The sequence below is a fragment of the Roseateles sp. FW305-36 genome (assembly GCF_058787015.1).
This window is the reverse complement of sequence record NZ_JBYSZK010000003.1, coordinates 165514-275936: the sequence shown is the minus strand read 5'-3', so window position 1 is coordinate 275936 and position 110423 is coordinate 165514. Positions and strand designations below refer to the sequence as shown.

Here is a 110423-nt window from a genome sequence, read left to right as displayed (position 1 = left end):
AACGTCCGCTCGGGCGGCAAGATCGTTCCGCTGGTGCAGCGCGAGGAGGACGAGAAGTTCCGCTCCGTCTTCATCACCGACGCCAAGAGCGGCATCAACAAGCTCGAGGACCTCAAGGGTCACACCCTGTCCTTCGGCTCGCAGAGCAGCACCTCGGGCCATCTGATGCCGCGCAGCTATCTGCTGGCCGCCAAGATCAACCCCGACGTGGACCTCAAGCGCGTGGCCTTCAGCGGCGCGCATGACGCCACCATCGCCGCCGTCGCCAGCGGCAAGGTCGATGCCGGCGCGCTGAACATCTCGGTCTGGGAGAAGTTCGTCGCCGAGAAAAAAGTGGATCCGACCCAGGTCAAGGTCTTCTACACGACGCCGCCTTACTACGACTACAACTGGTCGGTGCACGCCGACATGCCTCAGGCCCTGCAGGACAAGATCAAGGCCGCCTTCCTGGCCCTGGACCCCAACACGCCCCAGGGCAAGGAGATCCTCGGCCTGCAGCGCGCGACCAGGTTTGTTGCGACCAAGCCCGAGAACTACGCCGGCATCAAGGCCGCTGCCGAGAACGCTGGCCTGCTGAAATGATCGAACTGAAAGGTGTCGACGCCGCCGCACTCGGCGGCGCGACGCCCGTACTGCGCGCCGTCGACCTGAGCCTCGCCGCCGGCGAGCAGGTCGCCGTCATCGGTGCCTCGGGCGCCGGCAAGACGACGCTGCTGAATCTGCTGGCGCTGATGCAGTGCCCGCTGGGCGGCCGCTTCACGCTGGACGGCACCGACCCTTGGGCCCTGGCCCGCGTTGAGCGCCAGCGCCTGCGTGCCGGCATTGCGCTGGCGCCTCAGCAGCCGCCCTTGCCGCCGCGCCAGCGCGTGGCCGTGGCCGTGCTGGCGGCGCGCCTGCCGCGCATGAGCTGGGGCCGCGCGCTGCGCACCTTGTGGAGCCCGCCGGATGCGGCGCTGGCGCAGGCTGCGCTGGAGCAGCTGGACCTGCCCGACAAGCTCTGGCTGCGCGTGGACCGCCTCTCCGGCGGCGAGCGCCAGCGCGTGGGCCTGGCGCGCCTGCTGGTGTCCGAGGCCCGGCTGTGGCTGGCCGACGAGCCCCTGGCCGCGCTCGACCCCGCGCGTGCCGAGCGTTCCCTGGCGGCGCTGCAGGACGGCGCTCGGGCTGCCGGCGCCGCGCTGGTGTGCAGCCTGCATCAGGTGGACCTCGCGCTGGCCCGCTTCCCGCGGGTGGTGGCGCTGCGCGCCGGTCTGGTGGTCTACGACGGCGCGCCGGCCGGCCTGGGCGGCGACTTGCTGGACGAGCTTTACCGCAGCCAGCTGGAGCCGCCGCCCGAGCTGGCACCTTTGGCCCAGCCCGTGCCGCTGCCGCAGGCGATGTGCCGGTGATGAATCCTGCGCTGCGTGACCCGGTGCTCGGCCGCCGCTGGCTGGCGCTGCTGGCCGGCCTGGTGCTGCTGTGGCCCCTGCTGGTGCTGTCGGAGTTCAAGCCCTGGGAGCTGCTGGAGGAGCGCGGCCTGCGCGCCACCGGTCGCTATCTCGGGCAGTTCGTGCACATGCGTGTCGACGCCGAGTTCCTGGCCATGCTGGCCGCCGACACCTGGCGCACCGTCGCCATCGCCACCGCCGGCCTGAGCCTCGCCCTGCTGCTGGCCGTGCCGCTGTCGCTGCTGGCCACGGCGCGGCTGTCGTCCAGCACGCTGGAAGGGCGCCCCGGGCCGGCGCGCTGGCTGCGGCGCGCGGTGCGGGCGCTGCTGGTGGCGCTGCGCTCCATTCCCGAGCTGATCTGGGCCCTGGTCTTCGTGCGCGTCGTGGGCCTGGGCCCGACGGCCGGCGTGCTGGCCATCGCCATCGCCTACGGCGGCATGCTGGGCAAGGTCTACGCCGAAATCCTGGAGAGTGCCGACGCTGCGCCCACGCAGGCCCTGCTGCGATCCGGCGCAACGCGCTGGCAGGCCCTGCTGTTCGGCGCGCTGCCCAGTTGCGCGCCCGAGCTGCTGAGCTACACCGTCTACCGCTGGGAATGCGCGGTGCGCTCCTCCGTCGTGCTGGGCTTCGTCGGTGCCGGTGGGCTGGGCCAGCAACTGGACAACGCGTCCAAGATGTTCGCGGGCAACGAGGTCAGCGCCATCCTGCTGGTCTTCATCCTGCTGGTGATGGCAAGCGACGCTTTCAGCCGCTGGCTGCGCGGGAGGCTGGCATGAGCTTGCGGCGCGAACCGGTGCGCGCGTCCACCTGGGCCGTGCTGGCGGGCCTGGTCGCCCTGGTCGTCGCCAGCTTGTGGTCGCTGAAGCTGCAGTGGTCGGCCTTCCTCGGCCTGGACGCCATGGCCAGCATGGGGCGTTTCGTCGCAGGCTTCTTCCCGCCGCAGCTGGCGCCGGGCTTTCTCGCCAAGACCGGCTGGGCGCTGCTGGAGACGCTGGCCATGTCGGCCCTGGGCACGCTGCTGGCCGTCGTCGGCGGGTTGCTGTTGGCGCTGCCCGCTTCTGGGCAGGGTGCGGGCCGGGCGGCTGCGCGGCTGGTGCTGAACGTGCTGCGCAGCGTGCCCGAGCTGGTCTGGGCGACGCAGTTGCTCATCCTCGCGGGCCTGGGGCCGCTGCCCGGCACCTTGGCCCTGGCCCTGCACACCAGCGGCGTGCTGGGGCGGCTGTTTGCCGAGAGCTTCGAGAACGCGCCCATGGCCGGCGCGCTCGCGCTGCGCCAGCGCGGCCTGGGTGAGGCGCGCGTGTGGCTGTTCGCCACGCTTCCGCAGACCTTGCCCCAGCTCGTCAGCTACACCCTCTACCGCTGGGAGAACAACATCCGCGCGGCCAGCGTGATGGGCGTGGTCGGTGCCGGTGGCCTGGGCCAGATGCTGAGCTACCACCTCGGCCTGTTCCAGATGGCCGAGACCTGCACCGTCCTCGTCGGCATGATCGTGCTGGTGGGCCTGGTGGACGCGTTGTCGTGGGCGGCGCGCAGAATGCTGATGCGATGACTGCCCCCCAAGCCCTGAACATCCTGCTGACCCGCTACTCGGTCGGCCCCAAGCACCTGGTCGAACCCGGCCCCAGCGACGAGCAACTGGCGCTGATGGTGCAGGCTGCTTTGCGCGCACCCGACCACGCCGAAATGGTGCCTTACCGATTCAAGCTGGTGCGCGGCGCCGCAAAACAGGGCATGGCCGCCCTGTTTGCCGACGCGGCATTGGCGGCCGGCAAGGGCGAGGAGGGCGCGGCCCTGGATGCCGAGCGGGCGCTGAAGCCGCCCGTCACGGTGGCCGTCGTCGCCCGCGTCGACCTCGGCCACCCCCAGGTGCCCGCCCACGAGCAGTGGGCGGCCGTGGGTGGCGCCATCGCCAACTTCCTGACGGCGGCCCATGCGCTGGGCTTCGGCGGCAAGATGCTCAGCGGCGCCAAGGTGCGCAACCCGGCCATCGCCGCGGCCTTCTGCGAGGCGGGCGAGACCCTGCTGGGCTGGATCGCCCTGGGTACGCCCGCGCGGCGCCCGGCCGGGCCGGCGCGCAAGCCGGCCCCGGCGGAAGTCCTGATCGAGTGGGCTAGACCAGACCGGTGAACTTCAGGATGGCCCAGAAGCTGATGTCCTTGCCGATCATGGGCGTCCAGCCGGCCGGCGCGGCCTTGCGGAAGGCGCGTGGGTCGCTGTCGACGATGCCGTTGAAGACTTCCATCAGGATGCGGCCGCCCACCGGGCCGAGCTGTGACACCGAGCAGGGGCCGGTCGCGAAGTCGTCGTCCGTCAGGTCGCGCTTGCCCACCTCGCGCCAGTAGGCCAGCACCGGCTGCTGGGCCTCGGCCAGGATGTAGAACCACAGCGGCGTCTCGGTCAGGAAACGCTTGTCGGCGCTGTCAATGCTCTTGAAGGTGAAGCCGTTGGCGCCCTCGGCGCGCACCATCAGGTCGTCCGGCCCCAGCGGCTTCTCGTGCAGCTTGGCGGCGAAGGCCTGGCCGGTGGCGATGGCATAGCTGGGCAGGTTGCCGCGCTTGAGGTTGAGCGCCGCCAGCGACGCGCCGGCGCCGACCGAAGGCGGCAGCTTGGCCAGCGGGTCCACCAGCGACGGATCGATCTTGTAGGCCCATTGCAGGCGCACGGCCGGGTTGTTCTCGACCGGCTCGGGGCCGTTCTTGACCGGGATGCCGAAGCTCGGCGTGAAGAAGCGGCCCCAGTCGTCGATGACGTGAGCCGCCGGCAGCGGCTGGAAGCCGATCAGGCTCTCGTCGGGCGAATCGGTCGCGTCGAAGATCAGCTTCTTGGTCTCGGTGTTGAGGCGGTAGCCGCGGCGCACCATGGAGTGGCCATAGCGATAGGCCGCGCCGACGAACTCCTTGGGCAGCTCGGCGCGCATGTTCACGTTGTTCACGTAGAGGTCGTAGGCGCCGTCGCCCAGCGCCGCGCGGCGCTGGGTGAAGAAGTCGTAGGTGTGGGTGTTGACGATGCGGTGCAGATAGTCCTCCAGCACCACGCGCTGGTAGGTCCAGGTCACCTCGGCGCGGGCGCGCTCGAACAGGTTGCTGGTGTCGCCGCTGGCCTTGAGCCTGGTGACGACGGCGTTGTGGAACTTGATCATGGCCAGCTGGATCTGGCAGACGATGGAGTTTTCGTCGTTGCGCTTGTCGCCGATGATGGCGCGGCCATTGGCGTCCTGGCGCATCAGGTCCTTGCCGCCGGCGGCTATCAGCAGCGTGGCGCCGTCGCCCTCGTACATATAGGGCTGGTCCTGCGGGCCGGCGCCGTAGATGCAGTCCAGGTCCAGGGCCGGCGTGCGCAGGTTGGACGCCGCATCGGTGGGCCGGGAGAAGGACGAGGTCGTGTCCAGCGTCAGGTCGTGATCGATGAACTGGCCGAAATAGGTGTAGCCGGCCGGTACGGCCAGGTTCTCCTCGGCATCGGCGCCGTCGTTGAGTTCGTTGTCCTCCATGACCATCAGCGCGGCCAGGGCATCCAGGCTGGCGTCGCTGAAGGGCTTGGGGTTCTCCGGCAGCAGGCGGACGAACTTCTGTTCACGCGTGCCGACCAGGCCGTGGCCGTTGTTGGGGGCTGTCATGGCGGTCTCCTGAAAAAACGGGGCAGGCCGGCATCGTGAACCTGCGTTCTCTCGAGTGAATCCATAGGCTTGCGGACAAAGCGCCTCTGGCACGCTTCAAGCTAGGGGTTAGCTAGCCCCGATTGCTCTCAAGCTTTTGCAAAGCCAACATGGGGCTGACGAATCGATCGAACGAGGCCAGATGGAACTCACTCCCCGAGTTCGGCCGGCCTTTGCGGCCGCTCGGGCTGACTAACAAATATCGAGCGAAGCGAGATGGAACTCACTCCCCGAGAAAAGGACAAGTTGCTCCTTTTCACTGCCGCGCTGCTGGCCGAACGCCGCCGCGCGCGCGGACTCAAGCTCAACTACCCCGAGGCCGTGGCGCTGATCAGCGCCGCCATCCTGGAAGGCGCGCGTGACGGCAAGACCGTGGCCGAGCTGATGAGCGAAGGCCGCACCGTGCTGACCCGCGACGACGTCATGGACGGCATCGCCGAGATGATTCCCGAGATCCAGGTCGAAGCGACCTTTCCGGACGGCACCAAGCTCGTCACGGTCCATCAACCCATTGCCTGAGCCCACCCATGCGCAAGATGCTTTTGCTGCTGCCCCTGATTGGCGCCTCCGCCCTGGCTCACGATGGCCATGGCGCGCCCGCTGTCCACCTGCATGGCTGGGACGGCGCGGGCATGACGGCCCTGGCGGCCGCTGCCGGCGTGGCCCTGTGGTGGCTCGTCAAGGGCCGCAAGTGATGATCCCGGGCGAACTGATCCCTCTAGAGGGCGAACACGAACTCAACCCCGGCCGCCGCACGCTGACGCTGAAGGTCGCCAACACCGGCACCCGGCCCATCCAGGTCGGCTCCCACTACCATTTCGCCGAGACCAATGCGGCGCTGGGCTTCGACCGCGAGGCCGCGCGCGGCATGCGCCTGAACATCTGCAGCGGCACGGCCGTGCGCTTCGAGCCGGGGCAGACGCGCACCGTGGAACTTGTCGACCTGGCCGGCGACCGTGCCGTCTGGGGCTTCCGCGGCCTGGTGCAGGGCAAGCTATGAAAATTTCTCGCCGTGCCTATGCCGAGATGCTCGGCCCCACCGTCGGCGACAGGCTGCGCCTGGCCGACACCGCCCTGGTCATCGAGATCGAGCAGGACCTGACGCTGCGTTCGGGCGGCTACGGTGAAGAGGTCAAGTTCGGCGGCGGCAAGACCGTGCGCGACGGGATGGGCCAGTCGCAGCGGCCGAACGGTCCCGGCGCCGGTGATGCGGTCGACACCGTCATCACCAACGTCGTCATCCTCGACCACTGGGGCATCGTCAAGGCCGACATCGGCCTGCGCGGTTGCCGCATCGCGGCCATCGGCAAGGCCGGCAACCCCGACGTGCAGCCGGGCGTGGACATCGTCATCGGCCCCGGCACCGAGATCATCGCGGGCGAGGGCTTCATCGTCACACCCGGCGCCATCGACACCCACATCCACTTCATATGCCCGCAGCAGATCGAAGAGGCGCTGATGAGTGGCGTGACCACCATGATCGGCGGCGGCACCGGCCCGGCCACCGGCACGCTGGCCACCACCTGCACGCCCGGGCCCCACCACATCGCCACCATGCTGAAGGCCGCCGAGGCCTTCCCGATGAACCTGGGCTTCCTCGGCAAGGGCAATGCCTCGCGTCCCGAAGGCCTGATGCAGCAGATCGACGCCGGCGCCATCGGCCTCAAGCTGCACGAGGACTGGGGTACCACGCCGGCGGCCATCGACAACTGCCTCAGCGTCGCCGAGCTGACCGACACCCAGGTCGCCATCCACACCGACACGCTGAACGAGAGCGGCTTCGTCGAGGACACCATTGCCGCCTTCAAGGGCCGCACCATCCACAGCTTCCACACCGAAGGCGCGGGCGGCGGCCATGCGCCGGACATCATGAAGGTGGTGGGCGAGGCCAATGTGCTGCCCAGCTCCACCAATCCGACGCGGCCCTTCACGGTCAACACGCTGGACGAGCACCTCGACATGCTGATGGTCTGCCATCACCTGGACGCGGGCATCGCCGAGGACCTGGCCTTTGCGGAGAGCCGCATCCGCCGCGAGACCATCGCCGCCGAGGACATCCTGCACGACCTGGGCGCCATCAGCATGTTCTCGTCCGACTCCCAGGCCATGGGCCGCGTGGGCGAGGTCTCCTTGCGCTGCTGGCAGACCGCGCACAAGATGAAGGTGCAGCGGGGGGCCTTGCCCGGCGACGGTGCCGGCAACGACAACGCCCGTGTGAAGCGCTACCTCGCCAAGCTCGCCATCAACCCGGCGCTGGCTCATGGCATCAGTCATGAGGTGGGAAGCATCGAGGTCGGCAAATGGGCCGACCTGGTCTTGTGGAAGCCCGCCTTCTTCGGCGTGAAGCCCTCGCTGATCCTCAAGGGTGGCTTCATCGCCGCGGCCGCGATGGGCGACGCGAATGCGTCCATCCCGACACCGCAGCCGGTGCACTACCGGCCGATGTTCGGCAGCTTCGGCGCGGCCTTGTCCCAGGGCTCGCTGACCTTTGTGAGCCAGGCCGGGCAGGGCAACGTCGAGAAGCTGGGCCTGGCCAAGACCCTGGTGCCCGTGAAGGGCTGCCGCTCGGTCAAGAAGACCGACATGCTGCTCAACAACTATCTGCCGACGATGGAGATCGACGCCCAGACCTACGAGGTGAGGGCGGACGGCGTGCTGCTGACCTGCGAGCCGGCGAAGGAGTTGCCGATGGCGCAGCGGTATTTCCTGTTCTAGATCTCGGGGCCCGCGCCGGCGGGCTTGGCGTCACCGCGAGGGCAATGGCACGACAGCGCCACCCTTCATGACGAAAGCGGGCGTCTCCAGCAGTTTGACGTTGACCAGCGGGTCGCCTTGCACCGCCACGATGTCGCCGAAATGCCCCACGGCAAGGCTGCCCACGTCGGCACTGCGGCCGAGGGCTTCGGCGGCGTTCAGCGTGGCCGCCTGGATGGCCTGCAGCGGGGTCATGCCCCAGGTGACCATGGTGGTGAACTGGCGAGCGTTGTCGCCGTTGGGGTAGACACCGCCATCGGTGCCGAAGACCATCTTCACGCCGGCCTTGACGCCCGCCTGGAAGGTCTGGCGCTGCTTGAGGCCGATGGCCCGCTCCTTGTCCAGCGATTCCTTGAACAGGCCGTTCTTCTCGCCCTCGGCGAGGATGTAGTCGTCGTTGTAGATGTCCATCGAGAACCAGGTACCGCGTTGCTTGGCCAGGGCAAAGGCTTCGTCGTCGGCCAGGCTGGCGTGCTCGATCGTGTCGGCGCCCGCACGGATCGCGTCCTTGATGCCTGACGTGCCGTGGGCGTGCACCGCCACCCGCAGCCCGAGCATGTGGGCCTCTTCCACCAGGGCCTGCATTTCGGCCAGGCTGTACTGCTGGGCACCCGCCGCGTCGGTCTTGGACAACACGCCGCCGGTGGCGCAGAACTTGATCACTTCGGCGCCGTACTTTCGCAGCTTGCGCACCGTGGCCCGGATGGCTTCGGGGCCATTGGCGACGGCGGGTTCGTGAGTCTGGATGGAGGGTGGGAACTCGGTGCTGTCGCAATGGCCGCCAGTGGCGCCGATGGCGTAGGTCGCCGGCACGATGCGCGGGCCCGGCACATGCCCCTGCTCGATGGCCTGCTTCAGGGCCACATCGTCATAGTTGGCGGAGCCGACATTGCGCACGGTGGTGAAGCCGGCTTCCAGCGTCTTCTTGGCGTTCGCCACGCCCACCACGGTCCAGAAGTTGTCGGTGAACTCCAGGCCGCGATAGCCGCTGTAGCGCGGGTCGCCGGTGAGATGGACATGCATGTCGATCAGGCCGGGCAGCAGGGTCAGGCCCGGCAGGTCGATGCGGCGTGCGCCGGCGGGCATGGCATCCCCCTGCTTGCCGACGGCGGTGATGCGCCCGTCGGTGATGACGAGTTGCGGGCGAGGCAGATAGCGCCCGCTGGCGACGTCGAGCAGGCGCTCGGCGCTCACCACGACGACATCCGCCTGCACATGAGCGGCGAGGGTGGAGAGGAGAAGGGCGGCAATTTGGATGCGCATGGGAAACGTACCGGACAGTGGCTGCCCCGCGATTCTCTGCGCGTCTTGGATGCTGGTTTCACGTCGAGCGGTGGCGCAAGGGGGCAGCCAGGGCAGGTCAATCTCGAGAAGCCGGGCATGGCCAAGACGCTCCTGCCGGTGGCCCGAGGGGGCGAGTGCGGGGCAGTTCCAAATTTTCGAGCTTCGCCCGCTCCGGCCCAGCCCGCCGCGGGCTGACCGCCGGTCAGGACGGCCTCAAATCTCCACCCAGGCCGCCCCCGCGTCCGCAGAGCGATACAACACGCCGTCGCCCGACACGCCGATCAACACCTCGTTGGACATCCGGAAGACGCGGTTGAACGGCTCGGGAATCGGCCCGACGCGCTGCCAGTTCAGACCACCGTCCTCGGTCCGCCACAGCGAGTACACGGGCGACACGCTCACCTTGCGCGGGTCGGAGTCGAGGCGTGAGGCGAAGCCCTGGGTGCGGGACTGCATGTGGATCGTGCGGAAGAAATCAGGCCCCGGGGCTTCGGACCAGGACTTGCCGTGGTCGGTCGACACCTGCATCAGCTGCGGGTTGCTGCGGTGCCCCTTGGCATTGACGACCTGGGCCTCAGGGGTGAGCGTGGACAAGCCCGTCACCGCGCCGAAGGTGGGCACCTCGGCCTGGCTCCAGGCCTTGCTCTTGGCGTCCCAGAAGTGGAGCGTCGTGTTTGCGAACCAGCCCACCGCCTCTTCGAGCACGCTGATGCCCTCGGGCGTCACCTGCAACTCGAAGCGTGACCGGCCCACGGCGCTGATGCTGAAGGCGCGCAGCGGGGTCCAGGGCTCGCTCGCGTCCTGTGTGGCCTTGTAGAGCAACTGCACGTCCTTGCCACGGCGCACCAGCAGGTGGATGCCGGCGCTGCCCAGGCTGATCGCGATCGGCGTGCTCTGCACCTGGGGCAGGGGCAGGGTGCGCCAGGCGGTGTCGCCGGCAGGGCGGATCGCCAGCAGGCCGAGGCTGGTGCCGGCCGCCAGGCTGCCGTCATTGCCCACGCCCACGGCGGTCACCGCGCCGGTCAGGCCGGTGCCCGTCCAGCTCGACTCACCGTCCTTCGTCAGGCGCCGGATGTGGCCCAGGCCCTCGGCGGTGTAGATGACGCCTTCGCGAGACCACTGCGCGGTGGTGCTCAGGCCACGCAGGGTCGGCAGGCTGGCAGCCAGTTGCTCGGAAGAGACCAGTGGGCCCTTGAGCCAGGCTTCGCCGGGCTTCAGCACCTGCAGCTTGGGCAGACGCTCGCGCAGCAGGCTCGCCAGGCGATCGGACTCCGGCGGCGACTGCATCCACATCACCTGCACCGGCTGCCTGATCAGCTGCTGGTCGCGATCCCTGAACACCACGGACGCCACCTCGGTGGGCAGGGTCACCGCCGCGCCCAGGTCCGACAGCGCGCCGGCCTGGACCACGAAGCGGCGGTTGGCATCCAGCGGGAGCGAGTAGATCTGGCTCGAGATCTGGTTGCGAAGCGCGAGGTTGTGGGCGGCCTTGCTGCCGATGGTGCTGGAGGTTTGCTGCCGCAGAATGACGTCGAACCGGTTGAGCTGGTACTCCCCGGCCGGCAGCTTGCCCATGAACAGGGAGTGGTCGTCTTTCTCGTTCGCCAGGTTCTCGATCAACCGAGGCTTCTCCCCGTCGCGGTGCACCCACAGTCCCATCCAGTTGGGCGGCTGGCTGCCGATGCGACTCTTGGGGGCGTGCGACTGCACCACCACGATGCCCTCGCCCTCGGCCAGGCGCAGGTCTCGGAGTTCATCGTCCAGCGTCGGCACGGCTTGGCAGAGGGTCGCTGGCAGCGCCAACGCGGCCAGCATGAGGAGACGTCGGAGGGTGTGCACCAAGAGATCCTTTCCGAGTGGCCAACTGGGCAGTTTGGCAGGAGATGGTAGCCCGTCGGCTTCAGGTGAGCGCCTGCGAAGCGCAGCCGAGCAGCGTGCGCTGTCTTCGCCTCCAACCAAGCCTCCGCGCGCCAGATCCGGATGCTCCCGCGGCCTGGCCGCCGGACACTCCACCCCATGAGCGCCGCTGCTTCCACGCCCCCCATCGCCTCGGCCACCCCTGCCGCGCTCGCCGGCCTCAAGGTCATCGAACTCGGCCAGCTGATCGCCGGCCCCTTTGCCGCCAAGACCCTGGCCGACTTCGGCGCCGAGGTCATCAAGATCGAGCCGCCGGGTGCCGGCGACCCGCTGCGCCAATGGCGGCTGCTGCTGGACGGCACCTCGGTGTGGTGGCAGGTGCAGTCGCGCAACAAGCGCTCGCTGGCGCTGGACCTGCGCAAGCCCGAGGGACAGGACATCGTGAGGCGTCTCGCGGCCGAGGCCGACGTGCTGATCGAGAACTTCCGCCCCGGTGCGATGGAGGGCTGGGGCCTGGGGCCCGACGAGTTGCTGGCCGCCAATCCGCGCCTCATCGTGCTGCGCGTCAGCGGCTACGGGCAGACCGGGCCCTACCGCGACCGGCCCGGCTTCGGCGTCGTGGCCGAGGCCATGGGCGGCATGCGCCACCTGACGGCCGAGCCCGGCCGGGTGCCGGTGCGGGTGGGTGTGAGCATCGGCGACACGCTGGCCGCGCTGCACGGCGTCATCGGCATCCTGCTGGCGCTGCAGCACCGCCACGCCACCGGCCGGGGCCAGGTCATCGACGTGGCGCTGTACGAGGCCGTCTTCAACTGCATGGAAAGCCTGCTGCCCGAATACAGCGCCTTCGGCGTGGTGCGCGAACCGGCGGGCAGCGCCATGCCGGGCATTGCGCCCACCAACGCCTATCGCTGCGCCGACGGCGGCCATGCGCTGATCGCGGGCAATGGCGACAGCATCTTCCGCCGGCTGATGACGCTGATCGGCCGCGACGACCTCGGCCGCGACCCGGCGCTGGCCGACAACGCCGGCCGCGTGGCGCGGGTGGCCGAGATCGACGAGGCTATTGGCGACTGGGCCGCGCAGCGCACCGTGGACGAGGTGCTGCAGGCGTTGCAAGGCGCCGAGGTGCCGGCCGGGCGCATCTATACGGTGGCCGACATCGCGGCCGACCCGCACTACCGCGCGCGCGGCATGCTGCAGCAGGTGCAGTTGCCCGACGGCAAGGCCCTCGACGTCCCGGGCATCTGCCCCAAGCTGTCCGCCACGCCGGGCGGCCACCGCCGCAATGCGCCGGCGCTGGGCCAGGACTCGGACGCGGTGCTGAAGGAACTGGGGCTGAGCGGCGAGCAGATCGAGGCCTTGAGAAATCGCGGCATCGTCAGCTGAGGGGAGGGGTTGGCGAGACCCGGGCGCCGACTGCGACACCTGCGGTGCAAGGACGTATTCGGGGCACGCCGGGGATCAGCGGTTCTCATGGGCTGACGGGGTGCCGGGTGGGCGCCTAGCGTCGGGCCGACGCATGAGGAGACCGCCAGGCGCCATCGCCTCGCCCCGCCGCCCCGTTCATCCGACGGCGCCGTCGAAACCTTGCGCTGCCGTTCAGGCGCTGGCGGCCGTGCGCAGCAGCTTGACGCAGGGGCAGCGCTCATAGACCCGCGGGACCACCAGTGCCGATTCGGCGTGGTCGGGGTCGGTGTCGACATAGGCCAGCTCCTGCATCAGCTCGGCAAATGACCGAAACCGCTGGGCGTGGGTCCGGAAGGAGAGCATCCACGCCTCCATCTCGCCGTCGGCCGTGATGTCGCGCGGATTCAAGAGCAGCACCGCACCCTGGTCGAGATCGCCGATCTTGATCATGTGCTGCAGGGCCTCGACATCGAAGAGGGCGCTGTCTTGCACGCGACTCATGTCGGACTGGTAGCCGTAGCGGTAGTACTCATCGGGCCGAATGGCGCGACCACTGGACCCGTCTCGCTTCCAGATACCCCATGTGGCGGCGTCCACATCGGCAAACTTCCCGATCTTGGCGAGTGGCAGGACGCCCTCGCCAGTCCCTTTGGCCATGGCGGAAGCATTGGCAAAGGTTTCGATGACCCAGCCCTGTCCCCGGCGCGCCCGGGCGAAGTCGAGGTAGGACTGGGGCAACTGGACCTTGAGGCGATCCTGCAGGCGCGCGACCTCCTCGGCCACGTCGCCGGGCGCGTCTGCCACCAGGTTCGCTTCGGGTGGCAAGGCGCCAAGCCCGGAGTAGCCGGGACGCCTGGCCAGGCGCGCTTGAACCGTCTCGCGCCAGCAGCGCAGAAAGGCCAGCCAGTCCGCCGGGCCGCTCGCGTAGCCAGCATGGATGTCCTTCATCGTCAGCGGCGAACGCCTCAGGCCCTGATCCGGTTTGCAACCCGCGAGGGTCGCCGAGGCAGCGAGCAGCAACCAGCGTCGGCCGCAGCGTGGGGCGGTCAAGTGCGGGCGTGGGCCAGGTAGGTTGAGAGGCGGCGCAGGTTGTTGCCCAAGCCGGGCTCGGCCGAGCGGCCAGCCGGCGGATCAAGTTCCAGCTTGATCTGCGGGCTGGCGCCTGAGAACTTCGTCAGCTTCCTGACCGCCCGCCCAGCTGCCTCGAAGTGGGCGCGGATGACCTCATCGGCGTCGAACTGCTGGCCCGGTGCCAATTGCAGGCCGATCTCGCACAGGGCCGGATGGCTCGCGAGTGCGCGCCAATCGATGCTTCGTACGGGCACCCACAGGTTGAGGGTCTGCAGGCGCGGCATCATTGCAACGATGCCGAGGTCGGCCATCGATGCCGCCTTGGCTTCCACATGCAAGCAGCGCAGGCTGGGCAGCTGCTCAAGGGCGGCGACGTCCGGCAGCTTGACGGCCGCCGTGATGACCAGGATCTCCAATGCCTGCAGGGACGCCAATGCGGAGATGTCGACCAGGCTGCGGGCTTCCAGCAGGCGCAACTCGTGCAGTGAGCTGAAAGCTTCGATGCCAGCCAGCGATTGGGTCTTGCAGCTCTCCAACAGAAGGGCTCGCAAGGCGACGGCATGGGGCAGGGCGGAGAAATCCTTCAGGCTGCCGCCGGCGAGTTCCAGGATTTCGAGGCGGGGATGGTCCAGCAACTTGGGGCGGACCTTGGCGGCCGAACCGCATTCAAAGACCTTCAGATGGGGCAGTGACTTGTAGTCGAAGTCATACCCCAGCTGGCTGCCGACAAAGCTGATGCGCTCCAGCGATTCGAGCCGGGCCAGGCCATCCGCCGACGCCGCCTGCGGCGCGAACAGCCAACGGATGTTGTGCTGCCAGGGCGCCAGCTGCTCAAAGCTTCCGAAGTCCGCCGCGACTTCTACACCGTCGTAGTCGCCGCCCGCCAGCGCGTGCCGGGCGGCCTCATCAAGGGCCTCCAGCCGCAGCAGGCGCGACTGGTCCCGGTTCTGGAGGGTGCGGATTTCTGAGCTCAACGGACTGTTCCTAGAGTTTGGGGCAGATGATCTTCTTGAAGGCTTCGTAGTCGGCCCGGCTGGACGTCGTGATCTGGCGGCGGCCGTTGAGCAGGACCTTGCCTTCACGCTCAAGGATATCCATGACCAACTGCTCGGCCTTGTTGAGGGCCGCGCCTACTCCCGGGATGGGGAATTTGGCCACGATCTGCGAGGTCGCCTTCCAGGCCACTTCAGCGCTCTTCTTGGCTTCACGGACATGCTCTCGCCACCGTGTGTTGAAGCGACGGCTGGTCTGGCCGACATAGAACTCGCCCGCGGCATCGATCAGGATGTAGATGCCTTGCCTGGTCACTTCCATGCCCAGGCCGGCGCCCAGATCGCAGCCCGCCTTGGCGAAAGCCTGGCGGATGCTGGCCTGAGCGGCGCTGGCGAGCGTGCTCTCTCCCTCGGCGGCGACCCCCTGTTCCACGAGGTTCGTTTCACCGCTGGGATCGGTGTTGTGCACCGGATCATTGGCGGCGTACGTGTACTTGTGCTGCGACGTGGGCTGGGCGAGCGTGCCGTCGAGCGGGTCCAGCGACAGCAGGCGTCCGGTGTTGACGTCGAGCCAACGAGCCCGCAGGTAGGTCAGCCCGGCAGGAGCGTCCCAGTAAGCCTGCGCCAACTGGTGGTTGAGTCGGGGCGCTGTATTGAGCAACTCCCCGAAAGCGCTGGCCTCGGTGGTCTCGACGACCGCGCCGCTGCGATCGATCGCAGCGAGCGGCGTGCCGAGGTGGCCGGCCAGGGGGATGAGGTCCTCGGTCGGACTGCCGAACAGCGTGCCCTGGCCGCCACGGGTCTGCTGGCGCAGCGCATCACCCCAGACGTAGGCCACGCGTTGCGTGCCGGTGCTTTCCAGCACCACGTCCGACCATTCCGTCGTGGGGTCGATCAGGAACTTGGTCGTGCCGCCCGGCGTGGTCTTGCCCACGCGGGCGCCATCGGCGTCATAGGCATAGCTCGACACTACCGTCGCTGTCACGGCGCTGGTGCCTCGGCGCACCTCGATCATGCGGTTCTCGGCGTCGAAGCGGTAGCCCGTGAACTCCGTCGGGCTTTGCTTGCTGGCGAGGTTGCCGTTGGCGTCCCACGCATAGGTGGTGGTCGTCGTGCCGCCGCCGACGGCGGTGCGTGTCTCGCTGGTGAGGCGGTCGTTGCTGTCGTAGCTGTAGGCGATGGCCGTCGTTCCGCCGGGCGTGACGATGGTCTTGCCGGTGCGGTTGCCGACCGCGTCGTAGCTGTAGCCGGTGGCCTGGGTCGCCGGCTGGGTGTTGTTGGCCAGCCATGCGGCCAGTTGCGCACCCTTGTAGTTGTTCTCAGCCGTCAGGCGGGCATTCGCGTCGTAGGCAAAGGTCTGCACCCGCACCGGCGTGCCCGTGAAGGCACCGCTTGCGGCGTCGTAGCTGGATGCGGCGTCGAAGTTGTCGATGCGATTGACCGCGCCGCCTGCGCCGCGGCTGATGGACTGGCCTGCAATCAGCGTCGTGCCTGCACCCGTGCGCCTGCCGTGAGCAATGGCGACCTGGCGGTCCTGTGCGTCGTAGCGCCAGTCGGTGGTCAAGGTCACGCCGGCGGCCAGCAGTTGCTCGCTGTGGGTCAAACGCCCCGCGGTGTCATAGGCGTAGGTCGTCGTGCTGCCGTCCGGTGCGGTCAACGCGCTGCGGCGGCCCTCGGCGTCGTAGCTGTAGGTCGTGTTGCCCTCGGCGGTCCCGCGTCGGGTGATGCGGCCAGCTGCGTCGTACGCCCAGGTCAGCGTGCCCTGCGGGCCCGCGAGCTGGCTCAGGCGGCCGACGCTGTCGTAGCTGTAGGTCGTGGTGCCCTGGCTGCTGCTGGACCCGGTCTCCGTCAGGGTCGCCCGCTGGCCGTCGGCGTTGTAGGTGAAGCTGATGCTGCGAGCCGGCGTGCCGGCCGTGGCGGGGATGCTGCGCGTGAGCTCACGGCCCTGCGTGTCATAGGTCCGCGCGATGACCTGGCCACCAAAGGTCGTGTGGCCCGTGAGCTGGCCCTCGGCGTCATAGCTGAACGTTTCCGTCGCGCCGTCGGGCAGGATGCGGCTGACCGGCCGGCCCACGGTGTCGTAGCGCCATTGGACCTGGCGGGCGAGTGCATCGCCTTGGACCGTGCGGGCGCTGGTCTCGTCGTAGGCGTAGGTCGTCGGAGCCGCCACGCCGCTCTGTTGCACGCTGGTCAGGCGTGCCAGTGCGTCATAGTTGAAGGTCGACACCACGCCACGGGCGCCGGTCAGCGTCGCCACGCGGCCATCGGGGCGGTAGGTGGCCGACGTCGCGCTGCCGTCAGGGTAGTCGGTACGGGTCAGCCGGTTCAGGGCGTCGTAGGTATAGGCCACCACGCGACCATCCGGCAGCACGGTCTGAGTGCGGTTGCCGGCCAGGTCGTAGCTGTGCTGGGTGCGGCGGCCGCTGCCGTCGGTGCTGGCGGTCAGTTGGTCGCCGGCGTCGTACTCGTTGGCACGTCGTGCGCCGAGTTGATTGACCTCGGCGACAAGGCGGCTCGCGGCGTCGTACTCGAGGCTGCTGGTGCTGCCGTCGGAGAAGCGCGTCTGAACAAGGCGGTTGAGTTCGTCGTAGGCCTTGGTCGTCACGCGGCCTTGGCGATCAGTCATCGACACTTCGTTGCCGTTGGCGTCGTAGGCCCATTGCTCGGCGCTGCCGTCCGCGTAGTCCGTGCGGACCAGACGGGCATTGGCGTCGTAGCTGTTGCGGGTGATTCGGCCCAGCGCGTCGGTGACCGTCGTCACCTTGCCGGCACCGTCATAGGCATAGCGGCGCACCGACCCGGCGGCATCGGTCTCCTGGGTCAGCCGATTGCCGGCATCGTAGACACGCGTGACAGTCTCGGTGCGAGTGACGCCCGCAACGGTGCGGGTCAGGCTGCTGGTGAGCTCGTTGCCGTTGTCGTCGAAGGTGTAGCTCTTGATGTTGCCCAGGCCATCGGTCTCGCGATTGCGGCGGCCCTTGGCGTCGTAGCCGTAGCTCGTGCTGACCCCGCCGACATTGATGGCCGTCAGTTGTCCTTTGAGGCTGACCCCGGCGGAAATGGTCCGTCCCAAGGGCAGGGTGACGCTGCTGGGCTCGGAGCCGGGAATGCTCTCGCCACCGCCGTAGCCCAGTGTCGTGACCCGCCCCAGGGGGTCGGTGACCGTGATCGGGTTCATCCGCTGGTAGCCGCTCGCACCCGAGGCATAGGTGACGGTCGTCGTGCGTCCCAGTGCGTCCTTCTCTGTCAGCGGCTGACCGGTGACCGGATCGAAGGTCTTGGTCGTCACATACCCCAGCGGGTTGCTGCGCGTCAGCTCGTTGCCGTTGGCGTCGTAGGTGATGTCGGTCACGCCGCCCTTGGCGTCGACGATGCGCGTGACGTTGCCGGCCGCGTCGAAGCTGTAGACCGTCGCGTTGCCGCGTCGGTCCACCACGCGCTGCTGGTTGGCGACTTCGTCGAAGGTCTGGGTGGCGGCGGCACCGTTGCCGTCGGCCAGTCCGATCAGGCGGCCCTTGTCGTCGAACTGCTGTCGGGTCACGACCACGCCGCGCGGGTCGGTGATGCTGGCGAGCAGATGGCCGCTGTTGACGCTGCCGCTGTCGCCGGCGCCGGCGGGGCGGGTGACGGTGTCGTATTGGAAGTAGCTGACCTGGCCGAGGCGGTCGGTCATGCTGGCGAGGTCGCCCGCCGCGTTGTAGCTGTAGGTGATGGCGCGGCCGGCCGGGTCGGTGGCACGCGTGATGCGGCCCTGCGCGTCGCGCGTGAGCGAGACGGCGAGCGAGCTGCTGTGCGAAATGCCGCCAGCGCCGTAGGTCACGGTGTTGCCGTAGAGGTCGGTCATGCTGAGCACGCCGGTGCCTTCACGCAGGTTGTACTTGACGCCCTGGGCGTCGGTGAAGATGAAGTCGGTCGGATTCCAGACGTCGCCCGTGTCCACGTTGACGAGCTGGCCGCCGGCGGCCATCACGGTGTCATTGAGGACGATGGACAGCTGGCCCACGCCGGCGCCGGCGCCGGCGCTGCCGCCCACGGGCAGGGGCAGGGGGTCGAGCACCACGTTGAGATCCGGCACCGTGCCGAAGGCGCACTCCGGCTCGTTGCGGGCCTGGAAGCGATAGATGCCGCCATCAGGCAAGGACACCGTGACGCGGCGTGAGCCGGCAGGGCGCAGGCACAGGTTGAAGGGGCCGCTGCGGATCACGTTCCACTGCAGGCCGAACACCATGTTCTTGCGGATGCTCACGTCCTGCGCGGCCATGCTCCAGCCGTAGCCGAAGTCGCTGCTGACGTCCTTCTTGAGGCTGTCGTAGGTGCGGGTCAGCATCAGCGGCATGCCACTGGCATCGGCCCGGATGTCGGCAAAGCTCAGCCGGAAGGCGCCGAACTTGCGGTCGCGCGTGATCTCGAAGGGAACCGAGGCGAGGGTCGCCTGGCCGTTCACGTCCACGACCTTGAGGGCGAGTTCGTAGCTGCCGTTGGCGCGCGTGCTGGGGTCGATGGAACCCAGCGTGCCGTTGCTGACCGGGGTGAGGCCGCGGTAGATCTCGACCCAGGCGCTGCTCGGCGCGCCCGCCGGGCGCAGCAGCAGCTGGTAGTAGGCGAAGCTGGCGTCCGTGGCGGTGCCGGTGACGGGCACGGCGGACAGGATTTCGCTGTCGGCCGCGGGGCTGGTGATGGCCGCGGTGGGCGGCGTCACGTCGCCGGGGTCGCGCACCGTCAGCAGCAATTGCTGGGTCTGGGGGGCCGGCGTGACGCCGTTGACGGCCACGCCTTCCGCGCGCACGTCGATGCGGTGCGTGCCCGTGGCAGGCGCGCTGAAGGTCGCGCTGCCGGCGCCGTCGAGCGTCAGCGCCACGCCGTCAAGCATCGCGGTGCGGGTGACGGCGCCGCCGTTGCCGCCGCTCACCAGGACCGTGAGCGTGACGGCCTGCCCGGGGTTGGCCACCGCAGTGGACAGGCTGGCGGCGAGCTGCAGCGGCGTCGGCCCGCTGGAGGCGGTGATGCTGAAGGACTGGGTGGCGAACAGGCCGCCGGCGTCGGTGACGCGGACCGTCACGGCGGCGTTGCCCGCTTGAGCAGGCGTGGGCGTCCAGCGGATCACGCCGGTGGCGGCGTCGATGCTCATGCCGGTCGGCGCGGTGATCAGCGAGAAGCTCAGCGTGTCGCCGGCATCGGGGTCCGTGGCGCTGGCGGCATAGACATAGGGGGCGCCGATGGTGGCGACCGTGACCGGGACGCTGGCGAAGCTCGGCGCCCGGTTGCTCGCGGTGGCCGTGATGCTGGCGAGCGCGCTGCCGGTCAGCGAACCGTCCGAGACGACGAGCTGCACGCTGTAGCTGCCGGGCAGATCGGGGACGAAGCTGGCGTTTGCCGCGTTCGGATTGCTGACGGTGGCCAGGCTGCCACCCGGGCGCGTCGCCAGGCTCCACGCATAGGTCAGCGGCGTGCCATCAGGATCGAACGAGCCGGTGCTGCTCAGCGCGACGGTGGCGCCCACGGCGACGTTCGACGGCGTGGCCGCCGCAGCCGCGACGGGAGCGCGGTTGGCCGTGCTGGCCGTGATGGTGACCGTGGCGGGCACGCTGGCCAGCGAGGCGTCGCTGACGATCAGCTGAGCGACGTAGATGCCGTCCTTGTCGGCGACGAAGCTGGGCCGCGCGGCGTTGGCCGGCGAGATGGCCGCGGTGCTGCCGGCAGGCTTGGTGGTGAAGGACCAGGCGAAGCTCAGGGCATCCGCGTCGGCGTCGCGCGAGGCGCTGCCGTCCAGGCTCACCGAACTGCCGGTGGCCACCGATTGCGCTGCCCCGGCGTCGGCCACGGGGCGGGAGTTGATGGTGGAGACGACGACCGTGTCGGGCGTACTGCTCAGGCTGCCGTCATTGACGATCAGCTGGGCCACGTAGTTGCCCGGCTTGTCGGCCGTGAAGCTGGGGCTGGACAGCGCAGTGTTGTCGAGCGTGGCCGTGCTGCCCGCCGGGCGGCTGGTGAGCGACCAGGCATAGGCCAGCGGCGCGCCTTCAGGGTCGAGCGAGCTGCGACCGTCCAGCAGGACCTTGGCACCCAGCGCCACGGTCTGGTCGGGTCCGGCGTTCGCGACCGGTGCGGCGTTGTCGGTGCCGATGGTGACCGTCGCGGCGGGGCTGTTGACGAGGCCGTCGTTGACGATCAACTGCACCACGTAGTTGCCGGGCTTGTCGGCCACGAAGTTCGGATTGACCACCGTGGCGCTCGAAAGCGTGGCGCTGCTGCCCGCCGGGCGGCTCAGGATCGACCAGGCGAAGCTGAGCGGATCGCCATCGACGTCGGTACTGGCGCTGCCGTCGAGCACCACCTGCGCGCCGAGCGCCACCGAGCGGTTGGCACCGGGACGGGCCACCGGGGCGGAGTTGATCGTCGAGACATGGACCGTGGCCGCGCGGCTGGCGGCGCTGCCGTCGTTCACGACCAGCTCAAAGACGTAGCTGCCCGCCTTGTCCAGCGTCAGGCGGGGTTGGACCAGGGTTGCGTTGTCCAATGCCGCCGTGCTGCCCACGGGGGCGCTCACCAGGCGCCAGGCGTAGCTCAGCGCGTCGCCGTCGATGTCCGACGACGCACGACCGTCGAGCACCACCACGTCGCCCACGCGGGCGCTCTGGTCCGGGCCGGCGTTGGCCACCGGCGCGGAGTTGACGGTGCTGACCGTGATGCTGTCGACCGCGCTGTTCAGCGTGCCGTCGTTCACCACCAGTTCGGCCACATAGCTGCCCGGCCGGTCGATGGTGAAGCCCGGTGTCATCGCGCTCGCGCTGGACAGCGCCGCGGCGCTGCCGGCGGGCCGGCTGACGAGGGTCCAGCGGTAGGTCAGCGCGTTGCCGTCGGGATCGCTGGAGAGGGCGGCACTGAGCGTGACGCTGTCGCCGACCCGGGCGGTCTGGTCGGGGCCGGCGTTGGCCACGGGCACGCCGTTCGTGGCGCACTGGGCGTATTTGCAGCGCAGCGCACAGATGCGGCCGTCGCCGGAGTTGATGACGCCATTGTTGTCGGCGTCCCTCGGATCATCCGGTCCGCTCACCGGGCTGCCCGCCTGGATGGCAGCCTGGATCAGGGCCAGGTCGACCTTGTCAATGCGGCCGTTGTTGTCGACATCGCATTTGAGGGCGGCCTGCGCGGCCAGCGGCGACGTCAACAGGACGGCCAGCAAGACGCGGACAAAGGAGGTGCTGAGGGAGCGCATACGGAGTTCCTTCCCAGGCGCGGCCAAAGGGCCGCCTAGCCCCTCAGGAAGAGGGGCGGCAAAAACCAGACGGACGATCAGGATGAGGGGTGGGTCAGCGCCGTCGCTGTCGCCACGGCCGGGCGTAGCGCATGGCCAGCAGGGCCAGCATCACCAGGGCCAGGCTGGCGGGTTCCGGCAGCTGGATGCCACGCGGCGCCACGGTGACCGACGCGCCGACGGCGTTGTAGGCCACCGCATTGCCGTCGGCATCGAAGGTCGACAGGGCGTCGATGTCGAGGGCCGAGGTGCCGACACCGAGGGCATCGAAGTAGATCGTGAAGAGGTCGAAGGCCGGTGCCTGAAGGGCCAGCAGGTCGGACGTGAGCTCAAAGGAAAAGTCGGACAGCAGCACGCCGCCGCCGACATCGTTGGCCGCGAGACCGATGGCCACACCGAGGTGCTGGGCATCCTGCACCCTGGCGAAGCCGAGTACGGCCGGGTCAAAGCGCAGCGTGAAGTCGTAGCCGCCCAGCCCAGCGGGCAGCACGTCGGACACCTGCACGGTCAGCGCCACCTGAGCGCCGAGGCCCACCGTTTGCGTCGCCGGTGTCATCGAAATCACCGCAGCGCCCGCTGCGCCGGGCAGCCAGGCCTGAAGCGCGGTGGCGAGAGCCAGCGTGTTCAGCCAGCGCCACGGTCGGCAAGACCTGTCCCCTTTGGAACCCGACATACCTTCCCCCCCTTTTTGTTCGGGTGCGATTCTGCTGAAACGAGGAGCGCCGAAACGTGACAAACCGTCAACGCGCCAGGTTCAAACTAGGGGCGGTGGCGAGGGCCGGGTTGCACCCCGCACGGATTCCATTTTTTGAAGCCCCTGAACATGGGACAGGGCAACCCTTGTTGCAGATGGGGCGGTGCGCGGGACACCCGATCAGCGCGGGCCTGCATGCGCTACACCGCAGGCAGGAGCCGGGCGCCGCAGCGCAGAACGGTAAGGCTTTGTTCGGCCCGGTTAATGGCGCCGGCAATTGTTCACAGCTCGGTACGTTTGGCCCCGGGGACTGCCTAGAGTCGCACCTCTTTTCCACTCCCCGAGTCCATCGATGTCGAGACTTTCGCCCCTGATCGTCGCCAGCAGCGTCCTGTTGCTGAGCGCTTGCGCCACCAAGGAATTCGTCAAGGAGACCGTCGCTCCGGTGCAGACCAGCGTGGACGGCCTCGGCACCCGCGTGCAGGCGCATGACGACGGCCTCAAGGCCCTGGATGGCCGGCTGCAGGGCAGCGAGGCGCGCATCCAGGCCCTGCAAAAGGACGCTGCGGAGCGAGCCCAGATCCTCAACAACCTGCCCAAGCCGCCCGGCCTCTTGATGAGCACCGTGCTGACCGACGACAAGATCAGGTTCAGCTCGGGCCGCGCCCAGCTCACCGAGCAGGCCGGCCAGGAACTCGATCAGCTCGTCGCCAAGCTCAAGGCCGACAACCAGCCGGTGTACATCGAGATCCAGGGCCACACCGACTCGACCGGCAGCGACGCCGTCAACCAGCAGCTGGGCCTCCAACGGGCCGAAGCCGTGCGCCTGCACCTGTCCCGCGCCGGCCTGCCGCTGGCGCGCATGTCGACGATCAGCTATGGCGAATCGGCGCCCCTGGCCGACAACCGCACGCGTGAAGGCCGCAGCACGAACCGGCGAGTTCAGTTGATCGTCATGCGCTGAGCCGACATCGCCAACGACCGCTGCGGGCAGCGGTCGTTGGCCTTCCGCCGTCGGACTACTTCGAGAACCAGCCGGCCACGCGCTGGCGCAGGCGCTCGAAGAAGCCGGCGCGTTCCACGTCGGCGAGCGCAACGATGGGGGCCTCGCCGAGTTGCTTGCCGTTGGCCGTGGCGACGATCTTGCCGATCACGGTGCCCTTGGCGATGGGGGCCTCGAGGGCCGGGTTCAGCGAGACCGCGGTCTGGACGCCGCCCGCCTGGCCCTTGGGCACGACCAGGGTCCAGGCCTGCGCAATGCCGGCATTGACGCTGGGCGCCACGCCATAGGTGACCTTGGCGCTTGCCAGCGTCGCGCCGGCCTGCGCGGGCGTCGCTTCCTCGAAGTTGGCGTAGCCCCAGTTGAACAGCACGCGGGTCTGGTCGGCGCGGGCCTGCTTGCTGTCGGCGTTCATGATGACCGAGATCAGGCGCATGCCGTTGCGCTTGGCCGAGGCGGTCAGGCAGTAGCCCGCCTCTTCCGTGTGCCCGGTCTTGAGACCGTCGACCGTGGGGTCGGTGTAGAGCAGCGCATTGCGGTTGCCCTGCTTGATGCCGTTGTAGGTGAATTCGCGCTCGGCGTAGATGGGGTAGTACTCGGCGCTGTTGCGGATGATGGCGGCCGCCAGCACGGCCAGGTCGCGGGCCGAGGCCTTGTTGTTGGGGTCGGGCAGGCCGGCCGAATTCGCGAACTGGGTCTTGCCCATGCCCAGCTTCTTCGCCTCGGCGTTCATCATCGCCACGAAGCCGGACTCCGAGCCGCCGATGTGCTCGGCCAGGGCCTTGGAGGCGTCGTTGCCACTGGCGATGACCACGCCGCGCAGCATGTCCATCAGGGAGGCCTGCGTGTTGAGGGGCACGAACATGCAGCTGTCGCCGTCCTTGCCGCCGCGGCACCAGGCGCTCTCGCTCATGGTGACGGGATCGGTGGGCTTGAGCTTGCCGTTCTTGAGGCCCTGCTCCACCAGGTAGCTGGTCATCATCTTTGTCAGCGACGCCGGCGGCAGCGGCTCGTCGGGGTTGGACGAGGCCAGGACCTGCCCGGTGTTGAAATTCATCAGCACCCATGCCTTGTTGGTGAGGACCGGCACCGACTGGCCGTTGGCGTCGGTGGTCATGGCCTGTTCGGCGGCTGCGGCAGGCTTGTGCTGCTTGTGCGCCGCAGCGCGCGGCTTGGCGTGCTGGGCGCTGAGGGCTGTGAGGGGCGCTGCGACGAGGAGGGCGCTGGCAAGGACGACGGGGAGCAGAGGAGCGGAGGGGAAGCGGGAATTCATTGAGAGATGCATTTTCAAGAAGGCGACGGCCCGAGGCATGTTAGGGCCCGACAACCGACAAGGGCGTAACGACGCCCGATCGCGCATTGCGCCAGGTAACCCGGCCGATTGTCGCGGCCCGGCACGGCCCGGGGTTTACCCGCCGTCACTTCGGTCAGCCCGTCCATCCAGGGCGACACTGCCCGCTTCTCCTCCAATGCGCCCCTTCCTCCCATGAAGCGTCTGCCTCTTCCCCTCGTCCTCTGCCTCGGCCTGGCCCTGGGCGGCCGGGCCCTGCACGCCGAGCCGCTGCCCGCCGTCTGGAACCTGACCCCCCTCTATGCCAGCGACGCCGACTGGGAGGCCGCTCGCAAGGCCCTGCTGGCCGACCTGCCCAAGCTGGCGGCGCTCAAGGGCACGCTGGGCAAGAGCGCGCAGAGCCTGCGGGCCGGGCTGGACACCCTCAGCGCGGCCAATCTGCGCTACGACCGGCTGCGCGTCTACGCCAGCATGAAGCAGAGCACCGACAACCGCGACAACAAGAACCAGGAGCACAGCGGCCTGGCAGCGCAGCTGGGTGGTGAGTACAACAGCACCATCGCCTGGCTGGAGCCGGAGATCCAGGCGCTCAGCGAAGCCAAGGTGGCCGCCTTCCTGAAGGCCGAGCCGGGCTTGAACAAGCACGCCGAACACCTGCGCAACAGCCTGCGCCAGGCCAGGCACACGTTGAGCGCCCAGAGCGAAGCCGTGATTGCCGCGCTGGCCCCGGTGCGCAGCGCCACGGGCGATGTGCGCACGTTGCTGTTCAACGCCAACACCCAGTGGCCCGAACTGACGGTCGACGGCAAGACCGAGAAGGTGGACGGCACCAGGTACGGCCTGCTGCGCCAGCACCCGGACCGCGCGGTGCGCAAGCAGGTATTCGACGCCTTCTTCGGTGCCATCGGCCAGTACGAGGACACCTACGGCGTGACGCTGGGCAATGTGGTGCAGGACGACACCACCATGGCCAAGCTGCGCCACTACCCCAGCGCCGTGGCCATGAGCCTGGGCGCCGAGGAAATTCCGGAAGCCGTCTACCGCACCCTGGTGGCCGAGGTGCACAAGGGCCTGCCCACGCTGCACCGCTATTTCAAGCTGCGCCAGCAGATGCTGGGCCTGCCGGACCTGCACTACTACGACATCTACCCGGCCCTGGTCACGCAGAAGAAGGAATACAGCCTGGACGATGCCGCGGCGCTGACGCTGGCCGCCACCCAGCCGCTGGGCGAGGACTACCAGAACCTGCTGAAGGCCACCTTCAAGCTCAACACCATGCATGCCCTGCCGGCACCGGGCAAGAGCGGCGGCGCCTACCAGGACGGCGTCTATGGCGCGCCGCCCTTCGTGTTTCTGAACCACCAGGGCGAGTTCGAGTCGGTCAGCACCTTCGCGCACGAGTGGGGCCACGCCATGCACACGGCCATCGCCAACCGCGCCCAGCCCTACGAGACGGCGGGCTACTCGCTGTTCGTGGCCGAGATCGCCTCCACCGCCAACGAGGTCCTGCTCAGCCACTACATGCGCGGCCAGGCCGGCAGCAAGGAAGAGAAGCTCTACCAGCTCGGCTATGCGCTGGAACGCCTGCGCGGCACCTTCTTCCGCCAGGCCATGTTCGGCGAGTTCGAGCTCAACACCCATGACGCCGCCGCCAAGGGCGAGGCCCTCAACGGCAAGCGCATGACGGAGATCTACTGCAAGCTCTTGAAGGAATACCACGGCGACGCGGCCGGGGTCATGAAGATCGACCCGCTGTACTGCCAGGAATGGGCCTTCATCCCGCACTTCTACCGGCCCTTCTATGTCTACCAGTACGCCACTTCCATCACCGCGGCCCTGCACTTCGCCGAGGACATCCTGGATGGCAAGCCCGGCGCGCGCGACAACTACCTGAAGCTGCTGGCCAGCGGCGGCTCGGTGCCGCCCTACCAGGCGCTGAAGAAGGCCGGCCTGGACATGGCGACCCCGGCGCCCTACCAGGCCGTCATCAAGCGCATGGACAGCATCATGGACGAGATGGAGGCGCTGCTGAAGGCCCGCTGAGCTCAGCTGAAGGCGGCCGCCAGGGCCTGCAGCCCCACCTCGGGGTCGTGCAGGCCCTGGTAGATCGGTGGCACGGGCTTGTCCACGCCGAACAGCCCGTACACCGCGTGCATCGCGCAGTGCACCGAGTACTCCACCGTGTAGACGGTGTCGTCCGGCAGCTCGACGTGCTGGCCCAGGAAGGCGAAGTTGGCGGCGCCGCTGGGCAGCACGCGCGGCCGGTCGGCCGGCTTGCGGGGCGCGAACATCGCGGAGCCGTAGGGCAGCATCACGGGCGTCACGTCGGTGCCGGCCAGGGCGGCGGCACGGATGTCGCCAAAGCCCAGGTGGTGCAGCAACTCGTCCAGGATCTCGCGACCGCTGCACTCGGCCATGGGCTTGGCCACGAAGTTGCCCGGCGCGTCGATGAAGAGGCCGTAGCCCCAGGCCGTGAAGGTGTCCGGCGGCATGCCGGGAAAGTGGGGCTGGTGCGGCACGACGAGGGACATCAGCCAGTTGGAGTCCACCAGCGTCATCAGCGCGCCCGTGCCGGGCGAGTTGCCGCTGAAGTCGGCGATGCGGTCCAGCAGCGTGCGGCCGTGCATCGTCAGGGTGAAGGACTCCCACTTGTTGTCGTCGACATTGAAGAAGGTGTGCGGGCGACCGAAGTCGTCGGCCTTCTGGGCCAAGGTCTCCCACAGCGACCAGGCGCCGTCGCGGCGATCGCGGATGAGAGGGGGCGCCTCGCTGTTGCTGCCGTAGGTGGCGTCGGCGGTGATGGAGCCGAGCGTCACGAAGCAGGCGTCGCCAGGCGCCAGGTCGAGGGTGTGGCTGGCCTGGGCCGTCTGCACGTGCAGGCGCGTGGCGCGGCGCTGGGCGGGGTCGCGCTGGTCGAAGTCGATGTCGGTCACGCGGTGGCCGAAGCGCACGTCCACGCCCTGGGCCAGCAGCCAGCGCTGCAGCGGCACGGCGATGGAGTCGTACTGGTTGTAGGGCGTGCGGCGCACCCCGGCCAGGGTATGCATGCGCGGGAACTCCTGCAGGAAGCGCAGGAAGTAGCGCCGCAGTTCGATGGCGCTGTGCCAGTCCTGGAAGGCGAAGGTGGTGCGCCACATCTGCCAGAAGTTGCTCTGGAAGAAATGCGGCGAGAACATCTCGTCGATGCGTCGCGCGCCCAGCAGGGCTTCGGGCATGGCCAGCAGCCGCGTCAGCTCGGCGCGGTCGCGGCCGTCGAGCCCGTAGTGGCGTGCGTCGATGATGCGCGGCCCCTGGCCGATGAGGCGGGCGTGCGCCTCGGTGCGGACGCTGGCGTTGAAGGCGTCGATCTCCTGCCGCACGCTCATGCCCGGCTGCTCCAGTGACGGGATGCCGTCCAGCAGGTTCCACAGGCATTGATAGACCTCGTCGCACAGCATGCGCCCGCCACGGGTCACGTAGCCGGGCTGGGTGGGCGAGGCACTGCCATCCAGGCAGCCGCCGGCGATGCCGAGTTCTTCGAGGATGTGGATGCGCTGGCCGGGCATGCCGGCGTCGCGGATGAGAAAGCTGGCCGCGGCCATCGAGGCGATGCCGCCGCCGACGAGCCAGACGTCGGCATTCTTGGGGTCGAGCATGGGTGACACGCGGCGCGGGCCGCGCAAAGCAGAATGTGCGTCGACTCTAGGCAGCCCGTGGCGGGCCGGCACTGATCCGCGTCAAGGCGGCGACGGATGCGGGAGGGCTCTCCAAAGAACCTGCCGCGCCGAGCGTCAGCGCGCGACGATCATGCGCACGCCCAGGCCGATGAACACGGTGCCCGCCAGTCGGTCCAGCCACTGACCCACGCTCGGCCGGCGGTTCAGCCAGGCGCCCACGGCGCCCGAGAAATAGCCGAGCAGGCCGAACAGCACGACGGCCTGCACCGTGAACACCAGGCCCAGCAGGCCGAGCTGCCACTCCACATCGCCCTGCGAGGCGACGACGAATTGCGGCAGGAAGGACAGGAAGAACAGCACCACCTTGGGGTTGATGGCGTTGGCGACCAGGCCCTTCACGAAGAGTTGGCGCAGCGGCGTGCCGTCGCCGTCGTCGACCCCCACCCGCACCGCGCCGGCATGCCGCCAGGCCTGCACGCCCATCCACACCAGATAGACGCCGCCGGCCACTTTCAGCACCGTGAAGGCGACGGGCGATGCGGCCACCAGGGCGCTGACGCCGATGACGGCCAGCAGGGTGTGGCTCAGGCAGCCCAGCGCACAGCCCAGCCCGAAGGTCATGCCCGCCCGCCGGCCGCGGGACATGCCCATGCTCAGCACCATCAGGTTGTCGGGGCCGGGCGTGGCGGTCAGCACCAGGGCGGTGGCGAGGAAGGCGAGGGTCTGGGGCGTGCTCAGCATGAGGCGATGCTAAGCGCTTGGCTCATCCATATTGACTACGCGCCCGGGCCGGCAGTCGGGCTATGGATGGACGCTCGCGGAAGCCGCGGCGTAGCATCGCCGCTCACCCGTGGCAGGTCGCGCTGCACTCCGCAAACGCGGCCCTGCGTCCGGTATTGGAGGTCCCCATGAGCTATCACCTGGAAGGTCGGCTGCTCGAGGTCTGCAATTGCCGAGTCCTCTGCCCCTGCTGGATCGGCGAGGACCCCGACAACGGAACCTGCGACACCATCATCGCCTGGCGCATCGACAAGGGCACGGTCGACGGCGTCGACGTCGGCGGCAACACGATTGCGGCGGTGGCCCATGTGCCGGGCAACATCCTGCAGGGCAACTGGACGGCAGCGATCTTTGTCGACGACAAGGCCTCCAAGGCGCAGGAGGATGCCCTGCTCAAGGTCTACACCGGCCAGGCCGGCGGGCCGGTTGCCGACCTTGCCAAGCTGATCGGCACCGTGGTGTCGGTGGAGCGCGCGCCCATCCAGTTCGACGTGACCGGCGGCAAGGGCACGCTGGCCATCGGCAAGGACTACTACGCCGAGCTCGAGCCCTATCTCGGCGCCACCGGCGGCCAGACGACGCTGTCGGACACGGCGTTCTCCACCGTGCCGGGCGCGCCGGTGTTCGTCGGCAAGGCGCCGACCTACCGCTCCAAGAACGCCAAGATCGGCATCGACGTGGATATCAAGGGCCACAACGCGCTGCAGAGCACCTTCGTCTTCGATGCCTGAGCCACGCCGTCGGGCCGGCCCATGGTCGACGCCGCGCGCCACCGCCGCGTGTTCCTGCCGGTGCTCGTCGCTCTCGTCGCGCTGGCCTGGCTGGCGCTGTGGGCCTGGGCGAGCTCGCCCTATGGCCGCTACATGGACCATGGCGACTGGACGGCCTCGGGGCCGGTCGCCGCCCTGTGCCGCGCGATCCCGGCGGGCAGCGTCGTCGTGCCCGCCGTGCTCTACGGCGCGGCCTGGATCCTGATGACGCTGGCCATGATGCTGCCGACCACGCTGCCGCTGTTCACGGCCTTCGACCGGCTGGCGTCGCAGCGGCCCGACCGCGGCCGCCTGCTGACCCTGCTCGGCCTGGGCTATCTGGCCGTCTGGGGCGGCTTCGGGCTGCTGGCCCACGCCGTGCACGCGGTGCTGCTGGCCTGGGTGGCCGGCGTTCCGCTGCTGTTCCTGAATGGCTGGATGATCGGCGCCGCCATCATTGCCGGCGCCGGCGCCTTCCAGTTCAGCTCGCTCAAGCACCGCTGCCTGGAGAAATGCCGCACGCCGCTGAGCTTCGTCATGGAGCATTGGAGGGGCCGGGCGCAGGCTTGGCAGGCCTTTCTGCTCGGGGCTCACCACGGGCTGTTCTGCGTCGGCTGCTGCTGGGCGCTGATGCTGCTGATGTTCGCCGTCGGCGCCGGCAGCCTGGGCTGGATGCTGGCGCTGGCCGCCGTCATGGCCATCGAGAAGAACCTGCCCTGGGGCCGGCGCCTGAGCGCGCCGCTGGGTATGGCGCTGCTGGCCTGGGCGGCGCTGCTGGTGGCCCGGCAGGTGTAGCGATGCAGGGCAGCGCGCGCACCCTGCTGCTCACCGCGCTGGCGATGCTGGCTTTCGCCGCCAATTCCCTGCTGTGCCGGCTGGCCCTGCAGCAGCCCATCATCGATCCGGCCAGCTTCGGCAGCATCAGGCTGATCTCGGGCGCGCTCACGCTGGGTCTCATCGTGCGCCTGCAGCCCAGCGATGGCACCGCGGGCCGGCCCGACTGGCTGGCCGCGGCCATGCTGTTCGCCTATGTCGGCTGCTTCTCGTTCGCCTATCTGACGCTGAGCGCCGGCACCGGCGCGCTGATCCTGTTCGGCGCGGTCCAGGTGACGATGATCGGCGCGGGCCTGCGCGCCGGTGAGTCCTTCCCACCGATGGCCTGGGCCGGCCTGATGCTGGCCGTGGGCGGGCTGGTCTATCTGGTGTCGCCGGGCTTGAGCGCGCCACCGCTGGGCGGCGCGTTGCTGATGGCGGCTGCCGGCGTGGCCTGGGGCGCCTACTCGCTGCGCGGGCGCGGCGTGCCCGATCCACTGCGGGCGACCGCGCGCAACTTCCTGCGCGCGACACCTTTCGCGCTGGGCCTGAGCCTGTTGACGCTCAGCGGTGCGCACGCCAGCGCGGCCGGCGTGGCGCTGGCCATCGTGTCGGGGGCGTTGACCTCGGGCCTCGGCTATGTCGTCTGGTACGCGGCGCTGAGGGGCCTGTCGGCGATGCGCGCGGCGACGGTGCAGCTGTCGGTGCCGCCCATTGCGGCCCTCGGCGGCGCGCTGCTGATGGCCGAGACCCTCACGCCGCGCCTGGCCTTCGCGTCCGCGGCCATCCTCGGCGGCATCGCCCTCGTGTTGAGCCGGCGCGGGCGCTAGCCCTGGTCCGGCCTGCCGCGCAAGCCGTGTTGCGTGATGTGGGCGATGGGCACGCCGACGTAGAAGATGTGCGACAGCAGGCCGCTGACGATGCTCCATCCTTCCGGCAGCTTCCAGCCGACAACGCCGGACAGCGGCACGACGATATAGACCATGGCGACCCAGGTCAGCACGCCGTAGACCGTTCCCCACAGCCAGGGGCGCAGCATGAGGGCGGGCAGCCTGAGCGCCGCCAGCAGGAAGGCCGCGGCCATGCCGATGGTCAGCGCGAAATGCAAGAGCAGGCCCAGGGCCGCCACGGCCGCGCCGCCCTGCAAGGCCGCCGTGCCGAGCACGCCGCTGGCGATGTATTTCAGGATGCCCTCGACCGTGGCGCCCTGGGAGGCATAGCTGGCGAAGGCGGCCACGATGTCCACCGCGCCGGAGACGAATCCGGCCAGCACGACGGTTTGAATCCTGCGCATGGGTCTGCTCGACGGTTGCGTTGGCAAGGCGCAGGATCTTAGGAAGCCGCCCCCGCGGCAGCACCCGGGGATGCCCTCGGGTCGAGTTGATCTCAGCCGGTCGGTGCGGCGCCCAGCTTCGCCAGGGCGTCGGCAATCTCACCGGTGCCGCCCGGCCTCACCACGCGCGCGACCTCGCGGCCGTCCTGCAGCACGACCAGGGTGGGCCACAGCTTGATGCCGAAGGAGCGTCCCAGCGGCCGTCCCCGGCCGTCCTCGACCTTCAGATGGCGCAGCGGCGATCCCGCTGCATGGGCCGACAGCGCGTCGCCTATGGTCCGCTGCGCGGCCTGGCAGATGCCGCACCAGTTGGCGCCGAACTCGAGCACGGTGCTGCCGGGCAGCGCGTCGATGGCGGCGCGGGTGGGTTCGTTGCTGGAATAGGGCGTCGGGGCGGTCATCGGGATCTCCTGCGCGCGGGGGGGCTGTCGGTCGGCTTGCGGCAAACCCTGTGCCTTGTGGCGTCCGGCTCAGGTCGGCAGGTGGTACCAGCCGGCCTTGTCGTCGACGAAATAATCCTTGTCGGGCGGCTCGATGGCCTGGCCTTCGAACAGCCCGGCCGGGAATCCGTAGACGCCAGGCAGGCGGGCGTCGGCCGTCATGACGTGCGACCCGCAGGTCTTGCAGAAGGAGCGCTGCAGATTGACTGTGGGACGGAAGGAGGACAGGCCTTCCGGATTGCCCACGACGACCTGCTCGCGCGGCGCGGTGATCCAGGTGGTGAACGCCGCGCCGCTGAGGCGACGGCACTCGCCGCAATGGCAGTTGGACGGGCGGCGCAGTGGCGATGGCGCCGTGACGGTCACGGTGCCGCAAAAGCAGGAGCCTCGGGCCATGGCGCTCAATCGCGGAAGCTCGGCGCCGCGCCCTTGCCGGCCATCATGGCCCGGGTCAGGTCTTCGCTCATCAGCATGCCGGCATTCCAGGTGGCGATGTAGTTCAGGCCGTCGGCCACCGAGTGGTCGCGGGCGTAGTTCAGCATCTCCTTGGTGCCGCGGATGGACAGCGGCGATTTGGCGGCGATGGCCGCGGCGATCTCGCGCACGCCGGCCTGCAGCGCCTCGCGGCTGTCGAAGACGCGGTTGACCAGGCCCATCTCGCGCGCCTCGGCCGCCTCCATGCGGCGGCCGGTGTAGGCCAGTTCGCGCACCAGCCCTTGCGAGCCGACGATCTTGGGCAGGCGCTGCAGGGTGCCGACGTCGGCCACCATGCCGATGTCGATCTCCTTGATGGAGAAATAGGCGTCGCTGCTGCAGTAGCGCATGTCGGCGCAGCAGACCAGGTCGATGCCGCCGCCCACGCAGGCGCCATGGATGGCCGCGAGCACCGGCTTGCGGCAGCGCTCCAGGCTGGTCAGGGTGTCCTGCATGTCCAGGATGACGCGGCGCAGGCTCTCGCGGGTGCGGCCGTCGCAGGGGTCCTGGATCTGCGGGGCGATGCCCATCATCATCTGCAGGTCGATGCCGGCGGTGAAGTGCTTGCCTTCGCCCTCCAGCACGGCGACGCGGGCTTCGGCCTGGGCGTCCACCCAGTCGAAGGCGCGGCGGATGTCCTGCCACATCACGGCATTCATCGCATTGGCCTTGTCGGGCCGGTTCAGTCGGACGGTGGCGATGTGGTCCTGGATGGCGACGGTGAGGGTTTCGAGTTGCATGGGCGGCCGGAGTTGCGCGACGAAACCCTCATCATGCCCCCCAAACCCCTGCCAGGCTGTCGCCATCGGGCCAGCACCGATACTTGCGCCCATGATCCACGCCACCAAACGCATTGCCGGCGGCGCCGGCCTGGCCGCCGTGCTCGTCAAGCGCGCGCCCGCGCTCGAGCTCGACTGGGACACCCGCAGCAAGAGCCGCTTCTCTGCCACCGACTCCAGCGGCCGCGAGATCGGCGTCGTGCTGCCGCGGGGCACGAATCTGCGCGGCGGCGACGTGCTGGTGGCCGAGGACGGCACGCTGTTGCGCGTCATCGCAGCGGCCCAGCCGGTCTTGCAGGTGCGCCACTGCGCCGAGCACGGCAGCCCCTTTGACCTGCTGCGCGCCGCCTACCACCTCGGCAACCGGCATGTGCCGCTGGAGCTGCAGGCCGAACTGCTGCAGTTCGAACCCGATCCCGTGCTGGCCGACATGCTGCGCCGCCAGCATCTCATCGTCACCGAGGCCCTGGCGGCCTTCGAGCCCGAGGGCGGTGCCTACGGCGAGGGTGCCGGGCATGGCCACCACCATGGGCATGACCACCACGAACACGGCCACGACCATGGCCATGCGGCCGCGCCGGCCCGCAAGCCCCTGCCCATCCCGGTCCATGTGCACGGCCCGGATTGCAAGCATGACCACGACCATGGGCACGACCACGGTCATGTGCATGGCCCCGGCTGTGGCCATGACCACGGGCACGAGCACAAGCACAAGCACGGACACTGAGGCCCGCGGGCCTCAGACGGCGCCGTCTTCCGGCGGCGCGATGCCGCGCAGCGCCTGGGTCATGTGGTGGACGCTGGCCTCGGGGCCGAGCAGGGCGCGGCCGCGTGCCACCACCTGTTCGGCTTCGGCATCGCGCCTGTCCCTGCTGAGCACCAGCACCACGCGGGCCAGCAGCACGTCGATGACGCGCTGCTGGCTGCGCATCAGGTCAGCCCGCTCGCTGGCCGACAACCTGGGCAGCGGCGCTTCCTGGAGTGCCTTGTAGGTGCTCTCCACGCGCCCCACGGCGGTGTCGATATGCAGATGCCGGCTCGCCAGCGCGAACTCGTTCAGGCGGATCAGGGCGGGCAGGGCGTCGGGCAGCTCACGCTCGGCCATCACCGGGTCACGGCCGACGAGGTGCACGAAGGCGTCGCGCGTCGATTCGTCCTGGCTGCCGAGGTAGTTGTTGATGTGGATGACCTCGCTGAGGGCCCGCTGGCCCGGCCTGCCGCCGGCGTCGATCTGGGCCAGGGCCTTGTCGCGCACGGCGAGCATCTGGGCCATGGCGGGGGGATAGCGGTGCGCCAGCGCTGCCCAGTCCGACAGGGCGAACGACATGCGCACGCCCGACATGGCCGGCTCCCGCTCCAGCACGTGCTCGTGGAACCAGAGATGCTTCTCGGCGGCCGCAGCGAGGCGGCCTTCCTGGGCGTCGTTTCGGGCGCCAAGCAGGACGTCGCGGGCGCTCGTCTGGGGCGGCGGCTCCCAGGCCAGCGTCGTGGAATGCGCTGCGGCCAGGCTCAAGGCCAGCACGCCGCCCAGGACGGATCGATTCGTCATCGGGGTCTCCCTGATTTCGACCCAGTGTAGGCAGGGCGTCGAGGTGAGTGGCAACGGTGCTGCCGGCAATTTTCCCCTGGGTTCCGGGATGGTCCCGGGGCGTTGATGCGTCATGTCTCGCAGTTAGCATGCCGCGCTGTCAAACCAGGGAGTCCTCTTGAAGACCATCCGTTTCGCTTTCGCCGCCCTGCTGGCGGGTGCTTCGTTCGCCGCGTCCGCTCAAGCCGGCGCGGACGCGTTTCTCGCCAACTACGTCGCCACCAGCTACGGCACGGGCAAGGTCGAGCTCAACTGCCCGCCCAGCACCCGCTGCAGCCCGGTGGACGCCGCCTTCGCGCTGCGCCTGGGCCATCGCTTTGACCCGAACTGGGCGATCGAAGCGGGCTACACCGACATCTCGTCGGACTTCTCCCTCTTCATCCAGCAGTACTCCGCCTCCGTGAAGGCCTACAGCCTGGGCGCGGCCTACACGCTGCCGCTGTCGAGCAGCGTCAGCGCCGTGCTGCGTGGCGGCCTGTCGTCCAACAAGCTCAGGTTCCAGCCGCCGTTTTCGCCCGGCGATGTCCAGCCCCATTCGGTGACGACGCGCTCGACCAAGCCCTATGTGGGCGTGGCGGCCTCGTGGCAGTTCGCGCGCCGCTGGAGTGCCCATCTCGATGCCGACTGGACGCGGGCCGACATGGATGTCGGCGGCAGCAACAACCCTCGCCAGACCCTCACCGTGCGCTTCTACGGCGCCGGCGTCGCCTTCCACTTCTGATCACGAAGGCGGGGCGGGGCGGCCGGGGCCAGAATCGGCCCATGCCGACCCCGCCCGCCACCGACTCGCTGCTGCATCTGCTCTGGCTGGCTTCGCCGGCCCTGCCGGTGGGGGGCTTCAGCTATTCCGAAGGACTCGAGGCCGCCGTCGACGCGGGCATCGTGCATGACGAGACCAGCGCGGGTGACTGGCTGCTGAACCAGCTCGAGCTGGTCCAGGCGCGGGCCGAGCTGCCGGTGGCCGCCGCCGCGCATGCGGCGACACAGGCCCTGGACGGCACGCGGCTGGCCGAACTCAACGCCTGGGTGCAGCAGACCCGCGAGACCAGCGAAAGCCAGCAGCAGGCCCGGCAGATGGGTCGCAGCCTGCTGGCCTGGATGCAGGGGCTGATGCCCGAGGCCGCCGTGCTGCCGCTGCTGCAGGGCCTGAAGCCTGCGCCCACCTGGCCCGTCGTCATGGGCGCCGCGGCGGCTTCGCGTGGGGCCGGGCTGGAGCCGGCCCTGCAGGCCATCGCCTTCGGCTGGGCCGAGAACCTGATGCAGGCGGCCGTGCGCTGCGTGCCCCTGGGCCAGACCTCGGGCCAGCGCCTGCTGGCACGCCTCGTGCAAGCCATTCCGCAAGCCGTGGCGACCGCCCTGGCCGCGCCCGAGCCCCTGGCCTTCGCGCCGCTGCTCGGCATCCTGGGCGCCCGCCACGAAACCCAATACTCACGACTGTTCCGCTCATGACCGCACCGCTGCACGCCATCCCCAACCGCACCAAGAAACTGCCACCGCTGCGCGTCGGCGTCGGTGGGCCGGTCGGCTCGGGCAAGACCACCCTGGTCGAGATGCTGTGCAAGACCATGCGCGACCAATGGGACCTGGTGGTCGTCACCAATGACATCTACACCAAGGAAGACCAGCGCCTGCTGACCGTGGCCGGCGCGCTGGAGCCCGAACGCATCATGGGCGTGGAGACGGGCGGCTGCCCGCACACCGCCATCCGCGAGGACTGCTCCATCAACCTCGAGGCTGTGGACCGCATGCTGGAGAAATTCCCCGATGCCGACATCGTCTTCGTCGAGAGCGGCGGCGACAACCTGGCGGCCACCTTCAGCCCCGAGCTGTCGGACCTGACCATCTACGTCATCGACGTGGCGGCCGGCGAGAAGATCCCGCGCAAGGGTGGTCCCGGCATCACCAAGAGCGATCTCTTCGTCATCAACAAGACCGACCTCGCGCCCCATGTGGGCGCCAACCTGGACGTGATGCGCGGCGACACGGCGCGCATGCGGCCGGTCAAGCCCTGGGTCATGACCAACCTCAAGACCCGCGAGGGCCTGGCCGAGGTCGTCGCCTTCATCGAGAAGAAGGGCTTGCTCGTTGTCTGAGGTGCGCTGGCCGGCGCGGCTGGCCCTGAGCGCGGCACGCGACGGCGCCGGCGCGACCCGCGTGCATGCCCGCCACGACGGCCCGCTGCGGCTGCTGAAGACCCTCTATCCCGAAGGCGCCAGCGCGGCCCAGGCGGTGCTGGTGCATCCACCGGGCGGCCTGGTCGGCGGTGACCGGCTGGACATCCACCTCGATGTGCAGGCCGGCGCCCATCTGCTGGTGACGACACCGGCGGCCACGCGCTTCTATCGCTCCAATGCCGGCGAGGCGGCCCAGGTCGTGCACGCCACGGTGGGCGAGGGCGGGCGGCTGGAATGGTTGCCCCAGGAGACCCTGGCCTACCCCGGCTGCATCGCCCGCAACGAGGTCAGGCTGAGCCTGGCACCCGGCGCCAGCTTGTTCGCCACCGAGGTGCTGGGCCTGGGCCTGCCGGCCGCCGGCCAGCCCTTCGACAGCGGCCGGTTGCTCCAGCATCTGGAGATCAGCGGGCAGTGGCTGGACCGTGGCTGGCTGGACGCGGCGGACAAGCCCCTGATGGACGGCCCCTGCGGCCTGGCGGGCCGGCGCGTGCTGGGCACGCTGGTGTATGCCCAGACCGGCGCCTTGGCCGACGCGCAGGCCCTGCTGGACGACAGCCGCGCCCTGCTGGGTGATGCGCCGCACTGCGGCATCACGCTGCTGGACGGTCCGCGCGGCGCCGTGCTGCTGGCCCGGGCTGTCGGCGACGAGGTCGAGGCCGTGACGCTCGCGCTGCGCGGTCTGCGTTCACTTTGGCGCGAGCGGCTGTGGGGCCTGCCGGCCAGCGACCCGCGCATCTGGGCCACCTGAGAATCCCGCACAGGGCAAGCCCCTGGGAGCGCGGCACGCGGCGGTCAGCACAATCGCCGGCATTCAAGAAGGCCTGGGAGGGCAGAGCATGAAGAACCGAACAGTGTTGGGCTGGAGCCTGGGCGCGTTGCTGGCCTGCAGCGCCCTGGTGGCATCGGCGGCACCGGGCCTGCTCATCATCCGCGTCGACGCCGTGCAGCTCGACAGCTCGTTGCGCGAGACCGGCAACGGCTTCGCGCTCAGCAGCTTCACGCTGGAGGAGATCAAGACCAAGAAGGGCACGTCCTTCCAGGAGCCGCGCCGCGTCGAGGCCATCGAGCTTGAAGAGGGCTTCTATTGCCTGGACCACATCGGCATCTCCCGGAACAACAGCTTCAACTTCTGCGAGACGCCCCATATCCGCGTCGTGGCCGACCGCATCACCAATGCCGGCCTGTGGCGCTATGGCGTGGAGCGCGACCTGTCCAGCGCCCGGCGCACGCGGGCCTTCCAGTTCAGCGGCGAAATGGCCAAGCTGGCCGCGACCGACTTCCCCGAGCTGATGAAGAAGTACCAGGACAAGGAAGACCACGCGCTGGACTTCATCGCCAGGCCCCAGGACCAGTGGACGGAACCCGAGCGCCAGGCGCTGCGCGACTTCTACGAACGCATGCCCAAGGAGAACAGCCCGCCGCTGCCGGTGCAGGGCGTGGCCAGCGTCGTGGCGGCCGTCAAGGGCTTCGCCAAGCCGGGCGAGGCCCTGGTCTCCAAGTTCCACGTCACCGTCGACAGCCAGGGCGATGTGGTCGATACCGAGGTGCTGGAGACCACGTCCAAGGAGGCCACCCAGGCCGGCATCGACGCGGCCAAGGCGCTGAAGTTCGTGCCGGCCGTCTGCGGCGGCAAGGCCTGCCGCATGGAGTTCCCGATCTACCTCGTGTTTCGCTGAAGGGTCAGCCAGAAGCCGTGGGCCAGCCGCCCAGGCAGGGCCGGCCACCAGCGCCTCACAGCGCCCGCCATGTCGGGATGCAATGCCGGGCCAGGGCGGTGACCCAGTCGGGCTCGCCCGGCACGAAGGCGATGCCGAAGGCCGGGCTGACGAGGAAGCCGGCGCGCTCGAAGGCTTCGGTGTCCTGGGCCAGCACGAAGCCGGCGAGGGCAGGGAAGGGGATGGCCACGGTGTCCAGTTGCAGCACCGGCGCGCGCTGCGTGATCTCTTCCAGCCGGCCGCCGTCCTGGAAGCGCAGCACGCTGTGGCCGTAGTCGTATTCGTTCAGGGCCGCTTCGTTGCGAGCGCAGCGGTTGGGCGGCCCGAGCCGGGCGATCAGGTCTTCCACGCTCAGGCTGAAGGGCAGGCCGCCGAAGGCGGTGAAGGGCTGCAGACGCAAGGCCATCACAGGCGCGAGCACATGTCGGTCCAGGCCGCCGCGATCAGCGCCCGCAGCGCGTTCTCATCGACCGGCTCGCCGGGCCTGAGCTTGACGTGGCGCATGGACTTGCCTGCACCCTGCAGCAGGCCGGCCGGGTCGGGCAGCTCCGACCCCTTGAAGAAGCCGACGTTGACGTGGGCCGTAAAGGCATTGACATAGCCGAAGGCGGCGTCGCCCGCGCAGGCCGTGGGGTGGCCGTCGTGCAGCAGCTCGCGCACATCGCCGTCGCAGCCGCGCATGACGTCGAACCAGCGGCGGGCGATGTCGCCCAGCTCGCCGCTGTGCGCCTCCATCCAGGCGGCGACGCCGGCGTCGTGCCGCGTCGCAGCGGGAAAGTGAAACAGCCCGTCTGTCTTCATCGTCGGTGGCCGTGTTGAAGCCACCGATTGTGCGGGCTTCGGGTTTCAGTCGTCGCTGCCGCCCGGAATCTGCTGGCGCAGCTTGATCTTGCTGGCCGACTGCTTGCGCATCTTGATGTTCATCATCTCGACGGCCAGCGAGAAGCCCATGGCGAAGTAGATATAGCCCTTGGGCACATGGTGGCCGAAGCCTTCGGCCACCAGCACGACGCCGACGACGACGAGGAAGCTCAGGGCCAGCATCTTGATGGTCGGGTGGTTGGACACGAAGCGGCCGATGGGGCCGGCGAACAGCATCATCAAGCCGACCGAGGCGATGACGGCGGCGATCATGATGCGCACGTCGTCCACCATGCCGACGGCCGTGATGATGGAGTCCAGCGAGAACACCAGGTCGATGATCATGATCTGCAGGATGACGGCGCTGAAGGCCGCCTTGGCCTTGCCGCCTGCGCCATGGCCTTCTTCCTCGCCTTCCAGCGAGCCGTGGATCTCGCCAGTGCTTTTCCAGATCAGGAAGAGGCCGCCGCCGATGAGGATGAGGTCGCGTCCCGAGATGCCGCGCTCGATGCCGGGGATGCTGAACAGCGGCTCCACCATGCCGACGATCCAGGCCAGCACCAGCAGCAGGCCGATGCGCATGAACATCGCGGCGAACAGGCCCAGGCGACGCGCCATTTCCTGGCGCTCCTTGGGCAGCTTGTCCACCAGGATGCTGATGAAGATGATGTTGTCGATGCCCAGCACCAGCTCCAGCGCGGTCAGCGTGGCGAGGGCGATCCAGGTCTGCGGGTCGGTGAGCAGTTCAAGCATGGCAAGGCGTCCGTGTTCAGCCGGGCATTGTCCCCAGCGCCCGGCAAATCACGGCCAGCCTCACGCTGAGCCAAGCTTCGGTTTTGCTTGATGTGTCACTTGAGGATGAGTTCCTGCAACTGCATATTGCCCACCAGCTTGCGCATGACGCCACGCTCACCGGCGGCGACATCCTGCTTGCGCGTGTCGGCCGCCAGCATGGCCTCGATCTTCTTCTGGAAGGCCAATTGCTGGGCATTGTTCTGGTAGTCCTTGATCTCGACGGCCAGCACCAGGTCGGGTTCGCCATGGCGCTGGGCGTTCACGGCCAGCACGTGATAGGACACGATGATCCCTTCCTTCTTGCCCAGCTCCTGCACCTTCTTCCAGTTGGTGCTCAGATAGTCCATGTACTTCTCGAAGTGGCCGGGTTCGATCTGGATGTTGGAGAAGAACCAGACCGAGCCGGGCGTGTAGCTCGAGTCCTGGGCCAGGGCGGGCAGGGAAAGGGTCAGGGCCGCAGCGGCGGCGCACAGGCCTGCTTTGAAGTTCATCATGGTTGTCTCCTTGTGTCGTTGATGTCCGCCGGCATTGGGCAGCGGGCGGCGGCAGTGTGTGGAGCGGGGCGGTGTGAGACGACTTCGATGCGACCGGCGCGGCAAATCGGGCACCGAGTTCGGCGCGTTCGCGACGGGATGCCCCGTCAGCTTGCCGACGGCATGAACTAGGGGATGTGCTTGGTCACCCCTGTCTCGGGTGTGACTGTCGCGTCCACGCATGTGCACGGATGGCGGTGCTGCGGGAATTGGCCTACAACCGCTGCATGCTGCCCGCCGCCACCGTCAGTGCCGAGCACCCTCTGCAGAGCGCCGAGGTCGAGGCCGCGCTGGGCAATTCGCGGCTGGTGTCGGTCTGCGAGACCACCAACCCGGACGAGGCCCAGGCCGTGCTCTGCGGCGTCTACGGCCCGCATGCGCTGCGCGTGCAGGACGAATCCACCCTGGCGCTGAGGCTGCGCGGCGCCGAGTTCGCCCGGCTGCACCTGGGCGAGGTGCGCTACGGCACCTCCACCCGCATGGCCATGCCCCAGGCCCACGGGCATTGGGTGTTCTCCTATCTGCGCCAGGGCGAGGTCTGGCGCAGCGGCGACCGCGAGCTCTATGGCGCGGGCGACGCCGGCGTCATCGCGCCGGACGAAGTCCATGGGCTGGAGATGTCGGGCGACATGGAGCTGCTGAACCTGCGCGTCGCCGACGCCGACATGGGCAGCGCCTGCCGTTCGCTGCTGGGCTCGGACATGGCCCAGCCGCTGCGCTTTGCCGACCACTGCGGTGCGGGCGGTGCGCCGGTGGCGGCCCTGCTGCGCGTGCTGGGCCATCTGGCGGCCACGCCGGCTTATCCGCATGCGGCGGCCCAGCGCATGGAGGCCAGCCTGCGCGACGCGGCCCTGTTCGAGCTGCTGCTGGCCTGGCCCAACAGCTACACCCGCGGCCTGGACGCGCCGGCGGCCCTGCCGCTGTCCACCCGGCGGGCGCGCGACTACATCCACGCCCATGCGGCCGACGTACCCTCGGTGGCAGACATCGCCGCGGCCGCTGGCGTCGGCGTGCGGGCGCTGGCACGGGGCTTCGAGCGCCACTTCGGCGTGTCGCCTCAGCGCTATCTGCAGCAATACCGGCTGGACCGCGTGCGCGATGAACTGCGCTCGGCCATGCCCGGTGTCACGGTGACCTCGGTCGCCGCGCAATGGGGCTTCTGGCAGCTGGGCAGCTTCGCGGCCCGCTACCGCGAGCGCTTTGGCGAATCACCCAGCCAGACGCTGAACGGTCGCTGAAGTTCCGATTCGGCACGTCCTGGCTGCCGATTTGCCATAGCCCGCCGGGCGCCGGCTCGCGACCATGCCTCCCACGCCGCCACCTAGACGCGGCGACCGGAGACAGAGCATGAGAACCAGACTCAGCCCCATCGCGCTGGCCGTGGCGTCCACGTTGGCCACCGCCCAGACCGCACCCGAGACCCAGCAGATCGAGCGCGTCGTCATCACCGCCGAGCGCCGCGTGACGGTGCTGGACACCACGCCTGTTGCCATCACGGCGCTGAACGGCGCCCGCCTGGCCGAGCGTGGCGACACCGGCCTGGCCGACCTCGTCATGCTCAGCCCCAACACCTCGTTCACCAACGGGCAGGGCGCCAGCCAGATCTTCGTGCGCGGCATCGGCAATGTCTTCATCCTGGCCGGTGGCGACCCCGGCGTGGCCCTCTACCAGGACGGCGCCTATGTGTCCGACCAGACCAGCTCCAACACGGCCCTCTTCGACACCCAGCGCGTCGAGATCCTGCGCGGGCCGCAGGGCGCCCTCTACGGCCGCAATGCCACCGGCGGTGCGGTCAATGTCATCTCGGCCCTGCCGACCTCCAGCTTCCAGGCGCGCCTGGGCTTGCTGCTGGGCAGCGACAACCGCCGTGAGAGCGAGGGCTTCGTCTCCGGCCCGCTGACCGAGGGGCTGGAGGGGCGGCTGTCCTACCAGGTTCGGCAAGCCGACGGCTACACCCGCAACCCGCTGGCCGAGGGGCCGCGTCGCCTGGACGACCAGTCCAGCCGAGCCTTGCGCGCCCAGCTGCAATCGGGGCTGGGCGGCAACGGCACGCTGCGCTTTGTTGCCGGCCACTACCGCGAGCGCGACGCCGGCATGAGCGTGCCGGTGCTGCCCGACCCGGTGTCCATCCCGGTGCTGCTCTACGGCGTCACGCAGAGCAGCGACCCGCGCGTCGTCAAGAGCCAGGGTTCGAGCAATCGCGTCGAGGTCAATACGGCGCAGGCGCTGCTCGAAATGCCGGTGGGGAGCAACACCTTGAGCGCCAGCCTGAACTGGCGCCGCAGCAAGGTCGACCGCCTGTGGGACAGCGACACCACGGAGGCCGCGGTCACCACCTCGGGCTTCGCAACCGCCAGCACCGACAAGAGCCTGGACGTCCACCTCGCTTCCGACGAGGCCAGCCCGCTGCAATGGCTGGTGGGCGTCACGGCCCTGCAGTTCGACCAGAGCCAGGACGTCAGCATCCTGACCCAGGTGCCGCTGGGCTTCATCGTGCCCGGCGCGCCCATGACCGTGCCCTTCCCGGGCGGTGTCGGCTTCCTGCTCGGCGGCACGGTGCGCACCCGCTCCAGCGCCGCCTATGCCGACCTGCGCTACACGCTGAGCCCACAGTGGTCGCTGCTGGCCGGCCTGCGCCTCAACCATGACAGCAAGCGCGTCGACGAATACCAGAACATCGCCGCCTTCGGCCTGACCGGCACCGGCCACCCAAGCGACGGCTGGACCAGCACACCGGGCAGCATCGGCATCGAATACAAGCCTTCCGTCGGCACCTTGGCCTATGCGCGCTGGGCCCATGGCTTCAAGTCGGGGGCGGTCAATCTCGGCGCGCTGCAGCCCCATCTGGTCAAGCCGGAGACGGTGTCCAGCCTCGAGCTGGGCTTCAAGACCGAGTTCATGGAGCGCCGCGGCGTGTTCAGCGCGGCCGTCTTCAGCAGCCGCTACAAGGACATGCAGGTCTCCCAGGTCGGCCAGGCCACGACGCTGCTGGCCAATGCCTCGGCCGCGCGCATCGACGGCCTGGAGATCGAGGCGGCGGTCAAGCCCGTCGCGGCGCTGACCCTGTCCGCCGGCCTCGGCCTGATGGATCCCAAGTACACGGACTTCACCAATGTCGACCTGCGCAATGCGCCGACGACGCCGGTCAATGTGCGCGGCCGCCAACTGGCGCAGGCCTCAAAGCAGCAAGTCACGCTCGGCGCCGAATGGGCCGGCAGCGTTGGCGACCTGCGCAGCACGCTGCGCGCCGACTACAGCTGGCGCGGCCGCTTCTATTTCACCGAGTTCAACACGCCGGACGCCATGCAGGGAGCCTACGGCCTGCTCAACCTGACGGCCACGCTGCGGCCGGCGGCCGGTCACTGGAAGCTCTGGGCCAATGTGCGCAACGCCGGCGACACCACGGCATTCACCAGCATGAGCATCGCCTCGCCCATCCTCGGCGCGGCGCGCCAGGTCACCTACACGCCGCCGCGCCAGTTCGCCCTCGGCGCCAGCGTCGACTTCTGAGGAGACCACCATGAAGCATCTGCTGGGACACCACCAAGCCCGCTGGGAACCGCTCGCCCATGCCTTTGACGAGCTTTTTGAGCGCGACGACGATCTGGGCGCCTCGCTGGCCCTGACTGTCGAGGGCGAACTGGTGCTCGACCACTGGGGCGGCTGGTGCGACGAAGCCCGCACCCGCCCTTGGGAGCGCAACACCCTGACCCATGTCTGGTCCACCACCAAGACCATGACGTCCCTCTGCGCCCTGCTGCTGGCTGACCGCGGCGAGCTGGACCTGGACTCGCCGGTGGCCGCCTACTGGCCCGAGTTCGCGGCCAACGGCAAGAGCGGCATCCTGGTGCGCGACCTGCTGGGCCACACCTCGGGCGTCAGCGGCTGGGAGCAGCCCATGACCCTGCCCGAGCTCTGCGACTGGGAGCGCAGCACGGCCCTGCTGGCCGCCCAGTCGCCGTGGTGGATGCCGGGCAGCGCCTCGGGCTATCACGCCCTGAACTATGGCCATCTGGTGGGCGAGCTGATTCGCCGGGTGACGGGGCAGAAGACGGGCGCCTTCCTCGCCCAGGAAATTGCCGGGCCGCTGGGTGCCGACTTCCACATCGGCCTGCCGCCCGAGCACGACAGCCGCGTCGCCCGCGTCGTGCCGCCGCCGCCGACATTGGTCGACCTGGCTGGTCTGGACCCGGCCGGCCCCATGGTGCGCACGCTGGCCAACCCGGCGCCCGACGCCACCTACAGCCATCGCGAGGACTGGTGCCGGGCCGACATCGGCGCTGCCAACGGCCATGGCAATGCACGCTCGGTGGCGCGGCTGCAGTCCATCGTCGCCTGCGAGGGCACGCTGGCCGGCCGGCGCTGGCTCAAGCCCGCGACCGTGGACCGCATCTTCGACGTGCAGGCCCGCGGCATCGATCTGGTGCTCGGCGTGCCGCTGTGCATGGGCATGGGCTACGGCCTGCCCGAGCCGGCAACGCTGCCCTTCATCCCCGAGCAGCGCATCTGCTTCTGGGGCGGCTGGGGCGGTTCGCTGGTGCTGGTGGACGTCGAGCGGCGGCTCTGCCTTGCCTACATGATGAACCGCATGGCGCCCGGCGTTGTCGGCGGGCCGAATGCGGCGGTGCTGGTGCAGGCCCTCTATGCCTGCTGCAGCTAGGGTTTCAGCACGGCCGTCGCGTCGACGATGTCCACGCCCTGCATCTGGCCCAGCCAGTGGTCGAACCAGGGCTTGTGCGAGGCGCCGACGATGGAGAGCACCCGCGCGCCGGGTCGCTCGCGGAAGGTCTCGCGGATATTGGCCACCATGCGCAGATTGCGGATCTCCCAGCCCGCCACCCACATCTGCGGATAGCCTTCCTTGGACCTGGCCTGCATCGTGGCCTTGACGTTCACGTCCGCCGTCGCCTTCTGGTAGGCCGGATCGTTCACGGCGCGGTAGAGCGGCAGCAGGTCGCTCGCCTGCTTGAGTGCGGTGATCTGCTTCTCTCTGGCATCCAGGGGCGCTCGGCCGGCCTTCCAGGCGGCCTGTACGTCGCGGCCGAAGCTCTCTTCGTCCTTGACCCTCACGTTGTCGCCGGTGTGGTTGTCGGTGGCGTAGACGCGTGGCAGGCCCAGGCGGGCGGCCAGGCGCGAGGCGATCATGTAGCTCTCGTTGCGGCGCGTGGCGATCTGCCCCAGCAGCTCCACCAGCGCGGCGTCCAGGCCGTCGCCGGCCTTGCGTTCGGCCTCAGGCAACTGCAGCCACTGGGCATAGGCCGAGGCGCGGTCGTTGGCCGCCAGCAGGCGCGACGCCAGATGGCGGCGTTGCGCGGCCGTCGGCGCCGCAGGCCAGTCCGCCAGCAGCATCTCGGCTTCGGCGATGGCGGCCGGCACCTCCAGCCCCGTGGCCTTGCGGGCCACTTCGGTACTGGAGCAATAGTCGCTGCCGTAGCGCGTGGGGTGACGGGCGGCAAGATCGCATTCCTCACCCGTCATCGACTCGATGGTGATGACATCGGGCTTGAAGGCGGCCAGCCTGTCCATCACGCCCTGCAGCCGGACGGGGTCGAAGCCCTCGGGCAGTTCGCTCAGGTGCACGCTGCCCAGCACCAGCACCTGGGCGCGCGATCCGGTCATGCCGCGGTCCAGCTTCAGGTCGACCTGGGCTTGCGAAGCCAGAGGCATCAGCACTGCCAGGCCGCACATCCATCTTCTTGATCGGCGCATCGGGCGCCCTCCCTGTGTTGAGGCAAAAGAAAACCCGCCAGCGGCGGGTGGGTGACTGACGGCAGCGCGAGGATCAGACGATCCAGACGGCCGATTGGGCCGCGGCAACCGTGGTCGTGTCACGACGGCCTTCGATGACGACGCGCGGCAGCTGGGCCACCGTAGTGGCTTCGGCGCGCTTGCCGACGATGACCACGCGCTCCAGCTTCACGACCTCGCCGGCCGGGGTGGCCGTGTGGTTGGCCAGGCCGACGCCGGCAGCGGCGGCTGCGACGACGGAAGCGATGGCGACGATGAAGGTCTTGGCGGCGGTGTTCATGGTGGGCTCCGGTGGGGTTGCTGTGTCAGTGATTGCAGTTTCGTCACTGACCCCGCCCGCTGCGAGCCCCAGGCGATGGATCGCCGGTGCAGGCGGATGAACTGCAATTGCGCGGGACGAACCGGGGCCCGCCGTGAAGCGGCGTTAGCGCCTGGCGCCCGACGGCGTGCCCGGCCAGCCCACAGCGGCCCAGGCGCGGCGCAGCTGCAGCTCGGAGTTGAAGCCCGCCGCCTCGCTGGCGGCTGAAACGCTGGCGCCGGCCTCCAGCGAGCGCTTGGCCACCGCCAGGCGCACGCCGCGCAGATAGGCCTGGGGGCTGGTGCCGGCGTGCTGGGCGAACAGGCGGCTCAGGGTGCGCGGCGTGGTGGCGGCCAGGTCGGCCATGCGCTCCAGTGGCCAGTCCTCGGTCGGTGCGACGCTGAGGGCGTCCTGCACCCGGTGCAGCTTGGCGTTCAAGTGCTGGCGGTGGGCCAGCAACGGCGACAGCTCGGGGTCGGCCGGGCCGCGTCTCAGGGCCACGGCCATTTGCTCGGCCACGCGGGCGGCCACCAGCTCGCCGGCGTGAGCGGCGATCAGATGCAGGGCCAGGTCGATGCCGGCCGTCACGCCGGCGCTGGTGAAGACCTCGCCGTCCTGCACGAAGACGCGGTCCTGCAGCACGGCGCAGCGTGGTTCCAGTCGGGCGAGGTCGTCCAGGTGCTGGTGGTGGGTGGTGGCGCGGCGGCCGGCCAGCAGGCCGGCGCGCGCGGCGAGCAGGGCGCCCGAGCAGACGGTGACCAGGCGCAGGCCGACCCGACCGGGGGCCAGGCGGGCCAGCCAGGCGACCAGCTCGCGCTGCTCGGCCTTGGAACGGGCTTCGGCCGCCGAGGTGCGGCCGACAAGGACCACCCAGCTGCCGGCGGGCAAGGCGTCCGGCAGCGGCTCCAGCGCCTGCAGCTGGATGCCGACCGAGCCGCTGCTCTCGGTGCGGGTGCCGAGGAAGCGCAGCGCGAAGGCCGGGACGTCCAGCTTCAGCGCGGCGATCTCCAGGCTGGCCAGGCGCAGGGCCTCGGCCGGCCCGGCCCAGTCGAGGACGAGGCTGTCGTCCTGCAGGACGAAGACGACCTGCTTGAGTTCAGGCAAAGGCGGCTTCCTTGTCGGTGACGGCCTGCAGCGCTGCTTCTGCGTCCATGACCCGCGCGAAGCGGCCATCCAGCACGGCGGCCGTGCGGGCGCGCAACTGGGCGGGTGTCAGGGGCGAGCCGTCGGGGTGTTGCATGGTGAAGGTGAGTGTCGCCTCGGGCACGTAGATGACATCCCAGCCGAGGTCGGAGGCATGGCGGGTCGTCGTCTCGCAGCACTGCTCGGTGCGGATGCCGCTGATGACGAGTTGGCGGATGCCGTGACGGGTCAGCCACACGTCCAGGCCGCTGCCGACCAGGGCGCTGTGGCGGGTCTTGTGCACGGTCAGGTCGGCCTGGAAGTCGCGCAGGCCTTCCAGCGGACGCACATGGCCGCTTTCCAGGCTGAAGGGGTCGGCGCCGGTGGCATCGGGCTGCACGTGGAAGACGCGAACTATGGGCAGGCCGGCGGCCTTAAATCCTTCGATGAGGCGGTTCTGGGCCGCGAGATAGGCAGGCAGGCCGTCGGTCTCGAAGCTGGGGCGCTGGGTGAAGGAGTGCTGGACGTCGATGACGATGAGGGCGGTGGTCATGGGGGGCCTCGTTGCGTTGTTGAGGCCTTCAGTGTCCCGCCATCGCTCAGCAGCCGCCACGCGCTGCCAGACGGAGATGGATCAATTCAGGACAAGCCGAGTGCGCGCAGCAGTTCGCCCGGCGAATAGGGCTGGCGGCGCTTGGGCCAGTCGTTCACCAGGCCCAGCATGCGCTGGTTCAGCGGCGCGCTGCGGCCCTGGGCGCGGGCCAGGCGCACGATCTCGCCGCAGAGGGCGTCGATCTCGGTGGTGCGGCCCTGGGCCAGGTCGTCGGCCATGCTGGAGCGGGCCTTGGCGTCGATGCGCAGCATGCGCGCTGCGGCGAGGCGGAAGACGAAGGTCGGCATGCGCAGCAGCGTCAGCAGCCGGCGTGGCGGCAGCGGCGTGATCTGGGCGACGGCGCGATGGCTGGCCTCAAGCAGGTCCAGGGCCTCTTCCTGCAGGGCCGCCAGCACGCGCCGGTAGCCGCGCTGCAGCAGCTCGTCGCGCAGCGGTTGGCCGGACAGGGCGTTGACCGGGTTGTTCAGGTTGAGCAGCAGCTTGGCCCATTGCACGGGCGCCAGGTCGGCGTGCAGCTCCAGCCCCATGCCGACGCGGGCCAGGGCGGTCTGCCAGGCGGCCAGGGCCAGATCTTCGGAAGACCCTTCCGCTGCGAGCGAGCCCCCGGTGCCGCGGTGGTAGCGGCCGGGGCCGATCTCGGCGATGTTGTAAGGCACCATGCCTGCATGCCAGTGCAATTGCGGGGCGGCCTGGCGGGCGGCGTCGGCATTGGCGATGCCGTTCTGCAGGCTGACGACGGGGGTGCCCAGCGGCAGGGTCAGGCCCAGGGCGGTGGCGGCCTCGACGGTGGCGCCGGACTTCACGCACAGCAGCACCAGGTCGGGCTTGAGGCCGTTTGGCGGCTCCTCATGCAGGCGCAGTTCCAGCGGCGGGATGTGGCGGTCCATGCCGTCCTGGTCGGTCAGGCGCAGGCCGTGCTTGCGCAGGGCGGCCAGCACGCGCGGGCGGCCGACGAAATGGACCGGCACGCCGGCCAGTTGAGTCAGGCCGCCGACAAAGCAGCCGACGGAGCCGGCGCCCATGACAAGAACGCCGGTCATCGTGTCAGCGGGTCAAACTGGGTGGGCGAGGTCGCGCAGATGCGTCGGACCGACGCGCTTCTCGATCTCGGCCAGCAGTGGGCGGCCCCAGCCCAGCATGAACAGGGCCTCGCCGACGACGAACATCGGGCCGACCAGCAGGCCGACCAGGTCGTCGACGAAGGCGGGCTTGCGGCCCTCGTAGTAGTGACCGACGAACTGGAAGACCCAGCCGATGACGAAGCTGCCGACACCGATGATCAACCAGCCCGCCGTCGTGGCGCCCTGGATCACCGTCATGGCCAGGGCCGTCAGCAGGCCGTTGACGAGGGTGGTGGCGACGCCCAGGGCCAGATTGCCGCGCGTCAGATACCAGAGGGCGGTAATGCCCCAGAGCACGATCGCGGCGTTCATCGGCGTGGCGCCGATGTCGAACTCGGCGCGTGCCAGCAGCACGCTGATGGCGAAGACGATGAGGGGAATGCCGATGAAGTGGGTCGCGATGTTGCGACGGTCACGGTGATAGGCGGCGTACTGCGCCATCAGGTCGAGGGCGGGGCGAAACAGGCTGGCCATGGTTGGTGCTCCGTGGAGGAGGATGGTGGCTATGCTAGTCCAGCATCGCGCCCGGGCGTTGTGCACAGGCTGACAAAACACACCAGAAAACCCCTGAAATGAGCGTGTCCACGATCCCGAACCGGCGCCTTCTGCTGGCCTTGGCGCTCGTCGCCCTGGGAGGCTGCGCCAGCGCGCCGTTGCCGGTCGCGCCGTCCGAGGCGGGGGCCGGCAGCGCGTTGCGCATCCTGGTCTTTCGTGGCGGCACGGCCGCGCGGCTGGGCCACAACCATGTGCTGAGTGCCGGCGACCTGCGTGTGGACTGGCCGGCGGCCGGCCCGGTGTTGAGCTTCCGGCTCGACGCGCTGGCCGTCGACCCGCCGGCCCTGCGCGCCGTCCTCGGCCCCGCGTTCGCCAGTGCCGTGGACGACGAGGCCCGGGCCGGCACGCGAGCCAATCTGCTGAAGGCGCTGGACGGGGCGGTTCACCCCGAGGTGGTCGTGCGGACGCTGCAGCAGTTGGGCGAGGGCGGGCGCCGCGCGGTGGAGGCCGAGATCACGCTTCATGGCGTCGCGCGCCGGCAGTGGTTCGTGGCCGAAGTGGACGGTCGGCGTGCACGGGGCGAGGTGGTCATCCGCCAGAGCGACTTCGGCATCCAGCCCTTCACGGTGCTGGGCGGGCTGCTGGCGGTGCAGGACGCGCTGGTCGTGCAGTTTGAATTAATCCAGCCCTAGCCGCATCAGGTCCTTGCTGAGCCGGCGGCTGTCTGGCAGGCGTATGGCGTCCGGCAGGCAGCCGTAGCGCACGAAGCCCTGGCTTTCGTAGAGGCCGATGGCCGCGCGGTTGGTGGACGTCACGCTGAGGGTGACCTGGGCCAGGCCGGGCGTGGCCCTGAGCTGGGCTATGGCGGCGATGAGCAAGGTGCGACCGACGCCGCGGCCGCGGTGGGTGTCGGCCACCATCATGCCGATCAGGTGGGCAATGTGCTGGACCTTGAGCCGCGGCTCGCGCTCGCAGGTGAGGGCGCCGACGAGGCGGGCCTCGTCCAGGGCCACCAGCGTGAACAGCGTGCTGCCGCCGCCGGCCAGGCGGTTGCGGTAGCTGGACAGGTCGCGCCGACCCTCGGTCTCGGCATCCGACGTGAAAGCCTCGGGGTGACCGGCCAGCATCGCGTCGCGCAGCGCCTTGTAGGCGAGCAGATCGGGCTCGTGCATGGGGCGGATGTGGACGGCGCCCGGCCGCCCGTAGCCGTCTACGCGCCCCCTCGGGGGGCCGCTCGCATCGCGAGCGTGGGGGTCAGTGTCATCGATCACAGGTCGGCGAGATGGTTCAGGTTGGCAAATTCGGCTTCGTCGTCGAAGTGTGCGACGCCATGCGGCCGGCTGCGCATCCACGCGAACACGGCCCGACCAGCGGCTTCCAGATGGGCCCTGAGCGGTTGGCGCAGGCGGGTGTGCAGCAGGGCGTGGGTGGGGTGCTCGCGCGCCGCCTGGGCGAAGGCCAGGCCATGGGGCTCGGCGACGGCGAGCAGGCGCCGGGCCAGGTCGGCCGGCAGGCGAGGGCAGTCGCAGGGCGCGGTCAGCAGCCAGGCGTCGTCGGGAATGGCTTCGAGCGCGGCCAGCATGCCGGCCAGCGGGCCGGCGAATTCCAGGCCCGGCGGGTCGGCCAGCACGCGGTGGCCGAGGGCGGCGTAGGCGTCGAGGTTGCGGTTGGCGCTGATGAGCAGGCTGGCGGCTTGCGGCGCCAGGCGCTCGATGACATGGGCGACGAGAGGCCGGCCTTCCAGCAATTGCAGGCCCTTGTCCACGCCACCCATGCGGCTGCCGCGGCCGCCGGCGAGGACGAGGGCGTGGATGGCGGTCATCCGCCGATGTAGTGCATCTCGACGCGGCGCTCGCCTTCGGGCGTGGCCTGGCCCTGGCCGCGCAGCTGGGAGTAGCGGTCGTTGCGGCCGGTCCACACGCCGGCGATGGCGCCGGCCAACTGGTCGTCGTCCACAGCCTGGTCGCCGCGCAGCAGGCCGCGCAGGTCATGCCCGCGATGGGCGAAGAGGCAGGTGTAGAGCCGGCCCTCGGTCGACAGCCGCGCGCGATTGCAGTCGCCACAGAAAGCCTGGGTGACCGAGGAGATGAAGCCGACCTCGCCGCCGCCGTCGGCATAGGCCCAGCGCTCGGCGGTCTCGCCCGGGGCGCTGTGCGACAGCGGCGTCAGCGGGAATTCGGCGGCAATGCGGCGTTGAACTTCGGCCGATGGCAGCACCTGGTCCATGCGCCAGCCATTGGTGGCGCCGACGTCCATGTATTCGATGAAGCGCAGCACGATGCCGCTGTGCCGGAAATGGCGCGCCATGGCCAGGATCTGGTCGTCGTTGACGCCGCGCTGCACCACCATATTGATCTTGATGGGACCGAGACCCACGGCTTGCGCCGCGCGGATGCCGTCCAGCACTTCGGCCACCGGGAAGCCGACGTCGTTCATGCGCTGGAAGACGGCGTCGTCCAGCCCGTCCAGACTGACGGTCAGGCGCTTGAGGCCGGCCGCCTTCAGCGTGGCCGCCTTCTTGACCAGCGTCGAGCCATTGGTCGTCAGCGTCAGGTCCAGCTCGCGGCCATCGGGCGTGCGCAGCGCAGCCAGCATTTCGATGAGGGTTTCAAGATGCCGGCGCAGCGTCGGTTCGCCGCCCGTGATGCGCAGTTTTTCGACACCCAGGCCGACGAAGACCCGGGCCAGGCGCGTGATCTCCTCAAAACTGAGGAGATCGGCGTGGGGCAGGAATTCATGGTGTTTGTCGAACACCTGCTTGGGCATGCAGTAGCCGCAGCGGAAATTGCAGCGGTCGGTGACCGAGATGCGCAGGTCGTGCAGCGGCCGGCCTAACGCGTCGGCAAGGGGCATGCCGGGCGGGACGGGCAGGGCGGTCAGCGGCGGCGACGCGACCCGGACCGGGCGGGCGTCGAGCAGGGGAATCACGCGGGCTGACATGGGGCAATTGTGTCAGCGACCGAAAGCCCGGGGCTTGCAGCGGGGCAGCGCACGCGCTTGAATCACCGGCAATGGCCGACATCCTCCATCCCGACCTGCCGCAGTTCGTTGCCTTTGGCGAAGCGCTGACCGACCTGATCCGTGTCGGCCCCGATCGCTGGCGCAGCGCCTGCGGCGGCTCGCCCTGGAATGTCGCCGTCGCGATGTCGGCCCTGGGCCAGCTGAGCGCCTTCGGCGGCGCCATCAGCCAGGACCCCTTCGGCGCCGAGATCTGGCAGTGCAGCCAGGAGGCCAACCTGGACATGCGCTTCATCCAGCAGCTGCCGCGGCCGCCGCTGCTGGCCGTCGTGCACGAGCTGGACCCGCCGCGCTACTTCTTCATCGGCGACAACAGCGCCGACCTGCATTTCCGCCCTGAGGGCCTGCCCATGGGCTGGACGCGCTCGCTGCGCTGGGCGCATTTCGGCAGCCTGGGCCTGGTGCGACAGCCGCTGGCCGGGCGGCTGCTGTCGCTGGCCCAGGCCTTGAAGTCCGAGGGCCGGCTGATCAGCTACGACCCCAACTTCCGCGCGCCGCCCATGGACGCCAGCTACGACGACACGCTGGAGCAGATGTGCCGGCTCGCCGACGTCATCAAGGTCTCCGACGAAGACCTGCGCGGCCTGTTCCGCCTGCCGGACTACCGCTCGGGCCTGGCCCAGATCGCGGCCTGGAACCCCGGCGCCTGGCTGCTGCTGACCCGTGGCGCCGAGGGCGCCACGCTGTATCACGGCGTGGAGGAGTGCACCGCGCTGCCGCCGCGCGTGGATGTGGTCGACACCGTGGGCGCCGGCGATTCCGCGCTGGCCGGCCTGCTGGACAGCCTGATGCGCGACGCCGGCGCGCCGGCCGAGGTCCATCTGCGCTGGGCCCTGGCCGCCGGTGCCGCCGCCTGCACCGCGCCGGGCTTCCAGCCGCCACGGCCCGGCTTGGTCGCCGCGCTGGCGGATGACGTCGAAGTCCTGCAAATCTAGGGTTTTCCCGCGCTTCACTTGATCCAGGTCAAGCTCGCTCTTACGATTAACCGACCGGTCGGTAGAGAAATTCCATGTCCGAACATCTGATCCAGATCGAACAGCTGGGCGCCGTGCGCCTGCTGCGCCTGAACCGCCCCGAGGCGCTGAACGCCTTCACCGCCGCCATGCTGACCCAGCTCCGCCAGGCGCTGGAAGCGGCGGCCGAGGACGGCTCGGTGCGCTGCGTGCTGATCACCGGTGCGGGCCGCGCCTTCAGCGCCGGGCAGGACCTGTCCGATCCGCATGTGGCACCCAGCCGCGAGGCCGGTGCGGCGCCCAAGGACATCGGCCATATGCTGGACCATTACTACATCCCGGTCGCCCTGCGCCTGCGCAGCATGCCGGTGCCGGTGGTGGCCGCCGTCAACGGCGTGGCGGCCGGGGCCGGTGCCAACATGGCCTTCGGCTGCGATGTGGTGCTGGCGGCCGAGAGCGCCGGCTTCCTGCAGGCCTTCTCCAAGATCGGCCTGATCCCGGACTGCGGCGGCACCTGGCTGCTGCCCCGCCTGGTGGGCCGCGCCAAGGCGCTGGAAATGGCCCTGCTGGGTGACAAGCTCAAGGCCGCAGACGCCGAACGCCTGGGCCTGATCTCACGCGTGGTGCCCGATGCCGAACTGCAGGACACCGCCATGGCTCTGGCCCAGAAGCTGGCCGGCATGCCCACCCGCGCGCTGGCCGAGACGCGACGCGCGCTGGATGAGGCGCTGAAGCTGGACTATGAATCGGCCCTCAAGCGCGAGTCGGCGTTGCAGAGCCAGATGGGTTTTGCCTACGACTACCAGGAGGGCACGGCTGCCTTCCTGGACAAGCGCAAGCCCGAGTTCAGGGACCGCTGATGGAACCGCAGGCCGTTGCTGAGAAGGTCAGGGACGTCATGTTCGCGGACGATGCCGCAAGCCGCATGCTGGGTTTGCAGATCGTGGACGTCAGTCCCGGCCGCGCCGTCGCGACGATGACGGTGCGAGCCGACATGCTGAACGGCTTTGCCATCTGCCATGGCGGCCTGATCGCCACGCTGGCGGATTCGGCCTTTGCCTTTGCCTGCAACAGCCGCAATGCGCTGACCGTGGCCTCGGGCTTTGGCATCGACATCCTGAAGAGCGCCAAATTGAATGACGTGTTGACGGCGACAGCGGAGGAGACGTCGCTGGCCGGCCGCACGGGGCTGTACGACATCACGGTCAGGAACCAGAACGGCGAGTTGATTGCCATGTTCCGTGGTCGTTCCTACCGCCTCGGTGAACGAAAGGTTTTTGAACAATGACCGTCAAAGCCCCTCGCCCCGGCGACCTGGAGCACATCGAAACGGCCAGCCGCGACGAACTGCAGGCCCTGCAGCTCGAGCGCCTGCGCTGGAGCCTGCAGCACGCCTACGACAACGTGCCGCACTACAAGGCCAAGTTCGCCGAGAAAGGCGTGCACCCGTCGGACCTGAAGACCCTGGCCGACCTGGCCAAGTTCCCCTTCACCACCAAGCACGATCTGCGCGCCCAATACCCATTCGGCCTGTTCGCCATGCCGCGCGAGAAGCTGGCTCGCATCCACGCGTCCTCGGGCACCACGGGCAAGCCCACGGTGGTCGGCTACACGCTGAAGGACATCGACAACTGGGCCAACCTCGTCGCGCGTTCCATCCGCGCCGCCGGCGGCCGTGCCGGTGACCTGGTGCATGTGGCCTATGGCTACGGCCTTTTCACGGGCGGCCTGGGCGCCCACTACGGCGCCGAGCGCCTGGGCTGCACCGTCATCCCGATGAGTGGCGGCCAGACCGAGAAACAGGTGCAGCTGATCACCGACTTCAAGCCCGACATCATCATGGTCACGCCCAGCTATATGCAGGTGCTGATCGAGGAGTTCGCCCGCCAGGGCCTGGACGCCAGGGCGTCATCGCTGAAGGTCGGCATCTTCGGCGCCGAGCCCTGGACCGAGGCAATGCGCAAGGAGATCGAGGCCGGCGCCGGCATCGACGCGGTCGACATCTACGGACTGTCGGAAGTGATGGGTCCGGGCGTGGCCAGCGAGTGCATCGAGAGCAAGGACGGCCCGGTCATCTGGGAAGACCATTTCTATCCCGAGATCATCGATCCCGACACCGGCGAGGTGCTGCCCGACGGCAGCGAGGGAGAGCTGGTCTTCACCTCGCTGTCCAAGGAAGCGATGCCCGTCATCCGCTACCGCACCCGCGACCTGACACGCCTGCTGCCGCCCACCTCGCGCAGCATGCGCCGCATGGGCAAGATCGTCGGCCGCAGCGACGACATGCTCATCATCCGCGGCGTCAACCTCTTCCCGACCCAGGTCGAGGAATTGGTGCTGCAGGAGAAGGGCCTGGGCGGCCAGTACCAGCTCGTCGTCACGCGCGACGGGCATCTGGACGAACTGCTGATCCGCTGCGAACTGGCCCTGGGCGCGGCCGACGACGGCATCGGGCGCAGGCTCGCGGAGCGCATCAAGAACCTGATCGGCGTCACGGCGACCATCCAGGTCGAGCCCAACAATTCCATCGAACGCACGCTGGTGGGCAAGGCCCGCCGTGTCGTCGACCAACGCAAGAAGTAAGGAGCCCGCCATGTATACCCAAGCCATGGATCTGATGGCGCGGGAAGCCAAGCCCAAGGTCGTCAAGAGCGCCGAGGAACTGGCCCGCGAGGAAGCCTTCGAAGCCCGCATCGATGCCGGTGACTTCATCGAGGCCAAGGACTGGATGCCCGACCACTACCGCAAGACCCTGGTGCGCCAGATCAGCCAGCACGCCCACAGCGAGATCGTCGGCATGCTGCCCGAGGGCAACTGGATCACGCGCGCCCCGACGCTCAAGCGCAAGGCCATCCTGCTCGCCAAGGTGCAGGACGAAGGCGGCCACGGCCTCTACCTTTACGCCGCCGCCGAGACTCTGGGCACCAGCCGCGACGAGATGACCGAGGCCCTGCTGTCCGGCAAGGCCAAGTACAGCTCCATCTTCAACTACCCCACGCTGACCTGGGCCGACATCGGCGTCATCGGCTGGCTGGTGGATGGCGCGGCCATCATGAACCAGGTGCCGCTGTGCCGCTGCTCCTACGCGCCTTATGCGCGGGCCATGATCCGCGTCTGCCGCGAGGAGAGCTTCCACCAGCGCCAGGGCTATGAAAGCCTGCTGACCATGATGCAGAAGGGCACGGCCCAGCAGAAGGCCATGGTGCAGGACGCCGTGAACCGCTGGTGGTGGCCGTCGCTGATGATGTTCGGCCCGGCCGACAAGGACTCGCCCAACTCCGAGCAGAGCATGCGCTGGGGCATCAAGCGTGTCACCAACGACCAGCTGCGCCAGAAGTTCGTCGACGCCACGATTCCCCAGGCCGACATCCTCGGCGTGACGGTGCCGGACCCGGCGCTGAAGTGGAATGCCGAGCGTGACAGTTATGACTTCGGCGACATCGACTGGGCCGAGTTCTGGCGCGTCGTCGGCGGCGAGGGCCCCTGCAACCGCGAGCGCCTGGCCGCGCGCAACAAGGCCTGGGACGACGGCGCCTGGGTGCGCGACGCCGCCCTGGCGCACGCGCGCAAGCAAGCAACGAAGGCAGAAGCAGCATGAGCAATCCGAAGAACGAATGGCCTTTGTGGGAAGTCTTCGTCCGCAACAAGGCAGGCCTGGACCACAAGCACTGCGGCAGCCTGCACGCCCCCGACTCGGCCATGGCCATCCAGATGGCGCGCGACGTCTATACCCGCCGCCAGGAAGGCACGAGCATCTGGGTCGTGCGCTCCGAGCAGATCGTCGCCAGCGACCCGACCGAGAAGGGCAGCCTGTTCGACCCGGCCGACGACAAGGTCTACCGTCATCCCACCTTCTATGAGCTTCCCGACGAGCTCAACCACATGTGATGGACGCCAAGACCAACTCCGTCCTGCCATACGTTTTGCGTTTGGCGGACACCTGCCTCATCCACAGCCAGCGCCTCTCCGAGTGGGCCGGCCACGCGCCGGTGCTGGAGGAAGACCTGGCCCTGTCCAATATCGCGCTGGACCTGCTGGGCCAGGCGCGCGCGCTGCTGACCCACGCGGGCCAGCTCGAAGGCGCCGGCCGCGATGAAGACCAGCTCGCCTTTCTGCGTGAGGAGCGCGACTACCGCAACATCATCCTGGTCGAGCTGCCCAATGCCGCAGCCAGCCCGAGTGATGGCGGTGGCGGGCGCGACTTCGCGCTGACGACGCTGCGCAACTCGGCAATAGCCATCTGGCTGGAGCTGCTGTACGAGCGCCTGCAGAACAGCACGGACACCGAGCTGGCCGGCATCGCCGCCAAGTCGCTGAAGGAAGTGCGCTACCACCGCCAGCACAGCAGCGACTGGGTCGTGCGCCTGGGTGACGGCACCGCGGATTCCAAGGCCCGCATGCAGGCAGCGCTGAATGTGCTCTGGCCTTACTTCAACGAGCTGTTTGCCGCCGATGGCGTCGACGGCGTTGGCCCGGCCTGGAAGGAGCTGGAGCCCGAGTGGCGCGCCCGCTGGGCCACGCTGATGCAGCAAGCCACGCTGACGCTGCCGCGTGAGAGCGCCATGCAGCCACGTGGCATCGACGGCATCCACAGCGAGCACATGGGCCATATGCTGGGGACGATGCAGTTCCTGCAGCGCACTTATCCCGGAGGCGTGTGGTGAACCTTGCCGCAGCGCGCGAGCGCCTCGCCGCCGTGCCCGATCCCGAGATCCCGGCGGTGACGCTGGTGGACCTGGGCATCGTGCGCGATCTGCGCGAGACGGCGTCGGGCGTCGAGGTGGTGCTGACGCCGACCTACAGCGGCTGCCCGGCCACCGAGCTGATCGCCGACGACGTGCGCGCGGCATTGGCCGAGTTCGGCGACGTGACGGTCACGATGCAGCGCGCGCCTGCCTGGAGCACCGACTGGATCACGCCCGAGGGCCGCGAGAAGCTGCAGCACTACGGCATCGTGCCGCCGCAGTGCAGCGCCGAGCAGGCGATTCGCGTCGTGCCGCGCCTGCGCTGCCCGCGTTGCGACAGCGGCAGCACCGAACAGCTCTCGCGCTTTGGCTCAACTGCCTGCAAATCAACGTGGCGCTGCATCGAATGCGGCGAACCCTTCGAATACTTCAAGCCGATCTGAGATGGCCCTCCACTTCCATCCCCTGCGCGTGACTTCGGTCGAGCGCGACACCGAAGACGCCATGGTGGTCGGCTTCGAGGCGCCGCCGGAAGGCTTCGGCTTCGAACCCGGCCAGTACCTGACCCTGCGCGCCAGCGTCGGCGGCCAGGAGCTGCGCCGCAGCTATTCCATCTGCTCGGACCGCCGCCTGCGGGTCGGCATCCGCCGCGTCGACGGTGGCGCCTTCTCCAGCTGGGTGCATGAGCAGCTCAAGGCCGGCGACGTCATCGAGTCCTATCCGCCGCAGGGTCGCTTCGTGCTGCCCGCGTCGAGCGAAGGCCGCCATGTGCTCTTCATCGCCGGCGGCTCGGGCATCACGCCCATCATTGCCCTGCTGACGGCCCTGCTGGAGCGTGAACCGAACGCCAGCGCCACGCTGATCTACGCCAACCGCCGCACCGCGTCGACGATGTTCAAGGAAGAACTCGAAGACCTGAAGAACCGCTTCATGACGCGTCTGTCCCTGCACCTGATCTTCAGCCGCGAGGTCGTCGACGCGCCGCTGTACGGCGGTCGCCTGGACGCCGGCAAGCTCAGCGCCTTCCTCGCCGGCCCGGTGCCCGCAGGGAGCGTGGACGAGGCCTTCGTCTGCGGTCCCTTCGAGATGAACGACCAGGCCGAGGCGGCCCTGCTGGGCGCCGGCATCCCGGCCGAGCGCATCCACATCGAGCGCTTCGGCACGCCCGAGACGCTGTCGGGCAAGCCCGTGCCCCACGAGGTCAAGCCCGGCGATGCGCCCCAGGCCCGCGTGACCGTCATCCGCGACGGCCTGTCGCGCGAGATCGAGTTCCATTCCAGCGACCCCAGCCTGCTCGACGCCGCCGCGCGTGAGGGCATGGACGTGCCTTTCTCCTGCAAGAGCGGCGTCTGCTCCACCTGCCGCTGCAAGCTGGTCGAAGGCGAGGTGCGCATGGACAAGAACTTCGCGCTGGACAAGGCCGAAGTCGCTGCCGGCTTCATCCTCAGCTGCCAGGCGCATCCGCTCACCGAGCGCGTCGTGATCAGCTTCGACGAGCGCTGATGGCCAGAAAACGCGCCCCCGGCTTCGAAGCCCAACGCGAGGACATCCTCGCTGCCGCTGCCCGCCTGTTTGCCGAGCAGGGCTTCAGCGCCACCTCCATGAACCAGGTCGCCGAGGCCTGTGGCGTGGCCAAGCCGACGCTGTATCACTACTTCCAGGACAAGCAGGAGCTGCTGGCCCAGATCTGCGACAGCCATGTGCATGCGCTGTTGGCCCTGGTGGAAGAAATCAAGGCCCAGCAGCTGGCACCCGACGCCCAGTTGCGCGCGCTGATCGAGCGCTTCACCCGTTCCTATGCCGACGCGCAGGCCCAGCACCGCGTGCTGACCAGCGAGATCAAGTTCCTGGCCGACGCCGAGCGCGAGCGCCTGCTGGACGTGGAGCGCCATGTGGTCAGCGAATTCGCTGCCGCCATCTGCCTGGTGCGACCCGAATTGCGCGAGGCCAAGCTGCACAAACCCTTGACCATGCTGCTTTTTGGCATGATCAACTGGACCTTCACCTGGCTGCGTCCCGACGGCGAGTTGTCGCACGAGGCGCTCGCGGCCCTGGTCAGCGATCTGTTCTTTGGCGGCCTCGGCGCGGTGCAGCTGCGCCAGCCGGCCTTGATTCAATGACGACAAACCCCTGAGGAGACCCGGATGAAACTCAAGCAACTCGCCGTCGCATTCGCCGCAACGCTCGCCGTGGCCGCCCACGCCGACATCAATGTCGGCGTCACGCTGTCGGCCACCGGCCCGGCCGCTTCCCTCGGGATTCCGGAGAAGAACACCTTCGCGCTGATGCCCCAGACCCTGGGCGGCCAGAAGGTCAACTACATCGTGCTGGACGACGCCTCCGATACGACCACGGCCGTCGCCAACACGCGCAAGCTCGTCACCGACAACAAGGTCGACATCATCATCGGCTCGACGGTGACGCCCAACTCCCTCGCCATGATCGACGCGGTGTCGGAATCCGGCACGCCGATGATCTCCATGGCCGCCTCGGCCCGCATCGTCGAGCCCATCGACGCGAAGAAGAAGTGGGTCTTCAAGACGCCGCAGAACGACATCATGATGGCCTTGGCCATCGTGACCCACATGGTCGACCACGGCATCAAGACGGCCGCCTTCATCGGCTTCGCCGACGCCTACGGTGAAGGCTGGTGGGGCGAGTTCAACAAGATCGCTGCGACCAAGAAGCTCAACATCGTCGCCAGCGAACGCTACAACCGCACGGACACCTCGGTCACCGGCCAGGTCCTCAAGCTCGTCGCCGCCAGGCCCGACGCCATCCTCATTGCCGGCTCGGGCACGCCCGCCGCGTTGCCGCAGAAGGCGCTGAAGGAGCGCGGCTACGCCGGCAAGATCTACCAGACCCATGGCATCGCCAACAACGACTTCCTGCGCGTTGGCGGCAAGGACGTCGAAGGCACGCTGCTGCCGGCCGGCCCGGTGCTGGTGGCCGCCCAGCTGCCGGCCGACCATCCGGTGAAGAAGAGCGCCCAGGACTACATCGCCAAGTACGAAGCCGCCAACGGCAAGGGTTCGGTCTCGACCTTCGGCGGCCACGCCTGGGACGCCGGCCTGCTGCTGGCCGCCGCCGCGCCCGAGGCCCTGAAGAAGGCCCAGCCCGGCACGCCCGCCTTCCGCGCCGCCCTGCGTGACGCACTGGAGAACGTGAAGAACGTGGCCGGCGCCCACGGCGTTTTCAATATGTCGGCCGGCGACCACCTGGGCCTGGACCAGCGCGCCCGCGTCATGGTGCAGATCGAAAACGGAACCTGGAAACTCCTCAAGTGAGTACCCTGCAGAGCTATATCGCCGGCCGCTGGGTCGGCGAGCGCGCGGCCAAGCCGCTGACGAGCGCCATCAACGGCCGCCTCATCGCCCACACGCATGAGGAGGGCCTGGACTTCGCCGAGGCCATGGCCTATGCGCGCGGCACGGCGCTGCCGAATCTGCTGCGCTCGCACTTCCAGGACCGCGCCCGCGTGCTGAAGGCGCTGGCCGCCTACCTGATGGAGCACAAGGAGGAGCTCTACGCGATCAGCGCCCACACGGGCGCGACGCGCAGCGACTCCTGGATCGACATCGAGGGTGGCATCGGCACGTTGTTCGCGTACGCCTCCATCGGCGGCAAGGACCTGCCGAGCAGCAATGTGCTGCACGAAGGCCCGCCCATGCGCCTGGGCGCCAACAACCACTTCATCGGCAGCCATGTGATGGTGCCCAAGCGGGGTGTGGCCCTGCACATCAATGCCTTCAACTTCCCGATGTGGGGCATGTTGGAGAAGTTCGCGCCCAGCTTCCTGGCGGGCATGCCCTGCCTGGTCAAGCCCGCCACGGCGACCAGCTATGTGGCCGAGGCCTGCGTGAAGCTGATCGTCAATTCCGGCCTGGTGCCGGCCGGCGCCCTGCAACTCATCATCGGCGGCACGGGCGACCTGTTCGAGCGGCTGGACGAGGCCGACGTCGTCACCTTCACCGGCAGCGCCGACACCGCGCTGATGCTGAAGGCCCACCCCAATCTGCTGAAGAAGAGCATCCCCTTCAACGCCGAGGCCGACAGCCTGAACTGCGCCATCCTGGCGCCCGACGTGACGCCGGACGATCCGGAGTTCGACCTCTTCATCAAGGAGGTGGCCCGCGAGATGACGGCCAAGGCCGGCCAGAAGTGCACGGCCATCCGCCGCACCATCGTGCCCGCCCAACTGGTCGATGCCGTCGCTACGGCACTCAAGGCCCGCCTGTCCAAGACGGTGGTGGGCGACCCCGCCGTCGAAGGCGTGCGCATGGGCGCCCTGGCCAGCAAGGCCCAGCAGGCCGACGTCACCGAGCGCGTCGCCCAACTGGCCCAGAACTGCGAACTGCTGCTGAGCGCCCGCGACGGCTTCGCGCCCAAGGGCGAGGGCGTCGGCGAGGGTGCCTTCTTTGCGCCGACGCTGCTGCTGGCGCGCGATTCGGCCGTCAGCGACGCCCATCATCTGGAAGCCTTCGGCCCGGTGACGACGCTGCTGCCCTATGGCGACTACGAAGAAGCCCTGCACCTGGCGACGCTGGGCCGCGGCAGCCTGGTCGGCACCGTCTGCACCAAGACGCCGGCCCTGGCCGCGCAAGCCGTGCCGACCTTTGCCGCCTGGCATGGCCGCATGCTGGTGCTGGATCGCGAGGCCGCGCTGGAGAACACCGGCCACGGCTCGCCCCTGCCCAAGCTCAAGCACGGCGGCCCCGGCCGCGCGGGCGGTGGCGAGGAACTGGGTGGCCTGCGCGCCGTCAAGCACTATCTGCAGCGCTGCGCCGTGCAAGGCTCGCCGACCATGATCTCGGCCGTCACCGGCGAATACCAGCGCGGCGGCGCCGTCACCGAGAGCGAGGTCCATCCCTTCCGCCGCTACTTCGAGGATGTCGAGGTGGGCATGAGTCTGCTGACGCATCGCCGCACGGTAGGTGAGGCCGACATCGTCGCCTTCGGCGGCCTGTCGGGCGACTATTTCTATATGCACTTCGACGAGGTGGCTGCGAAAGAGTCGCCTTTCGGCCAGCGCATCGCCCACGGCTATTTCGTGCTGTCGGCGGCGGCCGGCCTCTTCGTCAGCCCGGCCCCGGGTCCGGTGCTGGCCAACTACGGCCTGGAGAACCTGCGCTTCGTCACGCCGGTGGCCATCGGCGACACCATCCAGGCGCGCCTGACGGCCAAGCGCAAGATCGACCGCCCGCCGCGCGACGACCAGCCCGCCCAGGGCGTCATTGGCTGGGACGTGGCGGTGACCAACCAGCGTGGCGAGCTCTGCGCGAGCTACGAGATCCTGACGCTGGTCGCCAAGCGCGAACGGACTTGATGTGAACGCCCAGCAGGCCCGGGATATTGCCTTGGGCCTGCCTGGCGCGGTCGAGAAGCCGCATCACGAGCTGACGTCCTTTCGCCTGCCCGGCGCCAAGGGCAGGATCTTCGCGACCCTGACGCCGGACGGCGCCGAGCTGCGCGTCTTCATCAAGGACGAGGCGGCACGGGACGCCTGGATTGCGCGCGAGGCGGGCGTGGTCGAGTCGCTGTTCTGGGGCGCCAAACGCTGCGGCGTGAAGCTGCTGCTCGCGAAGGCCAGGCCGGCCTGGGTCAGGGAGTTGCTCGCGCAGTCCTGGCGCGAGAACGGTGGGGTCAGCGAGTGACCGGGCCTTCTGCGGCGGCCTTCAGGTCGGCGCGGCGTGCGCCGGTGAAGCGCTTGGCCCAGTAGGAGTCGCGCATGTCTTCCACGCGCACGGCGCTGCCGGTGCGGGGAGCATGGATGAATTTGCCTTCGCCGACATAGATGCCGACATGGCTGAAGGTGCGCTTCATGGTGTTGAAGAACACCAGGTCGCCGGGCTTGAGCTCGCTCTGGCCGATGGTCAACAGGCTGTTGTCCTTGGCCTGCTCGTCGGCACGGCGCGGCAGCACCAGGCCCACGCTCATCTCGAAGATGTGGCGGGTGAAGCCGCTGCAATCAAAACCGTTCTCGACCGAGTTGCCGCCCCGCGTGTAGCGCACGCCGAGGAAGTTCATGGCCGACAGCACGAGGTCGGAAGCCGTGTCCCGCACGCTGGCCAGCAGGCGAGATGACCCGCTGCCTTGCTCGGCGCTGTTCAGCAGGCCGCGCTCGCTGAGGAAGCGGCTGACGGCGTCCTGGGGCGTCGTGGCGGCGGCGGGCTTGGCGGGGGCAGCTTGTGCGGCCGTCTTTTCTGCGCTGGCCTGCTGTTGTTGCAGGCTCTGGCCATAGGCCCCCGTCATCGTGCCCGGCGGCGGCGTCAGCGTCGCGGCCTGGGCCACGCCTTGCGCATGCGCCGCAGCGCAACCGATGACCAGAAGGCCGGCGGCAGCAATGCGATTCAGCAGGGCGGTGGGGGAGACCAGGGACATTCGCGAAAGAGAGGAACCGGGGCGGACCGCAGGCGGTCGCGATAGCGGAGACGGGACAGCGGCGCGCAGGTTAGGGGGGCACCCCGGCACCGTCAATCAATGCAGACGTAAAGCGCTCGATTTTCAGGGCAAACCCCGGCTTGGTCGACGGCGAACTCGGTAAAAACCCTGAAATAGATCACGGCAAGCTGTTGCGAAAGGTCAGATTTGCGTCAGTGCCTCCGATCCACACTGAGAGCATGAGCAAGTCCTACGCCGAATTCCACCAACGCTCGCTGACCGAGCGCGACGCTTTCTGGGCCGAACAGGCCAGGCGCATCGATTGGCAGACGCCGCCGCAGCAGGTCTGCGACACCAGCAAGCCGCCTTTCGCGCGCTGGTTTGTCGGGGGCACCACCAATCTCTGCCACAACGCCGTGGACAGGCACGCGGCGACCCGGCCGGCTGACCGCGCGCTGATCTGGGTGTCGACCGAAGTGGGCCAGGAGAAGGTCTACGGCTTTGCCGAACTGCAGGCCGAAGTGGAGGTGATGGCCGCCATGCTGATGGCCCAGGGCGTGGGCCCCGGCGACCGCGTCCTGATCTATATGCCGATGATTCCCGAGGCCGCCTTCGCGATGCTGGCCTGCGCGCGCATCGGCGCCATCCACTCCGTGGTGTTCGGCGGATTCGCGTCGGTGAGTCTCGCCAGCCGCATCGAGGACGCGACGCCGAAGCTCATCGTCAGCGCCGATGCCGGCAGCCGGGCCGGCAAGCGCATTCCCTACAAGCCCTTGCTGGACGAGGCCATCACGCTGTCGGCCCACAAGCCGGCCGCCGTGCTGATGGTGGACCGCGGCCTGGCGCCCTTCGAGCGCATGGCGGGCCGCGACCTGGACTACGCCGAACTGCGCCGCCAGCACGACGGGGCCCGCGTGCCCTGCGCCTGGCTGGAGTCCAACACGCCGAGCTACACCCTCTACACCAGTGGCACGACCGGCAGGCCGAAGGGCGTGCAGCGCGACGTCGGCGGCTATGCGGTGGCGCTGGCCACCAGCATGGACTGGATCTTCGGCGGCAAGGCCGGCGAGACCTATTTCTCCACCAGCGACATCGGCTGGGTCGTGGGCCACAGCTATATCGTCTACGGCCCTCTGATTGCCGGCATGGCGACGCTGATGTTCGAGGGCACGCCGGTGCAGCCGGATGCCGCCGTGCTGTGGAGCCTGGTGGAGAAGTACCGGGTGACGGTGATGTTCAGCGCGCCCACCGCCGTGCGGGTGCTGAAGAAGCATGACGCGGCCCTGCTGAAGCGCCACGACCTGTCGTCCTTGCGCGCTCTCTTCCTGGCCGGCGAGCCGCTGGACGAGCCGACGGCGCGCTGGATCGCCGAGGGCCTGGGTGTGCCCATCATCGACAACTACTGGCAGACCGAGACCGGTTGGCCGCTGCTGACGGTGGCCCACCACATCCCCGGCGTCGAGGCCGTGCCGACACGCCTCGGTTCGCCCGGCGTGCCCATGTATGGCTATGACGTGAGGCTGCTGGACGAGAACACCGGCGCGACGCTGGAAGGGCCGGACCAGAAGGGCGTCCTCGTCATCGAGCACCCGCTGCCGCCCGGGGCGCTGCAGACGGTGTGGGGCGACGATGCCCGCTTCGTCAACACCTATTGGGGCAGCGTCCCCGGCCGACAGGTCTACTCGACCTTCGACTGGGCCACGCGCGATGCCGACGGCTACACCTTCATCCTCGGCCGCACCGACGACGTCATCAATGTCGCCGGCCACCGCCTGGGCACGCGTGAGATCGAGGAATGCATCTCCGGCCATGCGGCCGTGGCCGAGGTCGCCGTCGTCGGCGTGGCCGACCAGCTCAAGGGCCAGGTCGCCATCGCCTTCGCCGTGCTGCGCGATCCCGGCCAGGCCTCGCTGGCGCTGGAAGGCGAGGTCATGAAGCATGTCGACGCCCAGCTGGGCGCGGTGGCGCGGCCGGCGCGGGTGCATTTCGTGACCCTGCTGCCCAAGACCCGCTCCGGCAAGCTGCTGCGCCGCGCCCTGCAGGCCGTGGCCGAGGGCCGCGACCCAGGCGACCTGACGACGTTGGACGATCCCTCGGCGCTGGCCCAAGTGAAAACCCTGCTGCACAAATAGGGGTATGTCGAACGGCTGGGGGAAGCCCGGCCGACAGAATCGCGCCCTTCCCACAAGGAGACGCGATGAAACCCGTCCTGACCACCCTGGCCGTGCTGGCGCTGACCGCTGCGGGCGCCCAGGCGCAGCCCCAGTTGCCCGCCCCCAATTTCCCGAGCTTCGGCTCCGTGGCCGATGTGCAGACCCGCTGCGACAGCGGCCTCAAGGGCGCCCAGCAGCGTGTCACCGCCCTCGAGAAGCGCAAGGTGGATGCCGGCTGGCTGGCCGCCTACGACGATCTGACCGTCTACCTCGAAGACAACCAGAGCCCCAACGACTTTGTCCTCAACGTCCATCCCGACAAGGCCGTGCGCGACGCCGCCCAGGCCTGCTCGCTGCGCTGGGCGGACTTCGGCTCCAGCTTCGGCCAGAACGAGAAGGTCTATCGCGCGCTGAAGAAGGCGCCCAGAAAGGACGCCATCGACGCCGAGCTGGTGCGTCTGGCCGCGGGTCAGTTCGAGGACACCGGCGTGGCCCTGCCCAAGGCGAAGCGCGAGCGCGCCAAGCAGATCCTGGACAAGCTCTCCGAGCTGGACCAGCAGTTCAACAAGAACATCCGCGACGCCGGCACCCGCGTCGCCTTCACCGAGGCCGAGCTCAAGGGCGTGCCGGCCAGCGTGTGGGAGGGTGCCAAGCGCGACGAGCAGGGCCGCATGCTGCTCGGCGTGGACAACCCGAGCTATGTGCCCGTCATGCGCAGCGCCGAGAGCGGCGAGGCGCGCCAGCGCATGTGGCTGGCCAAGATCAACGAAGGCGGCCAGGCCAACCTCGACCTGCTGGCCCAGATCGTCACGCTGCGCGGCGAGTACGCCAAGCTGTTCGGCTTCGACAACTTCGTCGACTTCAACCTGCACCGCCAGATGGCCAAGAACGGCGCGACGGCCACGCGCTTCCTCGACTCGGTGACCGGTGCCGTCAACGAACGCGAGAAGACCGAGCTGCAGGAGCTGCGCGCCGCCAAGGCCCAGCACCTGGGCACGCCGCTCGACCAGACCAAGGTCGAACGCTGGGACGCCACCTTCTACAGCGAGCGCGTCAAGCGCGACAAGTACAGCGTCGACCAGAACGCCTTCCGCCCCTATTTTCCGCCCCAGGCCAGCCTGGACTTCGCCCTGCACGTCATCGAGAAGATGATGGGCGTGAAGTACACGCGCGTCGACAACAAGCTCTGGCATGAAGACACCCAGACCTATGTCGTCAGCGACGTGGCCACGGGCAAGCCCATCGCCCAGCTCTACGTCGACCTCTATCCGCGTGACGGCAAGTACAACCACGCGGCGGTCTGGCCGCTGCGCGGCAGCGCCACCCGCATCGCCCGCACGCCGGCCGCGGCCCTGGTCGTCAACTTCGACCGCAACGGCCTGACGCTGGACGAGGTCGAGACCCTGCTGCACGAGCTGGGCCATGCGGTGCACGTGGACCTGTCCAAGACCCGCTATGCCTCGACCGCCGGCACCAGCGTCATGCACGACTTCGTCGAGGCGCCTTCGCAGATGCTGGAGGACTGGGTCTACGACAAGAAGGTGCTGAAGCTGATGCAGGAGGTCTGCCCGAGCTGCAAGCCGCTGCCCGACGCGATGGTGGACCAGGCTACGGCCGCCAAACACTATGGCAAGGGCGGGCAGTTCGGCCGTCAGCACCTGTTCGCGAGCTATGACATCGCCCTGCACCAGCAGGCCAAGCCCGATCCCATGGCGCTGTGGGCCAAGATGGAAGGCGCGGTGCCGCTGGGGCATGTGCCGGGCACGATGTTCCCGGCCGGCTTCGCCCATATTGCCGGCGGCTACGGTGCCGGCTACTACGGTTATCTGTGGAGCCTGGTCGTCGCCATGGACCTGCGCACGGCCTTCGCGGCCGACAAGCTCAACCCCGAAGTCGGCAAGCGCTACCGCGACCTGGTGCTGGGCCAGGGCGCGCAGAAGCCCGCGCCCGAACTGGTCAAGGACTTCCTGGGCCGCGAGTCCAACTCGCAGGCCTTCTTCGACTACCTGAAGAAGTGATCAGGCGCAGCTGCTCGAGCCACAGCTGTGGCTCGGGGCGGCAGCGGCCGGCTCGCGGCATTCACCCGTTGCCGGGTCGAAACCGCGCTGCTCCATCGTGAACACCAGGGCCGCATCCATCATCTCGGCGTGCTGGGGGAACCATCCCGCCAGCTCGGTGCGCAGGATGTTCAGCGGCTCGCGGTCGTTGAGCTCGGTCGCGTAGCGCAGGGCCTCGCGCATCACGTTCAGCACCATGGCGTGCTGGCCGCTGTGGCAGTTCTGCGCCTCGAAGCCGCAGCGTGCCATCCAGTCCTCCTCCATCGCGAAATGGGCCTCGGTGTGAGCCAGCAGCGCGTGATAGGCGGGCAGGGCGTCGACGCCTTGGTCCAGCGCGGCGCCGAAGGCATTCAGGTGTTCGACGAACTCCTGGTGGGTGCTGTCCAGCGTCGGCTGGTTCAGCACGAGGGATTCGGTCCAGGCAAGGGTGCTCATCTGACGGATGCTAGGCGTTGGGTGTCGCGACGGTGTTGAGCCAGCTCAAGCCAGGCGCGCACGGTGGCGGGCCACCTGGGCGCGCACCTGGGCCGGCGCCGTGCCGCCCAGCACATTGCGGGCGTTCAGCGAGCCTTCCAGCGACAGCACGTCGAAGACATCGGCCTCGACGCGCGCATCGAAGGCCTTCAACTCGTCCAGCGACAGCGCCGCCAGGTCCACGCCCTTGGCCGTGGCCGTCTTCACGGCATGGGCGACGACTTCATGGGCGTCGCGGAAGGCCGCGCCCTTCTTGACGAGGTAGTCGGCCAGGTCGGTCGCCGTCGCGTGGCCCTTCAGCGCCGCGGCGCGCATGGCTTCGGGCTTGGGGCTGAGGCCGGCCAGCATGTCGGCAAAGATGCGCAGCGTGTCCTTCAAGGTGTCGACCGTGTCGAACAAGGGTTCCTTGTCCTCCTGGTTGTCCTTGTTGTAGGCCAGCGGCTGGCCCTTCATCAGCGTGACGAGGCCGACGAGATGGCCGACGACACGGCCCGTCTTGCCGCGCGCCAGCTCGGGCACGTCGGGGTTCTTCTTCTGCGGCATGATCGACGAGCCGGTGCAGAAGGCATCGGGCAGGGCGATGAAGCCGAAGTTCTGGCTCATCCACAGGATCAGTTCCTCGGACAGGCGCGAAATGTGCAGCATGACGAGGGACGCCGCCGCCGAGAACTCGATGGCGAAGTCGCGGTCGCTGACCGCGTCCAGGCTGTTCTGGCAGACGCCCTCCATGCCCAGCGTCTTCGCGACGCGCTCACGGTCCAGCGGGTAGCTGGTACCGGCCAGGGCGGCAGCGCCCAGCGGCAGGCGGTTGACGCGCTTGCGGGTGTCGAGCATGCGTTCGGCATCGCGGGCGAACATTTCCACATAGGCCAGCAGGTGGTGGCCGAAGCTGACCGGCTGGGCCACCTGCAGGTGGGTGAAGCCCGGCAGGATGACGTCGGCATGCTCGGCGGCCTTCTCGACCATGACGCGCTGCAGGGCCGTCAGCAGGCCACCGATCTCGTCGATCTCGCCGCGCAGCCACAGGCGCACGTCGGTGGCGACCTGGTCGTTGCGGCTGCGGCCGGTGTGCAGGCGCTTGCCGGCAATGCCGACGCGCTCGGTCAGGCGGGCCTCGATGTTGAGGTGCACGTCCTCCAGGTCCAGCTTCCACTCGAACTGGCCGGCCTCGATCTCGGCGGCGATCTCATGCAGGCCGCGCTGGATGGCGGCGTGGTCCTCGGCGCTCAGGATGCCCTGGGCCGCCAGCATCTCGGCATGGGCCAGGCTGCCGGCGATGTCGGCGCGCCACAGGCGCTGGTCGAAGCCGACGCTGGCCGTGTAGCGCTTGACCAGGTCGCTCATCGGTTCGGAGAACAGGGCGGACCAGGCTTGGGATTTGTTGGCGAGTTGGTTGTCTGACATGGGGCCGGCGGTGGAAATCAGCGCGCAAAATGCACGCGCAGCCCGGGATTATCGAACGCCAAGACCAACCCGCCCTTCGCGATCCAACCATGCCTTTCTTCAAGCGTCGCGCGCCAGCCCACCACAGCGTCTGGCACGAGTCCATGCAGCTCAGCCAATGGCTGGGCTTCGCGGCCACCGAGCTGCCCGAACTGCCCGAGCTCAGCAAGGCGCCGCTGCTGGATCCGACGCGGGCCTTCGACGTCTGCCATGTCGGCCTCGTGCTGCGGGCGGTGCTCGGCGTACAGCTGCTGCTGGGCCTGGCCTCCGCGGTCGTGGCGCGGGACGCCGTTCAATGGCTGATGCTGACGGCCAACGGCACCGTCGTCACCATGTTCGCCGTGCTGTCCTGGCTGCTCATCGTCTGCGCCGCCAAGCGCCTGTGGCCGCGCCTGCCGGAGTTCGCGCAATGGGGGGCGCTGATGGCGCTGGGCACCCTCGGCGCCCTCGCGGGCTTCGGCCTGCTGAGCCTGACCAGCGAGGATCCGGCCAGCGGCTGGCGCATTGCCAGCGTCGCCGCCTGCGGCGCCAGCGGCGCAGCCCTGCTGCTGGCCTGGCTCAAGATGCGCGAGCACACCCAGCGCCCGGCCGATGCGCTGGCCCAGCTGGTCGAGCTGCAGTCGCGCATCCGGCCCCATTTCCTGTTCAACACGCTGAACAGCGCCATCGCCCTGGTGCAGGTGGACCCGGCGCGCGCCGAGAGCGTGCTGGAGGACCTGGCCGAGCTCTTCCGCGTCGCCCTGGCCGACGCCAGCGCCTCGGTCACGCTGGCCGAGGAGGTCGAGCTGGCGCGCCGCTATCTCGCCATCGAGCAGATCCGCTTCGGCAAGCGACTGCGCATCGTCTGGCATCTGGACCCCGAGGCCAACGCCGCCAAGGTGCCGCCGCTGCTGCTGCAGCCCCTGGTGGAGAACGCCGTGCGCCATGGCGTCGAGCCCAACGACGAGGGCGGCGAGCTGGAGGTTCGCACGCTGCGGCGCGGCGCCGAGGTCGAGATCACCATCGTCAACACCGTCGGCGCGCCGGCGCGCACGGCCGGCCATGGCCTGGCCCTGCGCAATGTGCGCCAGCGACTGAAGCTGATGCACGACGTCGCGGCGCATTTTGAGATCGAATCCAGCGAGCAACGCTTTTGCTTGCGTATCCTGGTGCCGTTATGACCACTGCCCTGCGCGTCCTTGTCGTCGACGACGAACCCCTGGCCCGGTTGCGCCTGCGCGGCCTGGTGGACGCCATCCAGGAGCCGCGCTGCGAGGTCGCCGCCGAGGCGGCCACCGGCTCCCAGGCAGCGGCCTGGCTGCGCGAGCACAGCTGCGACATCGTGCTGCTGGACGTGCAGATGCCCGGCGCCGACGGCCTGCAGTTCGCCGACGGCCTGGCCCAGCGCCAATCCAGCCAGCCCGGCCTGCCGGCGCCGCTGATCATCTTCGTGACGGCCCATGCCGTGCATGCGCTGCGGGCCTTCGAGCTCGACGCGCTGGACTACCTGACCAAGCCGGTGCGCCGCGAACGCCTGCAGGCGGCGCTGGCCCGTGCGGCCCAGCGCCTGTCCGAGCGCGCTGCCGTCCACGCCCAGCAGCCGGCCGAGCAGCCCGCCGCCCCTGACGCCGGCGACTTCGTCACGCTGACCGACCGTGGCCGCCTGCTGCGCGTTCCGCTGGCCGAGGTGCTGTACTTCAAGGCCGAGTTGAAATACCTGACGCTGCGCACCGCCAGCGAGAGTCATGTGATGGACGGCGCGCTGTCCGAGCTGGAGCAGCGTTTTGGCGAGCGTTTCCTGCGCGTGCACCGCAACGCCCTGGTGGCCCGCTGGGCCGTGCGCGAGCTGGAGCGGCACACGCCGACCGCCTTTGGCGACCTGGACGGTGGCGATGCCGCCGAGAGCCCGGACAGCTGGGCCGTGCGCATCGTCCACGTCGACGAATGGCTGGCCGTGTCGCGCCGCCAGGTGGCCGCCGTGCGCGAGGCGCTGGCGGGGCAGAAGGGTTGATGAAACGCGGCGCGCTGCGGCTGGCGCGCGGGTGGCCGCTGGTCGCGCTGCTGGCGGTGGCAGGCAGTCAGGCCCAGCTGGCCGAACGGTGCGCGCGCCAGGCCGCGCAGCTCGCGCCTGAACCCAAGCCGGCGCCCGCCGCAGTCGCCTTGCTGCAAAACCGCCGCGACGAGCGTTCGCAGGCGATGGCCGACTACCTGCTGGCGGCCTCGGGTTCCTCGCAGGCCCTGGCCGCGCGCGCCCGCCTGCAGGACCGTGCGCGCTCCTCCACCGATCCGATGCTGACCGTGCTGGCCCTGCACATGCCCTGCGTGGAGCGGGGCTGCCGCAATATCGAAGCCTCGCAATGGTCGCGGCTGGAGCCGGCCAATCTGCTGGCCTGGCTGGCCCTGCCGACGCGGGTCCCGGTGGACGGTCGCTATCTGCTGGACGAGATCAGCACCCATGTGCGCTATTCGCGCGACTACCGGCAAGAAGCCGCGGCGCTGCTCAGCGAGCTGCCGCCGAGCGGGCTGGAGCTTCGCCAGCCCTGGGTCATCATCGACCTGCGCGCCCTGGCCGGCCGCTGCCGGGGCCAGATCGACGCGCCCACGGCCGAGCGTTGCGAGACCGTGGCGGGGCGGCTCTGGGACGACGGCGGCGCCACCGAGAGGCTGATGGCCCTGGTGCTGGTCCAGCAGGCCCAGGCCCAGTTGCCGCAGCGCCAAGCCGTCTGGGAGCCGCGGCTGCGCGAGCTGGAGGCGGTGCTGTTCAAGCCCACCAAGCTGGGCGGCGCTCCCATTCCGGTGCCCAGGGTGACGCGTGACAGGGTCTGCGAAGTCATCGCCTTGCCGCAGCCAGGCGAACTTGCGGCCATGAGCGAACGGGATCGAGCCCAGATGGTGATGCAGGCGGCGGGCGTGGGTTATTGGGACTGGCGCCCGCGACAGCGTGAGGCGATGAGGACGCCGCCTTGAGGAAGGGCTGGCGTTGGGCGATAGGGGGCCTGCTGCTGGTGGGAGCGACGGCGGGCTTGCTGGGGTGGTCGGCCAGGCGGCCGGAGCCTGTGGCCGTGGCGGCGCCTGCGTCCACGCCCGTGACTGTGGTGGCCGGCCAGTCGCCAGCACGGGCCGACGGGGCAGGTACGGCCGTGCTGGCGGCTCAGGCTGCGGCAGCCTCGGGGCCGGGCCAGGCCCAGGCCGGGGTCTCTAAGGAGTTCGTCGACGTCTGCGGCGTGGGGCGAGTCCGGCGCAGCGAGCTGGAGCCCGCCGAGGGTTCGGCGGCGCCGGCCTGGGCCCAGGAGCTGAACCGCCTCATGGAACAAGGGCTGCCCGACATGCTGAAGCGGCTCGACGCCGGCTCGCTGAGACAGCGCGTGGCCGCCGCCGCGCTGCGCGACGACGCCCAGGCGGCGGCCCAGTTGGCAGCGCGGACCCAGGACGTCGGCACCTACCGCATCGCGCTGCGGGCCTGTCGCAAGGATGCTGCCCTGCGGGACAGCTATCCCATGGCCAGGCAGCAGCAGGCCGGGCTCGCGGCCTCCGCGGCCAGCGACTTCGAAACGCCCGAGCTCAAGCCGCCGGGGCCGGTGCCGAGCGCCTGTGCCGCCATCAACCTGGAAAGGCTGGAGCTGCTGGATCCGGGCGACGCCTGGCCTGCGCTGCTGCGCCTGAACGATGCAATCACGCGGGGCGATGAGGCCGGCATCAGCCAGGCGCTTTACCAGGTCGCGCAGCGGCCGCGCCTGTCCGCCAATCTGCGCGCCCTCAGCGCCACCTTGGCCGAAGCCGTCGGCAGCGAGCCGACCCCGGGGGAATCCTGGGCCTTGGTCAGCGCCTTGAACATCGACATGTCGTCGCTGCTCGATGGGTCGCTGGCCAATGTGGGGCGTCCCTGCCGCGCCGACGCGCTGAAAGACGCCAACCGCCGCCAGCTCTGCGAGCAGGTGGTGAGACGCATGCCGGCCCTGGCCAGGGAAGCCGTCGATGCTCGCATGCTTCATGTGCTGGAGGCACGTCTGGGCCTGCCCCATAGCCCGCAGGCGCTGTCGCGCGAGGATCTGGATCGCGGGACCAAGGCCACGGGCGACAGCTTCATGGGCTGGATGTCGGAACCGACCTGCGCCAGCTTCAGCAAGATGGGGCAAGACGTGGTGGCCCTTGCCCGCGAGGGCGAGCTCGTCATGATGCGACCCCATCTGAAGGCCACGCCAGCCTCCGGCCCGCACTGAAAACCCGGCGATCCTGCGATGGCTATGCTGCCGGCATGACTGCACGGACCCGTCGGCTCGCTGTTTTGGCCTTGGTGGCGGCGCTGCTGCTGGCCGTTTGGCTGGGGAAGGGCAGACGAGGTGACGTCGCATCGGCCGCGGCTTCAGCCTCTCCCGCATCGGGCGCGGTGACCTTCGTGCTGGCGCGTGTCATGGCGACGCCGGCATCCGCGGGTGAAGCGCCGGCGCGGCCCGCCTCGTTGCCTGCCGCGATGGATGAGCGCAGCGCGCTGATGCAACGCATGAAGGCCGACTGGTGCGGCTTCGGGGCGGCCGAGCATGAGCGGCAGACAGAAGGCGTGCTGGAGCGCGCGCAAGCCAAGAATGGGATGGTGGGCACCGAGGCTATCGAAGAGGCCAAACAGACGCCAGGCGCTGAAGTGATGGAAGAAGCAACGGGGCAGGTGCGCCGGCGCTGGGTGAGGGCCCTGATGCAGCGCGGCGATCCACGCTCGCTGGCCGTCGCCGACTTCCTCGGTGGCCTGGACGAAGATGCCGGGGCGGCCCCTGTGCGCCTGCAGGCCCTGGCCCGCACGACCAGCGACCCCATGGTCACGGCACTGGCCCTGCAGCGGCCCTGCGAGGGCGGTGGTTGTCGCAACGTCGAGGCCTCGCAGTGGTCGCGGCTGGAGCCGGCCAATCTGCAGGCCTGGATGACGCTGCTGCGCGATGCCAAGGGCGGTGCACGCTCGAGCCAGGTCAGCTATGCCCTCGATCGCATGGCCGCCGAGGGGCGCTATTCGCGCAGCTACGAACGCGAGTTCAAGGCCGTGCTGCTGAGCCTGCCGCAGACGGAGACGCCCGGCCTGGTGAACGAGGCGGAGATGCAGCTCATCACTGGCAGTGCAGCCGCCTGGGCGATCGCGAGCTACAAGCCTTTGACGGAGGCCTGCCAGGCGGCATCGGCAAGCGGCCTGCTGCGCTGCGAGACCGTGCTCGATCGCTTGTGGGAGGGCGACAACCAGATGGACCGCGCCATCGCCCTGGGGATGGCGCGCCGGCTGGTCTTGCCCGTCCATCCTGAGCAGCGGGCGCGCTGGGAGCCCAGGGCGCGCGAGTACGAAGCCGTCTCCGCCTGGCGCGATCCGGCGCTGGAGAAGCTGCTGCAGAAGGCGGAATCACCCTGCAGCCCACAGACCGAGATGCGCCGATGGATCAGCAGGACGGCTCAACTGGGTGAATGGGGCCAGTGGCGCGCGGAGATGCGCGCGGCCAGGGTGGACGACGCGGCCCTGTCGGCGCAATGGCGTCGTGACGCTGGCCGCAGCGTCCTTGATCCCGACCCGGCCCGGCGCTGATCAGACCACCGGCACCCGCTGCATCGCGTCCAGGCTTTCGAGGATCAGCGCGTTCACGCGCGCCGCATCGACTATGGGCGCCATATGCCCGGCGCCTTCCAGCATCTTCAGCTTCACCAGCGGCAGCCGCACCGCCAGGCTCTGGGCCACACGGCGCGCGCTGGCGCGGGTGGCCGTGCCGCAGATCAGCTGCACCGGCATGCGCAGCAGGTCCAGCAGGCTGTCGCTCCACTGCGCGGCGAACAGGGCCTCGAAGTGGCGGCGCACCGTCGGCATGGCTTCGGCCAGGCGCATGTGCTGGGCGAAGTCCATGTCCGCCCAGACGTCGCGGCCCTGCCAATAGGCGCAGAAGCCGCGGGCGGCGCCGAAGTCGTTGCCGCGGTCCAGGGCGGTGCCCAGGGTCGCGGCGACTTCGCGGATCTCTTCCCACTCGGCTTCGTTCGGGCCCAGGGCCGGCAGCACGCCGAAGGCCACGGGCTCGTACAGCGTCAGCGACAGCACGCGCTGGGGCTGTTGCAGGGCCATCTGCAGGGCGACGGCGCCACCGTAGCTGTGACCCACCAGATGAAAGCCCTGGTCGGCCGCAATGCCGGCGGACGGCAGGCCGGCCAGCACGCCGTTGGCTTCGACGGCCAGATGGCTGGGCATCAGCTCGGGCCAGTCGGGCCGGCCGCCGTGGCCGTAGAGGTCCGGCATGTGCCACTGGAAGGCGTCACCGCCGTCGGCCGCGAGGCGGCGCCATTGACGGCCGCTGGAGGCGCTGGAGTGCAGGCAGACGACGGGGGCGGCGGTGTCGAGCATGGAAATCTCCGGGTGGGTGCCGGCCATCCTCGGCGGCCCGCGTTTCAAGCCGACTGCAGCGCCACTCTGGTTGGTATCAATCGTTTCAGGCTGCGCTGCCGTCGTCGGGCCGCGATCGTCGGCCGGCCGGGTTTTCCTGGGGTGGGAAGATTCACCGCCACCACCTGAACGGGTGGGCTGTAGGCCATCGCCTACCTGGAGCAGGGCCAGGAACCGACACCTGCCCGAGGGGTGGCGCGCCTAGATTGGGGCTCCCCAATCAACAGGAGCGCGCAATGAAGCACGCCAAGCATTTCTCGGCAACGGCCCTGGCCTGTGCGCTGGTGGCCGGCTCTCCCTTCCTGGCCGAGCCGGTCCAGGCGCAGCGCAGCAGCCAGATGGCGGCGTTGCGCGTGACCGGTTTCGACGTCGAGCAGGTGGACCGGCTGGAGCCGGGTGCAGAGTTGAACTTCACGGTCTGGGGCACGCCGGGGGCGGCCGTGCTGCTGCAGATCGACGGCAGCCGCCGCACCTTGCGCCTGGACGAGACCAGCGCGGGCCGCTACCAGGGCAGCTACATCATCGGCCGCTCCGACCGCATCGGGCCGGACTCGCGCGTGCATGCCAACCTGCGCCGCGACAACCGCGTCGCGACGGTCATGCTCGGCGAAGCCCTGCAGGTGGGTTGGCCGGTCCCGGGCGCCGCGGCGACGTTGCCGGAGATCCAGTCTGCCAACGTGGTTCGTGAGTCCGGCCGTGGCCGTGCCGACGCGCTGCGCTACACGGTGCGCGGCACGCCGGGCGGCCAGGCCTCGGTGCTGATGCAGGGCAGCGAGACGCGCAACGTCATCCTCGAGGAGATCCGTCCCGGCGAATACGCGGGCAGCTATGTGCTGCCGCGCGGTGCCTGGGTGGACACCGAGAGGCCGCTGGTGGCCCAGCTGCGTCTGGGTGAGCGCAGCGTGCGCAGCAGCGTGCCCAATGCCTATGCCGGCCTGAACCTGACGTCCCGCCGCGTCGATGCGGCCTGCTATGACTGCGCCACCGTGCAGGCGGTGAACGCCGTGCAGGTCGACGGCGAGGGCCGCGTGCTGGGTACTGTGGCCGGTGGCGTGCTCGGCGCCGTGGTGGGCAGCCAGTTCGGCAAGGGCGATGGCCGCACGGCCGCCGGCGTGGCCGGTGCCGTGGGCGGCGCGCTGCTGGGCCGCGAGATCCAGAAGCGCCACAACGAGCGCACCCAGTACGAAGTGGTGGCGCGCATGAACGATGGTCAGCAGCGCACCTTCGTCTATGCCGACGCGCCGAACTTCCGCGTCGGCGACACCGTGCGCGTGGTCGGCGACACGCTGGCCGCCTACCGGCCCTGAGCCGGGGCCATGGCTTCGGCGATGACGCGGTTGCGGCCTTCCGCCTTGGCGCGGTAGAGGGCCGCATCGGCGGCGGCGAAGAGCTGCTCCAGCGGGCGTTCGCCGGCCAGGGCGGCGACGCCGAAGCTGGCCGTCACGCGCAGGCCGTCGCCGAAGTCCTGGTCGGCCACGAGGGCGCGCAGCTTCTCGGCGATGGCCAGGGCCTGGTTCAGGCCGGTGTCGCGGCAGACCAGCAGGAATTCCTCGCCGCCCCAGCGGCCCAGCAGGTCCTGGCTCCGCACATGGCCGCGCACCAGTTCGGCCAGGCGGCTCAGCACGCGGTCGCCGGCCTGGTGGCCATAGGTGTCGTTGACGGTCTTGAAGTGGTCGATGTCGATCAGCACCATGCCGAGCGGGTGGCGGTGCTCGCGCCAGTCGGCGAGGGCCTGCTGCAGCACCTCCTCCAGGCCCTTGCGGTTGAAGGCGCCGGTCAGCGCATCGGTGGTCGCGATCTGCACCAGCTCCGCGCTGCGCGTCTGCAGCTTCACCAGGCGCATCAGCAGGTAGAGCAGGGCCAGGCCCAGCCAGATGCTCATGATGAGGAGGTACCAGCGCTCGGTGGACAGGTATTGCACGTCGTACTCGACGCGCTTGAGCACGAAGCGGTAGTCGCCCAGCGGCGCCTCGGTGCCGGTGACGACCTCGAGGGTGACGATGTTGTCGAACTCGGGCCGGCCCAGGTGGGGCGCGATGTGGAACTGCTGCATCCACCAGTTGGCGACGACGAAGTTGCGCAGGTCCACCTCGACCATGCCGCCCTGGATGGACGCGGCATTGATCTCGATGTGGTTGTACTTGGCGGCGTCTTCCAGGTGCTGCGGCAGGCCGTAGGCGGGGCTGGCGTTGCGCAGCTGGATCTTGACCGTGCCGGCCGGGCCGGAATAGTCCAGCCACAGCCGCATGCGGCGCACCTCGCTGAGGTCCACGCCCTTGACGAGCTGGGGGTCGAAGCGCAGCGCGATGCCGCAGTAGGGATAGCGGAAGCGCTCGCGCAGCGTGCAGCGCAGCTCGAAGCCTTCCTTGCTCGGGCCGCGGCTGACTTCGGTGCTGCCACCGTTGTTGCGCTGGTCGGACATCAGGTCCGCCGGCACCGTCACCCCAGGCGTGATGACGCGCACCTGCTGCAGCAGGACGTCCGAGAACCGCACCGCCGCCACGCTGAGCACGAGCAGCAGCAGCAGGCTGTACTCGGAACGCCACTTGAACCCCATGCCGCGATTGTTTGCGGTATCACGCTTGCCGCGCCGCCGGGGGAACCCGGCTCATGGGGTCAGGATGTGCGCTTTAACCGGTATTGCGCAGACCCGCCGCGATGCCGTTGATGGACAGGTGGATGCCACGCTGCACGCGCTCCATGGCCGGGTCGTCGGCCTGGGTGCGGCGGTAGCGGCGCATCAGCTCGACCTGCAGATGGTTGAGCGGGTCGATATAGGGGAAGCGGTGCTCGATGGAGCGCGCCAGCGAGGGGTTGGCCGCCAGGCGCTTGTCGTCGCCGGTGATGAGGCTGAGCGCCGCCTGGGTGCGCTCGAACTCCTCGCGGATGGCCGCGAAGATGCGCTTGCCCAGCTTCTTGTCCTCGACGAGCTCGACGTAGCGCTCGGCAAGGGCCAGGTCGGTCTTGGCCAGCACCATGTCGAGGTTGGACAGCAGGGCACGGAAGAAGGGCCAGCCCTTGAGCATGCGCTTGAGCAGGGCCAGGTTCTTGGCGCGCTGAGCCGGTTCTTCGCCGAGGAAGGCCTCGACGCCCGAACCGAAGCCGCACCAGCCGGGCAGGGCCACGCGGGCCTGGCCCCAGGAGAAGCCCCAGGGGATGGCGCGCAGGTCTTCGATGGCGCGGGTGGCCTTGCGTGAGGCCGGGCGCGAACCGATGTTGAGCTCGGCGATCTCGCGGATGGGCGTGCTGGCGAAGAAGTAGTCGGCAAAGCCCGGCGTGTCGTAGACCAGGCCGCGGTAGGCCGCGAAGCTGGCGTCGGACAGCTGCTGCGCCGCCTGCAGGAAACCCTTGGCGGCACTCTGCGTCGGGTGCAGCAGCGTGGCCTCCAGCGTGGCCGCCACCAGCGTCTCCAGGTTGCGCCGGCCGATCTCGGGGTGGGCGTATTTGGAGGCGATGACTTCGCCCTGCTCGGTCAGGCGGATCTGGCCGTTCACCGTGCCCGGGGGCTGGGCCAGGATGGCCTGGTAGCTCGGGCCGCCGCCACGGCCGACGGTGCCGCCGCGGCCGTGGAAGAGGCGCAGCGTGATGGGGCCGACGCGCTTCAACTCGTCGAACAGCTCGACCAGCGCGATCTCGGCGCGGTAGAGCTCCCAGGACGAGGTGAACATGCCGCCGTCCTTGTTGCTGTCGGAGTAGCCCAGCATGATGTCCTGCTCGCCGCCCGAGCGGTCCACCAAGCCGCGCACGCCGGGCAGGGCGTAGAACTCGCGCATGATGTCCGGAGCGATGCGCAGGTCGCCGATGGTCTCGAACAGCGGCACGACGATGAGGTCGCTGGTGGCATAGCCGTCCAGCGTGCCGCGCAGCAGGCCGGTCTCCTTCAGCAGCAGGGCCACTTCCAGCAGGTCGGACACCGACTCGGTATGGGAAATGATGTAGTGGCGCAGGGCCTCGCGGCCGAAGCGGGCCAGGGCCTCGCGGGCGGCTTCGAAGGTGGCGAGCTCGAACTGGGCCTTGTCGGTGTAACTGGCGCCGATGACGCGCAGCGGGCGGGCGTCGTTCAGCAGCTTGAGCAGCAGGGTGCGCTTGGCGGCTTCGTCCAGCGCTTCGTAGTGTTCCTCGATGCGGGCCACCGCCAGCAGTTCGGCCAGCACGAGCTCGTGCTGGTCGCTGCTCTGGCGCAGGTCCAGCGTGGCGAGGTGGAAGCCGAACACCTGCACGGCGCGCATCAGCGGCGCCAGGCGCGGGGCGATCAGGGCTTCGGCGTGGTGGGTCTTCAGCGAGGCCTCGATGGTGCGCAGGTCGGCCAGCAGTTCCTCGGGCGAGCGGTAGGGGTCCTGCGGCGCGACGGCGTGGCGCAGGGCCTCGGTGCCGGTCAGCGTGTGAAGCGTGGCGGCCAGGCGGGCGTACATGCCGGTCAGCGCACGGCGGTAGGGCTCGTCCATGCGGTGGGCGTTCTGGTCGGGGCTGCGCTCGGCCAGGGCCTGCATGGCGGGCGACACGCCGGTCAGGCGCAGCGAGATGGACAGCTCGGCACCCAGTTCGTGAAGCTCGGTCAGGTAGTGGCGCAGGGCGACTTCACCCTGGCGCTGCATGGCGCGCTTCAGCGTCGCGGCGCCCACGTTCGGGTTGCCGTCGCGGTCGCCGCCGATCCAGTGGCCCATGCGCAAAAAGCTGGGCAGCTGCTCGCCGGGCAGATGCTCTTCGAGCTCGGCATAGAGCTTGGGGATCTGGCGCAGGAAGGTCGACTGGTAGTAGGACAGCGCGTTCTCGATCTCGTCGGCCACCGTCAGCTTGGAGTAGCGCAGCATGCGCGTCTGCCAGAGCTGGGTGATGCGGGCGCGCAGCAGGCTCTCGGTGTCGCGGAGCTCGCGTTCCGTGCCGGCACGGTCACGCGCTTCCAGCAGGCCTGCGACGGCGCGCTCGGCGTCCAGGATGCTCTTGCGCTGCACCTCGGTCGGGTGGGCCGTCAGCACCGGCGAGATGAAGCCGCGCTTGAGTACCTCGGCGATCTCGGTCGGGCGGATGCCGGCCTCGTGCAGATGCTCCAGGCAGTAGGCCAGAGAGCCAGGCTGCAGGCTGCCGGCGCGCTCGTGCACGTCGCGGCGGCGGATGTGGTGGCGGTCCTCGGCGATGTTGGCCAGGTGGGAGAAATAGCTGAAGGCGCGGATGACGCTGACGGCTTGCTCGCCCGACAGGCTCTTGAGCAGCTTGTCGAAGCGCTTGCCGGCCTCCTTGTCGTGCTTGTGGCGGTAGGCCACGGCCAGTTGCCGGATGCGCTCGACCAGCTCATAGGCCTCGCGGCCCTCCTGTTCGCGGATGACGTCGCCGAGGATGCGGCCGAGCAGCCGGATGTCGGCCACCAAGGGTTCGTTCTTGTCGGCTTCGGTGCGGGCAGGGGCGGCTCGTGGAGGCATGGCGGGTCGTCCGAGGAAGGAATTGCTATAGGAGAAGTAACCAAGTTACTTCCCCCTAACTCTAGCAGTTTCTTCCGCGGAACCAACCCCCTCGCAGGCCCTACTGGGCTGGCGTGAAGCCGTCGGACAGCGTGCGCAGGAAGGCGACGACGTCTGCCACGTCCTGGGCATTCAGGGCCGGCGGCTGGCCGGTGCGGCGGAAAGGTGCACCCTGCTGCACATTGGTGCGGTAGAGGGCTGGCAGGTCGTTGTAGACCTGCACCTGGCCGTTGACGGTGGGGTACCAGCGGGCCGGATCGATGTCGCGGGTGGCGTAGAAGCCGACCACGTCTTCGAGCGTCGCGAAGCGGGCGTTGTGGAAGTACGGTCCCGTCAAAGCGACGTTGCGCAGCGTCGGTGTGCGGAACATGCCGCAGAGGTCGCGCCGGCCGGCCAGGTCGCTGCGCTGCGGGCCGCACAGGCCGAGGTCGAAGAAAGTGGGGTCGGCCGTGGCCTGGCTCTGGTTGCGCGGCACGCCGAGGGCGTGATAGCTGAAGTTCGTGAACAGGGCGCGGTTCAAGCCCGGCGCGGGCCGGCTGTCATGGCAGCTGGCGCAATTGCCGCGCTGCGGGTCGTTGAAGAGGTCGAGGCCGCGCTGCTCTTGGGCGGTGAAGGTCGCGCGGCCGTCCTGCACGGCGTCGAACTTGCTCGTGAAGGGATGGAACTTGCCGTCGTCGGCCTGGTAGCGGGCAATGGCCGTGACGGCGGCGTCGACGAGCTGGTCGTCGGTGGCGGCGGCCGGCAGCTTGGCCGCGGCACGCAGGTCGGCTGCATAGGGCAGGGCGCGCAACTTGGCCGCCAGGGCGCCGACATCGGCATTGGCCATTTCATCGGTGTTGAACAGCGGCCCGCGGGCCTGCTCGACGCGGCTGTTGGCACGGCCGTCCCAGAACAGGCCGCCATGCGGGCGGCCCTGGGCGTCGAAGCTGAAAGGCCCGGCCTGGTCGAGATAGCGGGCGCTGGGCGAACTGCGCAGGCCCTGGTGGCTGCCGTCGGCGCCGCCCAAGGGCAGGAAAGTGCCGGCCGCGTCGGCGTGGCCGCGCGCCTCGGCGTGGCAGCTGGCGCAGGCGAGCTTGCCGCTGGCGGACAGGCCGGTCTCCTCGAACAACCGGTCGCCGACCTGGGCCAGCGTCGGCACGGGGGCAGGCGCAGGGACCGGAGCAGGCACAGGGCGCGGCGGGCGCAGCGCAGCGGCATCAGCGCTGGCGTCGTCGGCGGCCGCCGTGGTGGTGGTGCCGCTGCCTCCACCGCAGCCGGCGAGCAGGGAGATCAGCAGTGCGGCGGGCAGCAGCCGGGCAAGGTGAGGGCGAACTGGCATGGCGGTCTCCTGGGTTTGGAATGCCGCCAGCTTCCCGGTCGAGCGTGGGTCCAGCATGGAGAAACTGTGGAGGCCGCCTCCACAGTTGCCCGGCAAGATGCGGGCATGCGTCTCGTCCATCAGCTGTCGTTGCTTTTCATCGCCATCGCGCTGGCGGCCGTTGCGGCCGTGGCCGGCCTGGTCGTCTGGAATCTGCGCGCCGGTTTCTCCGACTATCTGCAGGCCCAGGACGGCGAACACCTGACGCGGCTGATGGAAGCCGCCGAGCGCGACCTCGCCCGGCGCGGTGGCCTGCCGCAGGACCTGAGGCCGGTGCTGCGCGAATGGCTGGACGCGGTGCGCATCTCGACGGCGCGCGGCGCGGTGGGCGAGGGGCCGCCGGGTGAGGGGCCCCCGGGTGGCCTGCCCGACGATCGCCCGCCGCCTGAGCATGCCGGTCCCGACGGCCGGCCGCCTCCGCTGCGCCGCGACGCACCGCCACCGCGGCGCGACCCGTCCAATTTCGGTCCCCGCATCGTCGTGCTGGCGGCGGACGGGGTGACGCCCTTGGCCGGCCGGCGCGAGACCCTGGATCGGCCCGGCCAGACCCGCGCCGTCAAGCTCAATGGCCAGACGCTTGTCCTGCTGCGCCTGGCCGAGCGCGCCGGTCCGGCCGAGGGCGTGGATGCGAGCTTCCTGCGCCGCCAGCACATCGGTCTGGCTGTCGTGGCCGGCGGCGTGCTCGTCATCGCCCTGGTGCTGGCACGGCTGCTGGCGGTGCGCTGGGCACGGCCGCTGGCCGAGGCCCAGGCGGCCGCGCGGCGCATTGCGGCGGGCGAATTCGAGGTCAGGCTGCCGGCGCCGCGCGATGGCGGTGGTGCCAGCGAGATCGCCGGCCTGCATGCCGACATCAACGGCATGGCCGAGGCCCTGCAGCGGCTGGAGACCAGCCGCCAGCGCTGGATCGCCGAGCTCTCCCACGAATTGCGCACGCCGCTGGCGGTGCTGCGCGGCGAAGTCGAGGCCCTGGTGGACGGCATCCGCCCGATGGACCGCGCGGCCCTGGGCTCGCTGCAGGAAGAGATCAAGCGGCTGTCGCGCCTGGTCGAGGACTTCCACCTGCTGGCCACTTCGGAGCTGCGTTCCCTGCCTTGCGAGTTCGAGCCCGTAGCGCCCGCCGCGCTGCTACAGGCGGCCATCGAGCGCATCGCGCCGCGGGCCAAGGCGCGCGGCCTGGTCATCGAGGCGCCGCTGCCCCAGGTGCTGCCCGCCGCGCACTGGGACGCGGTGCGCATCTCCCAGCTGTTGGCCAATCTGCTGGAGAACAGCCTGCGCTACACCGAGGCACCGGGCTTGCTGCAGATTTCGGCACGCTCGCTGGGAGCAGCCCTCGAGATCCGCCTGGAAGACACGCCACCCGGCGTGCCCGACGGCGAACTGGACCGTCTCTTCGATCCCCTCTACCGCGTCGATCCGTCGCGCAGCCGCGCCTTCGGCGGCTCCGGCCTGGGCCTGGCCATCGCCCGTGCCATCGCGCTGGCCCATGGCGGCAAGCTGCGCGCCGAGGCGTCGTCGCTGGGCGGACTGGCCATGGTGCTGACGCTGCCTCTGAACCCAGAAGGGAGGGCTCCATGAGCGACCTGATCCTCATCGTCGAGGACGAGCCCAAGCTCGCCGCCCTGGTGCGCGACTATCTGCAGGCCGCCGGCTACCGCAGCGAATGGCTGGCCGACGGCCGCCTGGCGCTGGAGAGGCTGAAGACCGGACCCATGCCGGCGGCCGTGCTGCTGGACGTGATGCTGCCCGGCCTGGACGGGCTGGAGGTCTGCCGCGCCGTGCGGGCCTTCAGCGACGTGCCCATCCTGATCAACAGTGCCCGTGTCGAGGAACTGGACCGGTTGCTGGGCCTGGAGCTCGGGGCCGACGACTATGTCTGCAAACCCTTCAGTCCGCGGGAGCTGGTGGCCCGCGTGAAGGCCCTGCTGCGTCGCGCCCAGGGGCGGTTGGCGCCGGTGACCCTGGTACCGGCCGGCGGCGGCTTTGCGGTGGACGAGGCGGGGCAGCGCATCGTCTGGCAGGAGCAGGCCCTGGCGCTGACGCCGGTGGAGTTCCGCTTGCTGCGCCAGTTGCTGCAGCACCCGGGCCGGGTTTTCGAGCGGGCCCAGTTGCTGGACCTCATCCACGAGGACTTCCGCGACGTGTCCGACCGCGTCGTCGACAGCCACATCAAGAACATCCGCCGCAAGCTGGCCGCGCTGGAGCCGGGCCAGGAATGGATCGCCTCGGTCTACGGGGTGGGTTATCGACTGGACCTGGCCTGACGGCAGGCCCGTTGCGTCCTAGCCACTCCCGCCTCACCCCCCTAACTCGCGCAGTTTCCCAGCGCCGGGCAGGGGCAGGCGAGCCCCGATTCCGGGTAAACCAGACTGCATGCGGAATTGAATCCGCTTCCAAGTTCAGATATCGTTGACAGCGTTGTCTATTTGAATTGATCCGCAGATCGATGCGGTCTCAGGCTTGAAATCTGAGATCGCTACCAAGGCCTGTCCCGAATGGTTGCGCACCAGCGCACGAGCCGGGGCCCGGACACCCCGGGAAGGGCTGTTTTTGCAGGTGTTGTGGATTGCGCACACGGCGTGATCAACTCGCGTAAACCCCAGCAGTCCTGGGGAGACCAAAACGTACAGTACGCAGGCACCTGCAAGGGGCATCTCTTTTTTTGAGGGGTGCTGGTAACGCTACCAGGTGCAGACATCAGCGGGCCATAAAGTCGTCATCAATCGGCGCTAGAGCCGGCCAAGCAAGTAAGGAGACAAATGAAACACCCTCAGATTTCCAAGACGCGGCGTGAGCCTCAGTTCGCACGGCAACTCAAGCCGGTGGCCTGGGCTTCGTCGATCGCGCTGTTGACCGGTGCGGCGGCCGTCCAGGCCCAGCAAGCCGGCACGACGCCGGAGGCGTCGCAAACCCTCGAGACCGTCGTCGTCACGGGCATTCGCAAGTCCCTTGACAGCGCTGTCAACTTGAAGCGCGAAGCTCGCGGCCTGGTCGACGGCATCGTGGCCGAAGACATCGGCAAGTTCCCCGACACCAACCTGGCCGAATCGATGCAGCGCATCGCCGGCGTGTCCATCGACCGCAACTCCAGCGGCGAAGGCTCCAAGGTGACGGTGCGTGGCGTCGGCCCCGACTTCAACATGGTGCTGCTGAACGGGCGTCAAATGCCGACGTCGGCGTCCGGCGGTTCGCGCGCCTTCGACTTTGCCAATCTGTCCTCCGATGCGGTTTCCGCGCTGGAGGTCTACAAGACAGCCCGCGCCTCGTCGCCGACGGGCGGCATCGGCGCCACCATCAACGTCAAGACCGGTCGCCCGCTGGACGTGCGTGAGCGGATTGCCGGCATCGGCATCAAGGCCAACTACGACGCCTCGGTCACCCGTCTGCCCGACGAGTTGCAAGGCTCCAAGGTCACGCCGGAAGTCTCCGGCATTTACAGCGACACCTTCGCTGACCGGACGATCGGCATCGCGATCAACGGCAGCTACTCCAAGCGCAACTCGGGCTCCAACAACGCCTTCACCGGGAACGGCTGGCAAACACAGCCGATCACGAACGGCGCTGCAGGCACCGCGTATGACGGTGTTCCGGCCAGCAACCTGAAGAACTTCCCCAGCAGCGGCTTCGTCACGCACACGAATGACGTGCGTTATCGGGTGACCGACCTGGAGCGTGAGCGCCTGAACGGTCAGGCCGTCTTGCAGTTCGCCCCCTCGAAGGACTTGAAGTTCACGCTGGACCACACGCTCGCCGTCAACACCGTCAAGTCGCGAGCCGTCGAGAACTCCGCCTGGTTCGGCCCGTCCTTCTCGGGCCCGTTGAACGGCGCGCCACCCACGACGTTCGGCGTGACGGGTCAGGTCTCCGACCCGCTCATCCAGACCGCCACCTGGGACGGCACGCACGACTACGCGATGTATGCCGCCCAGTTCGCGACCAAGACCAAGCTGAACTCCACCGGCGTGAATGCGGCGTGGAAAGTCAGCGAGGCACTGAACCTGGAGTTCGACGCTCACTCGTCGACCTCCAAGACGCGTCCGGACAGCCCCTACGGCAGCAACTCCGTCATCGACCTTGCCCTGTTCAACCAAGGCAACACGACGATGTACTACGACCAGAAGTTCCCGGTCATGAGCTCGCCGGGCCTGGCGTATGACGCCAACAAGACCACCGTCACGGGTTCTCAGTTCCAGAACGACCTGTCCGACCAGAAGGTCCAGCAGGCACAGTTCAACGGAAGCTACCGCCTGGGCACTGATGACAAGCTGCTCGCGGGTCTGGGCTTCACCAAGCTGAACAACCGTACGGCCAGCGTCAACAACTTCCATGGCGACTGGGGCGGCATCGGTCCTCAAGGCTCGTTCAAGAACGTGAACGTGTCGCAGTACGGCCTGTCCAGCTTCTTCGGCCGGATCCCCGGCAGCGGCGACTCGCGCCAGTTCCCGACCTTCTTCGTGCCTGACTTCGACGCACTGCGTGCGCAGGCCGTCAAGAACGCCCAAACCTACCGTCCGACGTCGCTCGGTGCCGGCGCTCCGCTGACCCAGGCACAGGCAGAGGCCTACTTCTCGCCGTTGCCGGACTACTCCGCCGGCACCGATTGGCGTAGCACCGAGAAGTCCACCTCGCTTTACGGCCAGTGGGACCACTCCTTCGACACGGCGATGCCGATGAATCTGTCGCTTGGCCTGCGCTATGAGCGCACCAAGATCGAGTCGTCTTCACAAGTCACCGCCTACTCCGGCACCGATTGGTACGCGGAAAACGAGGTGTCTCTGACCGGCGGCACCAACGCCTTTGGTACCAAGACGGGCAGCTACAAGTACTTCCTGCCGAGCATCGACTGGGATATGGACGTGACGTCCGACCTCAAGGTGCGGGCCAGCTACGGTGTCAACATCGGTCGCCCCAATTTTGGCGACATGCAGGGCGGGGTCAGTCTGAACGCCAACTCGGGCCGCTACAACATCCACGGTAGTGGTTCGACCGGCGACCCGGCGCTGAAGCCGCTGAAGTCCAAGAACCTCGACCTGTCTGCCGAGTACTACTACGCCAAGTCGTCCTATGTGGCAGCTGGCGCCTTCTACAAGAAGGTGACGGACTTCTTCAGCACCAAGGTTGTCCAGGCGACCTTCGCGGGCCTGAACCAGCCCGCCAGCGGCCAGTATTACGACGCCGCCCGGGCGGCGGGCATTGCCGCCGACAAGCCCAAGCTGCTGCGCAACTACATCTTCCAGAACTACGCCGGCAAGCCGGGTGTCACGATCACGGATGCAAGCGATCCGACCTTCCTGAAGGGTGACATCCTGGGATCTGTCCCAGGTGCTCAGGCGCTGGTGTTCGATATCTCGACCCCGTCCAACGGTGCCGGCGACACCATCAAGGGCTTGGAGTTCAACTTCCAGCACATGTTCGGCAACAGTGGCTTCGGCGTTTCGGGCAACTACACCTCCGTCAAGAGTGGCCTGAAGTTCAACAACAACAGCGCCAGCGACAGCCCGCAGGCCGGTTTGGTGGGTATCAGCGATTCCGCCAACCTCGTGGGCTTCTTTGAAAACGAGCAGTGGTCCATTCGCGGCGCCTACAACTGGCGCGGTGAGTTCCTCGCGGCACGTACCAACGGCGGCGCCAACGACCCGGTGTACACCGAGCCTTATGGCCAGGTCGACGCATCGATCGGCTACAAGATCGGCAAGAACCTGACCCTGCAGGCCGACCTGCTGAACTTGAACGATGGCTACATCCGCCAGCACGGCCGCAGCAAGAGTGAAGTCTTGTCCAACGTGCAGACCGGCCGCCGTTACCTGATCGGTGCCCGCTATCGCTTCTGAGCGATCAGCCAGGCTGCCTGAAGCTCCGCCCCGCCGGGCTGGGCTTCAAGGCGGCTGACCCCGGGCCGGACGAGCGTTTGACGCGCGTCCGGCCCGTCCTGTTTTATCGCCGGCGCGCGGCCACAATCAGGTTGCACCGTCCCTGTCGCGAGCCCATCCACACACCATGCCGCAACTGCTCAACAACATCACCCACAAGGACCTGCGCGTCATCACCCGGCGCGGCGCGCAATGGGGCGACGACATCATGTCGGCGCCCGTCACGGTGGACGAGTTCCGCAAGCTCCAGGCGCACTACCCCATCGTCTTCCAGCCTGACGGTCAGGGCGGCTTCGCGCCAGCGGTGCTGTTCGGCCTGCAGGATGGGGAGAACCTGTTTCTGAGCGAACAGGGCTGGGAGGCCGACTATCTGCCGCTCTCCGTGCAGCGCCTCCCGTTCTCCATCGGCATCGCCGACGATGAGCTGCGCATGATGGTCGACATGGACAGCAAGCGCATCAGCCATGGCGCCGAGGGCGAGGCCGTGTTCATGCCGCATGGCGGCACCTCCGACTTCACCGAGAACGCCAACGACGTGCTGCGCACGCTGCACGAGGGGCTGCAGAACACGACGGACTTCATCCAGACGCTGATGAAGTACGACCTGCTGGAATCCTTCGTGCTGGACGTCGAGCGCCCGGACGGCTCGCGCGGCCAGCTGGTGGGCTTCTACATCATCCACGAAGAACGCCTCGCCGCCCTGGACGCGGCGACCGTGGGGCTGCTGCATCAGGCCGACTACCTTCAGCCCGTCTATATGGCGATCGCGTCGCTGTCCAATTTCACGACGCTCATCAAGCGCCACCTCGCCCGCGAGGCCTGAGACCATGCTGGAGGGCAACGACGTGAGTGGCGCCCAGGCCCTGGGGGCGATTCCTGCCGACGTACTCAGTGCCAACCAGCCGGTGCTCCTTCGCGGCCTGGTGGCGCACTGGCCGCTGGTGCAGGCGGCTCGGCGTTCCGACGCGGCGTTCTGCGACTACCTGCGCGGCTTCGGCGCCGAGACGCGCCTGAGCCTGTGGCGCGGCGCGCCGGAGATAGCCGGGCGCTTCTTCTACAACGCCGACTTCAACGGCTTCAACTTCCGCTACGAGACCCACAGCTTCGGCGCCTTGCTGGACGAGTTGCTGGCCGGCACGCCCGACGCCCTCTACCTCGGCTCGACCGACATCGACCGCTGCTTTCCCGGCATGCACCAGCCCAACGACCTGGCCGCTCTCGCCTGTTTCAACCCGCTCGTGAGCCTGTGGCTGGGCAACCGCATGCAGGTCGCTGCGCATTTCGACCTGCCCGACAACATCGCCTGCGTCGTCGCCGGCAGGCGGCGCTTCACGCTGTTCCCGCCCGAGCAGGTGGCCAATCTCTACATCGGCCCCCTCGACCTGACACCGGCCGGCCAGCCCATCAGCCTGGTGGACCATGCGCGGCCGGATCTCGAGCGCTTCCCGCGCTATGCCGAGGCGCTCAAGCACGTGCAGACCTTCGAGCTGCTGCCCGGCGACGCCCTCTTCATCCCCAGCCAGTGGTGGCATGGCGTCGAGTCGCTGGAGCCCATCAGCGCGCTGGTGAATTTCTGGTGGCGCCAGTCGCCGCCCTTCATGGACACGCCGCTCAATACCCTGATGCTGGCGCTGCTGTCGCTGCGCGACCTGCCGCCGGCCCAGCGCGACGCGTGGCGTGCGCTGTTCGACCACTACGTCTTCGACGCCGACGAGCAGACGGCGGCCCACATCCCGCCCGCCGCCCGCGGCGTGCTTGCACCGATGAACGACAGCAGCGCGCGCCAACTGCGTGCCATGCTGCTCAACCGATTGAAACGATGAACGTCAGCTCAACGCCCCAACCCATACGCCGCATCGTCATCGCCGGTGGCGGGACCGCCGGCTGGATGGTGGCCGCGGGCCTGTCCAAATGCCTGGGCAGGCAGGTCGACATCCGCCTCATCGAGTCCGAGGAGATCGGCACCGTCGGCGTCGGCGAAGCCACCATCCCGACACTGCATCTGCTGCACGAGATCCTGGACCTGGACGAACAAGAGTTCATCCGCGCCACCCAGGCCACCTTCAAGCTCGGCATCAGCTTCGAGGGCTGGCGCAATGTCGGCGAGAACTACTTCCACTCCTTCGGCAAGACCGGCCGGGGCCACTGGACGGCCGGCTTCCACCACTTCTGGCTGGAGGGTCGCCAGCGCGGCCTGGCCAGCGACTACGGCGACTACTGCCTGGAACTGCGCGCGGCGATGGAGAACCGCTTCGCCACGCTGCCCGACAACGGCGTCAACTACGCCTATCACTTCGACGCGACGCTGTACGGCCAGTACCTGCGCCGCTTCTCCGAGGCCCTGGGCGTGCAGCGCATCGAAGGCAAGATCGCCCAGGTCCACACCGATGCCGAGAGCGGCTTCATCACCGGCCTGCAGCTCGCCGGCGGCCCGCTCGTCGAAGGCGACTTCTTCATCGACTGCACCGGCATGCGGGCTCTGCTCATCGGCGAGACCCTGGGCGCGCCCTACGAGAGCTGGTCGCACTGGCTGCCCTGCGACAGCGCGCTGGCCGTGCAGACGAGCTCCGTCGGCGAGCCCGTGCCCTACACCCGCTCCATCGCCCACCCCTGGGGCTGGCAGTGGCGCATTCCGCTGCAGCACCGCGTCGGCAACGGCGTCGTGTTCAGCAGCAAGCACGTCAGCGACGACGAGGCCAAGGCCGCGCTGCTGGCCAATGTGCAGGGCGAAGTGCTGCGCGAGCCGCGCGTCATCCGCTTCACGCCGGGCCAGCGCGAGCAGGTCTGGAAGAAGAACTGCGTCGCCATCGGCCTGTCCAGCGGTTTCCTGGAGCCGCTCGAATCCACCAGCATCCACCTCATCCAGAAGGGCCTGACCCGCCTCATCGAACTGTTCCCGACCGACGGCGTGCGCCAGAGCGACATCGACGAATACAACCTGCAGACGCGCGAGGCGATCGAGGTCGTGCGCGACTTCATCATCCTGCACTACCACGTCACGAACCGCGACGACTCGGCCTTCTGGCGCGGCTGCCGCGACATGGACGTGCCGCCGCTGCTCAAGCACCGCATCCAGCACTTCCGCGACACCGCGCGCATCATGCTGCGCCAGGGCGAACTGTTCGCCGAGAACTCCTGGGTGCAGGTCATGATGGGGCAGGGCATCCAGCCCGCCAGCCACCACCCCATCACACGCAATATGGACAACGCCAACCTCGCCGACTTCCTCGGCGGCATCCGGAAGGAGGTGGCGCGCACCCTGATGAAGCTGCCCACGCACCAGCAGTTCATCAACCAGTACTGCCCCGCCTCCCAGCCCGAGGCGGCCAAGGCCAGGCCGGTCCTGGCCGGGCCGGCCCTGCGCATCAACCCCGCGGCGCGCGTCGAGGCGGTGACGCTGGACGGCGGCGCCCAGGTCTGGGTCATCGACGACTTCGTGCAGGACCCGCAAGCCCTGGTCGGCCTGGCGGCCGGCATGGCCGGCCAGTTCCAGGCCATCCCCGGCCATCCCTATCCGGGCCCGCAGCTGGACCTGTGGGACGCCGCCTGCGCCGAACTGGCCGAATTCTTCGATCAGCAGATGCGGGCGCGTCTGGGCGCCGGCGCGCCCTTGGGCATGTACGCCCGCTTCAGCCGCGTCATGCAGGACGCCGCCACGCTGGATGGGCGGCAGCGCATCTGCCATCGCGACGACTCGGGCCTGCTGGCCGGCGAGACGATCGGCGCCTGCGTCCACTATCTGTTCCAGGACGAGGCCCTGGGCGGCACCCTGTTCTTCCGCTCGCTGATGTCCGAGGCCGACACGGCCCGGTTGCGGCATGACGCCAGCACGCTGGACCCCAGCGCCTTCGGCGACAAATACGGCATCCCACCGGGCTATATGACCGAGAGCAACCGCTACTTCGAGCTCATCGGCCGCGTGCCCGCCCGATGGAACCGCGCCATCTTCTACGACGGCGGCATCTTTCACTCCGGCGACGTCGGCCGTGCGCCGCCGGCCGCCTACCGCGAAGGTCCGGGCCGCCTCACCATCAACGCCTTCTTCAAGAGCCGTCGGCCTTGAAGCGCGATTCGCGCAGCACCTCGCAGACCTTGATGTTGTACTCGGCGTAGAAGTTGGCGCGGCCTTGCTTCTTGGCCTGCACATGCAGGACGTTGGTCGACCAGTTGCGCTGGCTGGCCTCATCCACGAACTCGACGATGGTGACCCGCTCGCCGTCGTCGGCCATGAAGACCTTGTGCGAGACGTAGCCCGGCATCGTCTGCGCCAATGCGCTCATCTGCGGCGCCAGGTCGAAATAGTCGGCGTGGGCTTCTTCCTTGAGCCGGGAACGGAACACCGTCACGATCATCGAGTTCTCCTGCGGGACCAGGCCCGCATTCTGAAACGATGTCAGCTGGCCTGGGCGGCGGCAAGTTCCGCGTCCAGGGCCAATGCACGCTTTGCGGCAGGACGCGACCGCAGCCGGGCCGCGTAGGCCTCGATGATCGGCGTGGCCGGCATCATCTGGAAGGCCAGCATGTCGGCCAGGGCGTTGCCCCACAGGAAGTCGGCCACCGTCAGGCGCTCGCCCAGCAGCCAGGGTCCCGTTTCGAGCTGCTTCTGCACGAGGTTCACGACGCTGTCGAAGTCGCCGTAGGGCGACCACGACGGCTGGCAGGGCTCGCGCTTGAGGGCCTTGTCCGTCATCGCCGGCTCGAAGCAGGAGCCGTAGAACACCATCCAGCGCAGGAAGGCGCCGCGCAGCGGGTCGCCGATGGGCGGCACCAGACCCTGCTCCGGGTAGAGCTCGGCCAGGTATTGATAGACGGCGGCCTGCTCGGTGACGAGCGCGCCGTCGTGCAGCAGGGCCGGCACCTTGCCCATCGGATTGACGGCGAGATAGGCCGGCTCGCGCTGCTGCTGCCGGGTGAGGTCGAGCGTGTGCAGCTCATGCTCGGCCTGCAGCTCCTCGATGAGGATGCGCACGCCGGCGGAGCGGCTGTTGGGGGCGTGGAAGAGGGTGACGAAGCGGCTCATGGCGTTTCGGGTGGGATGAAGGAGGCGCCGTTGTAGGCTGGCGCCCCTGCCGCCGTCTTGGAAAAACACGCATGACCGACACCACCCCCTTGCGCACCGTGACCAGCCGGGCCAAGGGCGTCGTCGACCCGGCCATCGCACAACGCACGTTCCGCCTCGCGCGCTACGAGCCCGCGCCCGACCTGGCGCCCTGGCTGGACTACCACTGGATCGTCGAATGGGATCTGCGCGGCCAGCCCGACTTCGTGCAGCGCACCTTGCCCTATCCGGTCGTCAACATCGTCTTCGACGCCGAGCTGACGGCCGTCTTCGGCGTCGTCAGCGGCTCCTATGAGCACCGCCTCACCGGCGCCAACCGTGGCCTGGGCCTGCGCTTTCGCCCGGGCGGCTTTCGCGGCCTGCTCGGCCGGCCGCTGCACACCATCACCGATGTCCACCTGCCGCTGTCGGCCGTGCTGCCCGTGAGCGACGCCGAGGCCGAGCGCGCCGTGCTGAGCCAGCCCGACGACGCCGGCATGATCGCCGCGGCCGAAGCCTTGCTGCGCCCGCTGCTCGGCCCGCCCGATCCCAAGGTGGATAAGCTCAACGCGCTGCTGGCCCAGGCCCAGAACGACCCGACGCTGACGCGCGTGGACGAACTGGCCGAGCGTGCCGGCGTCGGCATGCGCGCTTTGCAGGCCTGGTTCAGCGACTATGTGGGCGTCAGTCCCAAATGGGTCATCCGCCGCTACCGCCTGCACGAGGCGGCCGACCAGCTCGCCAGCGGCGCAGCGCTGGATCTGGCCGATCTGGCCCAGCGCCTGGGCTACTACGACCAGGCGCATCTGACGCGCGACTTCAGCCGCCTGGTGGGACGGCCGCCGCAGGCCTACCGCAACCCGCCTCGATAATCCGCGCATGACCACCTCCATCACCATCGCCACGCGCGAAAGCCGCCTGGCGCTGTGGCAGGCCGAGCATGTGCAGGCCCGCCTGTCCGAAGAACTCGGCATCACCGCCGCGCTGCTCGGCATGACCACCCGCGGCGACCAGATCCTCGACCGCACCCTGTCCAAGATCGGCGGCAAGGGGCTGTTCGTGAAGGAGCTGGAGACGGCCCTCGCCGAAGACCGTGCCCAGCTCGCCGTGCATTCGCTGAAGGACGTGCCGATGGAGCTCCCCGAGGGCTTCACCCTGGCCGCGGTGCTCGAGCGCGAGGACCCGCGCGACGCCTTCGTCTCCAACGACTACGCCTCGCTGGCGGAACTGCCCGAGGGGGCCGTCGTCGGCAGCTCCAGCCTGCGCCGCGTGACCCAGCTGCTCAGCATCCGGCCCGACCTGCGCGTGGAGCCCTTGCGCGGCAACCTCGACACCCGCTTGCGCAGGCTCGACGAGGGCGGCTATCACGCCATCGTGCTGGCCGCCGCCGGCCTCAAGCGCCTGGGCCTGGCCCAGCGCGTGCGCCGGCTGTTCGAGGTCGACGAGATGTTGCCGTGTGCAGGGCAGGGCGCGCTGGGCCTGGAGATCCGCGCCGACGACGCGGCACTGGCCGAAGCGCTGGCCAGGCTCATCCACAAGCCGACCCTGCTGGCCTGCGAGGCCGAGCGCGCCGTGTCGCGAGCCCTGGGCGGCAGTTGCAGCCTGCCGCTGGCGGCCCATGCGCGTTGGCAGGGCAGCATGCTGCGCCTGGACGCGGCCCTGGGCCATGCCGAAGCCCACACCTCGCCGCTGTTGCGCGCCAGTGTCACGGGCGACGTGACCGACGTCGCCTCCGCCCGCGCCCTGGGCCAGCAGGTCGCCGGCCGTATGCGCGAGCTCGGTGCCGGTTCCTACCTGCCTGGATGACGACGTTGATCGTCACGCGCCCCCGGCCGCAGTGCGCGGCCTGGCTGGCGCGCCTGGCCGAGCTGGGTGTCGACGCTGCGGCCCTGCCATTGATCGAGATCCTACCGGCTCGTGATCCGGCGCCGGTCGCCGCCGCCTGGGCTGGCCTGAGCGAGGTGGACCTGGCGGTCTTTGTCAGCCCCAATGCCGTCGAGCAGTTCTTCCAGCATGCCGACCGCCCATGGCCGGCCGGTACGCTGGCAGCGTGCGTCGGCCCGGGCAGCGCCCAGGCCCTGATCGAGCGTGGCGTGCCGGTCGCCCAGGTCGTCCAGCCGGCGGCCGATGCGGCCAGCCTGGACTCCGAACACCTCTGGCAACAACTGTCACCGCGGCGCGATTGGGCCGGTGCCCGCGTGCTGCTGCTGCGCGGCGACGGCGGCCGGGAATGGTTGGCCGAACGCCTGGTGGAGGAGGGCGCCCACGTCGAGGCCGTAACGACCTATCACCGCGCCGGCCCCCGCTTCGACGCCGCCGAGCAGGCCATGCTGGACAGCATCCGCGCAGAGCCCACAGGCTATGTGTGGCTGTTCAGCAGTGCCGAGGCCGTCGGCCATCTGCAGGGCCAGGGTCTGGCCGGCCAGCGCGCCATTGCCACGCATCCCCGCATCGCCGAGGCCGCCCGCGTGGCCGGTTTTGATCCTGTGGTTTTGGCGCGACCGGCCCCTGAAGCGGTGACTCAGGCCCTGAAAGGCCTCTGACAGAATCTGGCGCACTGTGACCGAGCCGATTCCTGCTGTTCCCGCGGCCGAGCCCCTCGCCCCGCCGCCCCCTTCCGCCCCCGCCGTATTGCCGGTCTGGCTGCCCTGGCTGCTGGCCCTGCTGGGCGCCGCCGTCCTGCTCTGCGTGGTGCTGGCCTGGCAGAGCCTGTCGCGCCAGCAGTCGCTGGAGCAGGAACTGGTGCGCCGCCAGGAGGCCAGCCAGGCCCAGGCCACCGAGGCCCGCCTGGCGGCCAAGCAGTCGGCCGAACTGGTGCGTGACACCGCCGCCAAGGTCTCGCTGCTGGACGCCCGCCTGGCCGAAGTGGCCCTGCAGCGCGGCCAGTTGGAGGACTTGATCCAGTCCATGTCGCGCTCGCGTGACGAGAATGTCGTCGGCGACATCGAGGCCGCCATCCGCGTGGCCCTGCAACAGACCCAGATCACCGGCAGCGCCGAGCCCCTGGTGGCCACGCTGAAGCAGGCCGACGAGCGCCTGCTGCGCTACAAGCAGCCGCGCATGGAAGGGGTGCGCCGCGCCGTCGCGCGTGACCTGGATCGCGTCAAGGCGGTCGCCGTCGTCGATGTGTCGACGCTGACCATCAAGCTGGACGAGGTCGTGCGCATGGCCGACGAGCTGCCGCTGGTGTCGGGCAACGAGGCCGCGCCCAAGGTGCGCGACGACCGCAATGGCGAGGCCGCCAAGGAGCGTGAACGCGTCGCCCGCCTGCAGCGCGAGCAGGCCGCCGCGGCTGCCGATGGCAAGCTCGCCCTGTGGTGGTGGCAGGCCAGCCAGCAGCTGTCGAGCTGGACCGGCCTGGTCTGGGGCGAAGCGCGCACGCTGCTGCGCGTCACCCGCATCGACCACCCCGAGTCGGCCCTGATCTCGCCCGACCAGAGTTTTTTCCTGCGCGAGAACCTCAAGCTGCGCCTGCTCAACGCCCGCCTCGCGCTGCTGAGCCGCCAGTTCGACACGGCCCAGTCCGACCTGCGCGACAGCCAGGAGATGCTGAACCGCTACTTCGACACCCGCTCGCGCAAGGTGGCGAGCGTGGCCGAGCTGCTGCGCCAGGTGGCCGGCCAGGCGCGCCAGGTCAGCGTGCCGCGGCCGGACGACACGCTGGCCGCGCTGACCGCCGCCGCGGCCGGCCGGTGAAGGGGCGCTGATCATGCGTCTCGTCATCTGGCTGGTCCTGCTCTTCGTCGTGGCGGTCGTTGCGGCCCTGACCCTGGGTAGCAACGACGGTCTCGCCAGCTTCTACTGGGCGGGCTGGCGCATCGACATCTCGCTGAATCTCTTCCTGCTGCTGCTGGTGGCCAGCTGCTTCGCGCTGGTCACGGCCATTCAGGCCATCGAGGCGCTGACCACCCTGCCCAAGCGCGCGCGTGAATGGCGGCTGGCCCAACGCGAGCGCAGCGCCCAGCTGGCCCTGCGCGAGGCCCTGGTCGAACTCTTCGGCGCCCGCTTCAGCCGTGCGCAGAAGGCGGCGCAGAAGGCGCTCAACATCCAGTCCGCCACGCCCGAACTGGCGGCCGACCAATCCTTCATGGCCCTGGCCCATCTGCTGGCCGCGGCCAGCGCCCACCGCCTGCAGGACCGCCGCCACCGCGATGAGCAACTGGCCCGTGCGTTGGACCTGGCGCATCGCACTGGCGGTGCCCGTGCCCAGGAAGACGGCGCCCGCCTGCTCGCCGCCGAATGGGCCCTGGATGACCGCGATGCCACGCGCGCCCTCAGCGTGCTGGGCGAACTGGCACCGGGCGTGGCGCGCCGCACCCAGGCCCTGCGCCTGCGCCTGCAGGCCTCGCGCCTGGCCCGCCAGCCGCTGGACGCGCTGCGCACGGCCCGGCTGCTCGCCAAGCATCAGGCCTTCTCCAAGGCCGCCGCCCAGAGCCTGCTGCGCTCGCTGGCCTTCGAGGCCCTGGATGGCGCGCGCGACGTCGACCAGTTGCGTTCGGTCTGGCAGCAGCTCGACCCGGCGGACCGCCGGGATCCCCTGGTCGCTGCCCGTGCCGCTCAATGTGCCGGTCAGCTCGGAGCGCCCGACGATGGCCGCGGCTGGCTGCGCCCCTTCTTCGACGATCTGGGTGAATTGCAGTCCGATGACCGCGCCGCCCTCGCCAACGCGCTGGTGCCCGTGCTCGCCGGCTGCGGCCCGGACTGGCTGCAACGCCTCGAATCCGCCCAGTCGCGCTTCCCGCGCGAGCGCGCCCTGGCCTATGCCCTGGGGCATGCGCTGGCCGAGCGCCAGCTCTGGGGCAAGGCGCGGCTGATGCTTGAAGCGGCCGCCGACGACGTGACGATGTCCGGCCCGGCGCGCCGCCGCAGCTGGTTGGCCCTGGCGGCGCTGGCCGAACAGGAGGGTGACGACGGCCGCCGCGCTCGCTGCTTCGAAGCCGCCGCGCGCCTGCCCTGAGAGGGCCTGGCGAAACTTTTTCGAAAAAACTGTCGAAGTCTTGTCGAGGGTCCAAAAATCTGGCTATACTGTGAGGCTTCAGCGGCTGTAGCTCAGTTGGATAGAGTACTTGGCTACGAACCAAGGGGTCGTGGGTTCGAATCCTGCCAGCCGCACCAATAATAAGAAGACGAATCAACGGGTTAGCACCGCAAGGCGCTAACCCGTTTTCCTTTTCCGGCCTCTGATTGCGCGGGCTGCAGCACCAGCCACGCCGTTCAGTCCCCCGCGACCGACACGCCGACTGCGCTCGATGGTTGCTCTAGCAACCTGCTTCCCCTTTCGACGCCGCCTCCGGGTAGACCCGCTGTCGAGGGCCCTTACATCAGACGGGTTACTTCATCTCGAAGTCTCGGGCAAGTGCTTGATTTCACGAATCAATCGCCGTGCGGCGCATTTTTTGCTACGGATGGTGAATCGGAAGCTTGCTTTCGACGTTACGCAGAGCGTGTCGCGCTGCGCGGGCACGCATGCACTCCAGCCAAACTCCTCTTGGGAAAGGTCGATCATGTCGTCTCGAACAACAAGATGTCTTGCCAGCAGTTGGGCCGCGGCCGCCTTGTTCGCCACCGGAGCGGCGCACGCCGATCTGGTGACCAACGGCGGCTTCGAAACGGGGGACTTCTCCGGTTGGACGGCAGTGACGGATCCGCAGTGGGACGGAGTCGGCGATGCCACCGTGCTGACCGTGCAGGCGGGCCTTCAATCCGCCTACTTCGGCGGTTCCAGCAGTTCCATCAGCCAAGCGCTGTCGACCGTCGCGGGCTCCAACTACAAGCTGTCGTTCTGGCTGGCGGCGGAAGCTGATATCGCCGGCAATTCCGATTCGCCGAACGCCTTCAGCGTGGACGTCGGCTCCGGTGCCCTGATGAGCCTGACCGACGTGTCGGCCTTCGGCTATGCCCTGTACGAGTTCACCTTCATTGCGGCGGCTGCGTCGACCAATCTGACCTTCAATTTCAGCCAGGTTCCTGCCTACTGGGACCTGGATTCGGTCGCCGTCACCCTGCCCGAGCCGGGCAGCATCGCCTTGCTGGCTGCGGCGGGCCTGGCTGGCCTGGTCGCCGGACGGCGCCGCATTCAGGCTGACACCAGCGCCTGAAGAGTTTGAGGACGGATGCCGGGCCCAGCGCCCGGCTTTGCTTTTGGTGCTGTTGCTCCCACCAGGCGAGTCGCAGCAGGCTGCAGCGCCACGCTGCTCGGTGATATGGAAGCCCGTGGGGCATCCCACGGCCAACAGGAGCGAGAAATGTCTAGAAGCGTTATTCGCAGGTCGGCCATCAGCGCCGCCGTTGCCATCCTGGGTTCCACGTTCGGCGCCCAGGCCATGGCCCAGGACAGTTTTCAAGCGGTGGGGGGCGATGCCACCATCGACCCGGCCTTTGTGGCGCGTCTCAACGAGACGCGCATGACCCACGTGATGGTCATCCTCTCCGGCGACTCCGTCGTCAGGATGGAACGCAAGCTCGGCCGGCGCATGGAGCGAAGCGAGCGTGAATCCGTCGCCGCCGCGCGCCGGGCCGATCAGGACAGCGTCGGGCCGCACATCGAGCGCCTGGGCGGCAAGGTGACGGCCCGCCTGCAGCACGCCCTCAACGGCATCAAGGTCCAGATTCCGGCGAACCGCATCGCCGCGTTGAAGCGGCTGCCGGGCGTCGCGGACGTCAAGGTGGTCGGCACCTATGTGCGGCTGAACACCAACGAAGTGCAGCTCAGCGGCGGGCCCGCTGCCTGGGCATCGACCTTGGGCAACTTCCAGGGCCAGGGCGTGAAGATCGCCATCCTCGACACCGGCGTCGACTACACCCATGCGACCTTCGGCGGCCCGGGCACCGTAGCGGCCTACAACACGGCCCGCGCGACAGCCACGGCGGCGCCGGACCCGTCCCTCGTCGGCCCCGCGGCGCCCAAGGTCAAGGGCGGCTGGGACTTCGTTGGCGACGCCTACACCGGCAGCAACGCGCCGCAGCCCGATCCCAACCCCCTGGACTGCCGCTCCAACGAAGGCAACACGGTGGGCCACGGCAGCCACGTGGCCGGCACGGCCACGGGCTTCGGCGTGCTGGCCAACGGCCAGACCTACCACGGCGCCTACAACGCTACGACCTACGCCTCGAACAGCTTCCTCATCGGCCCCGGCATGGCGCCCAAGGCCGACCTGTACTTTGCCCGCGTGTTCGGCTGCAACGGCAGCACCAACGTGGTGGCCGAGGCCATCGACTGGGCGGTGGCCCAGGGCGTGGACGTGATCAGCATGTCGCTGGGCTCCGACTTCGGCAACGCCGGCAATGGCGACTCCGGCAGCCTGGCTGAGGCTCAGGCCGTGGCCGATGCGACCGCTGCGGGTATCGTGGTCGTCGCGGCCTCCGGCAACTCCGGGCCCGTCCCCTACATCACGAGCGCGCCTGCTGTCTACAACGGCGCCATCTCGGTGGCGGCAACGGATGCGCTGCCCGGCGTCCCGACGGCGCAACTGGCCCTCAGCGGCGGCACCAATATTTCGGTGATCAACGCCAATGCTGGTACCTACGTCAGCGGCGCGAACTACCCGGTGCGCGTGCTGCGCAACCCTGACGGCACGGTCTCGCTGGGCTGCAACCCCGACGAGTACGACCCGGCCAAGACGGGCGTCAGCCTGGCGGGCAAGATGGTCGTCACCTTGCGGGGCACCTGCGCGCGCGTCTACCGCGCTGGCGCCGCCCAGCATTTCGGCGCCGCGGCTGCCGCGATGATCAACAGTGCGGCAGGTCTGCCGCCCTATGAAGGCCCAATCCCTGGCGGCGCGGCCGACCCCGGCTCGGGCAACGTCTACGAGCCCGTGACCATCCCGTTCTTCGGCATCGCGCAGGCCGATGCGGCCAAGGTCTCCGGCCCCACGGGTGGCCCCGCCGTCGCGTCCGCGACCGCGACGAACACGGGCGTCAACCCGAACGCCGGCTTCGAGAGGATCGCCAGCTTCTCGTCGCAAGGACCTCGCATCGGCGACAGCGAACTGCGCCCCAGCGTGACCGCCCCCGGCGTCTCGGTGGTGTCGGTGGCCTCCGGCACCGGCAACGGCTTCCAGATCCTGTCCGGCACCTCGATGGCGACGCCCCTGGTCGCCGGCGTGGCCGCGCTGACCAAGCAGGCCCACCCGGGCTGGTCGCAGCCCGACCTCCGCGCCGCTGTCGTGCAAACGGCGGCGCCAGCCCTGATGCAGGATCTGTTGCAGCGCAACGAGGGCGGCGGCCTGGCGCAGGCGCAAGCCGCGACCTCGACCCAGGCCGTCGTGCGCATGCCCAACGAGAGCGTCGGCTTCGGCTTTGCCGACCTGCTGGCCGACTTCAGCGTCACGAAGAACGTCACCGTGCACAACGCGGCGACCAAGGCGGTGCAGTTCAACATCACGTCGGTCAAGTCCTCGGGCCCGGCCGGCGCCGTGCTCACCGCGCCGGCATCGGTCATCGTCAACGCCAACAGCGATGCCATCGTCCCGGTTCGCCTGGACGTGCCGGCCAATTCCATGGGCGGCGGCACCAGCTTCCAGGACGTGAGCGGCTATCTGCAACTGACGCCTGCCAACGCTCGCATGAACGGCAACGTCAAGTTGTCGGTGCCGTTCTACATGGTGGGTCACAGCCGGTCGAACATGGACGTCACGATGTCGGCCAGCACCCTGGACTTCACCAATGCCGGCGGCCAGATCTCGGGCTTTCCGGTCGTCTACACGCTGGGCCAGTACCAGCCGACGCCTCAGGGCGTCCAGCAGAACGATGTGCGGGCCGTGGGGGTGCGGGCATCGGGCACCAACCTCATCTTCGGCATCAACACGCACAACCGCACGTCGACGACTCTGGCCCGCCAGGAGGTCGACATCTGCATCGACACCAGTGGCGGCGCAGGCTTCACGCCGAACAAGATCCTGATCGGCATCCAGGCCAACCTGCTCAGCTCGACCCTCTCCAAGGGAACGTATGCGACGGCGGTCTTCCCCACCGATGCCAACTGCAACATCAACGGCGGGGGCACCCTCCTGTTCACGGTGACGCAGCCGACGGACAACTCGACGTTCCAGATTCCCGTGACGCGCGCCGCCCTGGGCCTGACGGCGGCCCAGCCGCGCATCAAGTACCGGGCCTTCTATTTCGGTACCGATGGCAGCGGCGCGGCGATGCCTGGCACGGGCAGCTACAACGCGTTCACCCCGGCCTTCTCGAACGGCGGGTCGCCGATCGTGAGTCCGAATGGCGCGGGCTCGATGGGCTACTCCATCAACGCCTCCGAGCTGGCCCTCACGCCGGCGCTCGGCGTCATGGTCCACATGCCGGACAACGTCTCCGGCGCGGCCCAGGCCAAGTTGCTGCCCTTGAACTGAGCACGGGCTGAGCGCACTTCAGTGCAAGCGCCCCGGAGTTCGCTCCGGGGCGTTTCTCTTTCGGGTCGTCAACGCCTGAAGCGGGGCGCGGCGGCGGGTTGCCAGTGGCCGTCGCCGGACCGGACAAAACTTCCGCGGGCTTGCGCATGCGGATGCAGCGGCGCCTCGGCCAGTGTCAGCACGGGGGCGAAGCAGACGTTGGTGCCTTCCAGCAGGGCCGACCATTCGTCGCGTGTCTTCTCGCGGATGCGGGCAGCCACGCGAGCGCGCAGCGCCGGCCACTGGCTGCGGTCCTGCTGCGCCTTGGGGTCGACATCCATCAGCTCCAGCCGCTGCAGCAGTTCGGCGTAGAACTGCGGCTCCAGCGCACCCAGGGACACGAAGCGGCCGTCGGCGCATTCGAAACAGTCGTAGAAGGGCGAACTGTGCAGGAAGAAGTTCTGCGCTGGGTCCTCGCTCCAGCGGCCCGCCGCGCGCAGGGAGTGCATCAGGCTGGACAGCAGGCCCACGCCGTCCACCATCGCCGCGTCGACGACCTGGCCGCGGCCGCTGCGCTGGGCTTCCCACAGCGCGGCCATCAGGCCGAAGGCCAGGAACATCGCGCCGCCGCCCATGTCGCCGATCATCGTGACCGGGATGCTGGGTGCCACGCCGGCGCGTGTGGCCGTCGACAGCACGCCGGTCAGCGCGACGTAGTTGATGTCATGGCCGGCGGCCTGGGCCAGCGGGCCGGTCTGGCCCCAACCCGTCACGCGGCCGTAGACGAGGCGCGGGTTGGTGGTCGTGAAGACCTCGGGCCCGAGGCCCAGGCGCTCCATGACACCGGGTCGAAAGCCCTCGATCAGCGCGTCGGCGCCTTCGATGAGGCGGCGCGCCTCGGCCAGGCCCTCGGCCGTCTTCAGGTCCAGGCAGGTGCGCCGCTTGCCGCGGTCCAGGCCCGTGCCGGTGTCCAGCACCTGGCCACCGGGGCGCTCGATGACGAGGACGTCGGCCCCATGGTCGGCCAGCAGCATGCCCGCCAGCGGGCAGGGGCCGATGCCGGCCATTTCGATGACTTTGAGCCCGGTGAGCGGGCCGGCAGTAGAGGGCGCTTGCATCGGACAATGCTCGCATGAACAAGGCCTTCACCAAGGAATCCGATTCGTCCGACGATGACGACGACGGTCCTTCGCTGCCCAGCCTGCCGGCCGGCACGCGCAACTACATGACGCCGGGCGGCTATGCGCGGCTGCGCGCCGAGTTCATGGAGCTCATCGACGTCGAGCGGCCGAAGATGGTGGAGACCGTGTCCTGGGCCGCCAAGAACGGTGACCGCTCGGAGAACGGCGACTACCTCTACGGCAAGAAGCGGCTGCGCGAGATCGACCGCCGCCTGCGCTTCCTGACCAAGCGGTTGGACATCGCCGAGGTTGTCGATCCCAGCGCCCACCATGGCAGCGAACAGATCTTCTTCGGCGCGACGGTGACTTACGCGACCAGCAAGGGTGACGAGAAGACCATCACCATCAAGGGCATCGACGAGTCCGACAGCCTGGCCGGCGAGGTCAGCTGGATCTCGCCGATAGCACGCACGCTGCTGAAGGCGCGCGTCGGCGACGAGCTCAATCTCGTGACGCCGGTGGGCGTCGAGAAGATCGAGGTCGTCGAGGTCAGCTACCCCGCGCCGGGGGTCTGAGCATCGCGTCTGCGCGGGCACGTTCCTCGGGGCTGAGGCGCGCGGCGAGAGCGGGCAGGGCGGTCGCCGCCTGCTCGTGGCCGAGGCCCTTGGCCAGAGCGCACCAGGCATAGGCCGCAGCCATGTCCTTGTCGCCGCCCTGGCCCTGGGCCAGCATGACGGCGAGGTTGAACATGGCCTCGGGCTGGCGGCGCTGGGCCGCGGCCAGGAAGAACTGGCGCGCCGTCGCGAGGTTCAGCGGCACGCCTTCGCCGCGGTAGAAGAAGGTGGCCAGCGCGTTCTGCGCATCGGCATGGCCCTTGAGCGCGGCGTCCTTGTAGAGCACCAGGGCGCGTTCGGGCGCCGCCGGCACGCCTTCACCGAGGTCGAGCATCCGGGCCGCAGCGTAGGTGGCGTCGACATGGCCTGCCTTGGCCGCTGCGCCGTAGTAGGCGCCGGCGCGCTGCAGGTCCAGCGGAATGCCTTCGGGCTGACGCGGCAACTGATGGTGATAGAGCTGGCCCAGCAGATAGAGGGCCGGCGCATGGCCAGCCGCGGCGGCGGCCTGCAGATGGGCGAGGGCGCGCTTTCCATCTGCTGCTGTGCCAATGCCGTTCAGCTCGGCCTGGGCCATCAGCGTGCCGGCCGGTTCGAAACCGAAGTCCAGGGCCTTGCCCCACCAGCGGTAGGCCGCCGCCGGGTCGCGCTTCGTGCCCTGGCCCGTCAGCTCGATGCGCGCCAGCAGCAGCGTCGCCTCGACGCGCGTGCTGATGTCGTTGGGCTTCTTGGGATCGAAGCGCATGCGGTCGGCGACCGGGTCGTAGCGCGCGTCGACGACCTTCTGCAGCCACGCGACGGCCTTGGGTGTGCTGGCCGGCGTGCCCAGGCCCAGCAGGTGCAGGCGGCCCAGCATCAGGGCCGCTTCCTCGTAGCCGAGCTTGTTCCAGCCTTCCTCGAAGCGCACGCGGGCCTGGGCATAGTCGCCGGCCTCGTAGGCGTCGAAGGCCTGGGTCAGGGACTTGTCCTTGCGGGCGATCCAGTTGCGACCGGCGGCAAAGCGGCGGTCGGTGCCGGCGCAGGCCACCGAGGGCGCCATCGGTGTCGAGGTGTCAAGTCCTGCTGCGCCGTCGGGCATGCCGCTGGCCACGTCGGTGCTCTTGGCATTGCCCTCGGGGCTGCGATCGTTGAGCCTCTCGGCTTCGTTGGATGGGCTGTCCTGCAGGCCGAAGTCGCGCATATAGGCCAGCGTGACTTCGTCCTCGGCAGCCGAGTAGCCGCTCATGAAGGCGCAGGACGAAGCGTACTGGCGCGACAGCAGCTTGCTCTTGGTTGCGGTGACGAGGGCCGGATCGATGCCGCCGGTGCGCTGGCCCTTGAGCTGCACGGCGGGCAACTGGTTGTCCTGTGCCGCCGCCGCGCCGCAGGCCAGCAGGCCGGCGGCCAGGATGAGCGGCGCTCTCATCTTGGGCTGCGCAGCGTCATGCCCACCATATAGCGGCGGCCGCTGTAGGCGTCGAGATAGAGGCTGGGAATGCCGTCGCTGTAGCCCTGGTAGCCGCCGGTGTCGCTCTGGGTGCGCTCGCCGGTCAGGTTGCGCACGTCGGCGAAGAGTTCCAGGCCGTTCTTGAAGCGATACGACACCTTGGCGTCGACGAAGCGGGTGCGGCTGCCGAAGATGGGCGCGCCGGGGTTGTAGGGCAGCCGCCAGCCGGTCGTGCCGACCGACGGGTAGTTGTTGATGCCGACGTTGGTCGTCGTGTTGGGCGAGAAGGCGTAGTAGCGCGGCGCCACCACCTGCGTGGCGATGCGGGCCGAGAAGCCGCCGTCGTCGTACCAGAGCGAGGCGTTGTACGAGTACTTGGGCTCGTTGATGACGGGCAGCACGTCGCCGCTGATGAGGTCCAGCGTCGGCACGCCCTGCGTGGAGCGCACGCGGGTGTAGTTGGCGTCGAAGCCGGTGTAGCGCAGCACCCAGGGCAGGAAGGTGAAGGCCGTCTTCATGCCCAGCTCGATGCCGCGGCGCGTCGAGGGCTGCTGGTTGTCCCACTGGTTGAAGGCGAACTCCATGTCGGCCAGGGGCTTGCCGGTGACGGGGTCGACGGCACTGCTGCCCTGGAAGACCTTGGTGTTGGTGCGCGGGGCCACCAGCGTCGGCGCGCCGACGAGGCCGCGCTGGCGGAACACGGCGGCGCTCAGCATGGTGTCGCGGTTGGCGAACCACTCGACCGACAGGTTCTGGTTGACGTTGGTCTGCGGCTTCAGGTTGGGGTTGCCCATGGTGCCGGTGCAGCGCTGATCGGGGTCGCTGCCGTCCGGATCGTCGAAGCCCTGGTCGACGATCTCGCTGTAAATGCAGGTGCCCGAGGGCAACAGCTTGCTGACCGGCGGGCGGGCGATGGTCTTGCCGATGTTGTAGCGCAGCACGGTCTTGTCGGGCACCACCCAGAGGGCCAGGTTCAGCGACGGCATCACGTCGGTGTTGCTGCCCTTGATGGAGGTGTTCTGGCGGTAGAAGCTCGAGACCTGGCCCGCGGCGGCGCCGGGGTTGGCGGGGTCGAAGGCGGCTGTCTTGCGGATGGTCTGGAAGGTCAGCTGGCCGGTGCCGGCGACTTCGGTCTGCACGATGCGCACGCCGACATTGCCGGCCAGCTCCATGCCGAAGGGCAGCTGCCAGTTCGTGAAGGGCACGCGGTCGGTCTCGAAGTCCGTCATCAGGTAGGTTGCGTAGGCGCGCTCCTGGAAGCGGGTGACCGGCTGGTCATAGACCTGGCCATCGCTGGCCTTGCAGCTGACGACGCAGTCCAGGTTCAGCGGGATGCCGGCAATCTGGAAGAGCTTGTCGATGTCGAGCTGCTGCCAGCCGTCGATGAGGCCGGCCGCGCGGTTCTTGGCGCCGGCATAGAACTGGCCGGCAGGCGCGACGGACAGCACCTGCTTGACCATGTCCAGGTACTGGGCCTGGGTCAGCACGGTCTGGCCGTTCTGGGGCGTGGCCGGGTTGGTGCTGGGGTTGTAGCCGTAGACGCAGGGCTGGCCGCCGGCGCCCAGCGATCCGGCCGTGTTCTGGCAGCCGACGACGGAGCTGCGCGTGTTGACCGTGGGCAGGTAGATGCCAGGCACATAGCCCGCCGTGCCGAAGGTCCCTTGCGGGTCGGCCACCGTCGCGCCGCCCAGGCCCCAGTAGCTGCCGCGGGTGTCGCGGAAGTTCAGGCCGGCCTGCAGGTTCTGGAAGAAGTTGGACTGCTCGCGCAGGTCCAGCGTGAAATCGAGCTTGCCGGTCTTTTCGCTGTTGTCGCTCTTGTAGAGGCGGATGACCTGCAGATTGGTCGTTGGCGTCAGCAGCGCCTTCTGGGCCGAGGTGTAGGCCGGCACGGCGACAGTGTTGGT

At 69.1% G+C, this 110423-nt stretch carries 101 protein-coding genes and 1 tRNA gene (2 of these 102 only partly in view); 61 read left to right on the top strand and 41 right to left on the bottom strand.

The features are described from left to right. The 5 genes in view from AC3WOE_RS08000 to AC3WOE_RS07980 are tightly spaced (each overlapping or abutting the next) and all read left to right on the top strand, a layout consistent with a single transcriptional unit that may run on beyond the window. A protein-coding gene (locus AC3WOE_RS08000) for a putative selenate ABC transporter substrate-binding protein (RefSeq protein ID WP_492689549.1) crosses the window boundary here: on the top strand, positions 1-582 show its 3' portion. 288 nt of this gene lie to the left of the window's left edge; the window shows 582 of its 870 coding nt (coding positions 289-870); the start codon falls outside the window, past its left edge; the stop codon is at positions 580-582. Continuing rightward, a complete protein-coding gene (locus AC3WOE_RS07995; protein ID WP_492689547.1) occupies positions 579-1385 on the top strand; it encodes a phosphonate ABC transporter ATP-binding protein in 807 nt (268 codons plus the stop codon). The genes AC3WOE_RS08000 and AC3WOE_RS07995 overlap by 4 nt, the downstream gene beginning before the upstream one ends. Beyond that, a complete protein-coding gene (gene phnE / locus AC3WOE_RS07990; protein ID WP_492689545.1) occupies positions 1385-2200 on the top strand; it encodes a phosphonate ABC transporter, permease protein PhnE in 816 nt (271 codons plus the stop codon). Before AC3WOE_RS07995 ends, phnE (AC3WOE_RS07990) begins: the two co-directional genes overlap by 1 nt. Beyond that, the gene (phnE, locus tag AC3WOE_RS07985; RefSeq protein ID WP_492689543.1) at positions 2197-2973 is read left to right on the top strand and encodes a phosphonate ABC transporter, permease protein PhnE; all 777 of its coding nucleotides are present in this window, start codon (positions 2197-2199) and stop codon (positions 2971-2973) included. Before phnE (AC3WOE_RS07990) ends, phnE (AC3WOE_RS07985) begins: the two co-directional genes overlap by 4 nt. After that, entirely contained in the window at positions 2970-3551 is a 582-nt protein-coding gene (locus tag AC3WOE_RS07980) for a nitroreductase family protein (RefSeq protein ID WP_492689542.1), read from the top strand. Before phnE (AC3WOE_RS07985) ends, AC3WOE_RS07980 begins: the two co-directional genes overlap by 4 nt. Here AC3WOE_RS07980 and AC3WOE_RS07975 read toward each other — a convergent pair. Then, positions 3535-5040: a peroxidase family protein gene (locus AC3WOE_RS07975; RefSeq protein ID WP_492689541.1), complete on the bottom strand. Its 1506-nt coding sequence runs from the start codon at positions 5038-5040 to the stop codon at positions 3535-3537. The two genes, AC3WOE_RS07980 and AC3WOE_RS07975, sit on opposite strands and share 17 nt — an antisense overlap. A gap of 255 nt (positions 5041-5295) precedes the next feature. Between AC3WOE_RS07975 and ureA the strand changes: the two genes are divergently transcribed. Genes ureA through ureC form a run of 4 tightly spaced genes read left to right on the top strand, consistent with a single transcriptional unit; the run spans position 5296 to position 7794 of the window. Next, a complete protein-coding gene (gene ureA / locus AC3WOE_RS07970) occupies positions 5296-5598 on the top strand; it encodes an urease subunit gamma (RefSeq protein WP_492689540.1) in 303 nt (100 codons plus the stop codon). A gap of 8 nt (positions 5599-5606) precedes the next feature. Then, positions 5607-5774, top strand: a complete 168-nt coding sequence (locus AC3WOE_RS07965) for a hypothetical protein (protein WP_492689538.1) — start codon at positions 5607-5609, stop codon at positions 5772-5774. Continuing rightward, positions 5774-6079: an urease subunit beta gene (locus AC3WOE_RS07960; RefSeq protein WP_492689536.1), complete on the top strand. Its 306-nt coding sequence runs from the start codon at positions 5774-5776 to the stop codon at positions 6077-6079. Before AC3WOE_RS07965 ends, AC3WOE_RS07960 begins: the two co-directional genes overlap by 1 nt. Beyond that, positions 6076-7794 (top strand): urease subunit alpha, encoded by a 1719-nt coding sequence (ureC, locus tag AC3WOE_RS07955; protein ID WP_492689534.1) that lies wholly within the window; start codon positions 6076-6078, stop codon positions 7792-7794. The genes AC3WOE_RS07960 and ureC overlap by 4 nt, the downstream gene beginning before the upstream one ends. Before the next feature lie 30 nt (positions 7795-7824). On the opposite strand, the gene AC3WOE_RS07950 is transcribed toward ureC, so the two are convergent. Together AC3WOE_RS07950 and AC3WOE_RS07945 are read right to left on the bottom strand one after the other, a co-directional pair. Further along, the gene (locus tag AC3WOE_RS07950) at positions 7825-9096 is read right to left on the bottom strand and encodes a Xaa-Pro dipeptidase (protein ID WP_492689533.1); all 1272 of its coding nucleotides are present in this window, start codon (positions 9094-9096) and stop codon (positions 7825-7827) included. Between the two features lie 234 nt (positions 9097-9330). Beyond that, on the bottom strand, positions 9331-10956 hold the full coding sequence (locus AC3WOE_RS07945; RefSeq protein WP_492689532.1) for a WD40/YVTN/BNR-like repeat-containing protein: 1626 nt from the start codon (positions 10954-10956) through the stop codon (positions 9331-9333). Between the two features lie 177 nt (positions 10957-11133). Between AC3WOE_RS07945 and AC3WOE_RS07940 the strand changes: the two genes are divergently transcribed. Next, positions 11134-12363 (top strand): CaiB/BaiF CoA transferase family protein, encoded by a 1230-nt coding sequence (locus AC3WOE_RS07940; RefSeq protein ID WP_492689531.1) that lies wholly within the window; start codon positions 11134-11136, stop codon positions 12361-12363. 213 nt (positions 12364-12576) lie between these two features. On the opposite strand, the gene AC3WOE_RS07935 is transcribed toward AC3WOE_RS07940, so the two are convergent. The 4 genes from AC3WOE_RS07935 to AC3WOE_RS07920 all read right to left on the bottom strand — a co-directional run bounded on the left by AC3WOE_RS07935 (position 12577) and on the right by AC3WOE_RS07920 (position 22258). Further along, complete coding sequence (locus AC3WOE_RS07935) at positions 12577-13332, bottom strand: hypothetical protein (RefSeq protein WP_492689529.1); 756 nt, start codon at positions 13330-13332, stop codon at positions 12577-12579. 98 nt (positions 13333-13430) lie between these two features. After that, positions 13431-14429, bottom strand: coding sequence for a leucine-rich repeat domain-containing protein (locus tag AC3WOE_RS07930; protein WP_492689528.1), 999 nt, complete (start codon positions 14427-14429; stop codon positions 13431-13433). Between the two features lie 10 nt (positions 14430-14439). Continuing rightward, entirely contained in the window at positions 14440-21663 is a 7224-nt protein-coding gene (locus AC3WOE_RS07925; protein WP_492689526.1) for a PKD domain-containing protein, read from the bottom strand. Positions 21664-21757: 94 nt separating this feature from the next. Further along, positions 21758-22258 (bottom strand): cohesin domain-containing protein, encoded by a 501-nt coding sequence (locus AC3WOE_RS07920; RefSeq protein WP_492689524.1) that lies wholly within the window; start codon positions 22256-22258, stop codon positions 21758-21760. A 490-nt stretch (positions 22259-22748) separates the two neighbouring features. On the opposite strand from AC3WOE_RS07920, the gene AC3WOE_RS07915 reads away from it, so the two are divergent. Further along, complete coding sequence (locus AC3WOE_RS07915) at positions 22749-23360, top strand: OmpA family protein (RefSeq protein ID WP_492689523.1); 612 nt, start codon at positions 22749-22751, stop codon at positions 23358-23360. 55 nt (positions 23361-23415) lie between these two features. Here AC3WOE_RS07915 and AC3WOE_RS07910 read toward each other — a convergent pair whose 3' ends face one another. Then, a complete protein-coding gene (locus tag AC3WOE_RS07910) occupies positions 23416-24669 on the bottom strand; it encodes a D-alanyl-D-alanine carboxypeptidase family protein (protein ID WP_492689521.1) in 1254 nt (417 codons plus the stop codon). A 213-nt stretch (positions 24670-24882) separates the two neighbouring features. On the opposite strand from AC3WOE_RS07910, the gene AC3WOE_RS07905 reads away from it, so the two are divergent. Continuing rightward, positions 24883-26730: a M3 family oligoendopeptidase gene (locus tag AC3WOE_RS07905; RefSeq protein ID WP_492689520.1), complete on the top strand. Its 1848-nt coding sequence runs from the start codon at positions 24883-24885 to the stop codon at positions 26728-26730. A gap of 2 nt (positions 26731-26732) precedes the next feature. Here the strand turns inward: AC3WOE_RS07905 and AC3WOE_RS07900 are convergent, their stop codons facing one another. After that, positions 26733-28322: an oleate hydratase gene (locus tag AC3WOE_RS07900; RefSeq protein WP_492689518.1), complete on the bottom strand. Its 1590-nt coding sequence runs from the start codon at positions 28320-28322 to the stop codon at positions 26733-26735. Positions 28323-28457: 135 nt separating this feature from the next. Further along, a complete protein-coding gene (locus AC3WOE_RS07895; RefSeq protein ID WP_492689517.1) occupies positions 28458-29084 on the bottom strand; it encodes a LysE family translocator in 627 nt (208 codons plus the stop codon). 167 nt (positions 29085-29251) lie between these two features. Here AC3WOE_RS07895 and AC3WOE_RS07890 point away from each other — a divergent pair, with 167 nt between their 5' ends. Genes AC3WOE_RS07890 through AC3WOE_RS07880 form a run of 3 tightly spaced genes read left to right on the top strand, consistent with a single transcriptional unit; the run spans position 29252 to position 31515 of the window. Next, complete coding sequence (locus tag AC3WOE_RS07890) at positions 29252-29854, top strand: DUF1326 domain-containing protein (protein WP_492689516.1); 603 nt, start codon at positions 29252-29254, stop codon at positions 29852-29854. Positions 29855-29875: 21 nt separating this feature from the next. Continuing rightward, a complete protein-coding gene (locus AC3WOE_RS07885; RefSeq protein WP_492689514.1) occupies positions 29876-30667 on the top strand; it encodes a DUF2182 domain-containing protein in 792 nt (263 codons plus the stop codon). 2 nt (positions 30668-30669) lie between these two features. Continuing rightward, positions 30670-31515, top strand: coding sequence for a DMT family transporter (locus tag AC3WOE_RS07880; protein ID WP_492689513.1), 846 nt, complete (start codon positions 30670-30672; stop codon positions 31513-31515). Here AC3WOE_RS07880 and AC3WOE_RS07875 read toward each other — a convergent pair. The 4 genes from AC3WOE_RS07875 to AC3WOE_RS07860 form a co-directional block, all read right to left on the bottom strand. Continuing rightward, positions 31512-31979: a hypothetical protein gene (locus tag AC3WOE_RS07875; protein WP_492689511.1), complete on the bottom strand. Its 468-nt coding sequence runs from the start codon at positions 31977-31979 to the stop codon at positions 31512-31514. The two genes, AC3WOE_RS07880 and AC3WOE_RS07875, sit on opposite strands and share 4 nt — an antisense overlap. A 92-nt stretch (positions 31980-32071) precedes the next feature. Further along, positions 32072-32419: a thioredoxin family protein gene (locus tag AC3WOE_RS07870; RefSeq protein WP_492689510.1), complete on the bottom strand. Its 348-nt coding sequence runs from the start codon at positions 32417-32419 to the stop codon at positions 32072-32074. Positions 32420-32488: 69 nt separating this feature from the next. Continuing rightward, positions 32489-32854, bottom strand: coding sequence for a GFA family protein (locus tag AC3WOE_RS07865; RefSeq protein ID WP_492689509.1), 366 nt, complete (start codon positions 32852-32854; stop codon positions 32489-32491). 5 nt (positions 32855-32859) lie between these two features. Beyond that, positions 32860-33672: a crotonase/enoyl-CoA hydratase family protein gene (locus AC3WOE_RS07860; protein WP_492689507.1), complete on the bottom strand. Its 813-nt coding sequence runs from the start codon at positions 33670-33672 to the stop codon at positions 32860-32862. 91 nt (positions 33673-33763) lie between these two features. On the opposite strand from AC3WOE_RS07860, the gene ureE reads away from it, so the two are divergent. Further along, entirely contained in the window at positions 33764-34438 is a 675-nt protein-coding gene (gene ureE, locus AC3WOE_RS07855; RefSeq protein WP_492689505.1) for an urease accessory protein UreE, read from the top strand. A gap of 12 nt (positions 34439-34450) precedes the next feature. On the opposite strand, the gene AC3WOE_RS07850 is transcribed toward ureE, so the two are convergent. Further along, positions 34451-35260: a hypothetical protein gene (locus AC3WOE_RS07850; protein WP_492689503.1), complete on the bottom strand. Its 810-nt coding sequence runs from the start codon at positions 35258-35260 to the stop codon at positions 34451-34453. Between the two features lie 157 nt (positions 35261-35417). On the opposite strand from AC3WOE_RS07850, the gene AC3WOE_RS07845 reads away from it, so the two are divergent. From AC3WOE_RS07845 to AC3WOE_RS07825, 5 genes are all read left to right on the top strand, one after another. Continuing rightward, complete coding sequence (locus AC3WOE_RS07845) at positions 35418-36020, top strand: outer membrane beta-barrel protein (RefSeq protein ID WP_492689502.1); 603 nt, start codon at positions 35418-35420, stop codon at positions 36018-36020. Between the two features lie 41 nt (positions 36021-36061). Beyond that, positions 36062-36748, top strand: coding sequence for an urease accessory protein UreF (locus AC3WOE_RS07840; protein ID WP_492689501.1), 687 nt, complete (start codon positions 36062-36064; stop codon positions 36746-36748). Beyond that, positions 36745-37392 (top strand): urease accessory protein UreG, encoded by a 648-nt coding sequence (gene ureG / locus AC3WOE_RS07835; protein ID WP_492689499.1) that lies wholly within the window; start codon positions 36745-36747, stop codon positions 37390-37392. Before AC3WOE_RS07840 ends, ureG begins: the two co-directional genes overlap by 4 nt. Before the next feature lies 1 nt (position 37393). Further along, positions 37394-38221: an urease accessory protein UreD gene (locus AC3WOE_RS07830; protein WP_492689739.1), complete on the top strand. Its 828-nt coding sequence runs from the start codon at positions 37394-37396 to the stop codon at positions 38219-38221. 88 nt (positions 38222-38309) lie between these two features. Beyond that, entirely contained in the window at positions 38310-39149 is an 840-nt protein-coding gene (locus AC3WOE_RS07825) for an energy transducer TonB family protein (protein ID WP_492689498.1), read from the top strand. A 55-nt stretch (positions 39150-39204) separates the two neighbouring features. Here the strand turns inward: AC3WOE_RS07825 and AC3WOE_RS07820 are convergent, their stop codons facing one another. The 4 genes from AC3WOE_RS07820 to AC3WOE_RS07805 form a co-directional block, all read right to left on the bottom strand. Then, positions 39205-39594, bottom strand: coding sequence for a hypothetical protein (locus AC3WOE_RS07820; RefSeq protein WP_492689497.1), 390 nt, complete (start codon positions 39592-39594; stop codon positions 39205-39207). Next, positions 39594-39989, bottom strand: a complete 396-nt coding sequence (locus AC3WOE_RS07815; RefSeq protein ID WP_492689495.1) for a DUF1801 domain-containing protein — start codon at positions 39987-39989, stop codon at positions 39594-39596. The genes AC3WOE_RS07820 and AC3WOE_RS07815 overlap by 1 nt, the downstream gene beginning before the upstream one ends. A 45-nt stretch (positions 39990-40034) precedes the next feature. Beyond that, the gene (locus AC3WOE_RS07810; protein ID WP_492689494.1) at positions 40035-40802 is read right to left on the bottom strand and encodes a TerC family protein; all 768 of its coding nucleotides are present in this window, start codon (positions 40800-40802) and stop codon (positions 40035-40037) included. A 95-nt stretch (positions 40803-40897) separates the two neighbouring features. Beyond that, positions 40898-41338 carry a hypothetical protein gene (locus AC3WOE_RS07805; RefSeq protein ID WP_492689492.1) on the bottom strand — a complete coding sequence of 147 codons (441 nt, stop codon included), beginning with the start codon at positions 41336-41338 and terminating at the stop codon, positions 40898-40900. A gap of 266 nt (positions 41339-41604) precedes the next feature. Here AC3WOE_RS07805 and AC3WOE_RS07800 point away from each other — a divergent pair, with 266 nt between their 5' ends. From AC3WOE_RS07800 to AC3WOE_RS07790, 3 genes are all read left to right on the top strand, one after another. Next, positions 41605-42615 (top strand): AraC family transcriptional regulator, encoded by a 1011-nt coding sequence (locus AC3WOE_RS07800; RefSeq protein ID WP_492689491.1) that lies wholly within the window; start codon positions 41605-41607, stop codon positions 42613-42615. A gap of 109 nt (positions 42616-42724) precedes the next feature. Continuing rightward, entirely contained in the window at positions 42725-44887 is a 2163-nt protein-coding gene (locus tag AC3WOE_RS07795) for a TonB-dependent receptor (protein ID WP_492689490.1), read from the top strand. A gap of 10 nt (positions 44888-44897) precedes the next feature. Then, entirely contained in the window at positions 44898-46037 is a 1140-nt protein-coding gene (locus AC3WOE_RS07790) for a serine hydrolase domain-containing protein (RefSeq protein ID WP_492689488.1), read from the top strand. Here AC3WOE_RS07790 and AC3WOE_RS07785 read toward each other — a convergent pair. The 6 genes from AC3WOE_RS07785 to AC3WOE_RS07760 all read right to left on the bottom strand — a co-directional run bounded on the left by AC3WOE_RS07785 (position 46034) and on the right by AC3WOE_RS07760 (position 50753). Beyond that, entirely contained in the window at positions 46034-47065 is a 1032-nt protein-coding gene (locus AC3WOE_RS07785; protein WP_492689486.1) for a DUF5694 domain-containing protein, read from the bottom strand. The genes AC3WOE_RS07790 and AC3WOE_RS07785 overlap by 4 nt on opposite strands. 94 nt (positions 47066-47159) lie before the next feature. After that, entirely contained in the window at positions 47160-47405 is a 246-nt protein-coding gene (locus AC3WOE_RS07780) for a hypothetical protein (RefSeq protein ID WP_492689485.1), read from the bottom strand. Between the two features lie 144 nt (positions 47406-47549). After that, positions 47550-48527, bottom strand: a complete 978-nt coding sequence (locus tag AC3WOE_RS07775; protein ID WP_492689483.1) for a GlxA family transcriptional regulator — start codon at positions 48525-48527, stop codon at positions 47550-47552. Further along, on the bottom strand, positions 48520-49098 hold the full coding sequence (locus AC3WOE_RS07770; RefSeq protein WP_492689482.1) for a cysteine hydrolase family protein: 579 nt from the start codon (positions 49096-49098) through the stop codon (positions 48520-48522). The genes AC3WOE_RS07775 and AC3WOE_RS07770 overlap by 8 nt, the downstream gene beginning before the upstream one ends. 86 nt (positions 49099-49184) lie before the next feature. Further along, positions 49185-50198, bottom strand: a complete 1014-nt coding sequence (locus AC3WOE_RS07765) for a 2-dehydropantoate 2-reductase (protein ID WP_492689481.1) — start codon at positions 50196-50198, stop codon at positions 49185-49187. A gap of 12 nt (positions 50199-50210) precedes the next feature. After that, positions 50211-50753, bottom strand: coding sequence for an Mpo1 family 2-hydroxy fatty acid dioxygenase (locus AC3WOE_RS07760; RefSeq protein ID WP_492689479.1), 543 nt, complete (start codon positions 50751-50753; stop codon positions 50211-50213). 98 nt (positions 50754-50851) lie between these two features. Between AC3WOE_RS07760 and AC3WOE_RS07755 the strand changes: the two genes are divergently transcribed. Further along, positions 50852-51466, top strand: coding sequence for a hypothetical protein (locus AC3WOE_RS07755; protein WP_492689477.1), 615 nt, complete (start codon positions 50852-50854; stop codon positions 51464-51466). Here the strand turns inward: AC3WOE_RS07755 and AC3WOE_RS07750 are convergent. From AC3WOE_RS07750 to moaA, 3 genes are all read right to left on the bottom strand, one after another. Beyond that, positions 51452-51946: a GNAT family N-acetyltransferase gene (locus AC3WOE_RS07750; protein WP_492689475.1), complete on the bottom strand. Its 495-nt coding sequence runs from the start codon at positions 51944-51946 to the stop codon at positions 51452-51454. The genes AC3WOE_RS07755 and AC3WOE_RS07750 overlap by 15 nt on opposite strands. 95 nt (positions 51947-52041) lie before the next feature. Further along, positions 52042-52596 carry a molybdenum cofactor guanylyltransferase MobA gene (mobA, locus tag AC3WOE_RS07745; RefSeq protein ID WP_492689473.1) on the bottom strand — a complete coding sequence of 185 codons (555 nt, stop codon included), beginning with the start codon at positions 52594-52596 and terminating at the stop codon, positions 52042-52044. Further along, positions 52593-53714: a GTP 3',8-cyclase MoaA gene (gene moaA, locus AC3WOE_RS07740; RefSeq protein ID WP_492689471.1), complete on the bottom strand. Its 1122-nt coding sequence runs from the start codon at positions 53712-53714 to the stop codon at positions 52593-52595. The genes mobA and moaA overlap by 4 nt, the downstream gene beginning before the upstream one ends. A gap of 71 nt (positions 53715-53785) precedes the next feature. Here moaA and AC3WOE_RS07735 point away from each other — a divergent pair, with 71 nt between their 5' ends. The 13 genes from AC3WOE_RS07735 to AC3WOE_RS07675 all read left to right on the top strand — a co-directional run bounded on the left by AC3WOE_RS07735 (position 53786) and on the right by AC3WOE_RS07675 (position 65084). Further along, positions 53786-54727 (top strand): carbohydrate kinase family protein, encoded by a 942-nt coding sequence (locus tag AC3WOE_RS07735; protein ID WP_492689470.1) that lies wholly within the window; start codon positions 53786-53788, stop codon positions 54725-54727. Positions 54728-54801: 74 nt separating this feature from the next. Further along, positions 54802-55605 carry an enoyl-CoA hydratase-related protein gene (locus AC3WOE_RS07730; protein WP_492689469.1) on the top strand — a complete coding sequence of 268 codons (804 nt, stop codon included), beginning with the start codon at positions 54802-54804 and terminating at the stop codon, positions 55603-55605. Then, the gene (paaI, locus tag AC3WOE_RS07725) at positions 55605-56033 is read left to right on the top strand and encodes a hydroxyphenylacetyl-CoA thioesterase PaaI (protein ID WP_492689468.1); all 429 of its coding nucleotides are present in this window, start codon (positions 55605-55607) and stop codon (positions 56031-56033) included. Before AC3WOE_RS07730 ends, paaI begins: the two co-directional genes overlap by 1 nt. After that, positions 56030-57328 carry a phenylacetate--CoA ligase PaaK gene (gene paaK / locus AC3WOE_RS07720; protein WP_492689466.1) on the top strand — a complete coding sequence of 433 codons (1299 nt, stop codon included), beginning with the start codon at positions 56030-56032 and terminating at the stop codon, positions 57326-57328. The genes paaI and paaK overlap by 4 nt, the downstream gene beginning before the upstream one ends. A 10-nt stretch (positions 57329-57338) precedes the next feature. Next, a complete protein-coding gene (gene paaA, locus AC3WOE_RS07715) occupies positions 57339-58343 on the top strand; it encodes a 1,2-phenylacetyl-CoA epoxidase subunit PaaA (RefSeq protein ID WP_492689464.1) in 1005 nt (334 codons plus the stop codon). Next, positions 58340-58633 (top strand): 1,2-phenylacetyl-CoA epoxidase subunit PaaB, encoded by a 294-nt coding sequence (paaB, locus tag AC3WOE_RS07710; RefSeq protein WP_119042409.1) that lies wholly within the window; start codon positions 58340-58342, stop codon positions 58631-58633. Before paaA ends, paaB begins: the two co-directional genes overlap by 4 nt. After that, a complete protein-coding gene (paaC, locus tag AC3WOE_RS07705) occupies positions 58633-59409 on the top strand; it encodes a 1,2-phenylacetyl-CoA epoxidase subunit PaaC (protein ID WP_492689463.1) in 777 nt (258 codons plus the stop codon). The genes paaB and paaC overlap by 1 nt, the downstream gene beginning before the upstream one ends. Further along, positions 59406-59873 (top strand): 1,2-phenylacetyl-CoA epoxidase subunit PaaD, encoded by a 468-nt coding sequence (gene paaD, locus AC3WOE_RS07700; RefSeq protein WP_492689461.1) that lies wholly within the window; start codon positions 59406-59408, stop codon positions 59871-59873. The genes paaC and paaD overlap by 4 nt, the downstream gene beginning before the upstream one ends. 1 nt (position 59874) lies before the next feature. Beyond that, the gene (paaE, locus tag AC3WOE_RS07695; RefSeq protein WP_492689459.1) at positions 59875-60933 is read left to right on the top strand and encodes a 1,2-phenylacetyl-CoA epoxidase subunit PaaE; all 1059 of its coding nucleotides are present in this window, start codon (positions 59875-59877) and stop codon (positions 60931-60933) included. Then, positions 60933-61550: a TetR/AcrR family transcriptional regulator gene (locus tag AC3WOE_RS07690; RefSeq protein WP_492689457.1), complete on the top strand. Its 618-nt coding sequence runs from the start codon at positions 60933-60935 to the stop codon at positions 61548-61550. The genes paaE and AC3WOE_RS07690 overlap by 1 nt, the downstream gene beginning before the upstream one ends. 24 nt (positions 61551-61574) lie before the next feature. Next, positions 61575-62717 carry an ABC transporter substrate-binding protein gene (locus AC3WOE_RS07685; RefSeq protein ID WP_492689455.1) on the top strand — a complete coding sequence of 381 codons (1143 nt, stop codon included), beginning with the start codon at positions 61575-61577 and terminating at the stop codon, positions 62715-62717. Beyond that, positions 62714-64756 (top strand): phenylacetic acid degradation bifunctional protein PaaZ, encoded by a 2043-nt coding sequence (paaZ, locus tag AC3WOE_RS07680; protein WP_492689453.1) that lies wholly within the window; start codon positions 62714-62716, stop codon positions 64754-64756. The genes AC3WOE_RS07685 and paaZ overlap by 4 nt, the downstream gene beginning before the upstream one ends. A gap of 1 nt (position 64757) precedes the next feature. Next, on the top strand, positions 64758-65084 hold the full coding sequence (locus tag AC3WOE_RS07675) for an MmcQ/YjbR family DNA-binding protein (RefSeq protein WP_492689452.1): 327 nt from the start codon (positions 64758-64760) through the stop codon (positions 65082-65084). On the opposite strand, the gene AC3WOE_RS07670 is transcribed toward AC3WOE_RS07675, so the two are convergent. Continuing rightward, the gene (locus tag AC3WOE_RS07670) at positions 65074-65811 is read right to left on the bottom strand and encodes a C40 family peptidase (protein WP_492689451.1); all 738 of its coding nucleotides are present in this window, start codon (positions 65809-65811) and stop codon (positions 65074-65076) included. The two genes, AC3WOE_RS07675 and AC3WOE_RS07670, sit on opposite strands and share 11 nt — an antisense overlap. A 239-nt stretch (positions 65812-66050) precedes the next feature. Between AC3WOE_RS07670 and AC3WOE_RS07665 the strand changes: the two genes are divergently transcribed. Then, positions 66051-67943 (top strand): propionate--CoA ligase, encoded by a 1893-nt coding sequence (locus AC3WOE_RS07665; protein ID WP_492689449.1) that lies wholly within the window; start codon positions 66051-66053, stop codon positions 67941-67943. Positions 67944-68008: 65 nt separating this feature from the next. Next, entirely contained in the window at positions 68009-69982 is a 1974-nt protein-coding gene (locus tag AC3WOE_RS07660) for a M3 family metallopeptidase (RefSeq protein WP_492689448.1), read from the top strand. Here the strand turns inward: AC3WOE_RS07660 and AC3WOE_RS07655 are convergent, their stop codons facing one another. Further along, on the bottom strand, positions 69983-70456 hold the full coding sequence (locus tag AC3WOE_RS07655; protein WP_492689446.1) for a hemerythrin domain-containing protein: 474 nt from the start codon (positions 70454-70456) through the stop codon (positions 69983-69985). Positions 70457-70501: 45 nt separating this feature from the next. Further along, the gene (argH, locus tag AC3WOE_RS07650) at positions 70502-71899 is read right to left on the bottom strand and encodes an argininosuccinate lyase (RefSeq protein ID WP_492689445.1); all 1398 of its coding nucleotides are present in this window, start codon (positions 71897-71899) and stop codon (positions 70502-70504) included. An 89-nt stretch (positions 71900-71988) separates the two neighbouring features. Here argH and AC3WOE_RS07645 point away from each other — a divergent pair, with 89 nt between their 5' ends. From AC3WOE_RS07645 to AC3WOE_RS07625, 5 genes are all read left to right on the top strand, one after another. Continuing rightward, complete coding sequence (locus AC3WOE_RS07645; protein WP_492689443.1) at positions 71989-73098, top strand: sensor histidine kinase; 1110 nt, start codon at positions 71989-71991, stop codon at positions 73096-73098. After that, positions 73095-73928: a LytR/AlgR family response regulator transcription factor gene (locus AC3WOE_RS07640; RefSeq protein ID WP_492689442.1), complete on the top strand. Its 834-nt coding sequence runs from the start codon at positions 73095-73097 to the stop codon at positions 73926-73928. The genes AC3WOE_RS07645 and AC3WOE_RS07640 overlap by 4 nt, the downstream gene beginning before the upstream one ends. After that, on the top strand, positions 73928-74884 hold the full coding sequence (locus AC3WOE_RS07635; protein WP_492689441.1) for a hypothetical protein: 957 nt from the start codon (positions 73928-73930) through the stop codon (positions 74882-74884). The genes AC3WOE_RS07640 and AC3WOE_RS07635 overlap by 1 nt, the downstream gene beginning before the upstream one ends. After that, positions 74881-76137: a hypothetical protein gene (locus AC3WOE_RS07630; RefSeq protein WP_492689439.1), complete on the top strand. Its 1257-nt coding sequence runs from the start codon at positions 74881-74883 to the stop codon at positions 76135-76137. Before AC3WOE_RS07635 ends, AC3WOE_RS07630 begins: the two co-directional genes overlap by 4 nt. A gap of 167 nt (positions 76138-76304) precedes the next feature. Further along, positions 76305-77474: a hypothetical protein gene (locus AC3WOE_RS07625; RefSeq protein WP_492689438.1), complete on the top strand. Its 1170-nt coding sequence runs from the start codon at positions 76305-76307 to the stop codon at positions 77472-77474. On the opposite strand, the gene AC3WOE_RS07620 is transcribed toward AC3WOE_RS07625, so the two are convergent. Then, on the bottom strand, positions 77475-78275 hold the full coding sequence (locus tag AC3WOE_RS07620) for an alpha/beta fold hydrolase (protein ID WP_492689437.1): 801 nt from the start codon (positions 78273-78275) through the stop codon (positions 77475-77477). Positions 78276-78550: 275 nt separating this feature from the next. Between AC3WOE_RS07620 and AC3WOE_RS07615 the strand changes: the two genes are divergently transcribed. Continuing rightward, positions 78551-79621 (top strand): outer membrane lipoprotein, encoded by a 1071-nt coding sequence (locus tag AC3WOE_RS07615; protein WP_492689436.1) that lies wholly within the window; start codon positions 78551-78553, stop codon positions 79619-79621. On the opposite strand, the gene AC3WOE_RS07610 is transcribed toward AC3WOE_RS07615, so the two are convergent. From AC3WOE_RS07610 to AC3WOE_RS07600, 3 genes are all read right to left on the bottom strand, one after another. Next, a complete protein-coding gene (locus AC3WOE_RS07610) occupies positions 79609-80871 on the bottom strand; it encodes a GGDEF domain-containing protein (protein WP_492689435.1) in 1263 nt (420 codons plus the stop codon). The genes AC3WOE_RS07615 and AC3WOE_RS07610 overlap by 13 nt on opposite strands. Positions 80872-80944: 73 nt before the next feature. Beyond that, positions 80945-83731 carry a phosphoenolpyruvate carboxylase gene (gene ppc / locus AC3WOE_RS07605; RefSeq protein ID WP_492689434.1) on the bottom strand — a complete coding sequence of 929 codons (2787 nt, stop codon included), beginning with the start codon at positions 83729-83731 and terminating at the stop codon, positions 80945-80947. Between the two features lie 100 nt (positions 83732-83831). Then, positions 83832-85088, bottom strand: coding sequence for a cytochrome-c peroxidase (locus AC3WOE_RS07600; RefSeq protein WP_492689433.1), 1257 nt, complete (start codon positions 85086-85088; stop codon positions 83832-83834). Positions 85089-85193: 105 nt separating this feature from the next. Between AC3WOE_RS07600 and AC3WOE_RS07595 the strand changes: the two genes are divergently transcribed. The 6 genes from AC3WOE_RS07595 (at position 85194) to AC3WOE_RS07570 (ending at position 95057) form a co-directional block, all read left to right on the top strand. After that, complete coding sequence (locus tag AC3WOE_RS07595; RefSeq protein WP_492689432.1) at positions 85194-86702, top strand: ATP-binding protein; 1509 nt, start codon at positions 85194-85196, stop codon at positions 86700-86702. A 5-nt stretch (positions 86703-86707) separates the two neighbouring features. Further along, positions 86708-87388, top strand: a complete 681-nt coding sequence (locus AC3WOE_RS07590) for a response regulator (protein WP_492689737.1) — start codon at positions 86708-86710, stop codon at positions 87386-87388. A gap of 495 nt (positions 87389-87883) precedes the next feature. Then, entirely contained in the window at positions 87884-90955 is a 3072-nt protein-coding gene (locus AC3WOE_RS07585) for a TonB-dependent receptor (protein ID WP_492689431.1), read from the top strand. Positions 90956-91121: 166 nt separating this feature from the next. Beyond that, a complete protein-coding gene (locus tag AC3WOE_RS07580; RefSeq protein ID WP_492689430.1) occupies positions 91122-91817 on the top strand; it encodes a SapC family protein in 696 nt (231 codons plus the stop codon). 4 nt (positions 91818-91821) lie between these two features. After that, a complete protein-coding gene (locus tag AC3WOE_RS07575; protein ID WP_492689429.1) occupies positions 91822-92817 on the top strand; it encodes a cupin-like domain-containing protein in 996 nt (331 codons plus the stop codon). Beyond that, positions 92814-95057 carry a DUF6445 family protein gene (locus AC3WOE_RS07570; protein ID WP_492689428.1) on the top strand — a complete coding sequence of 748 codons (2244 nt, stop codon included), beginning with the start codon at positions 92814-92816 and terminating at the stop codon, positions 95055-95057. Before AC3WOE_RS07575 ends, AC3WOE_RS07570 begins: the two co-directional genes overlap by 4 nt. On the opposite strand, the gene AC3WOE_RS07565 is transcribed toward AC3WOE_RS07570, so the two are convergent. Then, the gene (locus tag AC3WOE_RS07565) at positions 95038-95346 is read right to left on the bottom strand and encodes an antibiotic biosynthesis monooxygenase family protein (protein ID WP_492689427.1); all 309 of its coding nucleotides are present in this window, start codon (positions 95344-95346) and stop codon (positions 95038-95040) included. The two genes, AC3WOE_RS07570 and AC3WOE_RS07565, sit on opposite strands and share 20 nt — an antisense overlap. A 41-nt stretch (positions 95347-95387) precedes the next feature. Continuing rightward, complete coding sequence (locus AC3WOE_RS07560) at positions 95388-96014, bottom strand: glutathione S-transferase family protein (RefSeq protein WP_492689426.1); 627 nt, start codon at positions 96012-96014, stop codon at positions 95388-95390. A 71-nt stretch (positions 96015-96085) separates the two neighbouring features. On the opposite strand from AC3WOE_RS07560, the gene AC3WOE_RS07555 reads away from it, so the two are divergent. The 6 genes from AC3WOE_RS07555 to AC3WOE_RS07530 all read left to right on the top strand — a co-directional run bounded on the left by AC3WOE_RS07555 (position 96086) and on the right by AC3WOE_RS07530 (position 101147). Further along, the gene (locus tag AC3WOE_RS07555) at positions 96086-96904 is read left to right on the top strand and encodes an AraC family transcriptional regulator (protein WP_492689425.1); all 819 of its coding nucleotides are present in this window, start codon (positions 96086-96088) and stop codon (positions 96902-96904) included. A gap of 7 nt (positions 96905-96911) precedes the next feature. Next, positions 96912-97838, top strand: coding sequence for a hydroxymethylbilane synthase (gene hemC / locus AC3WOE_RS07550; protein WP_492689424.1), 927 nt, complete (start codon positions 96912-96914; stop codon positions 97836-97838). Beyond that, positions 97835-98575: a uroporphyrinogen-III synthase gene (locus tag AC3WOE_RS07545; protein ID WP_492689423.1), complete on the top strand. Its 741-nt coding sequence runs from the start codon at positions 97835-97837 to the stop codon at positions 98573-98575. The genes hemC and AC3WOE_RS07545 overlap by 4 nt, the downstream gene beginning before the upstream one ends. Positions 98576-98591: 16 nt before the next feature. Beyond that, positions 98592-99728, top strand: coding sequence for a uroporphyrinogen-III C-methyltransferase (locus AC3WOE_RS07540; protein WP_492689422.1), 1137 nt, complete (start codon positions 98592-98594; stop codon positions 99726-99728). 13 nt (positions 99729-99741) lie between these two features. Further along, positions 99742-100989 carry a heme biosynthesis HemY N-terminal domain-containing protein gene (locus AC3WOE_RS07535; RefSeq protein WP_492689421.1) on the top strand — a complete coding sequence of 416 codons (1248 nt, stop codon included), beginning with the start codon at positions 99742-99744 and terminating at the stop codon, positions 100987-100989. An 81-nt stretch (positions 100990-101070) separates the two neighbouring features. Then, positions 101071-101147, top strand: a tRNA-Arg gene (locus AC3WOE_RS07530). A gap of 220 nt (positions 101148-101367) precedes the next feature. Here the strand turns inward: AC3WOE_RS07530 and AC3WOE_RS07525 are convergent. After that, the gene (locus AC3WOE_RS07525) at positions 101368-101538 is read right to left on the bottom strand and encodes a hypothetical protein (protein WP_492689420.1); all 171 of its coding nucleotides are present in this window, start codon (positions 101536-101538) and stop codon (positions 101368-101370) included. Between the two features lie 49 nt (positions 101539-101587). Here AC3WOE_RS07525 and AC3WOE_RS07520 point away from each other — a divergent pair, with 49 nt between their 5' ends. Together AC3WOE_RS07520 and AC3WOE_RS07515 are read left to right on the top strand one after the other, a co-directional pair. Beyond that, positions 101588-102130, top strand: coding sequence for a DUF642 domain-containing protein (locus tag AC3WOE_RS07520; protein WP_492689419.1), 543 nt, complete (start codon positions 101588-101590; stop codon positions 102128-102130). Positions 102131-102277: 147 nt separating this feature from the next. After that, positions 102278-105382, top strand: coding sequence for a S8 family peptidase (locus AC3WOE_RS07515; protein ID WP_492689418.1), 3105 nt, complete (start codon positions 102278-102280; stop codon positions 105380-105382). Between the two features lie 68 nt (positions 105383-105450). On the opposite strand, the gene AC3WOE_RS07510 is transcribed toward AC3WOE_RS07515, so the two are convergent. Next, positions 105451-106479 (bottom strand): CaiB/BaiF CoA transferase family protein, encoded by a 1029-nt coding sequence (locus AC3WOE_RS07510; RefSeq protein ID WP_492689417.1) that lies wholly within the window; start codon positions 106477-106479, stop codon positions 105451-105453. Between the two features lie 14 nt (positions 106480-106493). On the opposite strand from AC3WOE_RS07510, the gene greB reads away from it, so the two are divergent. After that, positions 106494-107057 (top strand): transcription elongation factor GreB, encoded by a 564-nt coding sequence (greB, locus tag AC3WOE_RS07505; RefSeq protein ID WP_492689416.1) that lies wholly within the window; start codon positions 106494-106496, stop codon positions 107055-107057. On the opposite strand, the gene AC3WOE_RS07500 is transcribed toward greB, so the two are convergent. Further along, positions 107032-108498: a tetratricopeptide repeat protein gene (locus AC3WOE_RS07500; RefSeq protein WP_492689415.1), complete on the bottom strand. Its 1467-nt coding sequence runs from the start codon at positions 108496-108498 to the stop codon at positions 107032-107034. The genes greB and AC3WOE_RS07500 overlap by 26 nt on opposite strands. Next, positions 108495-110423 carry the 3' portion of a TonB-dependent receptor gene (locus tag AC3WOE_RS07495; RefSeq protein ID WP_492689414.1) on the bottom strand. It continues 1776 nt past the right edge of the window, so the window shows 1929 of its 3705 coding nt (coding positions 1777-3705); the start codon falls outside the window, past its right edge; it ends in the stop codon at positions 108495-108497. Before AC3WOE_RS07495 ends, AC3WOE_RS07500 begins: the two co-directional genes overlap by 4 nt.

What these genes read in the sequence shown, in the direction of transcription:
- AC3WOE_RS07580 (WP_492689430.1), top strand. Translation starts at nt 91,122, where the DNA reads ATGCCGCAACTGCTCAACAACATCACCCACAAGGACCTGCGCGTCATC.
- AC3WOE_RS07940 (WP_492689531.1), top strand. Translation starts at nt 11,134, where the DNA reads ATGAGCGCCGCTGCTTCCACGCCCCCCATCGCCTCGGCCACCCCTGCC.
- AC3WOE_RS07535 (WP_492689421.1), top strand. Translation starts at nt 99,742, where the DNA reads ATGCGTCTCGTCATCTGGCTGGTCCTGCTCTTCGTCGTGGCGGTCGTT.
- AC3WOE_RS07820 (WP_492689497.1), bottom strand. Translation starts at nt 39,594, where the DNA reads ATGGCCTTGCGTCTGCAGCCCTTCACCGCCTTCGGCGGCCTGCCCTTC.
- AC3WOE_RS07980 (WP_492689542.1), top strand. Translation starts at nt 2,970, where the DNA reads ATGACTGCCCCCCAAGCCCTGAACATCCTGCTGACCCGCTACTCGGTC.
- AC3WOE_RS07635 (WP_492689441.1), top strand. Translation starts at nt 73,928, where the DNA reads ATGAAACGCGGCGCGCTGCGGCTGGCGCGCGGGTGGCCGCTGGTCGCG.
- AC3WOE_RS07685 (WP_492689455.1), top strand. Translation starts at nt 61,575, where the DNA reads ATGAAACTCAAGCAACTCGCCGTCGCATTCGCCGCAACGCTCGCCGTG.
- argH (WP_492689445.1), bottom strand. Translation starts at nt 71,899, where the DNA reads ATGTCAGACAACCAACTCGCCAACAAATCCCAAGCCTGGTCCGCCCTG.
- AC3WOE_RS07905 (WP_492689520.1), top strand. Translation starts at nt 24,883, where the DNA reads ATGAAGCGTCTGCCTCTTCCCCTCGTCCTCTGCCTCGGCCTGGCCCTG.
- paaE (WP_492689459.1), top strand. Translation starts at nt 59,875, where the DNA reads ATGGCCCTCCACTTCCATCCCCTGCGCGTGACTTCGGTCGAGCGCGAC.
- AC3WOE_RS07795 (WP_492689490.1), top strand. Translation starts at nt 42,725, where the DNA reads ATGAGAACCAGACTCAGCCCCATCGCGCTGGCCGTGGCGTCCACGTTG.
- mobA (WP_492689473.1), bottom strand. Translation starts at nt 52,596, where the DNA reads ATGACCGCCATCCACGCCCTCGTCCTCGCCGGCGGCCGCGGCAGCCGC.
- AC3WOE_RS07935 (WP_492689529.1), bottom strand. Translation starts at nt 13,332, where the DNA reads ATGAAGGACATCCATGCTGGCTACGCGAGCGGCCCGGCGGACTGGCTG.
- AC3WOE_RS07800 (WP_492689491.1), top strand. Translation starts at nt 41,605, where the DNA reads ATGCTGCCCGCCGCCACCGTCAGTGCCGAGCACCCTCTGCAGAGCGCC.
- AC3WOE_RS07500 (WP_492689415.1), bottom strand. Translation starts at nt 108,498, where the DNA reads ATGAGAGCGCCGCTCATCCTGGCCGCCGGCCTGCTGGCCTGCGGCGCG.
- AC3WOE_RS07780 (WP_492689485.1), bottom strand. Translation starts at nt 47,405, where the DNA reads ATGAACACCGCCGCCAAGACCTTCATCGTCGCCATCGCTTCCGTCGTC.
- AC3WOE_RS07615 (WP_492689436.1), top strand. Translation starts at nt 78,551, where the DNA reads ATGAAGCACGCCAAGCATTTCTCGGCAACGGCCCTGGCCTGTGCGCTG.
- AC3WOE_RS07885 (WP_492689514.1), top strand. Translation starts at nt 29,876, where the DNA reads ATGGTCGACGCCGCGCGCCACCGCCGCGTGTTCCTGCCGGTGCTCGTC.
- ppc (WP_492689434.1), bottom strand. Translation starts at nt 83,731, where the DNA reads ATGCCTCCACGAGCCGCCCCTGCCCGCACCGAAGCCGACAAGAACGAA.
- AC3WOE_RS07575 (WP_492689429.1), top strand. Translation starts at nt 91,822, where the DNA reads ATGCTGGAGGGCAACGACGTGAGTGGCGCCCAGGCCCTGGGGGCGATT.
- AC3WOE_RS07525 (WP_492689420.1), bottom strand. Translation starts at nt 101,538, where the DNA reads ATGATCGACCTTTCCCAAGAGGAGTTTGGCTGGAGTGCATGCGTGCCC.
- AC3WOE_RS07975 (WP_492689541.1), bottom strand. Translation starts at nt 5,040, where the DNA reads ATGACAGCCCCCAACAACGGCCACGGCCTGGTCGGCACGCGTGAACAG.
- paaC (WP_492689463.1), top strand. Translation starts at nt 58,633, where the DNA reads ATGGACGCCAAGACCAACTCCGTCCTGCCATACGTTTTGCGTTTGGCG.
- AC3WOE_RS07840 (WP_492689501.1), top strand. Translation starts at nt 36,062, where the DNA reads ATGCCGACCCCGCCCGCCACCGACTCGCTGCTGCATCTGCTCTGGCTG.
- AC3WOE_RS07690 (WP_492689457.1), top strand. Translation starts at nt 60,933, where the DNA reads ATGGCCAGAAAACGCGCCCCCGGCTTCGAAGCCCAACGCGAGGACATC.
- AC3WOE_RS07810 (WP_492689494.1), bottom strand. Translation starts at nt 40,802, where the DNA reads ATGCTTGAACTGCTCACCGACCCGCAGACCTGGATCGCCCTCGCCACG.
- AC3WOE_RS07610 (WP_492689435.1), bottom strand. Translation starts at nt 80,871, where the DNA reads ATGGGGTTCAAGTGGCGTTCCGAGTACAGCCTGCTGCTGCTGCTCGTG.
- AC3WOE_RS07910 (WP_492689521.1), bottom strand. Translation starts at nt 24,669, where the DNA reads ATGAATTCCCGCTTCCCCTCCGCTCCTCTGCTCCCCGTCGTCCTTGCC.
- ureC (WP_492689534.1), top strand. Translation starts at nt 6,076, where the DNA reads ATGAAAATTTCTCGCCGTGCCTATGCCGAGATGCTCGGCCCCACCGTC.
- AC3WOE_RS07920 (WP_492689524.1), bottom strand. Translation starts at nt 22,258, where the DNA reads ATGACACCGGCGACGCAAACGGTGGGCCTCGGCGCTCAGGTGGCGCTG.
- AC3WOE_RS07565 (WP_492689427.1), bottom strand. Translation starts at nt 95,346, where the DNA reads ATGATCGTGACGGTGTTCCGTTCCCGGCTCAAGGAAGAAGCCCACGCC.
- AC3WOE_RS07815 (WP_492689495.1), bottom strand. Translation starts at nt 39,989, where the DNA reads ATGAAGACAGACGGGCTGTTTCACTTTCCCGCTGCGACGCGGCACGAC.
- AC3WOE_RS07760 (WP_492689479.1), bottom strand. Translation starts at nt 50,753, where the DNA reads ATGGCCAGCCTGTTTCGCCCCGCCCTCGACCTGATGGCGCAGTACGCC.
- AC3WOE_RS07900 (WP_492689518.1), bottom strand. Translation starts at nt 28,322, where the DNA reads ATGCTCGACCCCAAGAATGCCGACGTCTGGCTCGTCGGCGGCGGCATC.
- AC3WOE_RS07755 (WP_492689477.1), top strand. Translation starts at nt 50,852, where the DNA reads ATGAGCGTGTCCACGATCCCGAACCGGCGCCTTCTGCTGGCCTTGGCG.
- AC3WOE_RS07995 (WP_492689547.1), top strand. Translation starts at nt 579, where the DNA reads ATGATCGAACTGAAAGGTGTCGACGCCGCCGCACTCGGCGGCGCGACG.
- AC3WOE_RS07545 (WP_492689423.1), top strand. Translation starts at nt 97,835, where the DNA reads ATGACGACGTTGATCGTCACGCGCCCCCGGCCGCAGTGCGCGGCCTGG.
- AC3WOE_RS07750 (WP_492689475.1), bottom strand. Translation starts at nt 51,946, where the DNA reads ATGCACGAGCCCGATCTGCTCGCCTACAAGGCGCTGCGCGACGCGATG.
- ureA (WP_492689540.1), top strand. Translation starts at nt 5,296, where the DNA reads ATGGAACTCACTCCCCGAGAAAAGGACAAGTTGCTCCTTTTCACTGCC.
- paaK (WP_492689466.1), top strand. Translation starts at nt 56,030, where the DNA reads ATGACCGTCAAAGCCCCTCGCCCCGGCGACCTGGAGCACATCGAAACG.
- phnE (WP_492689543.1), top strand. Translation starts at nt 2,197, where the DNA reads ATGAGCTTGCGGCGCGAACCGGTGCGCGCGTCCACCTGGGCCGTGCTG.
- AC3WOE_RS07870 (WP_492689510.1), bottom strand. Translation starts at nt 32,419, where the DNA reads ATGACCGCCCCGACGCCCTATTCCAGCAACGAACCCACCCGCGCCGCC.
- paaB (WP_119042409.1), top strand. Translation starts at nt 58,340, where the DNA reads ATGAGCAATCCGAAGAACGAATGGCCTTTGTGGGAAGTCTTCGTCCGC.
- AC3WOE_RS07665 (WP_492689449.1), top strand. Translation starts at nt 66,051, where the DNA reads ATGAGCAAGTCCTACGCCGAATTCCACCAACGCTCGCTGACCGAGCGC.
- ureE (WP_492689505.1), top strand. Translation starts at nt 33,764, where the DNA reads ATGATCCACGCCACCAAACGCATTGCCGGCGGCGCCGGCCTGGCCGCC.
- AC3WOE_RS07965 (WP_492689538.1), top strand. Translation starts at nt 5,607, where the DNA reads ATGCGCAAGATGCTTTTGCTGCTGCCCCTGATTGGCGCCTCCGCCCTG.
- AC3WOE_RS07895 (WP_492689517.1), bottom strand. Translation starts at nt 29,084, where the DNA reads ATGCTGAGCACGCCCCAGACCCTCGCCTTCCTCGCCACCGCCCTGGTG.
- greB (WP_492689416.1), top strand. Translation starts at nt 106,494, where the DNA reads ATGAACAAGGCCTTCACCAAGGAATCCGATTCGTCCGACGATGACGAC.
- AC3WOE_RS07915 (WP_492689523.1), top strand. Translation starts at nt 22,749, where the DNA reads ATGTCGAGACTTTCGCCCCTGATCGTCGCCAGCAGCGTCCTGTTGCTG.
- hemC (WP_492689424.1), top strand. Translation starts at nt 96,912, where the DNA reads ATGACCACCTCCATCACCATCGCCACGCGCGAAAGCCGCCTGGCGCTG.
- AC3WOE_RS07960 (WP_492689536.1), top strand. Translation starts at nt 5,774, where the DNA reads ATGATCCCGGGCGAACTGATCCCTCTAGAGGGCGAACACGAACTCAAC.
- AC3WOE_RS07805 (WP_492689492.1), bottom strand. Translation starts at nt 41,338, where the DNA reads ATGATGAACTTCAAAGCAGGCCTGTGCGCCGCCGCTGCGGCCCTGACC.
- paaI (WP_492689468.1), top strand. Translation starts at nt 55,605, where the DNA reads ATGGAACCGCAGGCCGTTGCTGAGAAGGTCAGGGACGTCATGTTCGCG.
- paaA (WP_492689464.1), top strand. Translation starts at nt 57,339, where the DNA reads ATGTATACCCAAGCCATGGATCTGATGGCGCGGGAAGCCAAGCCCAAG.
- AC3WOE_RS07555 (WP_492689425.1), top strand. Translation starts at nt 96,086, where the DNA reads ATGACCGACACCACCCCCTTGCGCACCGTGACCAGCCGGGCCAAGGGC.
- AC3WOE_RS07860 (WP_492689507.1), bottom strand. Translation starts at nt 33,672, where the DNA reads ATGCAACTCGAAACCCTCACCGTCGCCATCCAGGACCACATCGCCACC.
- AC3WOE_RS07865 (WP_492689509.1), bottom strand. Translation starts at nt 32,854, where the DNA reads ATGGCCCGAGGCTCCTGCTTTTGCGGCACCGTGACCGTCACGGCGCCA.
- AC3WOE_RS07730 (WP_492689469.1), top strand. Translation starts at nt 54,802, where the DNA reads ATGTCCGAACATCTGATCCAGATCGAACAGCTGGGCGCCGTGCGCCTG.
- AC3WOE_RS07785 (WP_492689486.1), bottom strand. Translation starts at nt 47,065, where the DNA reads ATGTGCGGCCTGGCAGTGCTGATGCCTCTGGCTTCGCAAGCCCAGGTC.
- AC3WOE_RS07880 (WP_492689513.1), top strand. Translation starts at nt 30,670, where the DNA reads ATGCAGGGCAGCGCGCGCACCCTGCTGCTCACCGCGCTGGCGATGCTG.
- AC3WOE_RS07735 (WP_492689470.1), top strand. Translation starts at nt 53,786, where the DNA reads ATGGCCGACATCCTCCATCCCGACCTGCCGCAGTTCGTTGCCTTTGGC.
- ureG (WP_492689499.1), top strand. Translation starts at nt 36,745, where the DNA reads ATGACCGCACCGCTGCACGCCATCCCCAACCGCACCAAGAAACTGCCA.
- AC3WOE_RS07560 (WP_492689426.1), bottom strand. Translation starts at nt 96,014, where the DNA reads ATGAGCCGCTTCGTCACCCTCTTCCACGCCCCCAACAGCCGCTCCGCC.
- AC3WOE_RS07655 (WP_492689446.1), bottom strand. Translation starts at nt 70,456, where the DNA reads ATGAGCACCCTTGCCTGGACCGAATCCCTCGTGCTGAACCAGCCGACG.
- AC3WOE_RS07825 (WP_492689498.1), top strand. Translation starts at nt 38,310, where the DNA reads ATGAAGAACCGAACAGTGTTGGGCTGGAGCCTGGGCGCGTTGCTGGCC.
- AC3WOE_RS07670 (WP_492689451.1), bottom strand. Translation starts at nt 65,811, where the DNA reads ATGTCCCTGGTCTCCCCCACCGCCCTGCTGAATCGCATTGCTGCCGCC.
- AC3WOE_RS07585 (WP_492689431.1), top strand. Translation starts at nt 87,884, where the DNA reads ATGAAACACCCTCAGATTTCCAAGACGCGGCGTGAGCCTCAGTTCGCA.
- AC3WOE_RS07570 (WP_492689428.1), top strand. Translation starts at nt 92,814, where the DNA reads ATGAACGTCAGCTCAACGCCCCAACCCATACGCCGCATCGTCATCGCC.
- AC3WOE_RS07595 (WP_492689432.1), top strand. Translation starts at nt 85,194, where the DNA reads ATGCGTCTCGTCCATCAGCTGTCGTTGCTTTTCATCGCCATCGCGCTG.
- AC3WOE_RS07925 (WP_492689526.1), bottom strand. Translation starts at nt 21,663, where the DNA reads ATGCGCTCCCTCAGCACCTCCTTTGTCCGCGTCTTGCTGGCCGTCCTG.
- AC3WOE_RS07600 (WP_492689433.1), bottom strand. Translation starts at nt 85,088, where the DNA reads ATGCCAGTTCGCCCTCACCTTGCCCGGCTGCTGCCCGCCGCACTGCTG.
- AC3WOE_RS07790 (WP_492689488.1), top strand. Translation starts at nt 44,898, where the DNA reads ATGAAGCATCTGCTGGGACACCACCAAGCCCGCTGGGAACCGCTCGCC.
- AC3WOE_RS07660 (WP_492689448.1), top strand. Translation starts at nt 68,009, where the DNA reads ATGAAACCCGTCCTGACCACCCTGGCCGTGCTGGCGCTGACCGCTGCG.
- AC3WOE_RS07765 (WP_492689481.1), bottom strand. Translation starts at nt 50,198, where the DNA reads ATGACCGGCGTTCTTGTCATGGGCGCCGGCTCCGTCGGCTGCTTTGTC.
- AC3WOE_RS07510 (WP_492689417.1), bottom strand. Translation starts at nt 106,479, where the DNA reads ATGCAAGCGCCCTCTACTGCCGGCCCGCTCACCGGGCTCAAAGTCATC.
- AC3WOE_RS07875 (WP_492689511.1), bottom strand. Translation starts at nt 31,979, where the DNA reads ATGCGCAGGATTCAAACCGTCGTGCTGGCCGGATTCGTCTCCGGCGCG.
- AC3WOE_RS07515 (WP_492689418.1), top strand. Translation starts at nt 102,278, where the DNA reads ATGTCTAGAAGCGTTATTCGCAGGTCGGCCATCAGCGCCGCCGTTGCC.
- AC3WOE_RS07770 (WP_492689482.1), bottom strand. Translation starts at nt 49,098, where the DNA reads ATGACCACCGCCCTCATCGTCATCGACGTCCAGCACTCCTTCACCCAG.
- AC3WOE_RS07850 (WP_492689503.1), bottom strand. Translation starts at nt 35,260, where the DNA reads ATGACGAATCGATCCGTCCTGGGCGGCGTGCTGGCCTTGAGCCTGGCC.
- AC3WOE_RS07645 (WP_492689443.1), top strand. Translation starts at nt 71,989, where the DNA reads ATGCCTTTCTTCAAGCGTCGCGCGCCAGCCCACCACAGCGTCTGGCAC.
- AC3WOE_RS07890 (WP_492689516.1), top strand. Translation starts at nt 29,252, where the DNA reads ATGAGCTATCACCTGGAAGGTCGGCTGCTCGAGGTCTGCAATTGCCGA.
- moaA (WP_492689471.1), bottom strand. Translation starts at nt 53,714, where the DNA reads ATGTCAGCCCGCGTGATTCCCCTGCTCGACGCCCGCCCGGTCCGGGTC.
- phnE (WP_492689545.1), top strand. Translation starts at nt 1,385, where the DNA reads ATGAATCCTGCGCTGCGTGACCCGGTGCTCGGCCGCCGCTGGCTGGCG.
- AC3WOE_RS07950 (WP_492689533.1), bottom strand. Translation starts at nt 9,096, where the DNA reads ATGCGCATCCAAATTGCCGCCCTTCTCCTCTCCACCCTCGCCGCTCAT.
- AC3WOE_RS07640 (WP_492689442.1), top strand. Translation starts at nt 73,095, where the DNA reads ATGACCACTGCCCTGCGCGTCCTTGTCGTCGACGACGAACCCCTGGCC.
- AC3WOE_RS07620 (WP_492689437.1), bottom strand. Translation starts at nt 78,275, where the DNA reads ATGCTCGACACCGCCGCCCCCGTCGTCTGCCTGCACTCCAGCGCCTCC.